Here is a 115093-nt window from a genome sequence, read left to right as displayed (position 1 = left end):
ATTTCGCGCCGTCCAGAGGGGACAGTCAGTTTTTCGACGAAAAAACGCGGCCCCGAAATGACGACGCCGTAGAGGGCGAATTAGCGGACTTCTCAGGGGGAAGAATGGCTCCGGCGGTAGGGATCGAACCTACGACCAATTGATTAACAGTCAACTGCTCTACCGCTGAGCTACGCCGGAACGGTTCGCGCCGTATAGCAACCTCGATTTTTGTCGTCCAGTGGGGAAGCGCTCGATTTGGGAAAAAACTTTTGCGCCTATGCGTGCCGTTGAAAGACGGCCTCGGTCGATAGCGCTCCCGCGTGCGTTACTTTGGATTTTCCAACCAGATCAACCAGATGGGCAAAGACATTCCGTTCTGCTGCGGACAGCAGCGCTTTGGGCGTTTCGGTGTAGATGCGCTGGGCCAATTGCCGGGCGGTACCGGGCTGATCTTCCAGCGCGGATAGGATTTGCGTCTCACGGCCCAGCCTGTGTTGAATCAGCCATATCAACCGTCCGGCAGGGTCGGTGATAGGTGCGCCGTGGCCGGCATGAAACACCGACCAATCGCGCTCTTGCAGCCTGTAACAAGCGGCCATGAAATCCGTCAAATCACCATCCGGAGGGGAAACCAGTGAGCTGGCCCAACCCATCACATGATCGGCGGTGAAGCAGGTCTGACCCCAGGCCAGCGCGATATGATTGCCCAGATGCCCTGGTGTATGGATCACCTCAAGTTGCCAATCGTCGCCTTCGATCAACTCACCATCCGCGATTTCAACATCCGGGCGAAACTCCAGATCAATCCCTTCACCGCCACCGACCAGACCGTTCTGCGCCAGTTCAGTCATCACGGTACTGCGCCCGGCCTCCGGTCCTCCAAACGCGTGGATCCGCGCGCCCGTTCGGGATGCCAATGGTGCAGCCAGCGGTGAATGATCCAAATGGCTGTGGGTCACGAAGATATGGCTGATCTTTTGACGGGGCTCTAGTGCGCCCAGAATCGCCTGCAGATGTGCCTCGGACGCAGGGCCCGGGTCGATCACTGCGACATCCCGTGTGCCCAGCAGATAGGTATTGGTCCCACGATAGGTCATGGGCGACGGGTTGGGGGCCAGAATGCGCCTTAGTCCGGGTTGCAATTCCATCGCAAGCCCAACGGGTGGGTCGAAATCATCTGGCGCCTGCATTCTGTCCTCTTCCTCTTGCCCGGGCAGCCCGCTAGGTTTAGCGCATGTCTTCGCAATGGCTCAAACCTTATCTGCCACGCAGCCTTTACGCCCGGGCGGCGTTGATTCTGGTTTTGCCGGTGATCGTCCTGCTGTTGGTCGTTGGAAATGCGTTTCTACAACGGCATCTCGAAGATGTAACAGCGCAAATGGTCCGCACCGCAGCGCGTGAGGTCAATCTGGTGACCAGCGCGATGGAGGGCGTTGAGACCCAGCAACAGGCGCTGGCTGCTGTGCGCCCCGATCTGGCCGCGCTGGAGATGAGCGTTCGGTTCCTGGATATCAACGAAGCGCCGGATATCGGCACCGGGCGCTGGTATGATTTCATCGCCCCGCAGATTGAGGCGGATTTGCATGCACTGCTGCCTGATCTTGAGGCCGTGGCTTTACCCAATGGGCCGGACGCGCGGCTCTACATGGACACGCCATTGGGCACATTGGAACTTGTGTTCGACCGCAGGCGTCTTGCGCCCACGGCACCGCATCAGTTGATCGTGACAATGGTGTTTTTCGCCATCGTCATGACTTCGATATCGTTTCTTTATATGCGCAATCAGCTGCGTCCGATCACGCGGCTGTCCAAAGCCGCCGAGGCCTTTGGGCGGGGGCGGGTGGTCGACTACACGCCCGGCGGAGCGATTGAGGTGCGCGCAGCAGGCAATGCCTTTCTGGACATGCGCGCCCGGATCGAACGGCAGATCGAACAACGAACGATGATGCTGTCCGGTGTCAGTCACGACCTGCGAACGCCTTTGACCCGGCTTAAGCTGGGCCTGTCAATGCTGCCAGAGGATGAGGCGGCTCCCATGCAGCAGGACGTGACAGAGATGCAATCTCTGTTGGATGCCTTTCTGGATTTCTCGCGCGGCGCAGCCGAAGGCGCGCCGGAAGAGGCCGACGTCGAAATCCTGGTGCATCAGATCGTTGAAGATGCCAAACGGGCGGGCCACGCGGCCGCATTGGTCGAGGTGGACGGGCAGGGCAGCGTCATGCTGCGACCGATGGCCATAAGGCGAGCGGTTGAGAACCTGATCAGCAACGCGGTGCGGTATGGAAGCCGCGCCGACGTGAGCCTGTCGATCACCCCAAAATCTTTGCGTATCCGGGTTGAAGATGACGGGCCGGGCATTCCGCCGGATCGGCGTACCGAGGCGGTAAAGCCGTTCTCTCGCCTTGATCCGGCCCGAAACCAGAATCAAGGCAGCGGCGTCGGGCTGGGTTTGGCAATTGTCGCGGATGTGGCGCGGGCGCATGGTGGGGTTCTGCGGCTCGCCAAAAGCGAGCGATTGGGCGGCTTGTGCGCCGATATCATAATCGGACGGTAGGGCGTGCTAAAGAGGTACACCCGCCAAAGAACCGAGTGTTAGAGCGCTGCCTCGAACTCAGTTCAAATCTTCCAGCAACCGCCCATGTTTGCGGGTCTCTGCTATGACCGCGCCGAAGGTGGTCATACCGCGGGCCTCGAGCATCGGCAGCATCTTGACCAGCGCATCCGCCGTCGCCACCGCATCCCCCAGTGCCGTATGGCGCAGAGCTTCGGGGATGGTGATGTCCAGCCTCTCACACAGGGCGTCCAGCGTGTGCGTCTCGCTGGCGCCAAACAGAACTGCGGACATCAGCACGGTATCCAGAATCGGGTGGTTCCATTCCACCTCCATTCGTTTCGCATGACGGCGCAGGAAAGCCATGTCAAACGGCGCGTTATGGGCGACGATCACTGCATCCTGAGCGAATTGATGGAACACCCGCCCCGCCTGACCAATATCTGGCGCGCCCTGAACCATGTGGTCGCTGACCTTGTGCACCTTGGTCGAAGCCGCAGGGATGGGAATGCCTGGATCGACCAGCATATCCAGTTGCTCGCCCGCAACGATACGGCCCTTGATGACGCGCACCGCGCCGATTTGAACGATCTCATCCTTGTGGGGCAGCAGGCCGGTTGTTTCCGTATCGAACACCACAAAACACAGATCAGACAGGTTTCGGGTTTCAAACGCTTCCTCTGCCGCGCTTGTCAGCAGGTCGAAATCATAGACCAGTGGGCGTGCAGACTCCGGGGTAATGCGGGCCGCGCTATCGTCGAAGATCAGCATATATCCGGGCGCGTCCCCCAAGGGTTTCATCCGCGCCTGATAACTTTGCTTGTCGTCGGCACTGTGCAAGGTGCAATCCACATCCAGCCCGGTTTTCATCAGGCGTTTATACGCGGCCTCCAACGAGTCTGGCTTGAGATACTCAAACAGAGAAGCATTCAGGCGCGGATGCGCAATCTGGGCCAGAACTTCAGCCGCCTGCGCATCGTAAAGAACGATCTTGTGCGTCGGACTTGCCAGCAACATGGCCACCGGAATTTCGGTGAGCAAAGCGGTCAGGCGTTCTTTTTCCGTGGCCAAAGCAGCGGTTTCGGTCGCCACAGCCTCGGCTATATTCAACGTCTTATCCGACAATTGATCGGCAAGCCCCGCGGCTGCGGGGGCCAGATCGCCAAGGTAGCGCGCGGCCTGCATATCCATGTCCGTGCTAACGCCGGCATGGGCACGGGCGCGAAGCTGTGCCGAAATGCGCTCGATCGGTTTTGCGATATTGTCGTCAAACAGCAGCCAAATCCCTGCGACCAGCGCCAGCAGGCCAAACCCGATCAGAAGTCCAGAGAAAATGAATGCATCCAGAAGCTCTGGCTGGCCTGCGCGGGTATAGCTGAGCCCCAAAGCCAAAGCCGTCACCAAGAGCCCGCCCAAGGCGAGCAAACAGAAGAACAGGAAAATCCTAAGTCGAAGGCTGAGGCGGGTCAGCATGATTACACTCCGCAGGTGGCCTCAATGATTGGATCACTGCTACCGGCTGTGAACCAATCGGCATTTACCAGTTGTCCGTCAGCCCCAAATTCGGCCCCATCGGCCAGATTGGCGCGTCGGTTCTGGGCGCAGTCCACCGCAATAGGAACCATCGAACGCGGAGCCCAGCGGCCAAAGAAATAGAGGTCGATCAGACGCTGATCCGGCACCTGATCATTGGTCCGCAGCGAGACGGTGTCGATGGCGGCAAAGCGATCGACAAAGGGCACCGCATAGGTCCAGGGGCGATAGATTGCACGGCTTTCAACCTCTTGTATCACGGTCAGACTGTCAGGCAGCGTGTCGCGGGTGCGGTCGTACCAAGAATACTCGCTGGCTATGGTCATTCCGATCATCCCCAAACCTGCGGCAACAGGAGTGGCCCAACGAGGAAGTAAACCACCGGTGACTTTGTTCAGCACCATCACAACCCCGGCAAAGGCGAAGCCTGCGAATATTGTGCCGATCAACTCCAGAAACATCTGTTTCCTCCACTTTCAAGGCGCAGACGGCCCTTTTTTTAATTCATTTGCTCTATCAGAGCGTCAACAGATCTTAACCCAGCATCCCTTTGCCATGACCAACCGCAGATTGCATTGTCTTAATCACGACAAAGGCGTCGCGTAGATGGCTGCGTTCGAAATCTGACAGGTCCGAGGGGGGCAGGTAATTGTCCGGGCCCGCGCCTGATTTGACCCTTCGAACCTGATGTTCCAGACGGGTTTCAGCGATCAGGTCATAGGCATCCAGCAAGTCCCATGCACCCGAGGGGCTGAGAACGCCTGCCGCCTCAGCCGCTTTCAGTCGCGCTCGGGTATTGGCTTCGGTCAACTGCCCTTGCAGGGCGTAGATGCGGCCCAGATCAACCACAGGCACCACGCCATTATGCTTTAGGTCCAATGTGTTGCGATGTTCTCCTGACCGAACAGTGGCAAACCCGCGAAACAGCCCCAAAGGGGGGGTATGCTTCAGCGAGTTTGCAATCATATGGGCCACAAAGATTGAATTCGAACTGGCCGCTTTCAGCGTGTTCGCCTGAAGATCGGCAAACAGTTCAAACGTGCCGCCGATGGGGCGCAGGTCAAACATGACCGAGGCCAGCATCTGTGCCTCGGGGTTGGGTTTAGCGATCCAGCTGCTGAAATATTCGCGCCAGACCCGTAGAGGCTGACACCAGCGTGGATTGGTCGCCATCATATCGCCGGGGCAATAGAAATACCCGCAGACATCCAACCCGTCCGAGACGAATTTGGCCAGAGATTGAAAGTAAGGCATATCAGCGTCGGTGAGACTATCATCCAGCATCAGGCAATTGTCCTGATCCGACACACCTGTCTGTTCTTGACGCCCTTGCGAGCCACAGGCCAGCCACAGATAGGGAACAGGCGGTGGCCCCAGTGTATCCTCGGCCAGCGCGAGCAATCGCCGCGTGGCGGTATCAGCGATATCGGTGATCAGGCGAGTCACGATCTCGTGCCGGTTCCCCGCGGCCACAAGCTGGACCAGAAGTTGCGGTATCTCGGCCGTAACAGTTGCCATTTCGGCGGGGGAATCGGCATGGGCAATTCTGCGTACCAACTCTGCCGAGTTCACCGCTTGATAATGGGTCAGGTCGGTTTGCGTCACAATCCCGACCAGCTGACCGGCCTTGCAAATGGGTATATGACCGATCCCACGCTCCATCATGATGTGCAGCACATCAGACCCGATATCGGTGGGCGAAAGCGTAATGGGGTTTGAGGTCATGATCTCCGATATTGGCGTGTCCGGGGGCAGTGCATCCGCCACGTATTTGCTTGAGATATCGCGCAGGGTTGCGATCCCTAACAACGCGTCGGCATCTGTCACGCAAAGGGATGAAATTTTCTTGTCGCGCATAAGGCGCGCGGCCTCGGGGACAGGGGTATCGGGTAGGCAGGTCGCCGGATCACGGGCCATCAGAACGTCGATGGCACTGGTGGCCAGGCTCTGAGGGCCGGAACGATCCCCACGGGTTCGGTTGAAAAATCGGGATACGATCTTATGAGATGTGACCAGATCCTGCACCAGATCGGGCGGCAGGATGATCAGGATAGATGCGCGTTGCGCGGTTGCACGTGTCGCGGCTTTGCCATTACGCAGCAAGCCCCGTTCGCCAAAGGAATTGCGCAATCCCAGTTGCGAGACAACAGCACCGTTTTCATCCGTGATCTCGACCAGCCCTTCGTAGATTAGAAAGACTCCGGGCAGGGTGTGCCCCAGATCATAAAGCTGCGCATCCGCGTCCACATCCTGAATGTCAGCCCGGCGCGCGATATCTTCCAGCACGTCCTCGGGCAACGCATCATAGGGATGAACGGATTTCAGAAACCGGGTGATCTGCGATTGGGACAGGGGCATCAGAACGCTCAATGATCTCCAAGCAAAAATCCCGCCCGGTGGAATGCCGGGCGGGAACAGTAAGTCGAAAGACGCGGAACACAGAATCTATCCATGCGCCGCATCATGCTCATTTATTCTGAGCTGCGCCAGCACCACGGGGAATGCGAACGCTTTCGACCAGATCTTTGATCTCCTGCGGAGTCTCTTTGGTCATGCCGGCAACGACGTAAGCAACGCCGAAGTTGATCATTGCACCGATGGCGCCGAACGAGGTCGACTTGATCGGACCCAGCAGCGGGTCAGCATCGGTGAACGAGTTGGTGCCCGGAATGAACAGCCAGCCCTTGTGCAGGAAGATATAGACCAAGGTCACGACCAGACCAGCCATCATGCCAGCGACAGCGCCGGTGTTGTTGATGCGGGTCGAGAAGATCCCCATCATCAGCGCCGGGAAGATCGAGGCTGCCGCCAGACCAAACGCCAAGGCCACGGTTTGCGCCGCAAAGCCCGGTGGGTTCAGACCCAGCCAAGTTGCGACCACGATGGCCACAGCCATTGCAATCCGCGCCGCCAGAAGCTCACCCTTTTCAGAGATCGACGGGTTGATAGCCCCTTTGACCAGGTCGTGGGACACCGCTGACGAGATCGCCAGCAACAGACCCGCAGCTGTGGAGAGGGCCGCAGCCAGACCACCGGCAGCAACCAGACCCACAACCCAACCTGGCAGGTTGGCAATTTCCGGGTTCGCCAGAACCAGGATGTCGCGGTTGAACTTGGTCAGCTCGTTACCAACCCAGCCTTTTTCTTCCGCAATGGCCTGCATCGCTTCGGATTTGTCGTTGTAGTACTGGATTTTACCGTCGCCGTTCTTGTCTTCCCAGTCCAGTAGGCCGGTTTTCTGCCACGTGGCCATCCAGTCATATTGTTGGTCGTTGTCGATCTGTTCGACACTCACAGCACCACCTTCGATGCCGCCATTGGGCCACATCATTTCACTGATGTTCAGACGTGCCATGGCACCAACCGCAGGGGCGGTCAGATACAGCAGAGCGATGAAGACCAGCGTCCAGCCAGCGGACCAACGTGCGTCAGAGACTTTCGGCACGGTGAAGAAGCGCATGATCACGTGTGGCAGACCGGCAGTACCGATCATCAGCGACAGCGTGAACAGAACCATGTTCAGCGTGTTCGAATGGTGGGCTGTGTATTCGTTAAAGCCCAGCTCGGTCACGATTGCGTCCAGCTTGGTCAGCAGCGGCTCACCACTTGCGGTGTCGCCAAACAGACCCAGCGCCGGGATCGGCGTGCCTGTCAGCTGCAACGAGATGAAGATGGCCGGGATGGTGTAGGCGGTGATCAGCACGCAGTACTGAGCGACCTGAGTGTAGGTCACGCCCTTCATCCCGCCAAACACCGCGTAGGCAAACACAACAGCGGCACCGATCAGCAGTCCGGTGGTGTTGTCGACCTCGAGGAAGCGGCCAAAGGCTACGCCCACGCCGGTCATCTGACCGATCACGTAAGTCACCGACGCCACGATCAGACAGACAACCGCAACAACACGTGCGGTCTGGCTGTAGAACCGGTCGCCAATGAATTCCGAGACGGTGTACTTGCCAAACTTACGCAGGTAGGGCGCAAGCAGCAGTGCCAGCAGTACGTAACCACCGGTCCAACCCATCAGGAAGGTCGAGTTGTCATAGCCGGTAAAGGCAATCAGGCCCGCCATTGAGATGAACGAGGCCGCAGACATCCAGTCTGCCGCTGTCGCCATACCGTTGGTGACCGGGTGAACGCCGCGGCCCGCAGCGTAGAATTCAGATGTGGACCCAGCGCGGGCCCAGATCGCGATGCCGATGTAGAGCGCGAAGGATGCGCCAACAAACAGCAGGTTGATGGTAAACTGATCCATGGTTCGCTTACTCCTCGTCCACGCCGTATTCAGCGTCCAGCTTGTTCATGCGCCAGGCGTAGTTGAAGATCAGCACCAGAAAGACCAGGATTGATCCTTGCTGAGCGAACCAAAAGCCCAGATCGGTGCCGCCGATGGCGATCCCCGACAGAAGCGGACGCAGCAGGATGCCGAATCCAAACGACACCAGCGCCCAGATGACGAGGCTGATGTAGATGAGGCGCAGGTTGGCCTGCCAATAGCCCTTATCGGCATCGGCAGCCTGCGCGGAGTTTGATGAATGATCCGCCATGCGGTGTCCTCCTTCGCTTCCCTCTTGGGCGACGCTGCACAACTCCTCCAGTGCGATGCGCCGCTTCTTGGTTGTGCCAAACGCCCCGTGACGTCCGGCAAAACTCCGCTGTTCCGCCAAAGCGGTTCAATCGAAGTATTCGGTTTCAGGATCAAAGCCTTGCGGCCTATCTCCTCCCATTCGTGTGTCTCATCGCCCGCGAGATCCTCCAGAGCGGGCGATGAGGTCGTCTTAGGTCAGGGCCTAGGTGTTGGCCCTGTTTTCGATCAGGTCTTCAACCACTGACGGGTCTGCGAGGGTTGAAGTATCGCCCAGGCTGCCAAAGTCGTTTTCGGCGATCTTGCGCAGGATGCGGCGCATGATCTTTCCCGAACGGGTCTTTGGCAGGCCGGGGGCCCACTGAATGACATCCGGGCTGGCAATTGGTCCGATCTCGGTTCGAACCCAAGTGCGCAGCTCTTTCAACAGCTCATCCGAAGGTTCACGATCATTCATCAAAGTGACGTAGCAATAGATACCTTGCCCTTTGATTTCATGGGGATACCCAACCACGGCCGCCTCGGCCACAGCGGCATGTGCAACCAGCGCACTTTCCACCTCAGCGGTGCCCATGCGGTGGCCCGAGACGTTGATCACATCGTCAACGCGACCGGTAATCCAGTAGTCACCATCCTCATCCCGGCGGCAGCCGTCACCGGTGAAGTAGTAGCCCTTGTAGTCCGAGAAATAGGTCTTTTCGAACCGCTCATGATCTCCCCAAACGGTGCGCATCTGACCGGGCCAGCTGTCTTTGATACACAGAACGCCTTCGACGCCGTTGCCCTCGATCTCCACCCCGGATTGCGGGTCCAGAACCACAGGCTGAATGCCAAAGAAGGGTTTCATGGCCGAGCCCGGCTTCATCGCATGTGCGCCGGGCAGGGGGGTCATCAGATGACCGCCGGTTTCGGTCTGCCACCATGTATCCACGATGGGGCATTCGCCTTTGCCGACAACCTCATTGTACCAGTTCCAGGCTTCTGGGTTGATCGGTTCACCCACGGTCCCCAATGTGCGCAAGTCGCTAAGATCGCAATTCTCGACGAACTCAGTGCCTTGGCCCATCAACGCACGGATAGCGGTCGGGGCTGTATAGAACTGATTGACCTTGTGTTTCTCACACACCTGCCAGAAGCGGCTGGCATCCGGATAGGTTGGCACGCCTTCGAACATCAGCGTGGTCGCCCCATTGGCCAGCGGTCCATAGACAATATAGCTGTGGCCGGTCACCCAGCCCACATCCGCGGTGCACCAGTAGATATCGCCATCGTGGTAGTCGAAGGTGATCTCATGCGTCATGGCCGCGTAAACCAGATAGCCCCCGGTCGTATGAACTACGCCTTTGGGCTGACCGGTCGATCCCGAAGTGTAGAGGATGAACAGCGGATCCTCGGCGCTCATCTCGGCAGGTGCGCTATAGTCATCCGCTTCCAGCGCCATTTCGTTGTAGTCGCAGTCGCGACCGTCAATCCACGTGGTCTGACCGCCCGTGCGTTTGACAACAAGGCATTTCACTGTGTCCTTACAGTGCAGCAGGGCGGCATCGGCGTTGGATTTCAGTGGCGTCTTACGGCCCCCGCGCGGGGCTTCGTCTGCTGTGATGACGACCTTGGCGTCACACCCATTGACGCGCGCGGCTAGGGCGTCTGGTGAAAAGCCTGCAAAAACAATCGAATGGATCGCGCCGATCCGTGCACAGGCCAGCATCGCATAGGCCGCCTCGGGGATCATCGGCAGATAAATCACAACCCGGTCACCTTTGCGCACACCCAGCGTTTCCAGAATGTTTGCCATCCGGCACGTACGGCGGTGCAACTCAGCATAGGTGATGTGCTGGGCGGGATCATTTGGATCATCGGGTTCCCAAATGATCGCGGTCTGATCTCCGCGCGATTCAAGATGGCGGTCCAAGCAGTTGGCAGATACGTTGAGCGTACCGTCTGCGAACCAGTTGATCTTGACCGAGCCGAAATCGTAGTTGACGTCTTTGACCTGAGAGAAGGGTTTGATCCAGTCGACGCGTTTGCCTTGCTCGGCCCAAAAAGCGTCGGGGTCACTGATCGAAGCTGCATACATCGCGTCATATTTGGCGGCATCAACATGCGCGCGGGCGACGGTATCTGCGGATGGCGCATATGTCTTGGCATCTGCCTGGGCAGCGGTAGTCATTTTTGAGGCTCCTCCCTCTGGACTGGATAGTTCTGGATCTTCTTTGCCCGCTGAACGGGTAATGTCGATCCCATTCCTCCCCGAGCGCAGTATTGCTGCGTTCTGAAAATAAATAAATAAATTGCCGTAATCCCTGCATTTGTTTGTCAAAAAATTTCTAATCTTGGTGTAAATATGTAAAAAAATTTCCTTCTGTCTAAAATAAATACATAAAAACAAAGGGTAGAATGTAACACGTTTCGCAGCGGTTGAAGCAGCTCTAGTCGCCGCTTGGTCTCAGAGTCAGAGTAAACCCAAGCGTGAAACACAGCCGAGTCCAGAGCTTCGGGTATCCGTTGCCGCGTCTGCGGGGTTGGCAGATGCGGGGGTTGGCGCTAACTTTTCGCCAAGCGCTTCGGGAAGAGGCGCACATAAGGGAGACATCAGAATGAAAAAGTATTTGAGCGGTGCCGCTGTCGCCGCCCTTGGGATTGCCTTTGTGGCCGAGGCGGCTGCAACAGAGTGGAATGCCTCGGTCTGGGGCAAGCGGCGCGCCTTTACCGAGCATGTTGAAAAGTTATCCGAACTGGTGAACGAAAAAACCGGTGGCGAATTCACGATCAATGTCAGCTATGGTGGCCTGTCCAAGCCGCGCGAAAACCTGGACGGGATCGAGATCGGCGCTTTTGAAGTCGCGCAGTTCTGCGCAGGCTATCATCGCGACAAGAACCGCGCGATCACCGTGCTGGAACTGCCTTTCCTGGGCGTGAACAATCTGGAAGAAGAAGTTGCTGTCAGCCATGCGGTTTATGACCATCCGGCCGTGGCTGATGAAATGGCACAGTGGAATGCGCGCATCCTGATGACCTCGCCCATGCCGCAATACAATCTTGTGGGCACCGGCGATCCACGAGATCAATTGGCCGATTTCGAAGGTATGCGTGTCCGTGCAACCGGTGGTCTTGGTCAGGCGTTCGAGGCTGTGGGCGGGGTTCCGACATCAGTTCCCGCAACCGAAGCTTACAACGCGATGGAATCCGGTGTTGTTGACACCGTGGCCTTCGCTCAGCACGCGCATCTATCCTTCGGTACGATCAATGAGGCCGATTGGTGGACGGCGAACCTGAACCCCGGCACTGTGAATTGCCCGGTTGTTGTGAACATCGATGCCTATGAGGCGTTGTCGCCCGAGCATCGCGAAGCGCTCGACAGCTCGATTGACGAAGCAATTGCGCATTATCTGGCGAACTATGGCGGTCTGCTCGAGCAATGGGATAGCGTTCTGTCCGAAAAAGGCGTTCAGAAAGTGATGATCGACGACGCGGTCATCGAAGAGTTCCGCACAAAGGCGGCTGATCCGATCCGTGAACAGTGGATCGCAGATATGTCTGCCCAGGGCCTTCCGGCGCAAGAGCTTTATGATCTTGTTCAAGCCACGCTGCAGCAACAGCGCGGCGGAAACTGATCTTACTTTCGGGCACCCTTAGCGGTGCCCGTATTGCTTCACTACAAAGGATCACCGGAATGGCAGGTCAAGCCACGGTGCTGGAAGATGGCAGCCGCCTCAGCCAGCTGGATCAGCGCTTCCTGACGCTTGAAAAATTCATGGCGCTGATTAGCGGCTTCGCCGTGTTCAGCCTTATGGTTCTGGCCGTTGTCTCGGTCAGTGGTCGGAACGCCTTTAACGCGCCACTGCCTGGCTATGTGGATTGGATCGAACAGGCGATGCCGCTGATTGCCTTTTTGGGCATTTCATATGTGCAGCGTGATGGCGGGCATATTCGCATGGACATTGTGATCTCTCGGCTACAGGGGCGGGCCTTGTGGCTGTTTGAACTTATTTCGGTCCTTTTGATCCTTGTCCTGATGCTGGCCCTGGTCTGGGGCAGTTGGTCACATTTCGACCGGTCCTTCGATTTCGGCGCTCCGCTATGGAGCCGCGACAGTTCTATCGACATTGGTATACCGCTTTGGCCTGCAAAACTGCTGGCGCCAGTGGCGTTCTCGGTGTTGTGCATGCGGCTGGTTCTGCAGGTTTGGGGATACGGGCGCGCCTTAGTGCTGGGTCTTGAGACGCCCGTTGCTGTTCCATTGATCCAGGACGCCGCCGCCCAAGCCGCTGCCGAGGCGGAACAGTTCGAAGGGCAGGACTAGCGCATGGATACGATTGAGATTGGCCTTTGGGTCACCGGAGGCCTGCTGCTTCTTGTTGTAACCGGGATGCGCGTGGCCTTTGCTGCGGGCCTGGCCGGGTTAGTCGGGCTGATTTGGATATTCTGGGCCAAGTTCGGCTACGATCCGGACCGTTTTGGCAAAGCCGTTACAGTGGCCGTGAAAACAGCCGGTCAGGTACCACATTCCAAAGTGGCTGCTCATACGCTCAGTCTGATTCCGACCTTCATCCTCATCGGCTATTTGGCTTATTACGCCGGTCTGACGCGGGCGCTTTTTGAAGCCGCCAAACGCTGGATTGCCTGGGTGCCCGGCGGGCTGGCTGTTTCGACCATTTTCGCCACCGCTGGGTTTGCCGCAGTATCCGGTGCCTCAGTTGCGACATCTGCCGTGTTCGCGCGCATTGCAATCCCAGAGATGCTGAGCGTGGGCTACAACAAACGCTTTGCCGCAGGCGTCGTCGCGGCAGGCGGTACTCTGGCCTCTCTTATCCCGCCTTCGGCGATCCTTGTGATCTACGCGATCATTGTCGAACAAGACGTCGGTAAATTGCTTCTGGCGGGGTTCATACCCGGAGCGTTCTCGGCGCTTGTGTACGGCCTATTGATCGTCGGCATCGCGGTTGTGTTTAAATCGGTGGGTCCTCCGGTGACAGGCTTCAGTTGGAAACAGCGTTTCGCCGCGCTGCCCGGTGCCATTCCGATCGTGGCCGTGATCCTGATCATCATTTGTTTCGTCTATAACCCGTTTGGTGACAAAGCTTGGGGCACCCCGACCGAAGGCGGCGCAATAGGGGCTTTCATCGTCTTCTGTTTTGCCCTGTTCCACGGCATGCGCTGGCCCGAGTTCAAATCCGCCCTGCTGGAAACCGCCAAACTGACAGCGATGATCTTTTCGATCATCTGGGGCGTCTTGATCTATGTGCGCTTTCTGGGCTTCGCAGATTTGCCGGGAGCGTTTTCGGACTGGATTACGTCCCTTGAGATGTCACCAATGCTGATCCTGATCTGCATTCTGTTGGCCTATGCGGTGTTGGGCATGTTTATGGATGCCATTGGGATGCTCTTGCTGACCCTTCCGGTTGTCTACCCGGCGGTGATGGCCTTGAACGGCGGTGAAACCGTCAGCGCGGCTGACAGCGCCTTTGGCATGTCCGGTCCGATGTGTGCAATCTGGTTTGGTATTCTGGTCGTCAAAATGGCCGAGTTCTGTCTGATCACGCCGCCCATTGGCTTGAACTGTTTCGTTGTCGCCGGCGTGCGGCCTGATCTGAGTGTTCAGGATGTATTTAAAGGTGTGACACCGTTCTTCATCGCGGATGCGTTGACGATTGCGCTGCTTGTGGCCTTCCCGGGCATTGTCCTCTTCTTGCCATCCTTGGCAGGGTAGGGGCCAGCGAGGCTCTGCCTCGCGCTCCGGGATATTTATAGCCAGATGAAGCAGGGATCCACTCTCTGAACTTCCGCCCAAAGAGCTTCACCTGGCGCGGTCATCGGCATCCCTGCCTGTACCGCCTCTCTCCATTTGGTGGCTTTGGTTAATGATCCATTACTTCATCTGGCCAAAAATATCCCGGGGGAGACGCCCGAAGGGCGGCGGGGGCAGAGCCCCCTCTTTCGCGACCTGGTAAACGAACGATGCGGGTGTTACTGCGCCCGCATCAACATCCCGAACAGATCACGCGGATCGTCCGGGTCCGCCAGCATATCGAGTGGCTCGAAGAATTCTGTCTCGGCGACCACGTTCTTGATGACCCGCAGGGCCGAGAAATCTTCGATGGCAAAGCCCACGCTGTCAAACAAAGTGATCTGCCGATCATCTTTGCGCCCCTCGGCTTGTCCGGTCATCACCTGCCACATCTCTGTCACCGGATGATCGTCTTCAAGCGCTTGAATCTCACCTTCGATCCTTGTCTGCTCGGGGTATTCGACGAAGATTTCAGAGCGTAACAAAATATCGCGGTGCAATTCGGTCTTGCCCGGGCAATCGCCACCGATGGCGTTTATGTGCACACCGGGGCCGACCATGTTGTCGGTCAGGATGGTGGCATACTTCTTGTCTGCGGTGCAGGTCGAGATGATCTGTGCGCCTTCAATGGCGTTCTCGGCGGTTTTGCAGGATACGACGGTCAGGCCCTTGCCTTGCAGGTTGGCGGCGCATTTGGCGGTGGCGTTCGGGTCAATGTCATAAAGACGAACGGTGTCGATACCGCACATGGTTTTAAAGGCCAGACACTGGAATTCGGACTGCGCGCCATTGCCGATCATTGCCATCGTCCTCGCGTTTTTCGGGGCCAGATACTGGCCGACCAGGGCCGATGTTGCAGCAGTGCGCAGGGCGGTCAGCATGGTCATCTCGGTCAGCAGAGTCGGGTAACCCGTGTAGACATCTGCGAGCAGGCCAAAAGCCGTGACGGTCTGAAGGCCTTCGGAGGTGTTCTTCGGGTGGCCGTTGACATACTTGAATCCGTAAGCTTCGCCATCCGAGGTCGGCATCAACTCGATCACGCCATGTGGGGAATGGGCCGGGATACGGGGGGTTTTATCGAAGCTTTCCCACCGTTTAAAATCAGCCTCGATCTGCGCTGCGATCTTTGTGATCATCTGCTCGACCCCGATATGGTGAACCAGCCGCATCATGTTGTCGACGGATACAAAGGGGACGAGGGCCTTATCTGACGGCTGCATTTCTTGCTCCTATCGGCGGGACAGGTGGATGCCCGCGATCATACAGCGTACCGATCCACCGGCAGTTTCTATTGTTGGAACCGAAAGAGGCAATAGCGTTGCGCTTTCCTCAATTGTGGCAATCTGGTTAGGCGTCAGTGCCGCCAACGCTCGGCTGGAAAGAGCCAGCACCAACCCGTTACCACCGGTTAGCTCAATTGCGTTTCCGGCGAACTCAGCGATTTGTTGATGAGACAGATCAATGACCGTTCGTCCGGATTCCTCAAGCCGGGACTTGACGGTTTCCCGCCGCTCGGCATCAGGGATCATGTCCAGACAAATCAGTGCATATTGCGTGCCAATCGCCATGAGAACATTGGTATGATACACGTCGCGATTTGCGGCATCACGAGCTTCGAAAGCGATGGGCTCATAGTTGAAATGCGTGCAGAACCTTTCCAATAAAACCGGGTCGGCACGGTTTGATTTCACCGTGTAGGCAATGCGGCCAACGTGATCGAGGACCATCGCCCCGGTCCCTTCCAGGGCGAGATCATCCTGTTCAAGCCCCGAATAGTCGATGACATCCTGCACCCGGTATTCGCATTTCAGCAACTCGATGACATCCGAGCGCCGTTCACGTCTGCGGGACGGAACGAACATCGGGTAGATTGCCACGTGGCCTCCGGGGTGGGTGGAAAACCAATTGTTGGGGAAAACACTGTCTGGCGTGTCCAGATCCCCGTAGTCGTCAAAGACATGCACGGTAACACCCGCAGCGCGCAGCTGTTCAACGGCTTTGTCATGCTCGTCGCGCGCAATCGCGGATGTGGCTTTGGCCGATCGGTTGGCCAGTGTTTGAAACGCATTGTCATCGCGCGTTTCCGGATTGGACATAAAAGTGTGCGGGCGGACCATGACGACTGCGGAAGGCGCTTGAAGAGACAGCATCAGAAGCTCCGGGTGGGGCGGTCAAAGATCCGGCGCCCCAACAGGGATGCAGCCAGATCGACTACCAGCTTTGCGGTGCGCCCGCGTTCATCAAGGAACGGGTTCAGCTCGACCAGATCAAGCGAACAAACCAGACCGCTTTCATGCAACAACTCCATGGCCAGATGGGCCTCGCGCTCGGTCGCACCGCCAGGAACGGTGGTGCCAACAGCCGGGGCGATGGAAGGGTCAAGGAAGTCTACGTCCAGCGAAACATGCAGCAGGCCGTTTTCGGCGCGGACACGGTCCAGAAAGGCCATCAAAGGGGCTTTGATCCCATGTTCGTCTATGCTGCGCATATCTGCCAGCATGGCGCTTTTTTGCTCCAAAACGGTACGTTCCGCAGGGTCGACCGAGCGCAGCCCAATCATCCCGACGCAATCTGTGGGGATGGTTGCTGGAAGCGCGGGGAAGGCCTCGAACCCCGATTGCCCGGTGAAATAGGCCACTGGCGTGCCATGCAGATTGCCGCTGTCTGTGCTTTTCGGCGTATGAAAATCGCTGTGCGCATCGAGCCAGAGCACAAAGAGGGGGCGGCTCAACTGCTGTGCATGCGCGGCGATACCCGCAACCGTGCCCATCGACAGCGCATGATCGCCACCCATAAAGATTGGCGTGCCCTCGGAGGCCGCCTTTTCAGCTGTTCGGCTCAAGGCGCGGGTCCAGCCGACGCATTCGGGTAGTGAGAACAGATGCGAATCCTGAGGTAGATCAACCTGATCGGGTTCGACATTGCCCCAGTCCGCAACCTTATGTCCCAGATTGGCAATTGCCTGTTCCAGCCCTGCTACGCGAAGGGCATCGGGGCCCATCCGGCATCCCTGACGCCGTTTTCCCGAATCCATCGGGGCCCCGACCAAAATAATCTGCTTGTTGTCCATAGGCTCATTTAGCCGCTCAATATATCTTGCTGGAAGCCCGCAAATTGTTCAAAATGGGCTTTGAAAATCCGAAATGGAAAGATCTAATGGACGAACTGGATACGCGCCTGATCAGCGCTTTGCATCGGGATGCGCGCGCATCCCTGTCGGAACTTGCGGAAACATTGGGCGTGACCCGCACGACCGTGCGCAGTCGGATGCAGCGGCTCAAACAGTCCGGCGAGATCGTCGGTTTCACTGTGCTGACCCGGCGGGATGAGGCTCAAAGCCCAGTACGTGGCCTGATGATGCTGGAAATCGAAGGGCGTGGCACTGAACGAACCATGGCGCGGATCGGCGCCATGCGTCAGGTGCGTGCCGTACATTCGACCAATGGCAGTTGGGATCTGATTGCTGAGATCGGCACCGAAACGCTGGTAGAGCTGGATGAAGTTCTGTTTCAGATCAGACGGATGGAAGGGATCACCCGATCCGAAACCAACCTGCTGCTGTCAACGCGAAAGGGGCGGTTGTGACTCCGTATCTTAATCGCCCTAGTGCTTTGAACCGGAAGGAAATTGTGACACAGTTCCGCCAAAGGTGATCCACAGGCAGGGGCCAGAGCCATGACCGCACAAGACCAAGGTGTTGAGCCCAAAGCCCTGCAATGGGCTCAAAAGCTCACAGGCCTTCTGGAAAAGCCGTGGGTGCGGATTGCCATTCCAGTTGTGATCACGCTGGTCGCTTTGACGATACTGCATGACCTGTCAGCGCATGTGAAATGGTCGGATGTGCAATCTGATGTCGCGGCAACCCCGTGGACCGTGTTTTTCATCACACTGTGCTGGACCGCTGTCAGCTTTTTGTCGCTGTCCTTCTACGATGTTTTTGCTGTCCAAAGTGTTGCAGACGGCGAGGTACCATTACCGGTTGCGGGCATGGCCGGGGCCAGTGGCTATGCGGTTTCGAACTGTCTGGGATTTTCATACATCACAGGTACCGCGATCCGGTATCGTATTTACGCTTCGCTGGGGTTGGATCTGGCACGGGTCGCAGGGGTGATCGCCACGTCCTGGGTGGCATTCTGGATGGGGCTGACTTTGATCCTGGGGGTGCTTTTGACGTTGCACCCGGATGGGATATCCAAAGTTCTGCCCATCAGTGAAACGGTAGAGACGGCGATTGGCCTGTTTTTACTGGTTGGATTGGTGGCGGTTTTTGCCTGGTTGTCCAGCGGTGGGCGCCGGTTTTCATTCGCAGGATTCGAATTCGATCTGCCCGGCGGGAAGCTGGCCAGCCTGCTGACTCTTGCAGCCTTGGGCGACCTGTTTGGCGCATCCATGGTGCTCTACGTTCTAATGCCCGATGATCTGGGTGTTGGTTTCCCGTATTTCTTCGCGATTTATGTCGGGGCCATAGCGGTGGGTATCCTAAGCCATGCCCCCGGCGGGATCGGCGTGTTCGAGGCTACTATCATCGCAGGGCTGGGCGCATCGGGCCGGTCGGATGTGATCGCGGCGCTGCTGTTGTATCGCGTTGTCTATACCTTTTTGCCTTTCGCTATCGCAAGCTTGTCGATCGCCGTCGCCTCGGCCCTGACGCAACGCCACCTGATCGGCGGAGCGGCTACCTGGGTCTATCGAGCGATCCGCCCGATTGTTCCGATGGTGGCGGCGGGTGTAGCAGCGATTGCCGGTGTTATTTTGCTGGTTTCAGGTGCTTTACCATCGAATTCGCAAAACCTCAGCGTCTTACGCGATGTGTTGCCCTTGTCGTTCGTCGAGGCCTCGCATCTGGCGGGCAGTGCAGTCGGCGTATTGCTGTTATTGGTCTCCAGGGGTCTGTTCCGCAAACTCTACCGCGCCTGGGTCGTCGCCATGTTGCTGATGGCGGCGGGATTTGCCGCATCGCTTGCCAAGGGATTGGATACTCACGAAGCCATCAGCATGCTGGGCACAATCGCTGTTCTTGCGCTGTTCCGCGGGGCGTTTTACCGGGTCAGCGGGGCGTCGATCTTCCGGCTGAACATTCCGTGGCTGATCAGCGTAGTTGTGTTGCTGGCGGTGATCTTCTGGATCGGCCTCTTTGCCTATTCTCATGTCGAATACCAGAACGCGTTGTGGTGGGAATTTGCATGGAACGGCGATGCCTCACGCTTCTTACGCTCCAGCCTTGTGGTGGCGGTGATCGTGGGCATCGTTGCGATTACATCGCTGTTCGGGCGTGAGATCCCGGTACCCGTGCGCACTCAAATCCCCGAGGTCGTAGAGCGGCTGGTGATGCAGAGTGAGGACACGGAATCGCAGATTTCCCTAACCGGGGACAAGCAATTCCTGATCGCCCCGGATGAAACGGCATTTATTGCCTATGCAGACACCGGCAACGCGATCATTTCCAAGGGTGAACCTGTGGGGAATGAAAAAGCAGGGCAGCAATTGATCTGGCAATTGCGCGAGATGGCAGATCGCGAGGGCAAGCTATGTGCCTTCTACAGCGTGTCGACCAAATTCCTGCCGACTTTCCTTGATCTGGGCCTATCGATCCTGAAAATCGGTGAGGTCGCCCGCGTTCCGCTTGAGGGTTTCTCGTTGGACGGAAAATCCCGCAAACGGTTCCGGCAGGCCAAGAATAGGGCCGCGCGGGAAGGCTATGTGTTTGAGATCATCCCGAAAGAGGAACTTGCGCCGGTGCTGCCGGAATTGCAGAAGATCTCGGATGATTGGCTGGCGCAGAAGGCGGGGGCTGAAAAGGGGTTTGCATTGGGCGGCTTTGATGAGGCTTATCTGTCCTATTTCGATCATGCGGTGCTGAGAAACGGTGAGACCGGGCAGATCAAGGCCTTCGCCAATCTGTTTCAGGGTGGCAATAAATCCGAGCTCTCGCTGGATCTGATGCGGTACGAGCCCGACAGCCCCAGCTTTGTCATGGATGCGCTGTTTGCCGAAATGATGGTCTGGGGATCCGAGCAGGGCTTTCACTGGTTTTCACTCGGCGCGGCGCCGTTTTCTGGCATTGAAAACCGCCAACTCGCTTCAATCTGGAACCGGATTGGCGGGTTTGTGTATGAACACGGGGAACAGTTTTATCATTTCGAAGGGCTGCGGGCGTTCAAACAAAAGTTTGACCCGGAATGGAGCCCGAATTACCTCGCCAGCCCCGGCGGGCTGTCCGCGCCGCGCATCCTATATGAGGTGAACATCCTGATCTCGGGTGGTCTGCGCGGGCTGACAAAGTAAGGGTTAGTTCAGGCTGACACCGGTTGGGGCCTGCTGCAAAAGATCACCCCAATCGGTGCGATAGGCCATCTCGGTCAGAACCGTATCCGGCAGGAATTCCCGGTTCTGACGGATTTGCCAGCCGCCGCCCAAACCCTTGTAGACAGCGACCAGATTGCTGGACACCTCTTGGCGTGCCTCGATTAGATTGGCCTGAGATCGCAGCAGCGCGGTTTGTGTGTTCAGAATGCGTGAATAGCTGGCGATCCCATCACGATACTGGCTGATCGCAATCTCTGCAGCCTTGCGTGAGGCGTCGACGCTTTGCTGAAAGAACCCGACCTGCTTGCGCGCCTGTGCATAGGCGACCATCGCGCTTTCCACCTCGGAATAGGCCGTTAGAACGGTGTTCTGGTAGTTTGCGATCAAAGCCTGATAGGCCGCGTCCTGCGCCCGCACGTTGTTCTTGATGCGCCCGTAGTTCAGTACGTTCCAAACCGCACCCGCGCTGGCCAGACCCGTCGTGCTGTTCGAGCTAAACAGATCGCGCCCGCCCGAAGCTTGCAATCCGATTGAGCCAGACAAGACAAACTGTGGATACAGGTCCGCCATGGCGATACCCACCTGCGCCGATTGGGTGGCCGCGGCCAGTTCGGCAGCGCGGACATCAGGGCGACGGCGCAGCAACTCGGCCGGAACGCCCACGGCGACATTGGAGCGCGCCGAAGGGATGCGACCGGAATTGCCCAGAAGGTTGGTCATCCGCGAAGGTGTCGCGCCCAGCAATACGGCCAACGCATTCTTGGTCTGCTGCAGATCGCTCTCTAGCTCGGGCACCAGCGCTTTGGTGTTGTTCAACAGGGCGGTTGATTCCTGAACGTCCAGTTCGGTGGTGACTCCGTTGTTGAACCGCAATTGCGTCAGATCCGCCGAGTCTTGCTGCAGCTTGATGTTTTCACGGGCAACGGCCAGCGACTCCTGCAACGCGCGGATATTGACGTAAAGCGCCGCGACATCCCCGGTCAGCGTGACCAACGCGTCATCATAGTTCGCCACCTGCAAGGCGAGGTTCGACCGTGCCGCCTGCACGCCGCGACGCTGTGCGCCCCAGACGTCCAGCTCCCATTGGGCATCAAAGCCCACTTGCGAGGTCGAAAACTCTGTATCCAGCGGGATGATCCGATTGATGTCTGCAATCGGGCCAAGATTGTCACTGATCTCGCGCCGTTGCAGAGACCCGCCAAGCGCCTGCGATTGCGGATAAAGCTCACCAAAGGCGATCCCCAGCTGCGCCCGCGCTTGCAATACGCGTGCCCCTGCAACTTGCAAGCTCAGGTTCTGGGCATAGGCTTCGGCCACCAGTTTGTTCAGGGTGGGGTCATTGAACGTCTCCCACCACTTCACAACCGGCGCGCTGCGCGCAGTCAGGCCACTTTGTCCGGCGCTTGGGCTGTTGACCTCGATCCATTCTTTCACGACAGGCGAATTCGGGCGTACGAAATCAGGGCCCAGCGGCGTGCAGGCAGCCAGCATCGCCGCGCAAAGGGCCGTTCCCATCAAATTTCGAATGGTGGCCCGTTTCATGGTCTGCGTCCTCAAATGTCCAGTGGTCGGATGAAGTTGGCGAAGGAATAAAGGCGGATATTGATGCGCCGCAGGAACTCAAAACTTTTGCCCTGACCGGTATAGATGGCAACAGCAGCGTGACCGCCCGCTGGCAGGATGTGGTCTTCAGGCATCTCGACCGTGATCTGAACCGCGATCCGACCGGGAAGCTTTGGCAGCTCAAAGCCGGGCAGGCGACCCGAGGGCAGATACTGCCCTTGACGCGTGGCCCACCAGATCGCCTCGACTTTGCCGGGTAGGATCTCTCCGGGGTAGAGGTCCAGCGCGACCTCAACCTCTTGCCCAACCTCGACAAATTTCAGGTTCTGCTGACGGAACGTGGCCAGCAGATAGGGGTTATCTTCGGTCACGAAGCTGGCAATCGCGCCCAGACGGATATCGCCAACGACCAGACCGGGACGAGCCTGTTGCGAGACGATCATGCCGTTTTCAGGGGCGTAGATCGTCGTGTTGTTCAAGAAGTATTCGGCCTCGGCCAGCTGCGCCTGTGCTTGCAGAATGCCGGTATTCACCCCATCGATCTCGGATTCCTGCGCCAGAACCGCCTTTTGCAAGTTCGCGGTCGCCTGTTTCACACCCGCGGTATCCTCGGCCACCTGTTCGTTCCAGCGGTCCAGCTCATCCTGACGTGCGCCGCCGGCAGGAACCAGGTTTTCGTACCGGGCTTGTTCGGTCAGTGCATAGTCCAGCTGCGCATTTGCCCGCTCGACCGCTTCGGTCTTGGCAATCACGTCCTGTTCCAGAATTTTGGCATTCTGCTGCGCTGCAACCAATTGAGCTTGTGCATTGTCCACCGCGAGCGAGAAGACGGTGTCATCAAAGCGATAAAGCGGATCGCCCTTTGTCACAGGAGTGTTCGGTTCAACCAGAACTTCGGTCAGGATGGTGGGCTGCGTCAGCTTCGGGACGATCTGAATGGTGGATCGCACCACATGGCTATCGACCGAGAAGGGTTGAAAGAACCGCAACGCAACAAGGAAAATCAGCAGCAAGTGCGCACCCACCCAAAACGAGACGATGCCCCAGGCGATGTTGAACTTGAGCCACTCCATCTTGAAGAAGATGAACCAGACAAAAATGATGTAGAACAGCGTAATGCCGAGGGCGACGAACATGTCTGAGTGTTTCCTTTGGCCTTAGCTTTTCTGCGTCTCGTCGGACGCGGCCTGATATTCTTCTTTTACCGTTCCTCCCAGACGTTCAATGTCTTTGCGAATGGCTTCTTTTTCTTCATCCGGCCCACGGCGCATATCGACCGTGATGCCGTCATGGAACGCCCACATAAAAGCATGGACCCAAGGTACAACAGCCAGAAATCCCATCCAGCCCATGATCTTCACCGCCTCGGCATGCGGATGGTTGCGCTTAATCGCAATCCGGCCGGGCAGCCCCATAAGGAACAGAAAGAGGCCCATCACCGCGGCCAGAAGCAGGATCAGTGCGACAAAGGTCAGGTAGTCATAATAGCCCAGAGGTTGCCCCAATAGTCCCATGCTCGCGCCTCCTTTTCTGGACGGTGGCCCTATCCTCCGGTTTAGGCGGGGGATCGTCAATCTATTTGTAGTGGATTTACGCGGCAGTCTACGAGCTGTCGCAGATACGAACCTTGGTTTCCCAGGCGACACATTTCTGCACCAAATCCTCGGGCAGCAGCTGATCGGTATAGAACGTATCCATCTCAGCCATTGAGGTGATCCGAGCCGGTGCAGAACGATGGAATTTCGAATGATCTGCAACCAGAAGGCTCCGCCGCGCTTGTGCGATAATGGTTTGGCTGACATGGACTTCTTGGAAGTCATAATCAAGTAAATCGCCATCTGCATCCAGCGCCGAACATCCAATCACCGCATAGTCGAATTTGAACTGGCGTATGGTCGACACGGTCAGGTTGCCGATCAGCCCCCCGTCCGAGCGGCGCAGCATGCCGCCCGCCACCACGATTTCACAATCGGGGTTGTCGACCAGAATATTGGCGACATTCATATTGTTTGTCACAACCATAAGGTTCTTATGGGTCAGCAACTGGCGGGCAACGGCTTCGGTCGAAGTGCCGATATTCAGGAAAACCGATGCGCCATTGGGGATATCCTGCGCGCAGGCCTGCGCCATCAGGGTTTTGGCGTCAGCATTCAGGGTCCGGCGATCCTCGTATTCGATATTGGCCAGGCTCGACCGTAGAACCGCGCCACCGTGTACTCGGTCTAGCTTGCCGGCCTCTGCCAGTTCGGACAGGTCACGTCGGATGGTCTGGACAGTGACCCCAAACCGTTCGGCCAACCCATCGACCGTAACGCGCCCTTCGTTGCTGGCGATCTCAAGAATATCAGCTTGGCGAAAGGACAGGGACATCGGTGTTTCCGTGTGGTTCAGGTATCTTCGTTTATGTTCTTTCACGTCGATTTGGCAAGTTTCCCTGCGGGAAATTCATGGCTGTGTTGCAAAACGAAAATAAACGAACATAAAGCTTGATCATGCGAAGGGTGCTCTGATTAATGCAGGCAACCGGATTTGAGTGGGAATCATAGGCCATGACTTCGACAAGCGATAATATCACCGACCTGTTCATCATCGGCGGCGGGATCAACGGCTGCGGTATCGCGCGCGACGCCGCCGGGCGCGGGTTGTCGGTGGCCTTGGCTGAGATGAACGATCTGGCCTCAGCCACCTCGTCAGCCTCGACCAAGTTGTTTCATGGGGGTCTGCGCTATCTGGAGTATTTCGAAATCCGGCTGGTCCGCGAGGCGCTGATCGAGCGTGAGACGCTGCTGCGCGCGATGCCGCATATCAGCTGGCCGATGCGCTTTGTGCTGCCGTACCACAAGGACATGCGGTTCGATTCCGAAACGCCGACCTCAAAACTGCTTAGCACGGTCATGCCGTGGATGCGCGGGCGGCGTCCGGCCTGGCTGATCCGGTTGGGGTTGTTTCTGTACGACAATCTCGGCGGGCGTAAGATCCTGCCAGGGACCAGTTCTTTGAACCTGAGCAGCGCACCCGAAGGCGCGCCTTTGCAGAAAAAGTTCGAAACCGCCTACGAATATTCCGATTGCTGGATCGAGGACGCGCGGTTGGTCGTGTTGAACGCCCGCGATGCCGAGGCGCGCGGGGCGCAGATCATGGTGCGGACCGAGGTGACATCGGCCCACCGGGTTGACGATCTGTGGGAAGTTACGGTCAGGGATCGCGACAGTGATGAAACGCGGGTCATCCGCGCCAAGATGCTGATCAACGCCGGTGGCCCCTGGGTTGGTGATATCATTCAGTCCAAAATCCATGTGAATTCGCGCGAAGGTGTGCGGCTGGTGCGCGGCAGCCATATCGTGACGCGCAAGCTGTACGATCATGACAAATGTTATTTCTTTCAGGGTGAAGATGGGCGCATCATCTTTGCCATCCCGTATGAGCAGGATTTTACGCTGATCGGCACAACTGATCAGGACCATGCGGATCCGTCTGAACACCCGGTTTGTACCGAGGCTGAGAAGGACTATCTCTGCGCCTTTGCAACCAAATACTTCGCGCAACCAGTCACCAAGGAAGATATCGTCTGGACCTATTCCGGCGTGCGCCCGCTCTATGACGACGGGGCCAGCAGTGCGACGGCGGCAACGCGGGATTATACGTTGAAAGTGAACGCTATCGGCGGCGCGCCGGTGCTGAACGTGTTCGGTGGCAAGATCACCACCTACCGCCGTCTGGCTGAAAGCGCGCTGGAGAAGGTGGGCGAGCATTTCCCGGATTTGCCAGGCCCCTGGACGGCGGGTGTGGCTCTGCCTGGCGGGGATTTCCCTGTTGATGGCTTGCAGGCGCTAAGCGACAAGCTGGTTGCAGACTATCCATTCCTCGACACCGCATGGGCAGCGCGCCTGATCCGTGCCTACGGGACCGAGGCGCAAACGATCTTGGGCGATGCAACAAAGGCTGCCGATCTGGGCGAGAATTTCGGTGCAACGCTCACCGCGCGCGAGGTTGCATGGCTCATGGACAAGGAATATGCCCGCCGGGCCGAGGATGTGGTCTGGCGACGCAATAAGCTGGGTTTGCGGCTGAAGCCTGAGCAGATCGAACGGATCGATCAGTGGATGGCGCAGCGCCTGCAGGTATAGGTCATCGAAGACTTGGCTGCCGGGGCTGGGCATGTTAGCCCTTGGGCACGGTCGGCAGACACCGAGGCGTCGCTGCTCCTGCGGGAGAGCTAAACCTGCCATTCAGATTGAAACGACATCGCAATTCCTAGGGGCGTTGTTTCGTTAAGTCAGCGACCGACGAGCGTATGAATCGCCCGATATGGATGCATGATGACCAAATCTCCGATCCCTTTGCACGTGGATGACCTGACCGGGTTTGCGCGCGCTTTGAACCACCAATTGGGTGAGGCCAGCCCGCCTCATCTCAGCCTGATGAACATGCTGGCCCGCGCGGCCGGGTTTCAGAACCTGCAGCATATGCGGGCCGCCAACGCGGCCAAGCGGCGTATCGAAACGCGACCCGATGCAGAGCCGCTGGACATGCGGACGGTCGAGCGTGCGTTCATTCAATTCGACGCCGCAGGGCGCCTGAAACGATGGCCGTCCAGGCGCTCTGTGCAGACCCTTGCTCTATGGGCCTTGTGGGCCAGCATCCCTGCCGGCATCAGCCTGACGGAGACAGAGGTCAATGAAGGGCTTGGGCAAGAGCACCTGTTCGATGACCCGGCGACGTTGCGGCGCACGATGATCTCCTGTGGGCTGCTGACGCGACAAATCGACGGTAGTGACTATCGCCGGATTGAGCAGGCCCCACCACCGGAAGCGCAGGCCGTAATCCGCGAGGTTACTTTGCGACGACGCAGCCGGGCAGAGTTGACCACCGCATAGCTGAACAGCAAAAAGCCCCGTGGCCAGCACGGGGCTTTTTCATGTTTTATCGCAGGTGATCTCAGCTGGTCTCAGTTGCCGGATCAGGATCACGTTTGCTGCCCTTGAGCCATTCGCGCAGGCTTTGCATCAGGGCATACAGCACCGGCACAAGGATCACGCCGACCAGAGTGGCTGCCAGCATGCCGCCAAACACGGCCACACCGATGGCCTTCTGGCTGGCGGCACCAGCCCCGTTGGCCGCCAACAGCGGAACAACCCCAAGCAGGAAGGACAGCGCCGTCATCATCACCGCGCGGAAACGCTGATAGGCGGCCTCGGCTGCCGCATCCTTGATCGACAGACCTTTGGCGCGCTGCTCCATGGCGAATTCCACGATCAAAATCCCGTTCTTCGAGGCCAGACCCACCAACATGATCATCCCGATCTGGGTATAAAGGTTGATGTCACTGCCTACGATGGCCACTGCAGCGACCGCACCGAAGAGGGCAACGATCACCGATAGTAGGATCGACACGGGCATCGACCAACTCTCATACTGTCCAACAAGAAACAGGTAGCCAAACAGGATGGCCAGCCCAAGGATGATGATCACCAGACTGCCCGAGGCCAATTGCTGCTGTGCGGTCCCGGTCCATTCAAAGGCATAGCCGGGGGGCAGGGCGGTGGCGGATTCCTCGGTCATCACGCTGATCGCGTCGCCGCTGGACAGCCCTGGTGCGGGCACGGCCGTGACCGTGGCCGAGCGGAACAGGTTATGCCGTTTCAGCAGAACCGGGCCCAACACGTTTTCCACATCGATCAGCGTGCCCAGTGGCACCATCTCGCCTTGTTGAGAACGCACGTAGAGGTTCGAGATATCCTCGACATTGTCCCGATAGGTCCCATCTGCCTGGATCATCACGCGATAGACCCGGCCAAACAGGTTGAAGTCGTTCACATAATATGATCCCAGCTGCGCCTGCATGGTCTGGAAAATCTCAGCCACTGAAACCTGCAGGGTCTTGGCCTTTTCCCGATCCAGATCGACAAACAACTGCGGAACGTTGGCGCGGAAGGTCGTGTAGGCTTGGCCGATCTCTGGCCGCTGATTGGCGGCGTAGACAAAGGATCCCACGGCCGAGGCCAGATCCTGCGGCGTACCACCTCCTGTTTGCTGCACCTCCATCTCAACCCCTGCAGACATGCCGAGGCCCTGAATGGGGGGCGGATTGAATGCCAGGACCGAGGCTGCGGATTCGCCATTCGCAATCGCCAGTATCTTGGCCAGAATGGCATCAGCGCTCAGATCATCCTCCTGCCGGTCATCCCAGTTGTCCAGGTTGACGAAAATCGCAGCGCCGTTGGTGGTTGTTCCATTCAGCATGGAAAAGCCGTTCACCAGAACGGTGCTTGCGACACCGGGTATCTCGCGTATCTGATCGTCCAGACGCGCGGTCACCGTCTCGGTCCGCTCCAAAGTGGCCGCATCCGGCAGTTGAACATCGACGAACAGAAAGCCGTTATCCTCAAGCGGGATGAATCCGCTGGAAGTGTTGGACATGATCGTTCCGGTTCCCATCGCAAGCGCTACGATCACGCCCAGGGCAACAACCGGCAAGATAAGCAACTTACGCACGATCGAGACATAGCCGTTCCGCACTGTTCCGACAAACCCTTCGAACAGAGCCAGCACACCTTTTGGAGGGCCGGAACGCGCCCGCAGAACCAATCCGCACAGCGCTGGCGATAAGGTCAATGCGTTGATGGAAGAGATCACAACAGCCGTCGAAATGGTCACCGCAAATTGCGAATACAGCTGGCCTGAAATGCCGGGCATGAAGGTCACGGGCACAAACACCGCCAGCAGAACCAACGTGGTTGCGATGACGGGGCCTGTGATTTGGCCCATGGCTTTGCGCGTGGCTTCGGCCGGGGGCAGGCCTTCGTCTGCGATGATCCGTTCGACGTTTTCCACGACCACGATGGCATCATCCACCACGATCCCGATGGCCAGCACCAATGCGAACAGTGAGATCGTGTTTAGCGACATGCCAAAAGCCAGAAGGAAGGCAAAGGTGCCGATCAGTGACACCGGAATGGCGACGGCTGGAATGATTGTAGCCCGCCAACTGCCGAGGAAGACAAACACCACCGAAATCACAAGGATGAAAGTCAAGATCAGCGTCGAGACCACATCGTTCAGAGACGCCTCGACAAAATCCGTGGTGTTGAAGGGCACATCATATTCTACATCCGTTGGGAAGGAACGCGACAGCCGTTCCAACTCGGCCTGAACCCGTTCGGAGACAGCCAGCGCGTTTGCGCCCGGGGCCTGATAAATGCCAATCACGGTGGCGGGAACGGCCTGGAAATAGCCCGAAGCCGAATAGAACTGTGCCCCAAGCTCAACCCGCGCAATGTCACGAACACGCACGATCGAACCGGCATCGCCTGTGCGGATCACGATATCCCCGAATTCGGCAGCAGAGGTCAGGCGACCCTTGGATTTGATCGTGTACTGAAAGGTTTGCCCTTCGGGCACGGGTGGCGAACCGATTGAACCCGCCGAAACCTCGATATTCTGTTCCCGAATAGCGTTGATCACGTCACCGGGCGTGATCGACAGGGCCGCCATCTTGTCCGGGTCCATCCAGATGCGCATGGCATATTCCAGGTTGGTCAGAACATCCGCCTTGCCCACACCCTGAATCCGCGCCAGCGCGTCTTTGAGATTGATCGACGCGTAGTTCGACAGGAACACGCTGTCATAGGTCTCGTTGGGCGAGGTCAATGTCACCAGTAACAGCATATTGGTTGATGCTTTCTGCGTAACCACGCCAGAGGACGTTACCTCGGTTGGAAGCGAAGACATGGCCTGCGCCACGCGGTTTTGCACATTGACCGAGGCGATATCGGGGTCGGTGCCAACCTCGAAGGTAATATTCAGCGAATACGAACCGTTATCGGACGACGTTGACGTCATGTAGATCATGTCGTCGACACCGTTTACCTGCGCCTCAATCGGGGCGGCGACAGTGTTTTCCACCGTCTCGGCATTGGCGCCGGTGTAGGTGGTGGTCACACTGACAACGGGTGGCGTGATGTCCGGGAACTGGGCGACCGGCAGAACCATATAGCCGATGCCGCCCATGATCGTTAGGACCAGCGAAATGACAAGCGCCAGCTTGGGCCGGCTGATGAAGAGGGCCGAGAACATGTGTTATTCTCCCGGCTGCTCTGAGGCCACAACCGCGTCAACCGCGACGCCCGGGCGTACCCTTTGTAAACCTTCGACGATCACGCTTTCACCTTCGCGTAGCCCATCCAATACGATAATCGCAGTATCGACTGTATCGCCCGTGGTGATGTAACGCTGTTCGACCATTTGCTTGTCGTTCACCACAAGAACAAATTCGCCGCGCTGGTCGCGTTGCAAGGCGGCCTGCGGGATCAGCACCTGCAGCGTAGGCTCCAACGCCTCGATCCGAACCGTCAGGAATGCGCCGTCAAGGATCAGACGGTTCGCATTGTCGAACTCGGCACGCATTGTAATCGCACCCGTCAGCGGGTCGATGCGGTTGTCGACAAAGACGATCTCGCCTGTCTCATCCAGTTCCGTGCCGTTCGGCAAGGTCACATGGACATTCGGGCTTTGGTCACTTTCCGCAAGTGAGGCTGCGTTTTCGTTAAATTGCTCAAGGATCGAGGTGAACTGCTTTTCGTTCAGAGAGAAATTCACGTAGATTGGGGCTTCGCTGACCAGATTGACCAATGCCGGGTTCGTGGGGCCAACCACATCACCAACGCTGGTGGTCACGCGCCCGATCCGCCCGTCAAACGGGGCGTGGATTTGCGTATAGCTCAGGTCCAACTCAGCCTGTTGAATTGCAGCATTTGCGGCCTTGACCTCGGCCTCGGCAACCAATTCGTTGGCGCGGGCTGTATCGCGTTCGGATTCAGGCGTTGCGTCGCGCTTGAACAGTTCTTCCTTACGATCCAGGTCGATCTTGGCCAGTTCCAGGTTGGCCTGGGCCCGGTTCAGGTCGGCTTTGCGGGCCTCAAGCGTGGCCTGATACAGGTCCGGTTCGATGGTGAACAGTAGCTCATCCTTGGTGACGAGTGCGCCGTCTTCGACATTCTGGCTTTCCAGAAACCCGTTCACCCGCGCCACGATATCGACCTTGTTGATCGCTTCGGCCCGTCCGATGAACGCCGCCTCATCTGTGATCTCTTGTGTATAAGCCGCCGCGATTGACACTTTGGGGGCTGGCGCCTCGCTTTGATCTTGCGCCAGCGCAGTATAGCTGACGCCCAAACTGGCCAGGGCGGCGATAGCCAAAGCCGGACCCTGATAGCGGAGGATAGAGTTCTTCAATTCAAGGGGCATGGCGGACGCCTCGTTCAATAGGAATGTGTGTCGTGGCGCGAGACCACGACGAGTCGATTGGTGTTTAGGTCAGGATGGCTCGTTTAGAGACATATCTCAAGCGCCTTGAGTACCGCGGTGAGTTGGAGTGGGCGGGAAATTGTTCTGGTTGCAGGCCAACTTAGATGTGCACCAGATGTAGATTTGGGTGCTGAACCCGTGGATAATCGGGATGCCCAACACAAATCAGGCAAAGGTTGGAACCTTCGCCTTAGGTCATAGAGCCGAGCGAAAAAGCCAGCTTATCAGTCGCGCGTTCCGGCAAAACGGCTTTGCCAATCTTCGCGTTGTTCATCCGTGATCTTGGCGAACAAAACGTCCGGAACCGTAAACTCATGTCCGGCGGGCAGGGCGTTCAGCGCTGTCTCGGCGCTGTCCGGCCAGCCTGTATCCAGCGTGTTCATGGCGCTCAGCATCCGTGCTGAAGCGTCGGGGATGAACGGCGCGCTGAGCACGGCGTAAAGACGGATCAGGTTCAGGCCCAGGCGCACCTGCGCGGCGGCCTGTTCCGGGTCTTCCTTGAAGGTCGACCAAGGGGCTGCGGCTTGCAGATATTCATTTCCCGCAACCCAGATCGCGCGCAATTCCTGCGCGGACTTGCGGACCTCCATCGCCTCCATATGGGTTTCATAAGCGCGGATACGCTTGGAAAAGTCTTCGATCAGCGCAGTCTCGCGCTCTCCAAAACGTCCGCCCTCAGGGACCGCTTCGCCGAATTTCGAGCGGCAGAATTTGGTGATCCGGCTGACAAAATTGCCCAACACGTCGGCGAGGTCTTTGTTCACCGATTGCTGGAAGTTCTCCCATGTGAACTCGCTGTCGCTGCTTTCCGGCGCATGGCTCAGCAGCCACCAGCGCCAGTAGTCGGCGGGCAGGATCTCCAGCGCCTGATCCATGAAGACGCCACGGCCCTGTGAGGTCGAGAATTGACCACCGTCATAGTTCAGATAGTTGAACGATTTCAGGTGATCGACCAGCTTCCACGGCTCACCCGAACCCAGAATGGTGGCCGGGAAGGACAGCGTGTGGAAGGGCACGTTATCCTTGCCCATGAACTGTACGTAACGCACGTCGTCTGCGCCTTTGTCGGTGCGCCACCAGCGTTCCCAATCCGCATCCGACTTGCCGTTGACGTCGGCCCATTCCTTGGCGCATGCGATGTATTCGATCGGTGCGTCGAACCAGACGTAGAAGACCTTACCCTCCATACCGGGCCAGTCCTGATCGCCTTTCTTAACCGGAACGCCCCAGTCCAGATCGCGGGTGATGCCGCGATCCTGCAGGCCGTCTCCGTCATGCAGCCATTTCTTGGCAATGGATGTGGTCAGGATCGGCCAGTCGGCCTTGCTGTCGATCCACGCATCCAGTTGATCCTTCATCGCCGATTGGCGCAGATACAGGTGCTTGGTCTCGCGCACCTCGAGATCAGTCGAGCCGCTGATGGCGCTGCGCGGCTCGATCAGGTCGGTTGGGTCTAACTGCTTGGTGCAATTCTCGCACTGGTCACCACGCGCGCGGTCGTAGCCACAATTGGGGCAGGTGCCCTCGATATACCGGTCCGGCAGAAAACGACCATCGGCGTTCGAGTAGACCTGTTTCTCGCTGACTTCACGGATCAATCCTGCCTCATCCAGCTTGCCTGCGAAATGCTGGGTCAGCTTGCGGTTCTGTTCACTGGAGGAGCGGCCAAAGTGATCGAAGCTGAGGCCAAAGCGTTGGGCAATATCGGCCTGCACCGCATACATATCGGCGCAATATTCGGCCACCGGCTTGCCTGCTTTGGCGGCAGCCAGTTCCGCAGGCGTGCCATGTTCATCGGTGGCACAAAGGAACATGACCTCGTTCCCCCGGCCACGCTGATAGCGTGCATAAAGATCGGCAGGCAATTGCGAGCCGATCAGGTTGCCGAGGTGCTTGATCCCGTTGATGTAGGGGATCGCCGAGGTAATAAGAATCCGGGCCATTTTGCGTTTCCACGTATCTGTCTGCGCGCCCGTCTACCTTATGTGACCGGCCAGAAAAACCCCGGCTTTCATCTGGATGACATTTTCGGCGCCACGATATGGAAAAAACAGGTTGACCAAAGGTCACCGATTGCCGAAGTGTCGCGCGCCAAACTACCCATAGGTTGTAATATTGAATCACAACCTCTTGAATTTCGACAATGAACTCCCATCTTTTGGGTATACCAAAGTATACAATAACGAGGGCTATTTCCTTATGTTCGACTTTTTGCTCGAGGGTGCTTTTGCGCCCTTTACCCTAGCGCTTGCATTGCTGTTCGGCCTTCTGGCGCTTGAACTGATCGCTTTGCTGCTGGGGGCTAGCCTGATGGCGGGCGAAGGCGATCTTGATTTGGATATGGCTGACGGGCCGGATCTGGATGTCGGAAGCTTTGATCTCGACATCGATGCGGATGTCGATCTGGGCGATTTTGAACTGGCGGATGTCGAACCTGACGCGCCCACGGTTGCCTCAGCAGGTCCGTTGGCCTGGCTGGGTATCGGCAGGGTGCCGTTTATGATCTGGCTTGTGGTGCTGCTGGCGGGTTTTGGCCTGTCTGGCATGGGCCTGCAGCTTGCACTGCGCGATCTGCTGGGCTTTGACCTGCCGGGCTGGATGGCTGCCCTACCTGCTGGAGCCTTTGGTCTTTGGTTTGCACGCGGCTTTGGGGGCGTCTTTGCGCGCCTTCTGCCCAAGACCGAGACTGAGGCGATGTCCGAGCGGATGCTGGCCCGTCGCCGTGGCTTCATCTCGCAAGGCACCGCATCGCGCGGACGTCCGGCCGAAGTGCGCGTGATGGATCGCTTTGGCAATGCGCATTACCTGCGGGCCGAACCGCTGCAAGACAGTGACACGCTGGAACAGGGTGCCGAAGTGCTGGTGCTACGCGACCGACGGCAAGACCGGTTCGTTCTGGTCGGCCTTTCGAACTGACAAAAATTTAACCCTAAATCGGAGGATTTTGCATGGAACTTACTTTCCTGATCACCACAGTTGCGACCATTATGGCGGTCGTCCTGTTCATCGGCCTGGTGCTGGGCCGACTTTATAAACGCGCAACCCGCGAAGTCAGCTTGGTGAAAACCGGGGCAGGCGGCAAGAAGGTCATCATGGATGGTGGCGTCATCGTCGTGCCCTTGCTGCACGAGGTCAGCCCGGTCAACATGAAGACCCTGCGCCTTGAAGTGCAACGCAGCGGTGAGGCTGCCTTGATCACCAAGGACCGTATGCGGGTTGATGTGGGTGTCGAGTTCTACGTCTCGGTTATGGCCACCGAAGAAGGGATCGCACGCGCTGCACAAACACTTGGCTCGCGTACCTTCGATGTCGAGCAACTGCGCGAGATGATCGAAGGCAAGCTGATCGATGGTTTGCGCGCCGTGGCGGCGCAAATGACCATGGACGGTTTGCATGAAAATCGTGCCGACTTTGTTCAAGAGGTGCAGAATGCAGTGTCCGAGGACCTGTTGAAGAACGGTTTGTCGCTTGAATCCGTCTCTTTGACTGCGCTGGACCAGACGCCCTTTGAGGCGCTGGATGAAAACAACGCCTTTAACGCGGTGGGTATGCGCAAGCTGGCCGAGGTGATTGCGACCTCAAAGAAAGAGCGCGCGCAGATCGATGCCGAGGCCGAGGTTGAGGTGCGCCGTGCCGCGATGGAAGCCCAGCGTCAGAAGCTGTTGATCGAAAAGGATGAAGAACAGGCGCGTATCGAGCAGACGCAGCAGGTTGAAACCCTGCGCGTGGCGCAAGAGGCAGAGATTGCTGCGCGGACCGAGGACTCAGTGCGGGAAACCGAACGGGCCCGGATTGCGCGGGAAGAAGCCATCCGCTCAGCCGAAATCGAACGCGAGCGCAAGATCCGCGATGCGGAGATCGCCAAAGAGCGTGAGATCGAAGTGGCCGAGCAAGAGCGTCAGATCATCATTGCGCAGAAATCCGAAGAGGAAAGCCGCGCGCGTGCATCTGCTGACCTGGCCCGGGCCGAGGCAACCAAGGCGACCGAAGCCGTGGCAACCGCCCGTGAAGTTGCCGAAGCCGAGCGTCAGAAGCAGATCGTCTTGATCGAAGCCACCCGTGAAGCGGAACGTCAGGCCACCGCGATCCGTCTGTCTGCGCAGGCTGAGAAAGAGGCCGCCGCCGACCGCGCCGAAGCCCGCCGCGAAGAGGCGCAGGCCGAAGCCGACGCGCTGAACATTCGGGCCGAGGCCAAGAAGAACGACATGTTGGCAGAGGCGGAAGGTAAGCGCGCGATTGTTGAGGCCGACAATGCTCTGTCCGCAGCGCAAATCCGCATGAAGGTCGATATGGCGCGGATCGAAACCATGCCCTCGATCATCTCGGAAATGGTCAAGCCTGCGGAAAAGATCGACTCGATCAAGATCCATCAGGTCGGTGGTATCGGTGCGGGCGCGCCTGGTGGGGCAGCTAACACCGACAAGCCGGTGGTCAATCAGGCGCTTGACTCGATCATGGGTATGGCAGTGCAGATGCCTGCGCTCAAGAAGCTGGGTGAAGAACTTGGCCTGTCGATGGAAAACGGTGTTGCCGGCGTCGTGAACGGGGCGCTGGAGGCAACGCCAGCGATCTCATCGCCAGATAATGCCGATCTGGTCGAAGACGAAACGCTTAGCGATCAATAAACCAAATGGGCCGGGATTTCCCGGCCCTTTTTTCTTTTTAGAGCGCTACTTCCAGAAATTATTTGCATGCGAGACGGTTTGAAAGTTGACGGCAACAACGTGAGAGACACCAATCAAACTATCCGCGTTGTTTGCATATTCAGGACGCATCCGGTTGCGGGCTGCATCATCGGGTTGCGTCAGTTTGACTGCCATCCGCGATAACTTCACTGCAAGCTCATAACCTTCTTCCGGTGTTTGGGTTTTCAAACTGGGTAGCCAGGACATTTCACTCTCCATTTATATCGTGCGCGACCTAATATGCAAAGTTGACGAAACTAGTGTTTATGTCAAGAATAATATCGCGCACGATATAAATGGGGCTTTGAATTGGACAGTTTTGATATTCCTAAGCAGGCGGATGATCTGTTTTGTTTTGGCGTTTATACCGCGTCGCACGCAATTAACCGTGCCTACTCACCACACCTTAAGAAGTTGAGTTTGACCTATCCGCAGTACATCACGCTCACTTTGCTGTGGGAGCATGATGGACAAAAGATCAATACGCTTGCCCAGAAACTCGGGATGGAGACCAGCACGCTGACACCGTTGGTCAAGCGACTGGAGAACCTAGGCCACGTAACCCGGTCGCGCAGTCAAACTGACGGACGCGCGGTAGAGGTTTTCTTGACTGAGCAGGGTTTGGCTCTCAAGCACAAAGCGCCAGAAATCACCTCTTGTATGATTGAGCAAACAGGGCTGGACAAATCGGAACTGCAAAAACTGCAAACGCTGCTATTTCGACTGAGAGACGGATTGAATGGTGGCCGATGAGATGCCAATCGAGCTTACTCTTTCCCCTCGCGCGATCGTTTTAACAGACCTCCGATTGTGAACGAGGTGCGCGGGGCATAGACGTAGTTGGTCCGCGCATCCGGTGTTGGGCGAGACCGCATGCGGGCCAAACCAAAGCCGATCAGCCCCAGATGCCCAACGGCCACAAAGGCGAACAAAGCGCCTGGGCCGAATTGTTCGATCAATGTCGAAGACACATAGGGCGAGGCGATTGCGCCCAGCGCGTACCAGAACATCAGGGCCGCAGACAGTTCGACCCGTTGTTCGGTGGTGGCAAAATCATTGGCGTGGGCGGAAGATAGCGAGAAAATTGGGAAGGTGGTCAGGCCAAAGAACCCGGCCGCCAGCATCACGCCCAGTGTTCCCGCTCCGCTGGCGGCCATTGTGACCCCGCAGCTGAGCACCGCGGCAGCGGAAAGCCAGATCAAAACCCAACGCCGGTCGTATTTATCGGCCAGCCAGCCAAGCGGATATTGGGCCAGTGCACCGCCCAAAACGAAAGAGGCGAGGAAGAAGGCGATCTGATCCAAGCTCAAACCCACCTCTTGACCATAGACCGGGCCGACCATCCTGAAGGATGCAGAGCTCAGCGCCGAAACGATCACGCCAGCAACCGCCAGCGGTGAACAGGCCCAGGCCAGTTTGGGCCTCAGGCGTGGGGCGCTGGGGGTCTGAGGCTGGCTGGCCCGCGTTAATGTCAACGGCAGCAGCGATGCACAGCACAGGATCGCCAGCAGGTTATACGAAACATAAGATGCAGGTGGCAAAACCGCGATGATCAACTGCGCGCTGAGTGAGGCCCCCAGATCCGCGATGCGATAGGTTCCCATCGCCCGGCCGCGCGTTTCGTTCGTGACCTTGGCGTTCAGCCAGGCTTCGATGACTGTATAGCACCCGGCCACGCAGGTGCCCGAGGCAATTCGCAATGCGGCCCAGACATAAGGGTTTTCGGTCAAGGTATGCCCGATCAGACCCATCGCACCCAGGGCCGTGCACACGGCAAAGGCGCGCGAATGCCCAACGCTGCCCATAAGACGTGGCGCCCACCAGCAGCCGATGAAAAACCCGATAAAATGCGCCGAACCCAGCAGACCGATCTGTTCGGTCGTGAAGTTCAGCGTTATGCCCGAGATCGCATCCAGTGGCCCAACGCCGCCTGTCGACAGTTGCAACAGAATGACGGACAGGAAGAGGGCGGCAAAGGAAATGATCGTGCGCATAATGAGACCACGCTCTACCTGTCTCAGGCGCTTTGCGCGCGCCTAATCGACGCCTTGGTGTCGTTTTTTTGCGAATTCGCTGTTTAGTTCAGGCGTGTGATCTGCGCCATGATGTTCAGGCCAACCGTCTCATCGACTAGATCGGGATAGCCGGAGGCTCCGTATGCATGACGGTCCAGCGCACCAGTCAGCTGGATCGACAGGGCATCAAGATCATCCGCAGCGCTGCCGGGCGCACGATAGAGCGCTGCATTAAGGGTCACCGGCCGGGTAATGCCGCGCACGGTCAGGTCGCCTTTAATCGAGGCCCCAGCCGAGATGCGCCCACCCGGGCCAAGCTGGATTTTGGTTGAGGTGAAGCGAATGGTCGGATGCGCATCCGCATTCAGCACGCTTTTTCCCAACATGGGTCCGCGAGCAAAGGGCAAACGCGTTCGTGCAGCCGCCACATTCAGGATGACGTCGACCTTGCTGTTTTGCAGGCGTTTTGTATCCAGCTGAATGTTGGCAGATTGGATCGGCATTGTCCCCGATTGTGCCACCCCAGACAGATCAAAGGTGAACCCCACCGATGTGCCCTTAGGCGCAAGCGCATAGGGGATCATCACGGATTGTGCCGCTCCCAAGCTGGGCCATAGTGTCAATCCAGCTACGAAACTGCGTCTGGTCATTCTGGTCATGCCGATCCCTTTCGCCTGTGTTGCCCATGCCGGATGTGGTCTGATCCGCCCCTGTGCTGATATCTGCTGTCCTGACGCTAGAACGCAGGACGTAATGATTGGTTAACACGCGAGCTTGCAGTCTTATTCGCTCCGGCCTCAAATCAATTGCCGTGGGTGGTTCGCCGGCAACAATCGATGAGCGCGTTTATTTGTTGAAAACGCTAGAGCGATGGCCTTTGCCCGGCCAATCACATCTTGCGTGAATGGTCTTCGCCGCTTCTCGCAGGTTGCAGATGCATCTGTGCGCGAGGGGCTGCCATAGTGGCCTGCCAACTCGCCGGGGGCAGGGCGCGGGCGCGGCGGCGGGTCAGGGTCCAGCGGTTCGCCTCATCCCGATGTGCAGCGGCCATGTGCCAACGCGTTTCGACCCCCTGCGCGCCACCGTCGCCGGGGGTCAGCAACAGACCCAGCGGGGGCTGCCCTATATCACCCTGTTCCGCTGCCAGATGCAGCCGCCGCACCGGTGTCAGACCCGGCGCGCCGGGCAGATCGCAGATGACCAGCGGAACAGCCCTGCTGCGCAGGGCTTCTTCCATGCACCACAGCAGGTCCTCGGCCCGTTTGGGGCGAGCAAAGAGAAATCTTCCGGGGTCAGCAAAATCGACCATTCCGTGGGGGTTCAGCTGGCCCAGCTCCCATGCGGGGGAAATCCACAAGACCGGCCCTTGGGTCTGCCCCGCCAGCCACATGGCGAAACTGCGCCGGGCCGGGCCGCAGGCTTCGTGCACGCGGCCTTGTTGCAGGGTGACCTCATCATGAAGTTTGACCCCCGGCGCGGGACGCGCGGGCTTGGCACCAAGAAGCTGAGCAGACATGATATGCGTATATCATGTTCCTATTTTGTTCTCAAGTTGCGAACGCGCCTAACGCGATAGGATCATCCGGCCATCGGTGAACTGGATGTTGGAAAACCTGTGCAGGTAATCCATGCCCAGCAGCGACTGGTGCAGCTCTCCTTCGTTGATCCAGGCCGAGACATTGCGATCGGCAATCGGACCCAGTTCGAAACTGTCCAGCCGCACAGGTGCTGTTCGAACCTCTCCATTCGCCGTGATTGCGCGCCCGAAATAGTTCAGCTGATCAGGGTCGATACCCACACGTTCCGCATCCTGCGCGCTGAGCACGATTTGGCTGGCCCCGGTATCCACAAGAAACACAATGGGTTCGCCGTTCACGGTGACTGGCAGGTAATAATGCCCGTCCTGGGCACGCGGCACCTCGATCATATCGCCGGTGACCGCCATCTGCGGGGCCAGGCTGACCGAGGATCGAATATCCTCCCACAAGCCAATGACCGCAATGACCCCCACGAAGATAAAAACCCAGGCCATGACCTGTTGCAGGGTTTTGTTCAGGGACTGACGGTTCTGGGCGACAAACCACAGCAATATGGCCGCACCAAGCACGACCAGATACACCAAACGCCCGATATCGTCGCCATTCATGCTGCTGCCCTTACAGTTAATTCTATACTCTATATGGGGATTTACGACGCAAACCCAAAGGCCTTGAGGCCATCCAGAATAAACTGAACAGACAGAGCCGCCAGCAGCATACCCAGCAGACGAGTCAGCACATTCAAGCCCGTTTTGCCCAGAATGCGCGCGATCAGGCCACCAGCCAGAAAGAACAACAGAACCACCGCCATGACCGCCAGCATCACGGCCACTGCCGCCGCAATTCCTTGAAGACCCGGATGCTGTCCGGACAACAGAATAATCGTCGCAATCGACCCCGGCCCGGCGACCAAAGGGATGGCGAGCGGAAAGACCGACGGGTCGTTGTGTTCCTCTTCCTCAGCCCGATCCTCGCGCCGTTTGGTGCGGCGTTCGAACAACATGTCCAGCGCGGTCAGGAACAAAAGCGCGCCACCGGCAACCTTAAACGCCTCCATCGAGATGCCGACAAAGCCCAGAACCGCCTCACCAAAGGCGGCGAAGGCAATCAGAATGCCGGTTGCAACCAAACAGGTGCGATAGGCCGTGCGCCGCCGGGCGCGCGCGTCCATATCCTGTGTCATGGCGACAAAAATGGGTGCGGTGCCGAACGGGTCGATCACGACGAACAAAGTGGTGAAGGCGGTGATGAAGAAGGCAGCGTCAATCATGCGGCATTCTCCGCCTGCTCCAGTTTTTCGGCGGCCGCAACCCACAACGCCTCGGCCTTTTGCATGGCCTCGGTGACTTCGACGAATTTGCGGTTCCAGGTTTCCAGGTCATCGATCCTGTGATCTTCGTACAAGGCCGGGTCCGCGAGTTTGGCCGAGAGCTTGTCGTGCATATCTGTCAACTTCTCGATCCGGTCCTCGCACTTGCGCAGATCGGCGCGCAGGGCCAGCATGGTATCCCGCGAGGGGCGCTTGGGCTTTATTGCCTGAGGCTTTTGCTTCACCGGCTTGTCGCGGGCCAACAGCATCGCGCGATAGGCTTCGAGGTCTTGATCAAAGGGCTTTACGGTGCCGTCCGAGACCAGCCACAGCCGGTCGGCCACCAGCGACAGTAGGTGCATGTCGTGGCTAACCAGAACGACCGCACCGGAATAGGCGGTCAGCGCCTCAACCAGCGCTTCGCGGCTTTCGATGTCCAGATGGTTGGTCGGTTCGTCCAGGATCAGCATATGTGGCGCGTCGATAGTGGCGATCAGAAGCGACAACCGCGCTTTCTGGCCTCCCGATAGATGCCCGACCTCGGTGTCGGCTTGATCCGAATTCAGACCAAACCCGGCCAGACGCGAGCGCCATTTACCCGGAGCCTCATCTGGGCGCAGACGGCGCAGATGATCCAAAGGCGTTTCGTCCACATAGAGCTCATCCACCTGATGCTGTGCGAAATAGCCTATGCGCAGCTTGTTGGAGCGGGCCATCTTACCTGCCATCAGGGGTAATCTGTCGGATAGCAGCTTGGACAGGGTCGATTTACCCTGACCGTTCTTTCCCAGCAGCGCGATGCGATCATCCTGATCAATGCGCAAGTTCAGACGGCGCAGCACTTCAGTCTCGCCGTAACCGGTCACGCCACCTTCGATCTGGATAATCGGCGGCGACAGTTCCTCGGGTTCGGGGAATGAAAACGCGCGCAACGCGGCCTCTTGCGGGGTCGAGACCAGCTGGATGCGTTCGATCATTTTTAGGCGGGATTGGGCCTGCACAGCCTTCGACGCCTTATAGCGAAAGCGATCCACAAAGCTTTGCAGATGGGCGATGCGGGCCTTGGCCTTGGCGTTCTCAGATTCAGCCTGTGCCAGACGTTCCGCGCGGCGTTCGGCGAATTTGTCATAAGGCACGGTGTAATAGGTGAGTTTGCGGTCTTCCAGATGCAGGATCGAGCCCACGGCGCGGTTCAGCAGCCCCCGGTCGTGGCTGATGATGATGACCGTATGCGGATACTTCGCCAGATAGCTTTCCAGCCACAGCGCGCCTTCAAGGTCCAGATAGTTGGTCGGTTCGTCCAAAAGCAGCAGGTCGGGCTGCGAGAACAGCACCGCCGCCAACGCCACACGCATCCGCCAGCCGCCCGAGAAATCCGAGCAGGGTTTTAGTTGGTCTTCATCGCCGAACCCGAGCCCTTTGAGGATCGACGCTGCCCGAGCTTCGGCCGACCAGGCATCGATATCGGCCAGACGGGTTTGAATATCAGCAATACGAGCAGGGTCCGTGGCGCTTTCGGCCTCAACCATCAGCGCGCTGCGTTCTGTGTCAGCCGCCAAAACGGTATTGATCAGCGAGACATCGGATGAGGGCACCTCTTGCGCCACCCCACCAATCCGCGCGCGTTTCGGGATCGAGATAGCGCCGGATTCCAACGCCAATTCCCCCCGGATCAGGCGGAATAGGGTGGTCTTGCCGGTTCCGTTGCGCCCCACAAGGCCAACCTTGTGACCGTCTGGGATGGTCGTGCTGGCCCCATCAAACAACGGGCGGCCTTCGACGGCGTAAGTGATGTCTTCGATCCGTAGCATGACGCGCTCTTAGCAGAGCCTCAATGCAGCCGCCAGCGGCTTGGCATGTTCAAGCGCCGGGCAATGTGTTAGCGCTGTGTCGTTTGTTTTTCTGACACGGTTTTCGACATGCGCGCGGCCCGGACGCCTCCACATCTGATCACGTTGATCTTCGCCACCGCACTTTCCGTGTTGTCGCTGAATATGTTCTTGCCGTCGCTGGCGCATATGAGCGACGACTTCGCGGTCGACTATGGCCTCGTGAACTTGTCAGTGGCTGGATATCTGGCCGTCTCGGCGGTGCTGCAACTCATCATGGGGCCGCTGTCAGATCGGTTTGGGCGCAGGCCGGTTCTGTTGATCTGCATGACCGTCTTCGTGATCGCGTCAATCGGATGCACGCTGGCCGAGTCGATCTGGGTTTTTCTGGGTTTCAGGCTGTTGCAGGCCGTCGTCGTAGCCGGGTCGGTTCTGTCCAGTGCCTCGATCCGGGATCGATATCCGCCCAACGAAGCCGCCAGCAAGCTAGGATATGTTGCGATGGCCATGGCGCTCGCGCCTATGCTGGGTCCAATGCTGGGCGGCGCGCTGGACATGCTGTTCGGCTGGCGCGCGGGGTTCGTTTTGTATTCGGTTCTGGGGGCAGGGCTGTTGGCCTTGCTGTGGTTCGACATGGGAGAGACCAACACAGACCGTTCATCAACCTTGGTCGCGCAATTGAAAGAGTACCCGCATTTATTTCGCGCCCGTCGATTTTGGGGTTATGCACTATGTGCCGCGTTTTCGATCGGCGGGTTCTACAGCTTCATCACTGGCGCGCCCCTGGTCGCCGCTGCGTGGTTCGACCTCAGCCCGGCGATGCTGGGCTTAGGGATCGGGATCATCACAGGTGGCTTCATGGTGGGCAATTTTGTCACTGGACGCATCGCGGCGCACACCCGGCTAACCACGATGATCCTATGTGGACGGATCGTGGCCTCGGTTGGACCGTTCTTCGGTTTATTGTTGTTTGTAGGCGGTCACGGCTCAGTCTGGGTGTTTTTCGGGTCGGCCATCTGTGTGGGATTTGGCAATGGTTTGACCAACGCCAATGCCTCGGCCGGAGCGATGTCGGTCCGGCCCAAACTGGCAGGAAGCGCTGCGGGGTTGTCCGGGGCGATGGTCGTGGCGCTTGGTGCCATCCTGACCTCGATGACGGGTGCATTCGTCAGCCCCGAAAATGGCCCGTATCTGGTGCTGAGCATGATGAGCGGCAGCAGTTTTGCTGGCCTTTTGGCGGTGCTTTACGTCCGCAGGTTGGACAGGATCGACCCGCTGCCCCAGGCGATCTGAGCCGTGAACCATCATAACACTTTTCATAAGGCAAATACCGTGATACGCGGCGCGCGATGGATTTCGGCGCGGGCCCCGCGTCACATTGTAAGGAGAGGCCAAAATGGCACTGGAACGCACATTCTCGATCATCAAACCTGATGCAACCCGCCGTAACCTGACTGGCAAGATCAATGCCAAGTTCGAAGAAGCCGGCCTGCGCATCGTGGCACAAAAGCGCATCCACATGACCAAAGCTCAGGCAGGCAAATTCTATGACGTCCACGCCGAGCGTCCGTTCTATGACGAACTGTGTGAATTCATGTCGTCGGCTCCGGTTGTTGTTCAGGTTCTGGAAGGCGAAGGCGCCATTGCCAAGAACCGCGAAGTCATGGGCGCAACCAACCCCGCAGACGCAGCCCCCGGCACCATCCGCGCCGAATTCGCTGAATCGGTTGGTGAAAACTCGGTCCACGGGTCGGACGCGCCGGAGACGGCTGCAGTTGAGATCGCATATTTCTTCTCGGGTATCGAACTAGTCGGCTAAGCCAGCGTTTCCTGCTGATTTCGGGCCGCTCCGTTTGGGGCGGCCTTTTTCTTTCAAACCTGTTTCAGATCACTTGCGGACACGCGCACCCCGATCGCGTTCAGGTCTGAGACCAACTGGCTTTCCGCTGCGGGTTTGGCGCCGGCTTTGATCGCGTCAAACCTTTCGCGTAATTGCTTCTTCTCTTCGCCCTTACAATCGTTCCATGGGCGACCCTGAAGACCCATGACCAACACGTAGTACCCGATGAAATGTGCCTTGGTTCCGGCCTGTAACAGTCGGGTATAGGCCTCATCCGCGCCCAGTTCACGTAGGTCCTGCGCGGAGTGTATCCCCGCACGGGCGCAAGCTTCTTCGAAGGCGGGGCCAAGATTTCTGATCGAGGACACGGGATCGGACATGGGTTTGGTTTAAACGTCCAACCCAGCGCTGTCACCCCAGCATTGACGCATTCCGGTTTTGCTTGTGTTCCGACGGATCTGAAGATTTCATGACCGCATGAGTTTCGAGACTGAGACGTTGTTTGTCCTGCGCGGCGCGTTTGATCCAGCAAAGTTTGTCGGGCTGAATCTGCGATATGATCCGGAACGGGCCTCCAAGCCCTTTGTTCTGTTGGATTGTCATGACCAGTCGATCCGCGCATCCGGTCGGACGCTGCTGGAGTTCGGTGGGTCATTGCACTTGCTGGATGGTCAAGGCGCGAGTCGGAGCCAAAGGTCCAAGGGCAAGGGGCGTTTTGCGCAAGACCTGCCCGGCGGTCCGGTCCGCGATGCATTGCACCGGTTTCCAAAATTGCGCGCATTGATGGAAATCACTTCGGGCGTGGTCGAGGAAGGCAGCCTTGCGGTTCTGGATGATCTCGAGAAAACACAGGTGCGAGGTCGCGTGACGGTTTTGTCGACCACAAACGGGCAGGTGACGGTTATACGCCTCAGTCGTTTGCGGGGGTATGACAAGGCCTATCTCCGTGCCTGCGACGCGATGTTGGCGGCTGGCTCGGACAGAGCTGACCTGTCTGCGATTGTTCAAACCTTAGAGCCGGGTGAGGCCCCATATCGGGCAAAGCCCGAGATCACCTTGGGACGATCAGAACCTTCAATTCAGGTGGCTGCTGATATTATTCATACTTTTCTAAAAGTTGCGCAGCAAAATGAAAGTGGACTTATCGCTGATATCGATACCGAATTCCTGCATGATTACCGCGTTTCTCTTCGCCGAATACGATCTGTCATCAGCTTGTTCAAAGGGGTTTTCTCTGACGATCAAACTGCGACGCTGAAAAAGACCTTCTCAGATATGATGACCCCGACCGGGCGTGTGCGGGATTTGGATGTCTATCTTCTGGAAAAAGACATATATTACAGCCTTGTGCCGCACACACTTCACCCCGGATTGGATGCCATGTTCGGGCAGTTCCAGAAGGAACGCATGCAGGAACTCTCGCGGCTGACCCACAGGTTACGCAGCAAAGCCTACCAAAGACAGATGGCAGAGCTTACAGCGCTGTTCAGAACCACCAAGGGTCTGCAGCCAGGTCCAAACGCGCAGCGCCGGGCTTATGATTATGCTTGCGCCCTGATCTGGAAGCGCTATCGCAAGGTCTGCAAGATTGCGCGCAGCATCACGCCTGAAACACCGGATGAGACTGTGCATGACCTGCGGATCGATTGTAAGAAATTGCGCTATCTGATGGAATTCTTTGCGCCCCTTTTCGCTGCGAAAGATTTCAAGTCCATTCTCAAGCCCCTGAAAAAGCTTCAGGATAATCTGGGGCTGTTCAATGACTACTCGGTCCAGCAAGAGGCGTTGCAGCAGTTTGCCGCGCAGCAATCCAATGCCCAAGGACGCATTGATGTAAAGATTGGTCTGGCGGTTGGAGGGCTGATCGCCGTGCTGGATCAACGTCAGCGGGCCGAGCGTGACCGTGTAATCGCCAATTTCCAGCAATTTGATGCCCCTGACACCCGTCAGATGTTTCGCCACCTGTTTCATCGGTCCAAGGAGTGAGGAATGAAAATCATTGCCTGTTACAGCAACAAAGGCGGTGTTGGAAAAACCGCCACTTCGGTCAATCTGGCCCACGCCTATGCGGCGGCGGGCAAGCTGGTCTTGCTGTGCGATCTTGATCCGCAGGGGGCGTCAGGGTTCTATTTCCGTGTGAAACCTTCGAAAAAGCTGACGGATGCGCGATTTTTCGAGGATGTTAAGCGCTTCACCAGCGCCATTCGTGCAAGTGATTTCGAAGGGCTGGATATTCTTCCCGCGAACCTGACCTTTCGTGACTTTGATGTGTTTCTGTCGCGCATGCGGAACAGCCGGTCGCGCTTGAAAAAGGCTCTGACGGCGGCGGGTAGTGACTATGATGTCATCATTCTGGACTGTCCGCCCAACTTTTCGACCTTGTCCGAAAACATCTTTAAGGCCGCAGACCAGATCGTTGTGCCGGTGATCCCGACGACGTTGTCCGAGCGGACCTTTGAGCAGTTGGTCGGGTTCTTCGACGAACACAAACTGCCGAAGAAGAAGCTGAAAGCGTTCTTTTCGATGGTGCAGCAACGCAAAACGTTACATCAGCAGACGATGGAGAAGATGCGCAAAGCCTATCACAAGCGCTTCATGCGTAGCAGCATTCCATTTGCGGCAGATATCGAAAAGATGGGTCAACATCGCGCACCGGTGGTGACCTATGCCCCGCGCGGTGCGGCCGGGGCGGCCTATCAGGCACTCTATAACGAGGTGGAAAACGGGGTGGTTTCGACCGAATGAGCAAGGAAATCGAACGTAAGTTTCTGGTCAACAGCCTGCCAGACCTGAGCGGTGCACAAAAGGCTGTGGTGCGACAGGGTTATCTGACGGCCCCCGAGGATTCGACCGAACTGCGCCTGCGGCAGAAAAATGACCATTATTTCCTGACACTCAAAGGTGCAGGGGGGTTGGTTCGGGTGGAGCGTGAGACCGAGATGTCCGCTGAACAGTTCGAAACCTTTTGGCCCGAAACCGAGGGGCGACGTGTTGAAAAAGAACGCTTTACCAACAGTTTGCCAGATGGGCGGGTTTTCGAGCTGGATATCTTTCAGGGTGCGTTGGCACCATTGCGGCTGGTCGAAGTGGAATTTTCCAGCGAAACCGAGGCACTTGGTTTCACGCCGCCCACGTGGTTTGGTGCTGATGTGACCGAAGATAAACGCTATAAAAACAAGAACCTGGCCATTGATGGTGCGCCTGGCTAGGCTCAGCGCGACAGGTTCAGCGTGACCTCAAGGCCCGGATCACAGTTACGGGCCACGAACTTCCCCCCATGCATATGCGTGATCGCAGCAACCAGCGCCAGGCCAAGCCCTGCATTACGCTCGGTCCGGGCAGGGTCGAGCGTGACAAAAGGCAATTGCAGGCGGGGCAGGTCTTTGGCGGGGACGCCTGGCCCCTGATCGCGCACGCTGAGCTGGGCGAACTGGTCGTCCTCACCAATTGTAATGGCAATGGTCGTGTTCTCCGGCGCGTATCGCATTGCGTTTTCCAATAGGTTCGACAGCGCTTGTGATAGCAATGGGCGGTGACCCTGCACTGGTGCGGCCTCTCCTTCGACCTTGAGCTGGATGTTCTGATCAGCCGCAACCGGGTCGTAGAGTTCGATCACATTGCTAACGAGGTGCTGTAGATCGACCTCTTCAAACTGTTCGCGGCCCAAGCCGGCCTCAGCCCGTGAAATTTCGGTTAGCTGCCCCAGCACGCGCAAAACGTGGTCGATTTCCAAAGTAGCGCGGGCGATATCAGCCTCGCGCTCCTGTTCGCTTTTATCTGGGTCAGACAGCGCCTCGACCCGTTGTTTTAGACGCGACAGGGGGGATCGCAGATCATGCGCAATCGAATTTGATGTCGTGCGCAGGTTGCTGATCAGCTCCTCGATCCGGTCGAGCATGTTGTTCAACGTCCCTGCAACCTGATCAAACTCGTCTCCAGTGCCGCGCAAGCGCATACGTCGGGACAGATCACCCGAGACGATGTTTTCCGCGGTGCTGGCGATGTCCGACAGGCGGGAAAAGACCAAGCGGGTGAACAGCCAGGCGATGAGCACGCTCAGGACCAGAGCAATGCCAAGGGCCAGCGCTACGGATCGCAGCAAAACCCGATCAAACTGCTGACGCGCGACAGCGTCTCGACCGACGATCAGGCGCTCTTGGCCGGGCAGGCGGATCGAGGCGGCTGAGACGGGAACAAGTTGATCGTTGTCAGCGCGGCGCAGTTCCAGTTCCACCCAGCCACTGCCAGCCGTAATATGCTCGGGCCATTGCTTGAGGTTTCCAACCAGCTTGTTGCCAAACCGATCCGTAAGCAGATACAGCGCATCGCGTTCCGAGGCGCTGGGAAGGCGCCGTTCGATGGCTGTGATCAAACCGATCAACCCGCGGCGTTCATATTCGTCGGCCAGCCCTGTGAGTTCCGCTGAAACGACCGAGCGGGTCTCGGATTCAATGCTGCGATTTGCCGTGAAGTAGACCAAGGCCAGTACGGTTGCCGTCAGAAAAATGCTGAGCACCATACTGGCCAGAACCAGCCGTGTTCGGGAATTATTCAGGGAAAGCCGAAGGTTATCCATCAGACATCATGTAGCCTGAACCTCTGACGGTTTCAATCAACGGTGCCTCTCCGCCTTCATCCAACTGGCGGCGCAGTTTCGAGATATGAACGTCGACAACATTGGTGTTCGGGTCGAAGTGATAATCCCAAACGCCTTCCAGCAGCATGGTACGTGATACGACGCGGTTCTTGCGGCGCAGGAAGAATTCCAGAATCTGGAATTCACGCGGGGTCAGGGTGATCTCATGCCCGTCGCGGGTGACCTTGCGGGTCAGCAGGTCCATTTCAAGGTCTTTGCAGGTCAGGGTTGGCGTTTCTTCCGATTCCTGCGGGCGACGCAAAAGGGCCTCGATCCGCGCATGCAGTTCCTGAAACGAGAAGGGTTTGACCAGATAATCATCCGCGCCCGAATTGAGCCCTTTCACACGCTCATCGACAGCACTCATCGCGGTCAGCATCAAAACCGGCGTCTTCAAACCGGCTGCGCGCATGGATTTGATTAGGGACAGCCCGTCCAACCCAGGCAGCATCCGGTCCAGCACAACGGCGTCGAACCCACCATCGGTGGCGTGATACAGACCCTCACGGCCATCAGCGGCAACCTCGACCACATATCCTTCTTCGCCAAAGCCCTTGGCGATGAAGTCCCGTGTGTCTTCGTCATCTTCAACAATCAGAAGGCGTCGGCTCATGATCGGGTTCCTTTCTATCGGAATTTAAACACAATTTCCGCGCAAAGCACATGGTTTGTGAAAGGTAGTTTTGGCAAGCTGTGCCGGGTGCAGCCTCGCGCACCCGGCACGCCCGACGGATTGCGGACAAACCAATCCAGCCGGGAGGCGCACGCCAAATATCCCCATCATGAGGCGTGCGCGGGTTTGAGTTCAGGCGATCTCGACCGCAACGAAAATCTGGTTGCCGCCGCGATTGATCAGCACCAGCGCCGGGTCAGTTTTTTCGCTGTCCAACGCCGCTTTAAGCGCGTCGGGTGTCAGCGTGTCCTGGCTGCCCAGTTTGACAATGACATCACCACGCTGCAGACCAGCCTTAGCCGCCGGGCTATCAGGCTGCAGATCAGTCACAACCACGCCGTCGACACCCTGTGCCACGCCCATCTCGGCCCGTGCGGTATCGGTCAGCAGAGCGACGGTCACACCCAGTTGGGTGCCCGAGACCTCGGGATCGACCGGAATATCCGCCTCCGCCGATGCCGACTGATGCTGACCGATTGTCAATTGAAGCTCTTGAGTATCCCCATTGCGCAGCACGGTCAGCGTGCTTTCAGTGCCCACCTTAGTGGTGCCGACCAAAAGCGGCAGATCGCCACTGTTATCAACGGCTTCGTTGTTGAAGCTCAGGATAACGTCACCTTGTTGCAAGACGCCTTCCGCTGGGCTGCCAGCCACAACATCTGAAACCAGCGCACCGGTCGATTTTTCGATGCCAAGGGCAGCCGCGAGTTCCGGGCTGACATTCTGGATCGAAACACCCAGCCAGCCACGGCTGACCTGACCATCGTCGCGCAGGTCGGCTGCGATGTATTCGACGATGTTCGAGGTGACGGCGAAGCCAAGACCAACAGACCCGCCACTTGGCGAATAGATGGCCGAGTTCACGCCAACAACTTCGCCTTCCATGTTGAACAGAGGGCCGCCGGAATTGCCTTTGTTGATTGCAGCATCTGTCTGAATGAACTCTGCATATGGCCCTTGCGAGATGTTGCGGCCCTTTGCCGATACGATCCCGGTGGTCACGGTCGAGCTGAGCCCGAACGGGTTGCCGATGGCCACCACATCTTCGCCAACACGGATTATGTCACTATCACCCAGTTCGACGGCTTGCAGCGCTTCACCTGCATCGATTTTCAGAACGGCAATATCGGTCAGCGGGTCGGTGCCGATCACTTCAGCCTCAAAACTCCGATCATCGTTCAGGCGCACGGTCACGCTTGTGGCATTGTCAACAACATGGTGGTTGGTGATGATATACCCGGCCTCGTCCAGCACAAATCCCGATCCCAAACCCTGTGCCGGACCGCGCTGTGGTGCCTGGAAGCCTTCGGGCCCACCGAAGCGCTTGAAAAATTCACCAAACGGATGGGTGTCGAGGTCAAAGTCTTGGCCGGATGCAGGGCTAGTGGTCGGGTCCTGTTCGGCGATGATGGTCACGACCGAAGGGGATACGGTTTCGACCAGATCAGCCAGCGCTTCATCCGCCAGCGCGGGCAGGGCAGTGGATGCAAGCAACGCGGCGCCCAATGCGCTTGCGCCGATCCAGCCGGATTTCTGCGGCAAAAGAAGCGAGGATTTACGGATGCTCATTTAGGTCTCCTGTGTGTTTCACGCGATTGCAACCGCGCGTTAAAGCCGGAGATATGCCGATAATCTGGGTGTTACCTGATGGTTTCGTTAAGAAAACTTAATTTTGCCACAAAGGAGCAGTTGAGTGCAGATCATCGCCGCCCGAGGATTCGTTGAGTCCTAAGTGGTCGCGTCGAAGAATCAGTGGATTGTTGCCAAAATCGGCGTCAAACAATCAAATCTATTGCATTGCCTTTCTTTTGAGGACAATGCGTACTACCCAAAATCCGAAAATTATGTGATCTTCCTTGGGTTGAGCGTCGAATTTGCTGGTGCAGAAATTCATGTACTAACTGGCTATTTTTATTGCCTTTGGGTCAATTATGCGTGCTCATAAATGGTGTTTCGTTGCAAGGGCCTGATCTCGGATACAACTTATAGTAATGTTGACAAAAGCGGGATGTTGCTCAAAAGCCAGAAGAGCAGTCCTGAACTGGTTCGTTTTGCCCAATTTTATATTGTTTTGAGAGATCAGATCGGGGTAAATAACCTTACCCAAGTGAGGGGGAGCCGAAAGCACTAGGGGGTGCCGACGGTGTTCTCAATCTCAGGTAGTGTATGTTGCATGTTAACGAGGGGGTCTTGTTTAGGTTTCGCAGCATAGTCGACCAGCCCGTTTGGCGTTAGGTCGCGCATTTGAGATTGAAGAAAGTGGTAGTCCTTTATTGGGTACGCGGCCCGGTTGGCAACAACCGGGTCGCAGCTATTTGGGGGACAGGGTATTGCCGTCCCGAACTTTTTGCCAGTTCGCCCAGTCTTCCGGTGTATCCAGGTCACACAGCGCGTTTCGACCGGGAAGGGGCACCAAGCACAGGCGCGCACCGTTCGAACGTATGACGGATTGCGCACCCGTATCTCCGGTCAATTGCGATAAGGTGGCAAAAAGGCTCTGGTCGAACAGAACCGGATGACCGGGTTTGCCGCTTTGGGTAGCACCTCGCCAGATCAGATGGTCCGGGTTCCGCTCGCGAGCGCGCAGCACCGCCTTCAGATCGTCTAGCGTCAGGTCCGGTAGGTCTGCGAGCATAATCATGGCCGCAGGCGCATCGAGGCTGACAAGGGCCAAAGCGCCCCGTAGGCTGGCATTCATACCTTCGGCTGCATCAGGGATTGGTGCGATCTGCACATTAAGCCCTGACAATGCCTCGTATCGTGGATGAGGCCGTGGCGGTAGCGCGACCATGACCGGTCCAGCCGCCATCGCGGTCAAAGCCGAGCGTCGTAACAGGGGAATACCGTCAATCTCTTGCATCAATTTGTCGACGCCGCGCATACGGCTTGATTGCCCGGCGGCCAGCAGCAGGATTGGTATCTGTATCATGTGGACAACATGCCGCCCCAGTGGCGGCAAGTCATCCCCTCATGCGCGCGCCATCCGCATCAAACAGCGGGGTCGAGATCACACGGGCCTTGCGCAGATCCCCCAGGATTTCGATTTCAACTTCCAGACCGTCCTGCGCACGGTCAGTTGGCAGGAACCCCAGGGCGATGGATTTTTGCGCGTGGTGGGAATAGCCGCCCGAGGTGCAGAACCCCACAACAGCGCCCTCCAGCCAAATTGGCTCATAGGCGTTGACGTCCGCATCTGCCGCATCGACTTCGAAGGCCACAAGTTTGCGTGCAGCACCCGCTGCGCGGTCCGCTTCTGCAGCAGCGCGACCTATGAAATCGGCGTTCTTCGAAAATGAGATAAAGCGATCCAACCCGGTCTCAGCTGCAGTATAATCAGGCGAGAACTCCCGCATCCACGAGCCAAAGAATTTATCTAGCCTCAGGGACATCATGGCGCGCATGCCAAATGGTGTTATGCCAAACGGTTGCCCGGCCTGCCACAAGGTCCACCAGAGCTGCCTTTGCGCCATCGGATCGCAATAGATTTCATATCCCAGATCGCCGGTGTAGCTGACCCGTTGCACAATGCAGTCGGTCATGCCGATTGTCATCCGGCGCACATCCATGAATCTGAGGTTCGAAATATCCTCACGTGTGCAGGCCGACAGGACCTGTGCGGCCTTCGGGCCCGCGATCTGGAAGCCGTTGAGTTGATCGCTGATGTTGTCGATGGAAACTCCATCGATTGCGTTTCGCTTGAACCAACGCGTGTGGAAGGCCTGACTGCCATAAGAGGCGGTCAGGCGGAATTCGGTCTCACTCAGGCAAGACACAGTGAAATCCCCGATCAGCTTGCCCTTGTGCGACAACATCGGTGTGAGCGACAGGCGCCCCGGCTGCGGAATCCGCCCGGCCATTATCCGATCCAGCCAATCCCGCGCCAGTGACCCTGCGATCCGGTACTTGCCGAAATTATGCACCTCATTGATGCCAACACCGTTGCGGACGGCGCGGACCTCGCGGCCCGTCGCCTCGAATGCATCCGAGCGGCGGAAAGAGGGGGTCTCAAAGCCCGGCTCATCGCCTTGCGCGAAATAGTTCGGAACCTCCAGCCCATATTGCTGACCCCAAACCGCGCCCAGTTCGCTGAAGATGTCATACATCGGCGTAGTGCGGTTCGGACGCGCGGCGGGCAGTTCCTCGTTCGGGTAGGCGACACTGAACCGTTTCTGGTAGTTCTCGATCACCTTCGGGCGGGTATAGCCGGGGCTGATCCAGTTGCCGAACCGGGCTACGTCCATGGCAAACACATCGCGCTCCGGCTCGCCCTCGATCATCCATTGCGCCAGCATCAAGCCAACACCTCCGCCCTGGCTGAACCCGGCCATGACACCGCAAGCGGACCAATAGTTGCGCATCCCCGGCACCGGCCCGACCAGAGGATTCCCGTCGGGCGCAAAGGTGAACGGGCCATGGATCACCGATTTCACCCCGGCCTCGGCCAGCACAGGAAAGCGGTTATAGGCGAACTCAATACTGTCGGTGATCTTGTCAAAGTCATCGGGCAGCAATTCATGCCCGAACTCCCACGGCGTTCCGTCCACGGCCCAAGGCTTGCAGGGTTGTTCGTAGAACCCGATGCACAACCCTCGCCCCTCCTGCCGCAGATAGCTCTCTCCTGCAGGGTCCATGACGTGCGGATGTTCTCCGCCTGCGTCGATGATCGCCTCGATCTGGGGGATCGAGTCGGTGACCAGATATTGATGCTCCATCGGGTGCAGCGGGAAATAGACACCCGCCATCGCGCCGACCTCGCGCGCCCAGAGGCCGCCTGCGTTGACAATATGTTCGGCGTGGATCGTGCCCTTGTCGGTGACTACATCCCAGGTGCCATCCGCACGCTGGTTGGTTTCGCGCACCATGCAATGGGTCTCGATCGTGGCGCCGCCCATTCGGGCTGCCTTGGCGTAGGCATGGGTTGTCCCCGATGGGTCCAAGTGCCCGTCCAGCGGATCATAGAGCGCACCGATGATGCCGTCGGTATTGGTGATCGGCGCGATTTTCTTGATCTCATCCGGGCCGACGATTTCGGTTTCCAGCCCCATGAACCGGTGCTTGGCGCGTTCGGCCAGCAGCATGTCGAACCGATCCTGATTGTCAGCCAGAGTCACCCCGCCCACATGGTGCAAACCGCAGGACATGCCAGTGATCTCTTCCAGCTCTTTATACAGGCGGATCGTATAGCCCTGCAGCGCCGCCATGTTGGTATCGCCGTTCAGAGTGTGAAACCCGCCCGCCGCATGCCAGGTCGAGCCCGAGGTCAGCTCGGACCGTTCCAGCAGCATCACGTCTGACCACCCCAGTTTGGTCAGGTGATACAACACCGAACAGCCAACAACGCCACCGCCGATCACGGCCACACGGGTTTGAAGTTTCATGAATACCTCCGTCAGAATTGCGCTCAGTCTGATCGGAGGGTGGTGTTCTGCATGTGAAAATACGACAAAGTTTGTCGGTTAGAGCGCATCAGTTTTCACCAATGCGCTCTGATTGGCGCATGTTACAGCGTGGGAAGAGGTCTGATCTTCAGCTCTGTGATCCGATTGCCTTCGCGCGACGTCACCTCGAACCGAAAACCGTGGAACGAGAAGACCTGACCCACGACAGGGATCATCTGAGCCTCATGAATCACCAGCCCGGCCAGCGTGTTGGCCTCTTCATCGGGCAGGGACCAATCCAGCGCGCGGTTCGCGTCGCGGATCGTCATTGCCCCTTCGACAAGGTATTGCCCATCCTCGGATCGGGTCACTGGCACATCTTCTTCGATATCGAATTCGTCTGCGATCTCGCCCACGATTTCTTCGAGGATGTCTTCGAGGGTGATCAACCCTCTCAGTGATCCGTATTCATCCACCACAAGCGCGAAGTGGCTGTGCATCCGCAGAAACTCACGCATCTGGTCATCTAAAGTGGTGGTTTCCGGAACGAAATACGGGTCATTTGCGACCTTGGCGATATCAAAGGATTTCAACCGATCCGCATCACCATCGGTGCCGCCAACCTGCGCATACATGGCGCGGAACAGGTCTTTGGCGTGGACGACGCCCACGATGTTTTCTGGCTCGTCCCGAAAGACGGGCAAGCGCGTATGCTGACTTTCAAGACATTGCTTCAGGATCGCCTCGGGCGCGGCATCCGCGTCGATCATCTCGATGTTCGAGCGATGAAGCATGATTTCTTCCACCACCCGGTCGCCCAGGTCGAGTGCCCCAAGAATCCGGTCGCGGTCTTCTTTCTCGACCACACCTTCGGAATGACCCAGCTGCAGGGCGCCTGCGATCTCTTCCCTTACAGCAAGGATATTGCTGTCGGGGTCAATCCGAACGCCGAACAGGCGAAGAACCCCACGCACCAACAAGCGTACAGCGGCCACGATGGGCGAGAAGACGGTGACAACGACGCCAATGATCGGCGCAACCGCCGAGGCCGCCTTTTCCGAGTTGGTGATCGCATAAGTCTTGGGCAGAACCTCGGCAAAGATCAGAACCAGCAGGGTCATGACCAGCGTCGCCAGCGCCACGCCGCTTTCGCCGAACAGTCGCGTGAACAAGGCCGTGGCCAGCGAGGCCGCCAGAATATTCACCAGGTTGTTGCCCAGCAGAACCGATCCAATCAGACGTTCATTATCTTCAGTGATTTCCAGCGCTTTTTTCGCCCCGCGAGAGCCTTTATCGGCCTGCGCGCGCAGCTTTCCGCGGGATGAGGCCGTGAGTGCGGTTTCCGAGCCGGAAAAGAAGCCTGATAGGAAAAGCAAAAGCAAGATAGCGCCTGTTGTAAACCAGAATGCGCCGTCGATCAGAGAGGATGTGGGTTCCATCGGTCCTTGGTTGTTCGTGTATCTGCACCCGTTATGGGGATGCTGCCCCTATGGATCAAGGGGTTAGCCCTGATCTTTGGGGCCTTTGGCCAGCGGGTGATGCTCTAACACCAGTTCGGCCAGTCTTTCGTCCAGAACATGGGTGTAAATCTCGGTCGTAGCGACATCGGCATGGCCCAGTAGGGTTTGGATCGAGCGCAGATCAGCCCCATTGGCCAAAAGATGCGTCGCAAACGCATGGCGCAACGTGTGCGGCGTGACCTTTGCAGGGGAAACACCGCCAGCAACCGCCAGGTCCTTGACCAGAAGAAAGAAGCGGTGCCGTGTCAGGTGCCCCGATTTCCCGCGCGAGGGGAACAGGAAGCGTGATTTCTGCCCGCCTTTCTCAAGTGCTCTCTCTTCTGCATCATCGCGCTGCACCAGCCAATCGGCCAGCGCGTCGCGGGCGGGTGGGGACAGGGGCACCATGCGTTCCTTGCCGCCTTTGCCCAGAACCAACAGCATGCGTGGGTCGCCGCGCGCCGAGGAGACGGGCAGCGAAACCAGTTCGGTCACGCGCATGCCGGTGGCGTATAGCAACTCCATCAGGCAGGTGTTCCGGATCCGGTCTGATGCGTTGCGCCCGGTCGTACGTGCGGCCTCAAGCAGGCGATCCACTTCAGCGACATCCAGCGTTTTTGGCAGCCTCTTAGATCGGTCGGGGCCTTTGATCTGAATTGCGGGGTTGGCGTCTTTCCATCCTTCCTCAAAGGCAAACCGAAAGAGCTGTTTGATCGCTGACAGACGGCGCGCACGGGTGGATTTCGACAGGCCTTGAGCGTCGCAATCGATCAGATAGGCTTCGATCTGGTCGCGGTCTGCGTCACCTAGCGCAATCTTCCGATATTCTAGCCATGCGGCAAAGTCCTTCAGGTCGCGCCCATAGGCCAGCAGCGTGTTGGTTGCTGCCCCAAGCTCGGCCGCTTGCGCCTGTAGAAAGGTAGAAATCCACAATTCATGAGAGGCTGGCGCGCTCATCACGATCACCGTTGCAGGATCAAAAGGGTTAAGGCGGCGCGTCTTGCCGTGTCCTCCAGACCGACACGTCGAAAAGCAGCGATGGCGGCAGACAGGTCCACAAGGTTCCCACGTGCGCCATGTGCGAACATCTGCATGGCTTCCAGCAGCGCCTCACCCAACTGGCCCTGATCCAGCAAAGCGTCGATATCCGGCGGAACTGGAGCTGCCCATTGGAACCCCTGTGACACCGCATCCGCCAAGGGTGACGGAGAGATTGCACGCCCCGGATCGCCTTGCGCAAGGGCGGTCAGGAACTGCGTTTCGGTCGATGTGTCTGGCGGGGACATAGCGGCCTGTTCATAAAGCTCGGACAGCATCAGAATGCGCCACCGCAGCGCGTCTGTTGCGGGCACTGGCAGGTTTACGCGCGCCAACTGATCGGCGAACAGCTCGGCAAACGGAACCTCCAGCCCGACGCTGCGCATCTGATCCCAAACGCGGGGCAGGGTCTTACCGATTGCCTCAGCATTGCCGGTTTTTAGCGCACTTTCGAAACGCTGGATCGCTGCAACCCGGTCCCAGACGGCGCCCGAGGCAGCCGGGTCACGCTCAGTATAAAGCCCAAGCAACTGGTTGGGGGTCAGCGCGCCGATCCGGGTCAGGCGCTCAGCAGCTTCGATCTGAGCTTTCCAACCAGCCACATCGCGCAGGTCCGCATTGGCAAAGGCGCGCGGCAACGGGGCCGAGGGCAACCGCTCTCCGATCGCTTCGAACAGGCGAAAAGTTAGGGGGTTCGGGTCGTCCGGTTGGGGAAGATAAGCCGCGTCTTCATAGAGTTCGGGGCTGAGAAACCGGTCCAGTAGATCCAGCTCTTCCGGCGGCAGCAGGCTCAGCGCATGTGCGGCCTCAAGCGTCAAAGCAGCAGACGCCCAATCCCCCCGGCGAGCTTTGCAGAAGATCTGCGCCGCATAGTCAGAAGACAGATGTGGCTGCGCGATCAGAGCGGTGCAGCTGCGATCCTCATCCCCGGTCAACAGAGTGGCATCGAACCAACGCTGAAATCGCGCCATCGTGTCAGTAGGGCCGGCCAGTTGAACAAGCGACTGCGCGGGATCGGCGGCGCCAAGCTGTATCAAACGGTCCAGCCGAGCCAGCAACAAGGCCTCCTCTGCGCCCGGTCCGGCAGGCGCACGGGATTCCGACAGTAAAAGCGTAAACAGCAGGCGCTGCATGGCCGGGTTGGTCTTAACCGGCACGCGCGCGATCAGCTCAGCCAAACGTGCAGGATCGCTGCCGTGCCACAGATCAACCGGCAGGCCGGTAACGGATGATGACACTAGACCCAGCGGCTGAGACAATGCCTCAAGCGGCGTCACCTCGACCTCGGGCTGAATGCCATTCTGGGTCACTGGTGGTTCCAGCAGGACTGTGCCGGGTAAGTTTTCTGGCGGTTCGGTCAGCCATTCGATTGCCGAAAGGGGCTCTTGCGCGTGCGCGGCCCCGGCCAGCAGCACTGCCACCGCAATGTGCTTAGTCGACATCCAGAGTGACCGGTTCGCGGATTTCGCTTTGCGGAGCCGAGAAATCCGCGCCGAAAAACGGGCCAACATAGGCATAGCCCACCAGCCCGATGAAACACAGGCAAATAATATATATCAGGAACTTGATCAGACGACCCATGGCGTCACGCTGCCTCAATTTTTGATTTTGGCCAAGTTATAACTGGCATTTTTTCCAAGATCACGTCATTCACGATGAAATGAGCGAAATTAAGCATAACACGCGACTTGCGGATGACGGATCATCATATGATCTGCACAAAACGGTTGTGCTTGTAGGGATGATGGGGGCCGGAAAGACAGCCGTGGGCCGGGCCTTGGCCGCACGGCTGGGCGTTCCGTTCCTCGATAGCGATGCCGAAATCGAATCGGCGGCCAACATGACAATCCCCGAAATATTCGAACGCGATGGAGAGCCGTTTTTTCGTCAGAAGGAAACTCAGGTCATTGGTCGTTTGCTGGATGAGAAGCGGGGGATACTCTCTACCGGTGGTGGCGCGTTTATGTCTGCCGAAAATCGCAGGATGATCAGTGAACGCGGCGCAGCGGTTTGGCTGCGCGCGGATCTGACTGTGCTTTGGAACCGGGTGCGTCACAAGGATACGCGCCCCTTGTTGCACACCGCCGATCCATACGCCACGCTCAAGGCCCTGTACGAGGATCGCGTTCCGATTTATGCCAAGGCCGATCTGATCGCGGACTCGGATGGCGAAACCTCAATCGACAATATGGTGGACCGCGTGGTCGAGGCCTTGTTGGCTCGCCCGGATGTTTTGGAACGAAAATAAATGCATCAAACCGTACATGTAGAGCTGGGCGAACGCGCATATGATGTCGAGATTGGCCACGATCTGCTGGCGCAATCGGGCGCACGGATCGCGCCTTTGCTGCATCGCCTCAAGGTTGCCGTTCTGACCGATGAAAACGTGGCAGCGCTGCATCTGGATGCGCTGCGTGACGGTTTGGCTGCTGCCGGGATTCAGATGTCTGCGCTTGCACTACCCGCAGGTGAGGCGACCAAAAGCTGGCCGCATTTTGAACGCGCCGTTGAATGGCTGCTGGCCGAAAAAGTCGAACGCCGCGATGTTGTTGTTGCCTTAGGCGGTGGCGTAATCGGAGACCTTGCGGGCTTTGCCGCCGCCGTGTTGCGCCGTGGCGTACGGTTTGTTCAAATCCCAACCTCTCTGTTGGCGCAGGTCGACAGTTCGGTGGGTGGAAAAACCGGGATCAACGCGCCACAGGGCAAGAACCTGATTGGCGCGTTCCATCAGCCTTCGCTTGTGCTGGCCGACACCTCGGTTCTGGGCACAATGACCCAGAGGGATTTCCTGTCTGGATATGGTGAGGTCGTCAAATACGGCCTGCTGGGTGATGCCACGTTTTTTGACTGGCTTGAGGCCAACGGCCCAGATGTTTCGACCGGTGATATGGCCGCGCGAGTCAAGGCGGTCACACGCTCGGTACAGATGAAGGCTGACATCGTCGCGCGGGATGAGACAGAGCAGGGTGACCGGGCGTTGCTGAACCTCGGCCATACATTCTGCCACGCGCTAGAGGCCGCGACCGGCTATTCCGACCGTTTGCTGCATGGCGAAGGCGTTGCCATCGGCTGTGCGCTGGCGTTTGAGCTGTCATCCCGTCTTGGCCTGTGTTCGCAGGAAGACCCAAGCCGTGTTCGGGCACATCTAAAGGCCATGGGGATGAAAACCGACCTGTCCGATATCCCCGGAGAGCTTCCTGATGCCAAGGCTCTGGTCGACCTGATGGCGCAGGACAAAAAAGTGATCGACGGTCAGTTGCGCTTTATCTTGGCGCATGGGATCGGTCAGGCTTTTGTCACCTCAGACGTACCGCGCGATGCGGTGATGTCGGTTTTGCAGGATGCGTTGGCAGCGCGCTGAAACGCTACTCAGCGCCCACCGATGATCATCAACTCGGCAATGTTCTCGCGTGTGATGTAGCCGATCATATTGCCTGTTTGGCTCATCACCGCGACGGCAGGTGCGCCTTTGTGCAACTCGCCCAATACCGTTTCCAGCCCTGTGGTCAGCGCGACCTGAGGGATATGGGCCTCCATGATCGATGTCGCCGGATCGGATCGCGGATGATCCCCGGCCAGCGCTGCAAACAGCCGATCGCGTGTGACAAAGCCCAGCAGCGCCCCGTCAGATTCCAGCACCGGAAACTCATGCTGAGTTGTGTGGATCACGGCCTCGGCCGTTGTGTTCAAAGTATCCTGAGGCGACAGAGAGCGAAATGCGGTGATCATGGCGTCGCGTGCCAGAACGCGCCGTGCCACTGACCTAAGCGCGACGTCCTGATTTTCGGAATTGGCCGCGATGAACACAAAGACTGCGATCAGAACCAGCACGGGATTGCCTGAACTCAACCCCCAAAACCCGAAGCCAACCGCGACGATCTGGCCGCTGACCGCGGCGATACGTGTCGCGCTGCTGCGATCCATACGCAGACACAGAAGGGCGCGAAAGACACGCCCCCCGTCCATGGGAAAGGCCGGGATCATGTTGAATGCCGCCAACAGCAGATTGATGTAAGCCAGCCTTTGTAATAGCCCTGAACTGGCCGTATCCAGATCGGAGAAGGACCCGATCGACATCCCTGCGCCAAGCAGAACCAGCACCAGCCAGATGACGATATTCACCGCTGGGCCAGCAAGGGCCACAAGGACTTCTTGCATCGGTTTTTCTGGCATCCGCTCCAGCCGTGCCAGACCACCGATGGGCAACAGGGTGATGTCAGGAGTTTTGATGCCAAAACGCCGGGCCATCAAGGCGTGGCCGAACTCATGCGCAACGACGCAGGCAAACAGGGCCAGCACAAACAGCAGATTGTCGACGGCCGCTGGCCAGCCGCCGCTGGAATAGGCCGCAAACCCGACCCAGGCGAGCAGAAGGAAGAAGGTGACATGGACCCTAAGTTCGGACCCGAGTAGTCGGCCGAGCGAAAAGGACCATGTCATGCGTTGTCTCCGTTTTGCTTAGAACGGAATCTCGTCGTCGTCGATTCCGCCGGATGCCGGGGCAGGGGCATTGGATTGGCCGCCATAGGGATCGCCATAGCCGCCACCGGCCTGACCGCCGCCATAACCACCCGACTGGCCACCACCGCCACCTTCGCCACGGCTGTCCAGCAGGGTCAGTTCGCCACGATAGGGCCGCAGAACAACTTCGGTCGAGTAACGATCCTGCCCGGACTGGTCCTGCCATTTGCGGGTTTCCAACTGACCTTCGATATAGACCTTGCTGCCCTTGCGCAGATACTGCTCGGCAATACGAGCCAGCGGTTCCGAGAAGATGGCCACAGAATGCCATTCCGTCCGTTCCCGACGCTCGCCAGTATTACGGTCTTTCCAGTTCTCGGATGTGGCGATGCGCAGGTTGCACACTTTGCCACCGTTCTGAAACGACCGCACCTCGGGATCGCGGCCAAGATTGCCGACCAGAATGACCTTGTTGACTGAACCCGCCATGTATTTCCCCGTTCTGTATTACTTTGAATGCGCCGAATCTGACGCCGGATATCTCTGCGACCCTATATCGCCTGCGTCATGGTTAAAACATGATTGATCACACTATCGTTCGGCAAGAAATCCCGTCCCGGCCTTAACCAAGCTTTCATTTTTGACTGGAATACCTATACTCCGACTGATTTTTGAGCGAGCGGGATAAGCTTTGATGCGTTCTGTGTGTGTTGGTTTAACGGTTCTGGGCATTGTGCTGCTGTCGGGCACTGCGCAGGCGGATACCTTGTCGACCAAAAGTCGAATGGATATTTTCCTGAAACAATCCAAAGTGTTGGATGGCCGCGCTGCCACGCAGTATCGCGGGTCCGAACGTTTGAAACCAAAGACCCCGCAAGGCAGTTTCGCCAAACGCTATACCGGCAGCTATCGCGGCCAATATCTGACCATGGCGCGGCAAGCCGCCCGTCTTCATAGCATCCCCGAGGAGCTGTTTTTGCGTCTCGTGCAACAGGAAAGCGGCTGGAATCCGCATGCAAAGTCGCACAAAGGGGCGCTGGGTCTGGCGCAGCTGATGCCACAAACGGCTGAACTGCTGGGCGTGAATCCGCATGACCCCAAACAGAACCTGGAAGGCGGCGCGCGGTATTTGTCTTGGCAATATCGCAAGTTCAAATCCTGGCCCTTGGCTCTAGCCGCCTACAACGCTGGCCCCAAAGCGGTTGAAAAGCACGGCGGTATCCCGCCGTACAAGGAAACCCAGAACTATGTAAAAGTAATCTGGGGCGGTTAAGCCCTGATGCTGCGACGCAGAGCGCCCCATTCTTGATCTTTCACCGATGGACCAACTAACCTGAAAGGGTGTATTGCCCACCAATTGGTGAGACCCTTCATGCCTGTTGATCACCCTCAGATTCCCAAGGAAACACTGGCCAACTGGCAACAGCTTGTGGATCTGGTTGCAGAGCTGGCGGATGTTCCAGCAAGCCTGATCATGAAAACCGATGCGCCAGATCATGCGGTATTGATCACATCGGATCATCCAGAGAACCCGTATCCCGTCGGTATGAGTTTTCAGCTTAATCCGAAACTCTATTGTCACGGCGTTCTACAACGCGACGCAGAACTGGTGGTCAAGGATGCCACCTGCGATCCGGTCTGGGCAGACAATGACGACCTTGAACACGGTATGACATTTTACATCGGCTTGCCGTTGAAATGGCCGGATGGATCGCTGTTCGGCACAATCTGTGTTCTGGACCGCAAGCAAAACAGGCGCGCGTTGTTGTTCCGCGAAGGTCTTACGCAGTTTGCGCGTATGGTCGAGTCGGATTTGGCCTTGTTGCAAGAGGTTTACCTGCGCCGCGCCCTGGAAGAAAAACTGAACGAGACACTGGCGCAGCTCGAAACCCGCGTTTCGGATCGCACCCGCGAGTTGCAAGAAACGAACACAGCATTGCGTGTTTTGTTGTCCAGTTTGGATGATGACCGTAAAAGCCGAGATCACGAAATTGTCGATCAGGTGCGTAGCCGCGTATTGCCATATCTCGAAAAGGTGCGTGCTCAGCTTTCAGAGGACGAAGCGCAATGCGTATACCTTGAATTGGCTGAGAAAAACCTGAACGAGATTACGTCATCACTCTCTGACGAACTCACGGATGCCTTCGCCGTGATGACTCCGACCGAGATTGAAATCGCACAGATGGTGATGTTCGGAAAGACAACCAAAGACATAGCCAAAGCGCTGTCGCGGGAAACGTCGACCATCGATTTTCACCGCAACAACATCCGTCGCAAACTGGGCCTTGAAGGGCGCGATAAGAACCTACGCAGCCATCTGCTCTCGATTTCGTGATGTTCGAATATGGGGTTTGCCCCCATATTTCACCCTTAATTTTCCGGTCTGAGCCCATATGCTTTGACTTGTTACCCTCTGCCGAGAGGTGCGGACTAACTGCACACAACCAACAGAGAGGTACATCAAAATGGATCGCAAAGATCTGAAACCCACGCTCCTGAAAGGGGACAGGGATCATCTGGCACCGGGGTTGTCGCGCCGGTCTTTCTTTATGGCAGCGGGCGCAGCGGGCGTCGGCGCAACAGCTTCGGTTCTTGGCGCAAAACCAGCAGAGGCGCAATCGCAGGCCTGGCTGCAACCGGGTAACAATAATCATGTGATTGATCTTCAAGCGTCGACTGGCCAGGCCAGCACCGGGGTTGTAGGCATCGATTACTACGGTCACTGTGCAATCAAAATCACTTCACCCAATGGGGCAACTGCTTTGTTTGACCCGTGGCGCGATGATCCGTCTGGTGCCTGGGGACTTTGGTTCCGCAATGAATTCCCACAAATCCCGGTCGACATCACGCTGTCGACCCATGCGCATTTTGACCATGACGCGATCGAGCGTCCAAGCTCGACCATGGTGTTGGACCGGATGGTGGGCAATTTCGAATTTGCTGACGTCAAGATCACGGGCTTTGCCGATAAACACGCTTGCGTTGCACCTGGTTGGTATGACTGGACGAACGCGCTCGCCGAGTTTGGGGTGGAAGCCTGCCCGCCGAACAATGTCGGCCATATGGATATGGTGGTCTATCTGGTTGAAACCGGAGGCATCCGTACGCTGATCTGGGGCGACAATCGCCATAACCCACCGCAAGAGTTCTGGGATGCTATCGGGCAGGTCGATGTTCTGACGCTGCCGGTGGATGGTTCAGAACACATTCTCAGCTTTGATCAGGGCAACGACATCGTGTCTAAGCTCAAGCCCAAGGTCATCATCCCGACCCACTACCTGAACGAGGTCACGTCTTACACACTGACCACACTGCAATCTGCCGATGATTGGGTCAAAGGACAGCAGAGTTACAAGATGCTCGACAGCGCCAGCCTTCAGCTTGAAGCTGGTGAAATTACCGGAATGAGTGAGGAGTTCATGCATTTCGGGAACAACGTCATGACCGGCTGAGGTCACGTCAGAAGGCTTCCGCCACTCACGCATACCAATACGCACCGCCTGTCTCCCCACAAACCGCGGCGCCAACAGAAAGGGCCGGTCGATGACCGGCCCTTTCCAATTCTGATCAGTGGTTTACTCTGCGGCGATTTTGATCACCGGCTCCATGCGTGCCAGAATGTCCTCGGCCAGGTGGCATTTCACCTGGTGACCTTCGGCCAGTGTTCTGACCGGTGGAACATCCGATTCACACCGTCCGTCCGGCACTTCGGATTTCCAGCGGCAGCGGGTCTGGAACGGGCAACCTGGCGGTGGGTTCATCGCGGATGGGATGTCTCCCTCCAGAACGATATGCGTTTTCTCGATGGATGTATCCGCAATCGGAACCGCGCTCAGCAGCGCTTCGGTATAGGGGTGATAGGGGGGCGAGAAGACCTGATCGGTTGTTCCCAGCTCAACCACGTGGCCCAGATACATCACCATCACCCGGTCGCTGAGATAGCGCACAATCGACAGGTCGTGGCTGATGAACAGCAGCGTGGTCTTGTGCTCGCGCTGGATCTCCATCAGTAGATCGGTGACCGCCGCCTGTACTGACACATCCAGCGCCGAGACCGGCTCATCCGCTACCACAATCCGTGCATCGCCCGCAAAGGCACGGGCGATGCCGACGCGCTGTTTTTGACCGCCCGAGAGCTGCCGCGGCATTCGATCCGCAAAGGCGCGGGGCAGTTTCACCAGATCCAGCAGTTCCAGCATGCGCTTCTTGCGTTCAGCCTCGGAATTGCCGACGCCGAAAATCTCCAGCGCGCGAATGATCTGGCGCCCAACGGTCATCGAGGGGTTCAGCGTGTCAAATGGGTTCTGGAACACCATCTGCACTTCACCCACGGTTTTCGCGTCGCGTTCTTCGATGGGCACGTCTTCGATATTTCGATTGTCCAGCAGTATTTGACCGTCTGTCGCGGTCTCAAGCCCCATCAGAACCTTGGCGAAGGTCGACTTGCCGCAGCCGGATTCACCGACAATAGCCAGCGTCTCGGATTCATGTGCCTCGAAACTCAACGTCTCGTTGGCTTTCACAACCTTTGTTTCACCGCCTCCGAACAGGGCATTGGCCGCCACCTCATAGTATTTCTTGAGGTTGTCCATCTTCAGAACGGTTCGGCCAATCTCGGCCTTTTCCTTCTGCTCGCCCACTGTGATCGGCGCGTTCCAGTCGATCTCTTTGAACTTCAGGCAGCGCGTGTGGTGTCGATCATTGCCGGGCACCGCCTCCATCAGGATATTCTGCGCGTCACAGCGGCCTTCTTCGAAATAGTCACAGCGCGGCCCAAAATTACAGCCCGGTGGGCGTTCATGCGGCAAGGGGAAGTTCCCTGGAATGGCCACAAGCGGGCGCGCGTTCTTGTCCGCGCCGGGCAGGGGGATCGACCGGAACAGCGCCTGCGTATACGGGTGCTGCATCTCGTCGAACACGTCTTTGATCGAGCCACGCTCGACCGCTTCGCCTGAGTACATCACGCACAGCCGGTCGCAGGTTTCCAAAACCAGCCCGAGGTTGTGCGAGATGAACAGCATCGATGTGCCGTATTTCTTACCCAGATCTTTGACCAGTTCGACCACGGCAGCCTCAACCGTCACGTCCAGCGCAGTGGTCGGCTCGTCCAGGATCAAAAGCGCCGGCTTTGACATGAGCGCCATCGCGATCACGATCCGCTGCTGCTGACCACCGGACAGCTGATGCGGGAAAGAATTCAGCATCCGCTCGGGGTCGGGCAGGCGCACATCGGTGACCACCTCCAGCGCGCGGGAATAAGCCTCTTCCTGGCTCACACCCTCATGGATCATCGGCACTTCCATCAGCTGTTTGCCGATCTTCATGGCCGGGTTCAGGCTGGCCATCGGCTCCTGATAGATCATCGCGATCTCGTTGCCACGAATGTCACGCAGTTCTTCGGTGGTCATCTCAGACAGATCACGCCCCTTGAACTTGATCGAACCGCCAACAATGCGCCCGTTCTTGCCCAGATCCTGCATGACACCCAGCGCCACCGTAGACTTACCACAGCCGGATTCACCCACCAGCCCGACAGCCTCACCAGGCTGCACAGAGACCGAGAAATCCATAACGGCGGGAATTTCCCTCAGCCGGGTGAAAAACGAAATCGAAAGCTTGTCGATCTCCAGGATAGGCCCATCATAGTCCGCCAATTTATTCATCTGTGTTTCTCCTCGCGAGAGTCCGGGGGATCCCCTTCATCTGGCTATAAATATCCGGGGGGGTGCGGGGGGCTGCCCCCACGGCCACAGTCACATTAGTCCTTCAGACTTTCTTCGCGCAGACCGTCCGCCAACAGGTTCAAACCCAGAACCAGTGACAACAACGCCAACGCAGGCGGAAGTGCGGGGTGCAGATAGATCGACAGGAGTTTGCGCCCCTCATTGATCGTGGATCCCCAATCCGGGCTTTCGGGCGGTAAGCCCAACCCGAAGAAACCCAAGGTCCCCAGAAGGATGGTTGTATAGCCGATCCGCAGACAGAAATCGACGATCAGCGGACCACGCGCGTTGGGCAGGATTTCCCACAGCATGATGTACCACGGACCCTCGCCACGCGTTTGCGCCGCCGCCACATAGTCGCGGGTCTTGATATCCAGCGCCAGACCCCGAACGATCCGGAACACGGTGGGTGAGTTCACAAAGACCACCGAGACGAACACCACCAGAATGCCGCCCGGAATATCGAACAGGTCCAGATAGGTGGGCAGACCCCAGATGCGATAGCTATCGGTGTTGATGATATAGCCGCCGGTCGAAATCAGCGACAGATACAGCCACAAGGCCACACCCAGAATACCGATCAGAAGAGGTGTGCGGAAATTTGGACGCGTGTAGTAGCGCGAGTTCAACAGCACTCCCAAAAAGATGATCGGGAAGATGAACAGCACAGCCGCCATATAATTCGGCACTCCGGTTGCCACGATCTCGGGCGTCACCAGCAGGTAGAACAGCAGGATTACTGGGAAGGCCAGGATCAGGTTGGCCAGGAACGACAGCAGAGTATCCAACCGACCGCCATAGTACCCGGCAGGCAGGCCTAAGGTGATGCCAACCATAAAGGCAAACATCGTCGCCAGCGGCGCGATCTGCACCACGATCCAGGCGCCTTTGACCATTCGGCTAAAGACGTCGCGGGCCAAATTGTCGCCACCCAGCAGGTACCAGGCGTATTGGCCGTCTTCGATATTGGATAATGGGGTGCCGGGCACCTTGTTTTTCATGCTCGAGACCTGTGCCAGCGGATCATGGGTCACGATCATGTCGACCGCCCCGAATATGCCGGTAAAGACCCAGAACATGACAAGGCCGAAGCCGATCATGCCAATGGGGCTATCAAACAGCTTGCCATAAAGGCCCAGCTTGCGTTTGAAGGCGATCGACATGGCATAAAGCAGGATCAGCGAAAGCCAGACAGGTAGAAATTGCTGAGACATGGCGCCGATAATACCTGCGCCTGTGCCCATCACAATGCCGAGTACAATATAGGCAACGGCAATCCCGACACTGGCCAAGAAGCTATAGCGCAACGACGCGCCGATCAGGTTTCTCAAGCCCGAACTTGAGGTCAGCGTGCCATCCGGGTTCACGGTCATCTGATCCTCTGGCAGCACGATGCTGGCCAACATCCAGACGATAATCGACAGCACCATAAGCCCCAAAGCCAGAGCCAATAGCGGGTTCAGGAAGGCGATAGAGCCGGTCCAGGTTAATGGTTCCATATCCTATCCCTCCTTAAGAAATGCGGATGCGCGGGTTGAGGTAGACATAGCCGATATCCGATATCAGCTGCGTCACAAGCACCACAAAGACAGATACGACCGAGATTGCCAGCAATAGCTGGATGTCGTTGTTGCCTGCCGCCTGCACCAGCGCCCAGCCAAAGCCTTTGTAGTTGAACAGGGTCTCGACGATCACCACGCCGTTCAGCAGCCATGGGAACTGCAGCATGATGACGGTGAAGGGCGCGATCAGCGCATTGCGCAGCGCGTGTTTCATGACGATGTTCGGGAAAGACACGCCTTTCAAACGCGCGGTGCGGATATACTGCGCCGTCATCACCTCGGTCATTGAAGCGCGTGTCATCCGGGCGATATAGCCCATCCCATAAAGGGCAATGGTTAACACCGGCAGGAAGAAGTTCTCAAACGTTGGATTCTCCATCGCCTGCGTCGCGGTGCCCTTGAACCATTTCAATCCAACAGCGGACGAGGTGAAGATGGCGATGAAAATCACGCCTGATACGTATTCCGGTGTCGCCGTGGTGGTGATGGCAAAGGTCGAAAGGGTCCGGTCGGTGGCCGAACCTTCTTTCATCCCGGCCAGGATACCCAGGATCAAAGCTGACGGGACCATCAGCAGCATCACCCAGAACATCAGCCGCCCCGTCAGGGCCAGACGGGTGCCAACAACGGTTGAGACCTCTTCTTTGAAGACCGTCGAATATCCCCAATATCCTTGCAGGATACCGCAGAAATTGGGGGCTTCTTCCGCAGGCTGACCAGGCTGGATGCATCGGCCCTGAACCGTGCCATCTTCATTCGTATGCCGGTACGAAGGTAAAACCCCCAACCATTCGCCGTATTTGATCGGCGTGGATTGCAGATAGCCGCCTTTTTCCAGAAAACTCTCAACCTGCTCATCCGACATCCGGAAATTGCCCTGCGTTTTCGCAAGCTTTTCCAGGTTTGGATAGAGGTTCGTCAGAAAGAAGACCAAGAACGTCAGGCACAATGCTGTCAAAAGCATGATGCCAACGCGTCTTAGGATAAATAGTCCCATGTTAGCCCCTGTTGGTAGGCTGGCGTGAATGCCTTTTGGCTTCGCGCGTAGCTGTTTTATGGTCGCCGCAGTCAGGACGAAAAGGCCGCGCCAATGTGGCGCGGTCTCTTGTTTGGTATTGGCTCAGGACAGGATGCCGAACTTGTAGATCTGCGGCAGGTCCGCGATGTGCTTTTCGACACCCACCATGTTATCGCGGTGGTGGCGCATTGCTGTTCGCCAGTAAGGCTGAATAGTCACGCCTTCATCGATCATGATCGCCTGCAGTTTGGCCATCACCTCACGACGTCTGTCGACATCAGCGATCGAGTTCGCTTCGGCCAGCAGCGTATCGAACTCCTCATTGGCAAAGCCTGATTCATTCCACGCAACGCCTGATTTATAGGCCAGCGCCAGAACCTGTGTACCCAACGGACGGTGGTTCCAGTTGGTCGACGAGAACGCGTATTTGGTCCAGTCGTTCCAGAAGGTCGATCCCGGAAGAACGGTGTGCTTGGCCTTGATGCCCGCATCATTCAGCTGAGCGACAACAGCAGCGGTGGTGTTCCGACGCCAGTCATCGTCGATGGATTGAACCTCGTGCTCGAAATCACCCATGCCCGCTTCGTCCATCAGCGCCTTGGCACCTGCTGGATCGTACGGAATACGGGTCACGGCCGAGTCATGCTCGGGGTGCATCGGGCCCACATGGCAATTGTCGGCTGGGATGCCGTAACCAGACATACCCAGTTCCAGGCAAACCTCGTTGTCCACAGCCATCGCAAGGGCCTGACGGACCCGCTTGTCACCATAGATCTTGTTGCCATTCCCATCTTCGGCCAACTGGTTGGGGCGGATAACAATGGTAAAGCCCGACGGAATTTCTGAACGAACCAGGCCGATACCGTCGAAGATATCAACGAATTCCCCAACCGATTCCCAGTTCATGTCGATCTCTTCGGCCTCATACGCGGCCAGGAAGGCGGCCGGGTCGGTGCCGTAGTCGATGAACTCGATCCGGTCGATATAGCCGCCCTTGCCGGCCTCGTAGCCCCACCACTCATGGCCTTCGTTGCGGACCAGAACGCCCTTCACGCCCACTTCGTGGCTTTCGGGCAGCATGAAGCCTGTTCCGACCGGGTTGCTCAGCATGTCATTGGCGTCAAAGCTGCTGTGCACGATGGCGGCCGGGTAGTCGGCCATGCCTGGAATGATGGTGATGTCCGGGGCGTTACATTTCAGCTTAACCGTATGGCTGTCGACAACGGTGATCGCGCCATCGGCTGCTTTCTGCGTGTCCGCATTTGCCAGAGAAGCCATCCGCGCGGCCATCGAGTTGCCTTCGACCGTTGCATCACACCATGCGGTGATGTTGCGCGCCACGTCTTCGGCGGTGAAGTCGTCACCGTTGTTCCACTTTACACCCTTACGCACGTTCAGCGTATATTCGGTGGCGTCGTCATTGGCTTCCCAGCTTTCCAGAAGCATGGGTTTGAACGTACCGTCGTTGTTGTATTCGACCAGATATTCCAACCAGCCTGCGGTGAAGGTGGCGATCTGTGTCCAGTCATATGTGCGCGGATCCTTGAGCGCGCGCACTTCCATCTGATAGCGAATGGTGCCGCCGCGCGGAGGTTCTTGAGCAGCCGCAGGTGTTTGCAGGCCGATCATGCCATAGGCTGTGGGTACGGCAACACCCAGCGCGGTTGCCCGCGCCATAAACTCGCGGCGGCTGAGTTTACTGTCGCGGCATTCCTGAGCGTGCATCTCGGCCGCCCAGTGAACATTTGCTCCGGTAGTTGATTGATTTGCCATTAACTCTTCTCCCTGAGTTACAGTTTTTTTAGATGTGATGATTCAGATTACGCGGCGCATTTTGCGCCGTCAGGTAATTCTATGGGTCTCGTTTTTTGGATTCTGTCTCTCCCCATGGGCGTATTCGGCACCAGAAAAATGGCAGCGTCAATGTTCGAATTCGTCATCCAAGGTACAAAAACGACATCCTTTGCCCTTCGGAACGGGCTGTTTCCGGTAACGGGCGGAGGTGATTGTTTTGTTAATAACCGGATTCAAGCTGGCTCTGGATGCGGCTTATGTCGATTTAAGGTGACGTTTGGCCTAGTGTGCAAATATGGGAGATGCTTATTCGATCTGCGAGAAGGCGCGCGATAACCTCACTTCATATCACTTTGAGATATCTATGCGATTCCAGTTCTTCATTCGAGCCCGGAACCAGGTGCGCTGTCGTTTGGCGAATTGTCGGGTTGAGATGGTGGCGCGCTCGCGCGCCTGATCCAAGGTCATCTGGCCCCCTAAAACCGACATCAACTCGGGCACACCGATCGCCTTGAAGGCTGGCAACGCAGGATCGAAGCGCTCGCGCATGGCTGCCACTTCGTCCAAAGCGCCTTTTTCCAGCATCTGATCAAACCGGCGGGTGATGCGGTCCTGCAGCCAGGCTTTATCGACATCAAAGACCAGGGGGGTACAATCCTTGATCTGCAGGACCGGCGGCGGGGTGTCTGCCTGCCAGGAGTTCAGGCTGCGACCGGTGGCACGCTGAACCTCCCAGGCGCGCTGGACGCGCGCGCGGTTGTTGGTGTCGAGCCCGGCCAACGTAACCGTATCTACTCCATTGATCAGGTCTGACAGGGGCAGTTGATCCGCCTGTTGCCGAACCTCGGGCGGAGTGACCGGGATTTCGGCCATACCTTCGGTCAGGGCGCTAAAGTAGAGCCCGGTGCCGCCAACAACGATAGGTCGTTCGTCGCCCGTTAGCAGCGGAACGACTTCACGCAGCCAATGTCCGGTGGAATAGTTTTGATCGTAGGCAATGTGACCATAAAGCCTATGAGGCGCGCGCGCCTCGTCCTGCGTCGATGGTCTGGCCGAGATGACCTGCCAACAGTCATAGACCTGACTGGCATCCGCATTGACGATGACCCCTCCGAAGGTTTCGGCAATCCGCAACGCAAGCTCGGATTTTCCCGATGCGGTCGGACCGGCGATCAGAACGGGTTTACCATCTTCGATCGGGGGCAGATCGCGCCAAATCTGTGTCGGGTTGTTCTGGGCCATACCGGGGTTTCTTATTCCTGACCAACCGCATTGAACCTGCGGAGGTTTTGCTTCATTTTGCGCCGGAAAATAAACCCGTGCCAGCCCGGAGCGCAATATGAGCCTGACCCCGTCCACCGACATCACGAAACCCAAGTATAACCGCGTTATGCTGAAGATCTCTGGCGAGGCGCTGATGGGGGATCAGGGATTCGGCCTGCACCCGCCAACCGTCCAGCGCATCGCGCAAGAGGTGAAGTCGGTCCATGATCTGGGTGTTGAGATTTGCATGGTGATCGGCGGGGGCAACATTTTCCGCGGCCTCAGCGGCTCCGCCCAGGGGATGGAGCGGACCACAGCCGACTATATGGGCATGCTGGCCACCGTCATGAACGCGTTGGGGATGCAGTCGGCGCTGGAGGAGATTGGAGTGTTCACCCGTGTGATCTCGGCCATTCGCATGGATGAGGTATGCGAGCCCTATATCCGCCGTCGCGCCGTGCGACATCTGGAAAAGAAACGGGTTTGCATCTTTGCCGCCGGGACCGGCAACCCATATTTCACCACCGATACCGCCGCGACCCTGCGTGCCAATGAGATGGCCTGTCAGGCGATTTTCATGGGTAAGAACGGGGTCGACGGCGTCTATGACAAAGACCCCAAAGAGCACGCGGATGCCGTGCGCTATGACACGGTCAGCTATGATGACGTTCTGGCGAAACGCTTGCGGGTCATGGATGCCTCGGCCATTGCGCTGGCGCGGGACAATAACCTGCCGCTGATCGTGTTTGGGCTGGATGAGCCCGGCGGGTTCCGGGGCATTCTGGCCGGTGAGGGGACCTATACCAAGGTTCAGGGCTGACGCAGCGAAACCAATCGAAAACACGTAGGGGAGGGACCGGTCATGGCACCGTTGGATATTGATTTCGTGCGGGCGCAATTCCCGGCCTTTTCCGAACCCAGTTTGCAGGGGCAGGCTTTCTTTGAAAACGCGGGCGGGTCCTATACCTGCCAGCCCGTCATCGACCGGCTGACCCGGTTCTATACCCAGCGCAAAGTGCAGCCATATGCGCCGTTTCAGGTCAGTCAACTCGCGGGCGCCGAGATGGACGAGGCGCGCGCCCGGCTTGCCGCCATTCTGGGGGTTGAGACAGATGAGCTGAGCTTTGGCCCGTCGACCACGCAAAACACCTATGTTCTGGCGCAGGCGTTCCGGCAGTGGTTGAAACCAGGCGAGGTGATTGTCGTCACCAATCAGGATCACGAGGCAAATTCCGGCCCCTGGCGGCGGCTTGCAGAGGCTGGCGTCGAAGTACGGGAATGGCAGATCGATCCTAACACCGGCGCGCTGGACCCTAAGGACCTTGAGAACCTTCTGGATGAGAAGGTGCGCCTTGTCTGTTTTCCGCATTGTTCCAACGTGGTGGGTGAGATCAATCCGGTGACGGAAATCACGGCGATTGCTCATGCAGCCGGGGCATTTGTCTGCGTGGATGGCGTGTCTTATGCACCGCACGGGCTGCCGAATGTCGGCGATCTGGGGCCGGATATCTACCTGTTTTCCGCCTACAAGACCTATGGCCCGCATCAGGGCTGTATGGTCATTCGGCGGGGGCTGGGCGAGCTGTTGCCCAATCAGGCACATTATTTCAATGGTGATGTCCTGTACAAACGGTTCACACCGGCTGGGCCGGACCACGCGCAGATTGCAGCGAGCGCCGGGATGGCCGACTACATTGACCAGCTTTGTCTGCATCACGGTGGCCCAAAACAAGGCGCGGCAGAGCAAGGTGCATTTGTGCATGACCTGATGCGCGCCCATGAAGAAGCGTTGCTGCAACCGGTTTTGGATGCTTTGAAAACCCGCAACACCGTGCGTCTGATCGGCCCCTCGGAGGCATCGCGCCGCGCACCGACGGTTGCACTTGCGTTAGGACGGCCAGCAGAGCCTGTTGCTGAGGAGCTGGCAAAATATGGTGTAATGGCTGGTGGAAGCGATTTCTACGCGGTGCGCCCGTTACAAGCGATGGGTGTCGATCCGGCCTTGGGCGTCCTAAGGGTCAGCTTCACACATTACACCTCGAAACAGGAAATTGATCAATTACTGGAGGCGCTTGACCGCGTTTTGTGATCCACTTTCAGACCTGTTTCGTAGTGCGAAGAAAACAACAGGCTGGCTATGTCGTCACAGCACTCTCCGATCATCGTTTGGTTTCGCAGGGATTTGCGCCTGTCCGATCATCCGGCGCTGTCCGCTGCTGCGCAAACAGGTCGCCCAGTGGTGCCGGTATACATCCTTGATCCTTTGGCCGAAGCGCTGGGGGCCGCCCCTAAATGGCGTTTGGGTCTGGGGTTGGATGCCTTTTCCCAAAGCTTAGAACAGATTGGCAGCCGTCTGATCTTTCGGCGCGGCGATGCGTTGGCGCAGTTGCGCGCGGTGATTGCCGAGACAGGGGCGTCCGAGATTTACTGGTCTCGCGCTTACGATCCGGATGCGATTGCCCGTGATACCAACATAAAGAGGAAGCTCACCGAGGATGGCGTATGCGCGAAGTCCTTCTCAGGTCATCTGTTGTTCGAACCCTGGACCGTTGCCACCAAAACCGGGCAACCGTTTCGGGTGTTCACGCCGATGTGGCGCGCGGTGCAGGGGAGAGACCTGCCAGAGTCTGATGCGGCCGTCACGCGCATAACCGCACCTTCAAGCTGGCCCCAAAGCGACACCCTGACTGACTGGAATTTAGCGGGATCTATGGACCGGGGTGCGCTGATTGTGCGCCCCTATGTCCAGCCGGGGGAAAGCGCCGCATTCGATCATTTGGACGGGTTTCTTGACCGTGTCGCGCGCTATTCTGATGACCGGGATCGGCTGGATATCGATGGGACCTCAAACCTGTCAGAATACCTTTCGCTGGGTGAGATCGGGCCACGGAGCGCATGGCACAGGGTGCAGCGGGCGGCAATGCTGGGGGTTTCGGGCACTGGTAGCTTTTTGAGACAACTGGTGTGGCGCGAGTTCGCCTATCATCTGATGTACCACACGCCGCATCTGCTCAGCGGAAACTGGCGGCCTGAATGGGATGCTTTTCCGTGGAACACAGACGCGGACCACCCCGAGGTTACAGCGTGGAAGAAGGCAAGAACCGGAATTCCGGTGGTCGATGCAGGCCTGCGAGAGATGTATGTGACAGGCCGAATGCACAACCGCGCCCGGATGATTGTTGCAAGCTATTTGACCAAGCATTTGATGACCCATTGGAAGATTGGCATGCGCTGGTTCGAGGATTGCCTGATTGATTGGGACCCGGCCTGCAACGCGATGGGCTGGCAATGGGTGGCTGGATCGGGCCCCGATGCTGCGCCATTCTTCCGTATCTTCAATCCGCTGACCCAGCAGGAAAAGTTTGATCCACAAGGCAAATATCTGGATCGCTGGATCGCCGAAGATCGTTCGAGCCCAACCCCTACTGCCCTGTCATATTTCGATGCGGTTCCCCGGTCCTGGGGGCTGGATGCGGGGCAATCCTATCCGCCGCCTGTTGTTGAACTGGCCGAAGGCCGCGCCCGTGCTCTGTCTGCGTATGACAGCCGAAAAAACCAGTAAGGAACTGAAAACTTGCAAGAAACAAAAACCCGTCCTAGCCTGCATCAAACACCGCAGAGGGGAGAGCGGATGACCCTGACATCGACCGAGGGGCAGAAAGACCTGCCCAGATATTTTGCTCAAGTTTTCAAAATGCTCGGCAAGATGGAGGCCGGGCGATTGGACATCACACTGCCTGACGGGCGTGTGTTTCGGACCGAAGGTGCAAAACCGGGCCCTATTGCCGCCGTAGAAATTCATGATCCCGATGTATTTGCACGCTTGATCCGCGAAGGCGAGCTTGGATTCTCGGACGCTTATTTAGAAGGGCATTGGAGCACGCCGGATCTACGTTCTTTCATGGATTTGGTGCATCTGGGCTCGGAAACGGTTTATGACGGGTTTACGGGCAAATTCCTTGTTCAGGCCTATGAACGTTTGCGGTTCTGGTTGCATCGGAACAACCGGGCTCAGGCCAAGAAAAACATCTCGTATCATTACGATCTGGGGAATGATTTCTACGGTCTTTGGCTTGATGATACGATGACCTATTCAAGCGCCTTGTTCGAGACCGGGCAGGAGAGTCTGGAAAAGGCGCAAACCGCCAAATATGCCAGCCTGATTGACGAAATGGGCGTGAAACCCGGTGATCATGTGCTTGAGATCGGATGCGGGTGGGGCGGTTTTGCCGAATATGCCGCGAAAGAGCGTGGCCTTCGGGTCACCGGCCTGACTATCAGTCAAGAACAGTTGAAGTTTGCGCAGCAACGCATGGAAAAGGCTGGGCTTTCCGATATGGTTGATCTGAAGCTGCAGGACTATCGGGATGAAACCGGGCAATATGACGGCATTGCTTCGATCGAGATGTTCGAAGCGGTGGGGCAGAAATACTGGCCTGTCTATTTCGATACGGTGCGCGAGCGGTTGAAACCCGGAGCGCAGGCGACGCTACAGATCATCACAGTTGGTGATCACCGCTGGGATTACTATAAGAATGGCGTTGATTTCATTCAGAAATATATCTTCCCCGGCGGTATGCTGCCATCGCCTACGGTTCTGCGTCAGCAAATCGATCTGGCGGGACTGAACCTGGTGCGTTCGAAAGAGTTCGGCAAAAGCTATGACCTGACTTTGCGCCGCTGGTACGACACGTTCAACGCCAAATGGGATCAGATCTCGGACATGGGGTTTGATGAGCGTTTCCGCCGCATGTGGAATTATTATTTGACCGCATGTGGCGCTGCCTTTGACACGGGCAATTGCGATGTGACACAGATCACCATAGCAAAGCCCAGTTAAGGAACGGAATACGCAATGCCCACAGCCGCTCGTCTAGTTGCCGCCCTTTGCCTGGTGGTGGTGGCCTTTCTGGTGTCGACCATGATCATCGAGAATGGTGAAGAGGGCAAAGACTATGGCTATTTCACCCTTGTGAACATTGCGCTGGCCGTTGCCTGTGGGTGGAAGATCATGGGCAAGCGCGCCGGGCGCGGATGGACGGCGGGGATCAACAACGGTCTGACCGGAGTGGCCTCGCTGGTGTTTTGGGCGCTGTTCGTGCAGGGCTGTTACGAGATGTTCCGCCTGGCCATGCGCAACCGGTATGATGGCCCGTTCGAGGCTGTAAAGGCGATCTTCGTGATCGGAGTGGACTATGGAAAGCTTCTGCTGGTGCCTGAAATCCTGATCACCTTGGCCGTTGGGTCCGTTTTGTCTGGGCTTGCAACCGAAATCGCCAGCCGCCGCTGGCGCTAACCCGTCACTCCAAATAGAAAGCCTCTCCGTGTCAGATTTGTTCTTTTACGGCACCCTTCGCTATGTCCCGCTGCTGGAGCGTGTCTTGGGCCGTTCCGCGGAGGATTTGCGCATCACACCAGCAGCCCTTGCAGATCACGCGGTTCACGCGGTGCAGGGGCAGGATTTCCCGATGATCCAGCCGAAGCCCGGCACACTGGCCAATGGTTTGCTGGTACGCGGCCTAAGCGAGGTCGATCTGGCGCGGCTTGGGTTCTACGAAGGCGGTTTCGACTATGATCTGCAAACGCAGAGCGTTGCTTTGCCAGATGGAACGCCAGCAGAGGCTCAAGTGTTCTTCCCAGCGCCCGGCGTCTGGGTTCCCGTAGGTCTGTGGTCATTGGAAGCGTGGGCCGAAAGACTGGGGCCCGTCACGGCCCTCGCCGCCGAAGAGGAGATGGCCTATTTCGGCAGGGTCGACGCAAAGCAGATGACCCGCAGCATGCCCGCCATCCAAACCCGTGCCTGGGCCAAGTTGTTCGCCCGACAGCGGCGCACAGGTGATCCGCGTGACATCACACAGGACGTGATCGTCCACAGCCACCGCCGCGCCTATGTCGACTATTTCGGGATGGAGGAAATCCAGCTTCAACATCGCCAGCATGACGGATCGATGGGGCCGGTTCTGAACCGCAACAGCCTGTTGCAGGGCAGTGCGGTGGTCGTTTTGCCTTATGACCCTGTGCGCGATGCGGTCCTGCTGGTCGAACAGTTTCGGACACCGATTTTCCTGATCGAAGACCCAGAACCCTGGATATGGGAGCCTGTCGCGGGCATGATCGATCCGGGTGAAACACCGGAACAGGCCGCATATCGCGAAGCGCTGGAGGAGGCCGGTGTCACCTTTGACACATTGGAGTTTGCAGGCGGGGCTTATTCGTCCAGCGGATCCTCGACCGAGTACCTGTATCTTTATGTCGGACTAGGGGAGTTGACCCAAACCACAGATACGGGCGGTTTGGCGAGCGAAGGCGAAGATATCCGCACCCGGATCGTGCCTTATTCCGAATTCATCGACCTTGTAGACAGCCATGCGTTCAAGGATTTGCCGCTTCTGTCCTTGGCCCATTGGCTGGCCCGTCACCGGGACCGGCTGCGCGGGTGACTATCGCGCTTGTGGTTGCGGCAGCGCGGCTGTAAATCTTGCCTGATACCAAATGACATGAGGGCGCCATGCGCATTGCACGAGACCTTGCCGACGCAGTCGGGAAAACACCGCTGATCCGGCTGAAACGCATCAGTGAAGAGACCGGATGCGAGATCCTCGGCAAGGCCGAGTTCATGAACCCAGGTCAGTCCGTCAAAGACCGCGCGGCGCTTTACATCATTCGCGATGCGGTTGCCCGAGGTGAACTAAAGCCCGGTGGCACGATTGTCGAAGGTACCGCGGGCAATACCGGGATTGGCCTTGCGCTAGTCGGTGCTTCGATGGGGTTCAAGACGGTGATCGTGATCCCCGAAACTCAGTCGGAAGAAAAGAAGGACATGCTGCGCCTTGCGGGTGCGCAATTGGTGCAAGTTCCCGCCGCTCCTTATCGCAACCCCAATAACTTTGTGCATTACTCGCGTCGTTTGGCCGAGGAACTGGCCAAGACCGAACCCAATGGCGCGATCTGGGCCAATCAGTTCGACAACGTTGCCAACCGTCAGGCGCATGTGGAAACCACTGGGCCCGAGATTTGGGAACAGACCGACGGCAAGGTGGATGGTTTTGTCTGCGCGGTCGGATCGGGCGGTACATTGGCCGGTGTGGCCGAAGCCTTGCAGCCCAAAGGCGTGAAGATTGGTCTGGTCGATCCGATGGGTGCGGGGCTTTATTCCTATTACACCACCGGTGAGATCGCGATGGAGGGCGGCTCGATTGCCGAAGGCATCGGGCAGGTGCGCATCACTAAGAACCTCGAAGGGTTCAAACCCGATTTCGCGTATCAGATGACCGATAACGAAGCTTTGCCTTATATCTTCGATCTGCTGCGCGAAGAAGGTTTGGTCATGGGCGGATCAACCGCGATCAATATGGCGGGCGCCGTGCGTCTGGCCAAGGATCTGGGGCCGGGCCATACCATTGTGACCATTCTGTGCGACTACGGCACGCGCTATCAGTCGAAACTGTTCAACCCGGAATTCTTGCGGGAAAAAGAGCTGCCGGTGCCTGATTGGATGACGGAAGTGCCCCAAAAAATCCCCGGCGTTTTTGAGGATATCTGATGCTGCAACAGGTCCGCCTGTGTCTGACGCTGCTGATCTTTTGTATGTTCGGGCTAGTTGGCGCGGCTACCGCGCAACTGACCGACAGGCAGAGCGAGTATTATCAGGGTTGGATTAAAACTGCGGACCGTGCCGAGGCGGTGATTGATGCAAACCGAGCATCGAATGCCGCAATGGAGAACTTGCGCTCGGAAATTAATGGATATCGCGAGGACTTTAACAGGGCGCGTGGAGCCAATACCGAGCGGATACAGACCCTTGAAAGCCAACTAAAGGCCCTGGGCCCCAAGCCTGAAGGTGATGCCTCAGAACCTGAAGACATCGCTGCGTTGCGCGAGCATCTCGAAAACCAACTCAACAGTTTGCGGGTCCCTCGGATCATATCTGAGGAAGCATTTAGCCGGGCAAATGGGCTGATCAGCGAGATCGATCAAATTCTGCGCGAGCGTCAGAAAAAGCAACTGCTTGAAAAAGGGCCATCTCCGATCAATCCGGTTTATTGGGGTCCTGCATGGGTGGACGTGAAAGAGGCCTTCCGCAGCCTCATCAATGAAACGGTCGAGAACATGCGAACAGACGTTGTTCGCGAACAGGTCACCGATCGTGGTTTAGGCATCTTTGTATTGCTGGTGCTTTCCGCTGTTTTGCTGATCTTTGGTAAGCATTGGTCCGAAAAAGGCGGGGACTATTTGCGCAGGCTCGGCGGCAGGGGCGCGGGTGCATGGACCTTTGTGATTTCGCTGCTTCGGATTGTTTTGCCGTGGATCGGGGTCGTCGCAATCGTAACAGCAATCGACATGACCGATGTTCTTGGTCTAAGGGGCAATTTGCTGCTGGATGAAATTCCCTATTGGGCTGCGATCATTCTGTTTTACGATTGGATTGGCCGTCAGATCTACGTGATGAGCGCGGCGAACGACTTCAAGCGTATTTCCCCTGCCAGAATCACAGAATTGCGCATCTACATTGATCTTCTGGCGATCATGTTGATCCTGCACGAGTTGGCATTGCTGTTCGAGCAGATTGAAAACATTTCTGATGCGACCCGCGCGGTTGTCAGTTTTCCGGTGATCGTGGTCACTGCGCTTTTGCTGCTACGTGTCCGGCAAATTCGAACCAATGATATACGGTCTGAGGGTTCCGATCAGGCGAGCACAGTGCGCAGTGCCGGTTTCGCCCAAGTGATTGAGTTTTTGCGCCGCGCAGTTTTCTTGTTGGGTATCACAACGCCTTTTCTGGCGATTTTTGGCTATATCAACGCAGCCGAGGCCATTGTCTTCCCTGCGGTTAAGACACTCATTCTGATCGCTGCATTGGTCATCATCCAACGTTTTATCAGCCAGGTTTATGGCTGGATCACAGGGCAGGGCGATGCCGCGCGGGATTCTTTGTTCGCAGTTTTGGTCGGGTTTGCCCTGTCGATATTGGCGTTGCCGATTTTGGCGATTTACTGGGGCGCACGCGAAACGGATTTGCTGGAAGTCTGGTCGCGCCTCTTGCAAGGGTTCAACATCGGCGGGATTACAATTTCGCCCAGTAACTTCCTGACCTTTGTCGCCGTATTTGTGATCGGTTATGGGCTGACACGATTGTTGCAAAGCGGGTTGCGAAACTCGTTGCTGCCCAAAACCAGCATCGATCCGGGTGGGCAGAACGCGATTGTCGCAGGTTCAGGATATGTTGGGATTTTCCTGGCGGCTTTGGTTGCAATTATGGTGGCAGGTTTTGATCTGTCATCGCTTGCTATTGTCGCGGGTGCCCTGTCTGTTGGTATTGGGTTTGGTCTGCAGACAATCGTATCGAACTTCGTGTCCGGTATCATCCTGTTGGTTGAGCGGCCGATATCCAAAGGCGACTGGATCGATGTAAACGGAATGATGGGCTATGTGCGCGATATCTCGGTCCGGTCTACGCGGATCGAAACATTTGACCGTACAGATGTGATCGTCCCCAACTCGGACCTGATTTCCGGCGTGGTCACCAACTATACAAGAGGCAATACAATTGGCCGCGTAATCGTGCCGGTGGGTGTCGCCTATGGCACCGATACACAGCAGGTTGAAACGATCTTGGGTGAGATTGCAAACGCACATCCCATGGTTCTGGCGAACCCAGCGCCCAGCGTCGTTTTCCAGGGGTTCGGTGCGGATTCGCTGGATTTTGAAATCCGGGCCATTCTGCGGGATGTAAACTGGGTGCTGTCGGTGAAATCCGACATGAACCACGAAATCAACCGACGCTTCACCGAAGCAGGCATCGAGATTCCGTTCGCTCAGCGTGACCTCTGGCTGCGGAACCCAGAGGTGCTGCAAGCGCAATCGCCTGTCGCCAAGCCTGAGGATCAACCCAGACAGGCGTCTTCGAAACCTGCCGATCTGACTCAGGCGGACCTGTCTGACGGTGACGGAGATGAGCCTTAGCCCGATTTCAGAGCTGCCTGTGAAAGGTTGAGTTTTCGCGCTATTCGGCCCTTGCAAATCCTCTGACGATGGTTCAAGTATCCCGCTCACGGAGAGGTGGCCGAGTGGTCGAAGGCGCACGCCTGGAAAGTGTGTAGGCGGGAAACCGTCTCCAGGGTTCGAATCCCTGTCTCTCCGCCATCATCCCTTGCTGATAGGAACCTTCGATTGGCGTGTAGGCGGCTTTGGGTATGTGTTTCTTTCAGCAGCTTGATGCAGGCATGGTTGTTGATCAGAAACTAAGCTAACTAGTTACGGAACAATCGGTACTTGGTCCGGAGGTAGCCTATGAAGTCTGACAATCCCAAACACGAAGCGCCTTTTGATGCGGCGGCGCGTCAGGCCATTCAGCCGGTCATTTGCTACCCGCCTGACAGCTTGGTGCAGCCCAATCTGAATGGGTTGAAGGCACTGCGGGAAACAGCTCGTAAATCTTCTGAGGTGAAAGCTGCGCCGCGCGATGCTGCCTGTATCGACGTGCCTGCTGGTGCCTTTTTTCGCATCGTTTCGGTCGAAGGCTCGCAGGTTGGGGATTTGAACCTGTGGAATACCCATAACCTGTCAGAGCGGTTCTATTCCGGTAAAACTCGCGCGTTGCATGGCACGCATTTGTCGACGGGTGACCGGATGTGGTCCAGCTTTCCTTTCCTGCGCCCAATAGCCACTATCGTTGACGATACGCTGGATTGGTACGGGTTCGACGCTTTTGGCGGTTCGGTCCATGATGTGATTGGCACGCGGTGCGATCCGTACACGGGGCGTTTGCTGTCGGGCCAAGACTACCATTATTGCTGCCATTCGAACCTGACACGCGCGTTGGCTCAGCATCGTGAACTGCACTTGCACGAAGCCGAGATGCTTGTACACGACGTACTGAACGTTTTCATGTGCACCGGATTCACACAAGAGACAGGGCAGTATTTCATGAAGGCCAGCCCGGTGCGCCCCGGCGATTATCTTGAATTTTATGCCGAAATCGACTTGACCGTTGGCCTGTCAGCCTGTCCAGGCGGTGATTGCTCGTCAGAGCATTCGTCGGACACCGCCGCCTGCTATCCCTTATTGATCGAGGTCTACGATCCGGGCGATGAAGCGCGATCAGCACATGTGCAACCTACTGTGTCCGCATATGATAAAACACACGGAACTAGATAAGCGACGACCCACAATTCGATGTCACGTTTTTCAGCAGATACACAGGTTACAGGTGCTTTGACCCGTTAAACGTTAACAAAACCATTAATTTGATGTAGTCTCATGGTGTTATTCAAAGGTAGCACCCGGGTATTCGTGTGGCACAGACACTTTATGAGAAATACGGTGGTTTCAAAACGATCAGCCGGGTGGTGATGTCATTTTATGAAATGGCGTTAGAGTCCGACCAGATCGGGGACTATTTCGAAGATATCGATATGCCTCGATTGATTGATCATCAGACCAAGTTTGTATCCTCACTGATCGGCGGCCCGGCTTCATTTAGCGATGACAGGATCAAGGCTGTTCACAGCCATCTCAATATTACGCATGCGGATTTTGACGAAATGGCAGCGCTGTTTGGTGAAGCTTTGGAAATGCACGGTGTATCCGCTCAGGATATCCAAACGGCCCTTGGCGCGATTGAAAACAAACGTTCGATCATAGTGGTTCGGCACGCTGCATGAGCATTCATGCCATCAATGAACAACTACTACGCGCGATCGGGGTCGGCGTAGCGATCGTGCGGGCGTCGGACCTGAAGTTTGTCTTTCATAACAGTCCTTTCTCGGAATGGTTTGGCACGCCCGAAAAGAAACAGACGCTTTTGGACCTTATCCCCGACCTTGATCTGCGTGAACTGGATGACGTGAAACAGTCCGGACTACGCTACTCTGTTGAGTTACAGATCAAACCAAAGCGCCGGACACTGGTCTTTGCGGTCACCGTTTCGCTGACCAATGAACTGTCAGATCAACTGCTGATTGTTGAATGCCAGAACATCACTCGCATTCGTGAGCTTGAAAGCATGATCGACAGCTACTCGACCATGGTAGAGCGCAATACCCGTGAGTTGGAGCGTGAAAAAGAGAGGGTCGAGCGTCTGCTGCTGAACGTCATGCCGCGCGCGGTCTATGAAGAGTTCAAAACCTTTGGCGTTGTGACGCCTCAGTTGTACAAAGAAGTCTCGGTGGTAATGCTGGATTTTGTCGGCTTCACCGATTTCGCCGCCAAAACCGATCCAACTGTCACACTCAGCGAATTAAACGATATCTTCACGGCCTTTGATCGGATCGTCGAACAGTTCGGTTGCGAGCGGATCAAGACGATTGGCGATGCTTATCTGGCTGTTTCCGGTATGCCGGACGCTACGCCGGATCACGCAACCTCTGTGGCCCATTGTGCCGTGCGCTTTCTGCGATATCTCGAGCGTCGAAACGAAAGCCACCCGCATAAATGGCAGGCCCGGATTGGTCTGGGCATGGGCGCGGCTGTCGGGTCGGTCGTGGGTATTCAGAAATATGTTTATGACGTGTTCGGGCCTGCGGTGAATACAGCTGCGCGTCTACAGGTCTTTGCAAACCCGATGCATATTGTTGCTCCGGAAGACATGAAATACGCGTTGATTGACGAGTTTCAGGTGTCGGATATCGGGCGTGTTGCGATCAAGGGAATGGGTGACATGGAGCTGATAAATGTCACACCTGGCCTGCGTGTCCCTCAGGGCAGTGGGCGCATTTGAACCAATCAATCATCCTGAGGGACAAGACCCAAACCTCGCAGATAGATGCCGATGCCGCTTTCCAGCAAATCCTCGGGCGGGAAGGGCGATGTTGCACCCGTGTTGCGTGCATACAGCTCGACGACGCCGTGGCTCATAGCCCAGATATGTGCGCTGAACATCGAGGCAGGAGGGCGCTTTTCGGGCGGAATATGCTGCGACAGATCTGCAGCTGCCTTCTCCAACACGGATTTAGCACGGTTCGCGGCCAACGACAGCTCGGGCGTGCGGTTCAATGAGACGCCGCTTTCGAACATCGCAATATAGTGGCCCGGATGTTTTCGGGCAAAAGCCAGATAGGCGCGCCCTGTGGCCTCGAACGCGGCCAATGCCGAAGGCTGACCCTGATCATAGGCGTATTGCATCAGGTCCGCGAACATCTCAAAACCCTGTTTTGCCGCTTCGGCTATCAGGTCCTCGCGCCCGTGATAGTGGCGATAGACAGCGGCAGGTGTGACACCCGCGGTTTTGGCGGCCTCGGACAGCGTAAAGCCCGTTGGCCCCTTTTCTTCGATTAGGGACAACGCGGCCTCGATCAAGGCTTGTTTCAGGTTTCCGTGGTGGTACCCGCGTTTCGTCATCCCGGCCTCAGAGCTCTTTGTTCAATAGGTTATTGAATCTAAAGAGATAGAGTATCCGCAAGAGTTCGTCCAACGCTTGACGCGCTGGATTTCATCTAGCTGCTACAAAAACACTAATTGGTTTCGGCTGAGCTTTCGGGCGCAACCGCCTGTTTCGCCTTTGATTTCGCCGGTTTGCGCGTCAAAGCACCGCGCGGGTCCTTTTTGAACAGCTCATACGCGTTCCTGAAAGGCCGGAAATACAGCGTCACAGGATTGTTCCAGGTTCCGTCTTCACCATTTCCTAGACCGTATTCGACGTTTTCATTGGTTTTGGGCGAATACAGTGTCCCGGCACCCCAATCCCAAAAGGCAAAGATGAAGCCCATGTTCTTGTCCCAATGCTTGCGCGCCTTCGAATGGTGGATCTGATGCTGGGCCGGGCTAACAAAGACATGTTGAATCCAGTTGGGATACTGAAGCCAGACATGGCTGTGGCGAAGGTTGAACGCGACGACAAAGAACAGAAAAATCACGATGTTCAGGCCAAACAGCGTAAAGGCACGCGCGCCAGTGCCGAAATACTGATCCAACAACGCAACGACAACGCCAACGGCAAAACCACTCATGGAGGTCGAGATGATCTCTTCCAGCGGGTGCATGCGCGTTGCAGTGAGCGGAGTCATCACTTCGGCAGAATGATGCACCTTGTGGAATTCCCACAAGAACGGAACCTTATGGAAGATATAGTGACCGAACCAAAGCGCCCCATCCACAGCCAGCACAGCGGCGAGCGTATAGACGGCGGATATTGTCCAGGATGGCTCTGACGGTCCTGGACCAGCGGGTCCCATGATCTTTTCCACGAGCGCATACCAGACCGAGACTTGAATCAGAACCGATGCATAGATGGCCGCGATAATGGATTTGTTCACAAAGAACATCACATAATCGGCCTTGGCGGATTTATGCGTCAGGATATCCCAAGGCAGCAGCCATTTGATCAACCCTTTCAAACTCTTGCGGGATCGATAGAAGACGAAGATCGCAAAAGCCAGGGCCGTGCCCATATGTAGAAAAGACAGACGCTGGGACGGGTCGAAGAATAGTTCGAAAGGGTGACGGAACGCCGCGAAAATCTCTTCAACCATGATCGGCTCCTGTCTCGATGCTGGTTTTTTTGTGCTTTATGAGTTGTATCAACGGCAATGACGTGGCCGAATTGAGGCCAGTTTCTGTCATTTCAACTACGTATTGCTCAGGTGCTCAGCTTTCCCATATCTCGGCCCCGCCACAAATCTTCGCGTCCACCTTGCCCAAGGCCTTGCGATCTTTTTGATCATAATCCAACGCATGCAGAACCGTCTGGATCGCGGCGATGCGCGCGCGTTTCTTGTCGTCTGATCGGACGATGGTCCAGGGGCTTTTCTCGGTATGCGAGCGGGTCAGGGTCTCGGAGATTGATTCTGAATACGCATCCCACTTGTCTAGGCCAGCCACGTCAATCGGGCTGAGTTTCCATTGCTTTAGCGGGTCGGTCTCTCGTGCCAAAAACCGGTTGAGCTGCTCGGCCCGGCCGACATTTAGCCAGAATTTGAACAGTCGAATGCCGTCATTGACCAAACCGGTTTCTAGCGGAATGACCTGACGAAAAAAGCGTTCCCGTTCTTCGTGCGTGCAGAAGCCAAAGACATTCTCAACCACCCCGCGATTGTACCAGCTGCGATCAAAAAACACGATTTCGCCTGCGGCAGGCAGATGAGGGATGTAGCGCTGAAAATACCATTGGCTGCGCTCGGCGTCCGAGGGTTTGGACAGCGCAACGTTGCGTGCACCCCGAGGGTTTAGATTTTCGCGGAACCGTTTAATTGTGCCGCCTTTGCCCGCAGCATCACGGCCTTCGAAGATAATCGCTACCCGCTCGCCGGTTTCTTTGACCCAAGACTGCATCTTGACCAGTTCGATCTGTAGCGCATCGATCTGAGCGTCATAGTCTTTCGACTTCATCTTTTGCGCATAGGGGTAGGTCGGGTTCAGGATATCGCCTTTTTCGGCTGCCTTGATCAGCGTACGTACGTCCTTGGGGGCTTTCTTGTTGAAATAGGCCGTGATCGCGTCTTTTTCGGTCCGGGCCATGCCTCACCTCATGATAAATCCATAAGTTACTATGGATTAGCTGACCGCTTAACGCAAACCCGCGCGTTTTGCAGCGCGATCAATTGCTGCTGCGACCGCATCAGCTGCGACCACCTGAGGCATGTGGCCAATCCCCGGAAGTTCGATGAGTTCAGCGCCTGGTATCTGGTCAATCAGACGGTGTGAATGCCACTCCAGCCCAACCGTATCATCCGCCGTCCCATGCACGATCTCGGTCGGAACCGAAATTTCTGAATAGCGCGGCTGTAGCGCGGCAACTTCGTCCAGTAGATTTGCTCGCTGCTTGGCATTGGCATGCATAGATGCGCGGCGCATCGTCAGTTCGGGTCCGAAATGCGCAGCATAGCCTTCTGGCGTGGATTGCGGGGCAAAGACTTGATCCATCGCCTGGTCCACATACCAGTTTGGAACAAAGGATGTGATCAACGGCAAGGCCAGAGCATTGCCAGTTGGGGTTGAGGCGAGGCGGTTAAAGCCATCCAAAGGCGTTTCCCAGGGCATTGCGGCAGGTGCAATCAGAACAAGGGCTGAAATGTTGTCGGGCTGTGTTACAGCCCAGGCCAGGGAAACCGATCCACCATAGCTTTGCCCCGCGACAATGGGTTTCTCTGCCCCAAGCTGCGCCGCGGCCTTTTGCAGGATTTCGGCCTGTTCGATGATAGTTTCGCCATCCGGGTTGAAGCTGGCCGAATAGCCCAGGCCGGGGCGGTCGAACACGATCACGCGATACTGTTGCGCAAGGATCGGAGCCAGCGCAAAGGTCATATCACGAGTGTTCCCGCTGGAGCCATGAATCAACACCACGTCCGGCCCTGTGCCCATCACAACGGCATGCACCGCTATCCCATCAACATCCAGTATCTGACCTTCGGGGGGGAAGGCAGCCTCGGCCCGAGCTTCGATCTGGGTGCTGCGCCAAGTTGTAAAAATGGCTAAGCCCAGCAGGAGTACGGCAAATGATATCAGTATTTTAGCGGCCAATTTGATCCATATCGAACGGTGTTGTCTGGTAGATTTCGTTGATCCAGTTGCCATAAAGAAGATGCGCATGGCTACGCCACCTGTTCTGTGGCGTTTGTGCAGGATCGTCATCCGGGTAGTAGTTGATCGGCACATTGATTGGCGTGTCATTGGCCACGTCTCGATCATATTCCTGCTTTAGCGTATCGCTGTCATATTCGAAATGGTTGAAGATATAGAGCGCACGGTGCTTTTGATCTTCAACCAGGCAGGGGCCGACATCATCGCTGCCCAACAGGATGTTCAGACCCGGTGCGGCATTTATCTCAGCCTGCTTCATCTCGGTCCAGCGACTGACGGGGATGACGCAATCGTCTGAAAACCCGCGCAGAAATGGCGAGGCCGGGTTCAAATTCTGGTGCCGAAAGCAGCCAAAGGCCTTTGCATCCAGCATGTGTTTCTTCACGCCGTGGAAATGGTTGATCATCGCCATTCCACCCCAGCAGACGCCGAAGGTGGAATGCACATTGGTTTGCGTCCATTCGAACACTTCGCTGATTTCGTCCCAATAGGTGACATCGTTGAATTCCAGATGCTCAATCGGGGCACCGGTAATGATCAGGCCGTCGAACTTTTGATCCTTCACCTCCTGAAACGGGCGGTAAAACTCCGCCATATGCGCGGCAGCCGTGTTCTTGGTCCGGTGTTCCGTCATGCGGATCAGCGACAGGTCGATCTGCAGCGGTGTCGCCCCGATCAATCGTGCAAATTGGTTTTCAGTCTGAATTTTCTTGGGCATCAAGTTCAACAACCCGATGCGTAAGGGCCGGATGTCCTGCCGCATCGCCTGATCCTCGGCCATGACCATGACGCCTTCCTCAGTCAGGACATCATAGGCGGGCAGGTCAGATGGGATTTTGATCGGCATCGGTTCAGGCTTCAATAAGTGTAACGGAAACTGCTAACTAGGCTTTCCTGGGCTGAGCCTCAAGGGTGCCTTCGATCAACTCATCGAAATCAGATGCGTCACGCACGCCACCGATCTCGGCTGCAGTGAGGGCGATGCCCCAGTTTTTGGCCATCGCGGCATATCTTGGCTGGCGGTGGGCCAGCGCCTGGGCATAGGTCCAGCGGATGAAGGCGTCGGGATCGACCTCAGCCTCGAAACAGCCTTGCTGATCCAGGTATTCAGTCCAACTGCGGGTCAGGAACTCGGACTGATAGGACATCGGCTTGGGGGCTTTGTCGAAGCGGCGTATTAGCTCGGCCGTGTGCTCTTCATCACCTTTGAGCCAAATCATCAACGTGTGCTTTGACAACTCAGTCATCACCTGATCCGAAGGGTCGTCCGGGTCGACCCACTCGCAGATCGAGCCACCGGTGTCGCAGATGAAGTGAGGATAGTTATACAGGCGCTGAGCGCGATCGATAAAATATTCGGTATCCAGCAAGGCGTGAATTTCGGCGAATCTAAACTGTTCCTGGCGGCGCCGGTATTCGGGCATTTCGAGCCCACCCTTGGCCGGATCGCCCGGTTTTCCCAAATAGGCGGCCACGGGGGTTAAATTCTCGAACGAAATATTCGAGCCAATATAAATGGAATCCGACAGAAGCAGGTCCCGCAGAAAGGGCACTTTCATCGCCTCGGCCTTGGCGTTGTCGGTGATGTATTCGCCCATATATCGTGTGCCGATCCGATAATCGATCGAGTAGTGGAACCAATCGCCTGAATCGCGCAGGATGTTGGACACGTAGGTTTTGCCCAAGCCCGACATGCCGAAAAACAGCACTTTCTTGCGCGCAGCTGTGCGCCAGTCTTTTGCCGAGCCGTAGATCATGATCCGCTGTCCCTTTGTTTCGCCTTTGCTAGAACGGGCGAGGGGGCGCGTCAATCATGCTTGCCTTGGCGGTTCAAGATCAGCAGACCCAGTGCAAGGATCGCAAAGCCGATATAGGCGTTTGCGCCAAGCGCTTCGTCCCGCAAAAGCGAGCCAAGAACGATGGCAACCGGAGGGATCACAAGGGTTACCAGCATCAGATTTCCACTGCCTGCCATGGCAAGTACGCGGTAGTAGAGCAGATAGGCCGCCGCCGTTGCGATGATCGCATAGTATCCGATGGCAGCCCATGTCACTGCCGGGAGGGCAAGTGTGGGCAGCCCGTCATGTATTATACTGATTGGCAGGATCAGCAAGGTTGCCCCCGTCAGCATTCCAACAGCCGCGAGGATAGGAGACAGACCTGACAAGTGTTTGCGGCCCCACGCGCTGGCAAATGCGTAAGAGACTGTGCCCGCCAGCACGGCCAGTTGGGCAAGGCTTTGCAGATTGAAACCGGTGAAACTGCTTAATCCGATGGCAATTGAGACGCCGAGAAACCCCAGGACCACGCCGATCAACCGGTTTGGTGTCAGCCGTTCGTCTTTAAAGAACAGCGCGGCGACCAATACGCCGAAGACTGCGGTTGCGGCGTTCAATATCGCAGTCAGGCCGGTGTCTATGTAAAGCTGTCCCCAGGCCATCAGTGAAAACGGGATGGCGTTGTTCAAAAGGCCCATGATCAGGAACGCGAGCCAAACCTTTGGACTTTTGGGGATCTCAATGCCTTTGATCCAGACAATCAACCATAGCGCGGCCATGGCCCAGAAGGTCCGGTGCAGAACCGAAGTCATAACCGGGATAGTGTCCAGAGCGATGCGGATCGCCACAAAGGACGCGCCCCAGATCAAGCCGAGCAACAGCAGTTCGGCCCAAGCTCGGGGTGAGAGATGTTTTTGAGGTTCCATGGCCTTAACTTGTCATTTGATGACAGACGCCGCGACCCGGTTCTTGCGAAAAAGAAAGACCCCGCCGGGTGGGCGGGGTCTAATAAGGTTCGTTTGCGTTGATTAGTCCAGCTGATAGGTGACCTGGAATCCAACACTCCAAGCGCTGTTGCCGGTGAAGTTGGCGTTTTGGCCAAATCCACCATCTGCAACGGCATCACCGATGTCAGTGTAACGAACACCACCTGAGATCTTGGCTTTCTCCAGCGAGTACGTACCGCCAAGTCCGATGCTCCAGAAGCCGTTGGTCGGTCCTAGGTTCGACACAGGTTCGGCGCCTTTGGATTCGTAACCCAAGGTTACTGCCCCCGAAAACTCATCGGTGAACTGATAGCCTAGGCCGAGCGAATATGTAAACGTATCATCCTCGTAGTCTACCAATGGGTTAAAAGGGTAGTTCGGAGGCGAGAAATTGAGTTGCGGCCAATCTACCCATCGAACCGAACCAAAGAGTAGTGTTTTTGGCGCAACGCCAGTTTGAAAGTCTAGATTAATCGATTGAGGCGTTTCGATTTCGGTTTCTGAGTTAAACGTCGCAACTGCCCCGGGTGGAATTGGTGGGATTGGGATCGGGTTTATAGACTCAGTTTGCGAAAGATCATGACTGATCTTAGAGCTGTACGTCAGAGAAACCCGTGCGGCAATTTCAGGCTTTTCCCATGCCACACCAATAACGTAACCGAATGCAGTATCCGCGTCGGTGTTTACTTCATATCCCTGTACGGCAGGAACAGTTACGTTTGCTTTGACACGCTGGGCGCGTATACCACCGATCGCACTGAAGCCACCATCGAACTTGTAGCGCAAAAGAGCAGTAATCGCGTCTGTATCCGCTGTCGCCGTCAACGGGCCTGTTCGACCACCGGGAACAGGATTTATCGACAGCGGGTAAGCTGACGAATAGGCGAGGTCTGCACCGAATGGCTGATCATACATGATTGCAAAATCAAGCTGCTCGGTCAGTGATGTCTTAAAACCCAAATGCGGGGTGAAGAAGCTTTCCGTTACGTTGCCCGAGTCTACGACCTGTCCGTTTGTTGGGCTTGCCGGGTTCGCATCCAAAAGCGTCCCGCTTACCCGAGGATCGGTATATCCAAGTCGAAACTGAACAACTGTCCCTTCTTCAAAGATCAGATTGATGCCTTGACCGCTGCGGTCCAGACCACCTGCATAGCCTGCCGTTGCCCCCACGCACAGCGCGCATGTGGCGAGTAGTGCCTTTTTCATTGCTGTCCTCCCTTGCTTTCGATGCGGGCTTTCGTGATTAAAAACTGAGTGTGTTTGACACTGACCCGCTGATTGGTGCCCGATACTTTCTTTTCGGTTAGTTTAAGGTCAACGGGTGACGGAGCGTTACTTATTGCAACTAGACTTATGGACTGTTGCTAAACTGTTACGATTTTCGGACCAGACATTCAGAAATATACCGGAAAAAATTACTGCGGCGCCCAGCATGGTCCAATGATCAATTGGCTCATGGTACAAAAGCATGCCAACCACCGCAATTGTGGGCAGGCGGGCAAAGTCGAACGGTACGACCACTGTTGCAGGCGCGATGGCTAAGGCATTGGTAATGCAGAAATGTGCCAGCAGCCCGGCCAATCCAACCAGAACTAGAAACGGTGCAGTTTGGGCGTTTGGCAGTGCGATCTGACCATCCAAACCGGCCGCTGCTGCGCCGAGTGCGGCCTGCATGACCGCCAGCCAGAACATGATGCAGCCGATACTAGCAAAGCGCGTCAGCTTTTTCGTGGTAATCGTTGTAAACGCGAAGAAAATTGCAGACGCTGCAGCAGTTATCAGCCCTGGGCTTATTGGTGCGGTGCCGGGGCGCGCGACAATCAAGATACCGGCAAAGCCTATAAGCGCGGCCAGCATCTTAGGCGGCGTCAGACGCTCCTTCAACAGCAGAGGCGACAGAAGGATCACCCAGATCGGTTGCGTGAATTCCAAGGCAAAGACCTGCGCCAGAGGAATCACTCCGACTGCATAAAACCACAGGTTTTGCCCGGTGAAATGCAGCACATTGCGCACCGCATGCAGGCCCAGTCGCTGGGTTGTGACCTGATGCCATTTGCCGGATACGCTCAGCACCAGAGCGACCACCACGATGCCCACAAAGCTGCGATACATCATGATTTCGAACGTGTCGTGATGCAGGCTTAGCTCTCGCCCGGCCACTGCCATTGAGGAAAATGACAGAATGGCCCCTGTCATCCAAAGGGCCGCCTTGCCGATTTGAATTGAGCCCTTATCCACCCGGTGTCCTTCGCAATTTCTTGACGTTGCAACTGGAACTAACCGGATTTTTTCCGCTCTGGCACTCTGAATCTTTCCGTGTTGGAAGAAATGGTTGGATTAGTTGAGGTCCTGCGCAAAACGCCGGGCGATTTCCAGGTTTCCCTGTGCGTTTACGTGGCAACAATGATCGATATAGAAATCCTGCTGCAGAATGCCTGAATAGTCCTGAAAACAGTCGAGTTTTTGCGCCTTTTCACGGATCAGCGGATAGACCTGTTGAACCTGCGCGGCATATGTTTCGTTGTGGCTGAACGGTCGGTCGGGCAGGGTATACGGGTTTGGTTGCAAGACGCAGGAAAAACGCCCCCCCCGTGAATTTACAATGGCTTCGGTTGCAGCCCAACTGCTGATGAGGAAATCGGCGACACGCTCGGCATAGGCCGGATCACCACATTGGTTCAGGTCGTCAAAACGCTGGCCGTTATCGCCCGAGCCCAGCTTTTCGCTGATCCGCCGGGCCAAGCGGTAAGTTGAGGTCGATGATACCAGCCCCCAGATGCCGCTGGATTTCCCATTCAGCTTTTCCTTAATAAACCCTTCGCGCGGATGACCGTCGGGTGAGTTCAGGCTGAGGCAGTTGTGATAGACATCATTTACGCCGTCAAAAAACACCACGTTGTCGCCGGGTTGGATACTGTCCAGTGTGTTGAGAAGCCTATTGAGGCTCTGGCGCGAATTATAGGCTTGTTCCCCGTAGTTGATCGCCGTTTTTCCCGTTAAATTGCTGAAATGGGACGGGATTGTATTCTTGTCGGAAACACTATGCCCCCACATGGTAGAGCCGCCAAAGAAATGCACCTTGTGATCCGTCGGCGGGTTCGAATTGACTGTGATCCGACGCAGATTGTCGTCGATATTCAGCGTCTCGCTTGAGATTTGGGGCGATTGCCACCCCACAAAAGCCTTATAGGGATAGCCTTGAAAGCTCTGCGCGTCGTTTTGGAACTGCCGGGTCTCTTCATCCTGATTGGGATTGTCAGAGGTTTGATTTCCACTGAGCATGTCCCGGATCGAAAACGCGGTAAACAGGATCACTTCAAGCGCGATCAGTGTGAAGATGATCATGAAAAGAATATTAGAAGCGTTTCGGATCAAAGCCATAAGCAAAGCCTTGGGCGGGACCTAGTAGCAAACAATCAATTGGCCGGGTCATACATACCAGATGAGCCGCTCATAAGGTGAGTGATCAGAGATTGGATTGCAAGCCAATCCTGAGCGCAAGAAATCGCGCTCAGGAGGGTAGATTGTTCGTAGGGCGAAAGGGTTTTCAGCGCGATTTCTCGTTCGTTCAATCTGGGACTACTCCCACTCGATCGTTCCGGGCGGCTTAGACGTGATATCGTAGGTGCAGCGATTGATGCCCTTCACCTCGTTGATGATCCGCGTGGCGGTTTCGCCCAGGAACTCATGGCCGAACGGATAATAATCCGCTGTCATGCCATCGACCGAAGTGACCGCGCGCAGCGCGCAGGCGTAGTCATAGGTGCGGCCATCGCCCATTACGCCCACGGTGCGCACGGGCAGAATGGCGACAAAGGCCTGCCAGATATCATCATAGAGCCCGTGTTTGCGGATCTGGTCGATATAGATGGCGTCTGCTTCGCGCAGAATCTCCAGCTTTTCTCGGGTGATCTCGCCGGGGCAACGGATTGCCAGACCGGGGCCGGGGAAGGGGTGTCGGCCAATGAAGCTGGTGGGCAGACCCAGTTCGCGACCCAAGGCGCGGACCTCATCCTTGAATAGCTCCCGCAGGGGTTCAACCAGTTTCAGGCCCATCTTTTCAGGAAGACCGCCCACGTTGTGGTGCGATTTGATCGTCACCGAGGGGCCGCCCGAGAAAGAAACAGACTCGATCACATCTGGATACAGCGTGCCCTGGGCCAGGAATTCGGCCCCTTCGATGGTATCGGCATGCTTCTGGAACACGTCGATGAACAGCTTACCGATGATCTTGCGTTTGGTTTCCGGATCGGACTGACCGTCCAACTCGCCCAGAAACAGTTCGGATTCATCGGCGTGGATCAACTGAATATTGTAATTGTCGCGGAACATGCCGACGACTTCTTCGGCCTCGTTCTTCCGCAGCAACCCGTGGTCGACAAAAACGCAGGTCAGCTGATCGCCGATAGCTTCGTGAATCAGGATCGCCGCGACCGAACTGTCGACGCCGCCGGACAAGCCGCAGATGACCTTTTTGTCGCCAACTTGTTCACGGATTTTGCGGATCATTTCCTCGCGATAGGCACCCATGGTCCAATCGCCTTTGAAGCCCGCAAGCTTTACGAAGTTCTCATACAGCTTGGCGCCCTTTGGGGTGTGGTGCACTTCGGGGTGGAACTGGACCGCATAGAAATGGCGTGTGGTATCGGCCGTGATCGCATAAGGAGCATTGGGTGAAGTGCCGTAAACCTCGAACCCTGGGGCCAACTGGCTGACATGGTCACCGTGGCTCATCCAGACCTGTTCGTCACCCTCGGCAAACCAATCGTCCAGTAGGGACAAGGCACCCTTCGGGCTGACAAAAGCACGGCCGAATTCCGCTGTGCCGCCACCGCCCGAAATTTTACCACCTTCGACCTTCCCACCCAGTTGCTGCATCATCACCTGCTGGCCATAGCAGATGCCCAGAATTGGAACGCCGTAGTCGAAAATCTCTTGCGGGGCGCGGGGTGATCCATCGCGCGTCACACTGTCGGGCCCGCCCGAGAAGATCACGGCGCGCGGGGCCATTTCTCGCACAAGGTTCATCGTGACATTTTGATAAGGGTGAATTTCGCAATAAACATTCAGCTCGCGCAGGCGGCGTGCAATCAGCTGCGTCACCTGGCTGCCGAAGTCGATGATCAGAAGGCGGTCATGGGTGTCTTGGGTCATATCCGCGCCTTAGGCCAAGCGCATCAGTTTCGCAAGAGCAACCTCTGATCCTCGGGTAAGTTCTGCGAACCAAAAAAAGGAATTGTAAAAGTTTTGTAACGAAAATATGACAGCCCGACTGGGTCAAGGAATGCCCCGAAAAGACAAGGGACAGAAATTGCCGATTTCCATCGAGATAGCCGCATTGAACCTTGGATTGGCGCTGTTGTGTGGCGCTTTGATCGGGTCGGAGCGTCAGGTGCGCCAAAGAATGGCCGGGCTGCGCACCAATGCCCTTGTTGCGCTAAGTGCCGCCGCCTTTGTTGTGTTCTCAGCGCTTTTTCCCGATGAGGTCAGCCCGACGCGTGTTGCGGCTCAGGTTGTTTCGGGCATCGGCTTTTTGGGGGCCGGGATAATCTTCCGGCACGGGTTCACGATTCACGGCCTCAATACCGCGGCGACGCTGTGGTGCTCGGCAGCGGTTGGAATGATGGCGGGGGCGGGTGCCTGGGTGTTTGCCGTCATGATGACGGGCTTCGTCATCTTCGTGAACCTTGGCCTTAGGCCCTTGGTGAAATGGCTAAAACGCACGACGCGAGCCGGGGTGCCTTTGACTCAGGAGTTCAAGGTTGTTCTTCAATGCTTGGAAGAGGCGCAGGCAGATGCGCGTGTCGCTGTTCTCAAGGCATTGGCGCAGAACAATGTTCGGATCGTGGGCTTTGAAAAAGGCGAAGCAATCGAAGGCAAGCGAACAATTGCTGTTCTTGTCTCGATGGAGGATCATCCCGAAGAACTGCAGCATAAGGTTGTGGCCCCACTGATGTTAGAGCCAAGTATTGACAGCATCGAGTGGGATACGATCTCGGAAGCGTAACGCTATCGCCGCGACGGATCAGATGATTGCGAACGCTGCGCCCAATGTCGCTTTTCCCCCCAGAGCGCCGTAAACCATATGCCTGCGGGTGTTAAATCCTGTAACTAAGCTGTCAATCTAAACACATCAGACGGGATTTCTCATGGCAGAGGCAAGCACCCGACGCAGGGCGAGAGGTGGCGGTGGCGCCGCCCGCCGTGCCGAGCGCACCGCAGTTCGTATCGAAACGGCGAAGTATATCGAACGCAACATTCCGAATTTCGAGATCCTCAATGAAGAAGCGTTGGAGATCATCGAACACAACGCGGAAACCGTGCTGGAAGAGATCGGCGTCAACTTCGTAGACAATCCGGCCGCGCTGGAACGCTGGCACGATGCCGGCGCGGATATTGATGGCGAACGCGTGCGCATCCCCCGTGGATTAGCACGTGAGCTGATCAAGACCGCCCCCAGCGAGTTCACACAACATGCCCGCAACCCCGAGAAATCGGTGGTGATTGGCGGCCGCAATCTGGTGCTGGCTCCGGTCTATGGCCCGCCGTTTGTGCGGGATGTCCAAGGTGGCCGCCGCTATGCGACCATGGATGACTTCAACAAGTTCGTGAAACTGGCCTATATGTCCAAGTGGCTGCACCATTCGGGCGGTACCGTATGCGAGCCGACTGATATTCCGGTGAACAAGCGGCATTTGGATATGCTCAAGGCGCATATGACCCTGTCTGATAAGCCGTTCATGGGATCAGTCACCGATCCCAGCCGTGCGCAGGATTCGGTTGAGATGTGCGAGATTTTGTTCGGCAAAGAGTTCGTTCAGAACAACACAGTCATGACCTCGCTGACCAACATCAACTCACCCATGACATTCGATGACGTGATGATGGGCGCGCTGGAGGTGTATGCCAAGAACAACCAGGCCTGCATCATTTCGCCCTTTATCGTGGGTGGTGCAATGGCGCCTGTTTCGGTTGCGGGCACGCTGACGCAGGTTCTGGCAGAAGTGCTGGCGGGTATTTCTTACAGCCAGATCATTCGACCCGGCGCACCAGCAATTTTTGGGGCCTTTGTGACCTCGATCGACATGAACTCGGGCGCGCCGACATTCGGCACCCCAGAGGCCGCGCATATCACCTATGGCGCAGGTCAATTAGCCCGTCGCCTGAACCTGCCGTACCGCTCTGCCGGATCTTTCTGCGGCTCTAAACTGCCGGATGCGCAGGCGGCCTATGAAACGGCGAACTCGCTGAACATGGGTCTGATGGCTGGTGTGAACTTCATGCTGCATGCCTGTGGCTGGCTTGAAGGCGGTCTGGTGGCCGACTTTGAGAAGTTTGTCATGGATGCCGACCAGTTGGGCGTTTTGCATGGGCTGGCCAAAGGCGTGGCTTATGATGAAAACGCTCAGGCCATGGATGCGATCCGCGAGGTTGGTCCGGGCGGGCACTATCTGGGTTGCGCGCATACGCAGGCCAACTTCAAGGAAGCCTTCTGGAAAACCGACGTGCTGGATTACAAGCCGTTCGAGACCTGGCAGGACGAAGGGTCGCGCGATACCCGGCAGCTGGCGTCGAGCCGGGTCGAGCATCTGCTGGCCAACTATCAGCAGCCACAGATGGACCCGGACACAGCCGCAGCGCTTGAGGCCTACATCGCTGAGAAGAAAGCCTCGATGCCGGATGCGTTTACCTGATCATTTCAGGGCCGAGGCGCGGTTGGCCTGATACAACTGCGCCTCACCCAACAGCGCGATCAGAAGATCCAGATGCCGCACCAATGAGTAAGCGGCATCTTCTCCTTTTCGTTGCGTGTTTACCTCTCGCTCAAGATCCATCAGCCGCATAAGCGCCGCACCTGTACTGGGTAGCGATCCATAGCCCAGAATGCGCTGCAGATGTCGGTCCCGATTGTAATCCTGCACCCCGAGTTTTGCCGCCCGTGTCAGCAGCCGTGGGCGGCGAAGTGTCGTGATCATGGTCATCAGGTCCTGCATCTTCCGTGTTCCTTTACGCGGTTTTGATTTGGCCTGTTTGTCACACAACCAAAGCGGGTGTTGCCTGGTTTGGGTTCCCTCCGAACGATGGTTTCACGACTGTTTATCTTTTTGAATCAAATCTGGTTAGCAACCGTTGGGGTTAACGAACGAGTAACAAAAGCACCTCTAGTTAGATTTGGTTAACTCAAATTCCGCGGGCGAAAAGTGGCAGTCAATTTTGTCGACGAGGGCAAATGAATATGGAAAACTACATGGCTTTCACCATACCGGCTTGGGTGCCCGAAGGGGCGCAGCGATACCTTGCGCATACCGAGACCGGTCGATCGATACGAGATATCGCACGATCCGAGGGGTGCCATGCATCAACTATTCTGCGACAAATCAGACGTATCGAAATGCGTCGGGATGATCCACTTGTGGATGCCGCGTTGCAATCGCTGGCCGAAACGCATTTCTCGATCTCGGAAGATCACCGGGTTGGGCAAGAGTCAGAAGACGCAGAGAAGTTTGATCAGGAAGCGCTGCGCATCCTGCGTCGTCTGTGCGAAACCGGATCGGTTCTTGCCGTTGCGGAAGATATGGATAAGGCGGTTGTTGTTCGGGATACCGGCGATGCTGCGGCAACCCGAACGGCTGTTGTTGATTGCAAGATTGCGCAGGCGCTTGCGCTGCAGGATTGGATCAGCTGCGACAATCCCGGTCGCATCTCGCGATACCGGATTTCGGCATCGGGGCGCGCGGCGCTGAACCGTCTGGTGGCAGAAGCAGAGAACGAGGCCCGCACCAAGAATGAATTTGGAATGGCGGAGGCTCAGATGCCGTTTCAGGCCAAAGCTTCAACGACACAGACGGATCGGGCGCGCCGGATTCGCTATTGTGCCGCTGAAAGCCCCTTGGTCGCGCTGGCGCGACGCCGGGATCGCGATGGCAAACCCTTTCTGGATGAAACCCTTGTCAGCGCCGGAGAGCGCCTGCGCGAGGACTTCGAATTGGCACAGATCGGGCCGCAGGTCGCGCAAAACTGGGATCGGTTCCTGACGGGGGGTGACCGAGGCAGCTTTGACAGTGAATCGCATGGCGGGCGTGGATCTTCGGACGCGCGAGATCGGGTCGCGCGGGCTCTGTCGGATTTGGGGCCGGGGCTGAGCGACGTGGCCCTGCGCTGTTGCTGTCACCTTGAAGGGCTGGAGGCAGCAGAGAAGCGAATGGGTTGGTCTGCACGGTCCGGCAAGATCGTTCTGCGCATCGCCTTGCAGCGCTTGAAACGCCACTATGAAGATCAGACGGAGCGGGACCAGATGATCGGATAATGGTCATATACAACCCTTGCGGAATTACCCAGTATTGATAAGCAAGTGTTATGAGCTTTACTCTCAGACAATTGCAGTATTTTCAGGCCGTCGCCGAACAGCGTAACTTTGGTCGTGCGGCTCAGGTCTGTAATGTGTCCCAACCCGCGTTATCGGTTCAGATCAAGGCGCTGGAAGAGATTATGGGCGGTGTTCTGTTCGAAAGACAGGCCCGCGATATCCTGCTGACGCCATTGGGACGCGATGTGCTGGAGCGCGCGCGGCTGATCCTTGGCGCCGCTGATCGGTTGGATCAGTTTGCGCGTGATCATTCGGGCGGGCACAGGTCCTTGTCTATTGGCATTATCCCAACGATTGCACCTTATCTTTTACCTGGCGTTCTGGCTGGTCTGCGTTCGGGTGATGTTTCGCTGCGGGTGCAGATACGTGAGGCCAGAACCGAGCGTCTGTTGGCCTTGCTGCGCGCGGGAGAGATTGATGCGGCTGTGCTGGCCTTGCCGGTTGGTGGCACCGAATTCCGGGAAACACCTCTGTTTCAGGATCAGTTCCTTTTGGCAGGCAGTGCGGCGCGTCTTGAAAAGGTATCAGCAAGCCCGGATATGCTGCGCCCGCTTGATCTGCAATCTGCTCAATTGATGCTGCTGGAAGATGGGCATTGCCTGACCGATCAGGCGCTCGAGGTTTGCGGTCAGGACCGGGGCAGCGGGCAGATCAACATGGGGGCCTCATCCCTGGCGACGCTGTCGCGGTTGGTGGCCGAGGGGTTTGGCTTGACCCTGATGCCTGAGCTCGCTGCCCATGCGGAGGCTGAGGCCGTTCCAGGCCTGCGACTATTGCGGTTTGGCAGCCCTCAGCCTGCACGCACTGTCGGGCTGGTTCACCGTGCCTCGAGCGGCAAGGCTGATTGGGCAGAAAGGCTGGAACACGTGATCCGCGATGTGGGTGAACAGATCGTAACGGCAACCCGAACATGAAATGGCCTGCCAAGGGGCAGGCCAGATCTTGGGTGTTGAAGTTGGCTTAGGCCAATTCAGGCTCTGCCGCCTGTTCCAAGTGTCTCATCAGGTTCTCGGGCGAGGAAACCCCATACGGGTCTTCGGGGCAGTTATCCATCAGACCGGGCTCTTCGAACCAAACTTCGACCACACCGTCATTGATGATCGCTGCATAGCGCCAGGACCGCATGCCAAAACCAAGATTGTCTTTGTCGACCAGCATGCCCATCTTGCGGGTGAATTCACCGGACCCGTCCGGGATGACCTTGACGTTTTTCAGCCCCTGATCCTGCGCCCATTTGTTCATCACAAAGCTGTCGTTGACCGACATGCAGTAGATGGCATCAACGCCTTTGGCGATGAAGTCGCCATAGCCCTTCTCGAAACCCGGCAGTTGGTAGGTCGAGCAGGTCGGGGTAAACGCACCGGGCAGCGAGAACAGGATAACCCGCTTGCCAGCGAAGTAATCCGCTGTAGTGACATCCTGCCAGCGGTAGGGGTTGAGGCCTTCGACGGCCTCATCCCGGACGCGGGTGTGAAAGGTGACATCAGGCAGTTTTGCGCCGGATTTCATGCTGGATCTCCTGTGATTCATATTGAATTGGCTTGGGATTAAGACAGTTGATCCGGGCCTTCAATCGTAGAAATGCTGCGTATGCGAGTTGTCTCTAAGCAACAGGAAGTAAATGAAAAAACAAAGCGATATTGCTTTGATTCCCGTCTTATTCTGCGCTTGCGTGATGTGCATGCATAGCGGCTATGCAGCGCTGGCGTAACCGGCTTCAGTGCACTATGCTATAGGTACACAAAGTTGACCCAATGCTAGGAAAGCGGCCCGTGCGAGATCTGAAGATCCCAGAACAACGTCATCCGGAAAAAGCTCACCGTCCGGACAATGCGCAGCCGAAAAAACCCAAATGGATTCGTGTGAAGGCGCCCGGTGGTAAAGGCTATGCCGAAACCCATCGGATCATGCGCGAAAATAATCTGGTCACCGTCTGCGAAGAGGCCGGCTGCCCCAATGTGGGCGAGTGCTGGAGCCAGGGTCACGCCACCATGATGATCATGGGTGAGATTTGTACCCGGGGCTGCACCTTTTGCAACATCGCCACCGGGCGTCCCGATGCGCTGGACGTTTTCGAACCAGGCCGTGTGGCGCATGCAGTTGAAAAATTGGGTCTAAACCACGTGGTGATCACCTCTGTCGATCGGGATGACCTAAAGGATGGTGGTGCAGATCATTTTGCGCAAACTATTCGCGCGGTGCGTCATCGTTCGCCCAAGACAACCATCGAAATTCTGACGCCGGATTTCCTGAAATGTGATCCGGAGGTGTTGGAGACCGTGGTGGAATCGAAACCGGATGTGTTCAACCACAATCTGGAAACCGTTCCGGGCCTTTATCCCGAGGTGCGTCCTGGTGCGCGGTATTTCCATTCTCTGCGTTTGTTGCAGCGGGTAAAAGAACTGGACCCGTCGATTTTTACCAAATCCGGCATCATGGTTGGGTTAGGCGAAGACAAGCAGCAGGTTGCCCAGGTCATGGATGACATGCGCGCAGCCGACATCGATTTCCTGACCATCGGGCAGTATCTGCAGCCGACGCCTAAACATCACGCGGTGGATCGGTTCGTAACGCCCGAAGAGTTCGAATCCTATGAAAAGGCGGCTTATGGGAAGGGATTCCTGATGGTTTCGGCTACACCGCTGACGCGCTCTTCCTACCATGCCGGTGATGATTTCGCCCGCCTGCGCGCCGCCCGGCAAGAAAAGCTGGGGCAGGCGTGACGCCAGACCATCTGGCGCGGCTCACGCAGCTGCGCCACGAACTGCACCAACAACCCGAACTGTCTGGACAGGAACAAGCCACCGCTGCGCGGATGGCGGAGGAGTTGCGGCACGCAGGCGCAGACTTGGTGCTAACGGGGTTCGGAGGGCATGGCGTTGCCGCCATCTTCGACGGCAGACAGAGCGGCCCTTGCGTTGCGATCCGGTGCGAGTTGGATGGGTTGCCGATACAGGAGCTTTCGGGCATGCCATATCGGTCGCAAGTGTCGGGTAAGGGGCATCTCTGCGGTCACGATGGTCATATGGCGATGGTTCTGGGCGTGGCGTTGGCCTTGCAACAGCAACGCCCACTGCGCGGACGTACTGCCCTGATCTTCCAGCCCGCCGAAGAAACCGGGCAGGGGGCCAAAGCGTTTCGCGCTGATCCGCGTTTTGCCGAGGTCGCGCCCGACTATGTGTTTTCGTTGCACAACTTGCCGGGTCTTTCGCTTGGTCGGGTCGAGCTGTGCAAAGGCCCTGCCAATTGCGCCTCGCGCGGGATGCGGATTGAGTTGACGGGCAAAACCTCGCATGCCGCAGCGCCTCAGGATGGGGTATCCCCGGCGGGTGCGGTATCAGCCCTGATCCCCGGGCTCACGGGCCTTGGTACGGGTGGCGACCTAAGCGAGGACTACGCGCTTACGACTATCACTCATGCGCGTTTAGGAGAGCAAACATTTGGCGTTGCCCCAGGGCAGGCCGAATTGTGGGTGACGTTACGCACGGTATCTGATCAACGCATGGACAAGCTGGTATCAGACGCCGAAGCGCTGGTGCAAAAGATCGCGCGATCCGACGGGCTTAGCGCCTCGATCACGTACGAAGATGTCTTTGACGCTTGCACCAATCATGCGGATGCCGTCGATATTTTATCCCATGCATGCGCCGCACAAAACACTACCTGTGACCTGACCGACCAACCGCAGCGGTTTTCTGAGGATTTCGGACAGTTTAGCAAAGGTGCGAAAACGGCGATGTTCTGGCTGGGGGCAGGGCGCGATCACCCGCAACTCCACAATCCGGACTACGATTTCCCGGACGCCTTAATCCCGGTCGGAACGGATATCTTCCTGAACGCGATCCGTCAGATTCTGGGCTGAAACCGCTGCTTACACGTCTTCGGTGAACCTGACCTTGCCGATAAAGGGCAGGTTGCGATTGCGCTGCGCGTAGTCGATGCCATAGCCCACGACAAATTCATCCGGGATTTCAAACCCGATCCAGTCTGAGCGGAAATCGACCTCTCGCCGGCTGGGTTTATCCAGAAGAGCAATGGATTTCAGGCGATTTGGCTCGCGGCTGCGCAGCAGGTTTGTGACGTGGTTCAGCGTATGGCCGGTGTCGACGATATCTTCGACAACCAGCACATCACGCCCTTCAATTGCGCCGCGCAAGTCTTTGAGAATGCGAACTTCCCGACTACTCTCCATCGAATCGCCGTAAGACGAGGCCTCAAGGAAATCCACCTCGATCGGTAGGTCCAGCTCGCGCACCAGATCGGCGATGAACACGAAACTACCGCGCAACAGGCCAACCACAACCAGCTTGTCTGTATTGCCAAACTCTTCGGTGATTTCGCGACATAGCTCCTCGATCCGCGCCGCGATGGCCTTGGCCGAGATCATCTCATCTATCACATATGCGCGGTCGCTCATCGCTGCCCCCTTGATCTTTGGCGCGCAACATACGACATGACGCGCCAATGTCACCTTATAATGCCTGAATGCCATGCCAATTCACTCGGAAACGCGCCACCTGCCATACACCGCCCAACAGATGTATGATCTGGTCGCGGATGTCGCCCAGTATCCGCAGTTTCTGCCCTGGTGCGCGGCTGCCCGTATTCGCAAAACCTATGCGGTGGGCGAGGCTGAAGTGATGGAGGCCGATCTGGTCATCTCGTTCAAGGTGTTCCGTGAACGATTTGGCAGCCGGGTGACCCTCTATCCGGATCAGAAGAAGATCGATACCGAGTATCTGGATGGCCCGTTCAAATACATGAAATCCGATTGGCAGTTTGAGGACGCGCCCGAAGGTGGGTGCAATGTCTCATTCCACGTGGATTTTGAGTTCAAGAACGCTATCTTGCAAGGCATCATCGGTGTTGTTTTTAACGAAGCCATGCTGCGCATCGTGCGTGCGTTCGAGGCCCGCGCCGCCTCGCTTTACAGCTAAGGCTTTACCCGCGCTTGGCGCACGCTAGACTGCGCCTCATGTCAGATTTCACCTCAACACTGGCGGCATTTGCCGCAGGCCCCATCACGACCACCGCGCAGGCGCGCATCGTCACATCGCTTTCTGTTCTAGATTGGGTTGCCGTTGGTCGGGCCGGTATTGATGAGCCCGTTGCGACCATCGTCCGCGACATGGCGATGGACGAGAAAGGCGCAGCGCAGGCGCATCTGTTCGGTGGAGGCGCTGCGCCCTTACGTACTGCGGCTTTGGTTAATGGCACAGTGTCCCATGCGTTGGATTATGACGACACCCATTTTGCCCATATCGGCCATCCTTCGGTCGCTGTCCTACCTGCGGCGTTGGCCGCGTCAGAGTGGGATGATCGTATCCTGGTCGATCTTCTGGAGGCGGCGTTGGTCGGGATGGAGACGTCAATCCGTATCGGGCTGTGGCTGGGCCGTGGTCACTATCAGAACGGGTTTCATCAAACGGCCACAGCAGGGGCCTTTGGGGCAGCGGTTGCGGTCGGGCGCATTCTGGGGTTCAGCGCGGGTCAGATGCGGCAGGTGCTGGGACTGACGGCGACCCGCGCGGCGGGTCTGAAGGCGCAATTCGGGACGATGGGCAAACCCTATAATGCTGGGATGGCCTCTGCTGCGGGTGTCGAGGCTGCGCTTCTGATTCACAAAGGGTTTGAGCCTAACGAGAACGCAATGGAGGGCCCGTTTGGTTTTGGTGCCACCCATCACGGGGCTGCCAATGACGCCGCAGCGCTGGACGGTCTCGGAGATGAATGGCTGTTCGAATCCGTTAGCCACAAGTTCCACGCCTGTTGTCATGGATTGCATGCGGCGCTTGAGGCGGCACGTGATCTGGATATCGCCGAACCCGAAGTCGCTGAGATCAAGGTCAAAACGCATCCGCGCTGGATGAGCGTCTGCAACCAGATGTCACCTACCACAGGGCTGGAAGCCAAGTTCTCCTACCGCGCGGTGATCGCTATGCAGGCCTTTGGCTATGATACCGCCTTGCCCGGAAGCTACTCGCAGAAAGTCTGCGCGGACCCGCGTGTCAAATCGCTGCAGGACCGTATCGTGGTCGAAGCAGACGAGGCTTTGTCCGAGACGCAAGCCCATCTGGCCCTGCTGCGCCGCGATGGGGCCCGGCTTGAGGCAACGCATGACCTGATAACCCCGATATCCCTGCCGGATCGAGAGGATCGTGTGCGCGCCAAAGCGTCCAAGCTGATCGGCGCCGATGAGGCAGACGTGATCTGGTCGATGCTGCGCACCGGAGGTCGCGCCCGCGATCTGGCTGCAAAACTGGCGGGTTAAACCACGCGCCAGTGCAGAGGGAAGCCGGGATCGAACACCGTAACGGGGCCGTCTTCGGTTTCGATCTTGTTGGGATATTCGACCGGGTGGCCTTTGGCCAACGTGATGGTGTCCTCGTTCACCGGCAGGCGATAGAAGGCGGGTCCGTTCAGCGAGACGAACCCTTCCAACTTGTCCATGGCACTTTCACGGTCGAACATTTCTGCCACCAGTGACATCGTGTTGGTCGCGGTAAAACACCCGGCGCAACCACAGGCCATTTCCTTGTTGTCATCCGTATGCGGTGCACTGTCCGTGCCCAGGAAATAACGTGGATCACCCGATGTCGCGGCTTTCAGCAACTCAAGCCGATGTTCTTCGCGCTTGGCAACCGGAAGGCAGTAGTAGTGCGGTTTGATCCCGCCTACCAGAATGTGATTGCGATTGATGATCAGGTGATGCGCCGTAATCGTCGCACCCAGATCCGTGTCGTTGGCGGCAACATACTGAACGCCATCGCGGGTCGTGATGTGCTCCATCACCACACGCAGGCCCGGCGTGGCTTTGCGGATCGGGTCAAGAACGCGGTCGATGAACACGGCCTCACGGTCGAAGATGTCGATCTCGGCGTCTGTGACCTCCCCATGCACACATAGGGGCAGACCAATCTCGGCCATTTTCTCAAGCACCGGGCGAACCTTGTCGAAATCTCGCACGCCCGAGGCTGAATTGGTCGTTGCCCCTGCCGGATAAAGCTTCACAGCCTTGACCAATCCGCTGGCATGGGCCGCAGCCAGATCGCTCGGGTCGGTATCCTCGGTCAGATACAGAGTCATCAGCGGTTCAAAATGCATGCCTTCTGGCAGCACAGCCAGAATGCGATCCCGATACGCGGCAGCCAGCGCACCGGTCACAACCGGGGGTACTAGGTTGGGCATAATGATCGCACGCCCAAAATGACGCGCGGTTTCGGGCAGGACGGCCTTCAGCATCGCGCCATCGCGCAGATGCAGATGCCAATCGTCGGGGCGGCGGATCGTGATGCTTTCGGTCATGACGCCCCGCTAACATAGCGCGAGCCGGTGGAAAAGAGCCCGGATGCGACTAAGGGACCATATCGGGCCGGGTTGACGACCGGCGCCCAGCGTGACCTTTTGGGCGGACGGAGGGATGCCATGTCAAAGATGCAATCGATTGATGCGGTTCAGACCATGTTGGGAGAGCAGGGTTATGTCTGCGGACGTGCTTTGGCGACCGTGGTGTTTTTATCGCTGAAACTGGGTCGACCCCTGTTTCTGGAAGGCGAAGCTGGGGTTGGCAAGACCGAGATTGCCAAGGCGCTGGCCGCCGGATTGAACCGACGGTTAATACGGCTGCAATGCTATGAGGGGCTGGATGCCTCTTCCGCTGTCTATGAATGGAACTTCCCGGCCCAGATGGTGGCGATCCGCACGGCCGAGGCTGCCGGGGGTGCAGATCGAAACGCGCTGCAAACAGAACTTTTCTCAGATGATTTCCTGATCGAGCGCCCGTTGTTGCAAGCGATGAGGCCCGATGAATACGGCGCGCCGGTTTTGCTGATCGACGAGTTGGATCGCACGGATGAACCGTTCGAGGCCTTCCTTCTCGAGGCACTCAGCGATTTTCAGGTCACGATCCCGGAACTCGGCACTGTCAAGTCACCCGAACCGCCCATCGTCATCGTCACCTCGAACCGAACCCGCGAGGTACATGACGCCTTGAAGCGCCGTTGCCTGTATCACTGGGTCGACTACCCTGATTTCGATCGTGAGATTGAAATTTTGCACGCCCGCGCGCCCGAAGCCGCCGCGGCCCTTAGTCGCGAGGTTGTGGCCTTTGTTCAGCGTCTTCGCACCGAAGACCTGTTCAAGAAACCCGGCGTGGCCGAAACGATCGACTGGGCTAAATGCCTGTTGGCTCTGGACGTCATCAACCTCAGCCCCGAGGTGATTGGCGACACGTTGGGCGCGATCCTGAAATACCAGGACGACATCCAGAAGCTGCAGGGCTCGGAAGCGAAACGCATTCTGGACGAGGCCAAAGCCAATCTCGAACCCGCCTGATGCTTCTTCTGTTCAAAAATACCTCGGGGGTTTGGGGGCAGAGCCCCCATGAACGGTAATGGCTGAACAACTCCCGCTTGATATCCCCGACAACCCGAAGCTGGCTCAGAACATCACGCATTTCGCACGGGCCTTGCGCAAAGCGGGGCTGCCGATCGGGACGGGGCGTGTGGTGGATGCGATTCGGGCAGTACAGGCTGCCGGTTTTACCCAAAGGCAGGATTTCTATTGGACCCTGCACGCCTGTTTCGTGAACCGGCCCGAACATCGCACCGTTTTTGCTCAGGTCTTTCGCCTCTACTGGCGCGACCCGCGATATCTGGAACATATGATGTCCATGATGCTGCCCGCCATTCGTGGGGTGCAGGAGGAACGCAAGGCGGACGCGGCCGAAAAACGGGCGGCAGAGGCGTTGCTGGATGGGGTCGAGCGCGACCAGCCCGAGAGCACGAATGATGAGGGCGAGACCGAGCTCGATATCGACGCGTTACAAACTGCATCCTCCGAAGAAAGGCTTCGCAGCCTGGATTTCGAACAGATGAGCACGGCAGAGATTGCCCAGGCCAAACGCCTTTTGGCGCGTCTCAGCCTGCCGGTTAAACCTATTGAAAGCCGCCGTGGACAGCCGAGTCATGTTGGTCATCGGATAGATCGGGCCAGAACCCTGCGTGCCGCAATGCGACAAGGGGGTGAACTCCACGAAATAGCCCGGCAAAAACAGCGGCCGCGTTGGCCCAATCTGGTGGTGCTTTGCGACATCTCTGGGTCGATGAGCCAATACAGCCGGTTGATCCTGCACTTCCTGCACACGGTCTCGAACGCCAAGGGGGCGGGTTGGGCAAAGGTCCATGCCTTTACCTTCGGAACTCGGCTCACCAACATTACTCGTCATCTGCACCAACGTGACGTGGATGCCGCTTTGGCCGCTGCGGGGGCCGAGGCGCAGGATTGGGAAGGGGGCACGCGGATCGGAGAGTGCCTGCACGCGTTCAACCGCGATTGGTCGCGTCGCGTAATGGGGCAGGGTGCAGTCGTCCTGCTGATCTCGGACGGGTTGGATCGGGGTGACGCAGAAGCGTTAGCCAAGGAAACCGAACGGTTGCACCTGTCTGCGCGCCGCCTGATCTGGCTCAATCCGCTGCTGCGCTGGGATGGCTTTGCGCCCAAGGCGCAGGGTGTGGCAGCGATGCTGCCACATGTCGATAGTTTTCGGGCCGGTCACTCCATTGCCTCGCTTGAAGACTTGGCGACCGTCATCTCGGAGCCCGGTGACATGGGTGAGAAAGCGCGGCTTATGTCCGCGCTTTCAGGCTAGGATTTAGCCCAGTTGTTTTGCGTTGCACTCCCGCGCCATTTCCATGGCCTTATAGGTGCCGGTCAGATCGACGGTGAAGGCGAACTCCTTTTCGGGGAAAACGATCATCACCTGCTTCTTCGCGATGTCTTCCGCAAACTGAGGGTCATCAGACAGGACATACCCGCCGGAATAGCCTTTGGTGATGTTGCCCTTCATGCCCGTGGCTTCGCCCAGATAGAGGTTGTCGCCCAGAAGGATTGCCACGGCTTCTTTCTCGCCGCGTTTGATGTTTGTCTTGGCTTTGGTAAACACACCAACATAGCCAACGCCGCGATCTTCGGTCAGTCCCATCTGGACCACATTTTCAGCGTCATCAATGGCTTCGATCAGGCAGGATTTACGCTCATTATCGATGAAGACTTTCCAGCCTTCGACCTCACCGTAGCGTTCATATGTATCCGCAGAGGCTGCGGTTGCAGCCAACATGCCGATTGCGGCGCCGAGTGTAAGAATGCGTTTCAACTCTGTGTCTCCGTTCTGAAATTCTGGGGGTCTGCCGGATTTGATTCCAAGCATGATGACAGATTAGAAGCCGGGCGAGATAGGATCAATCTGATATCACAGCAACACGCCTACGCTTTTCTTTGTATCATGGCTCACTATGTTGAAGCGATACACCGCAGGAGGCTCTGATGCAGAGATTCGACAACAGCCCTGAAACGGCTCTGGACTGGTATCGCAGCGGGTGCGGCGCGGCCCTTGCGACTGTTGTCGAAACCTGGGGCAGTGCGCCGCGGCGCGTCGGTGCGCAGTTGGTCATCGGTGGCGATGGTCGGATCGAAGGCTCTGTCTCGGGTGGCTGCGTCGAAGGCGCTGTGATTGTCGAGGCATTGGAAGCTATCGACGAGGGTGAGGCACGCCTATTGGAATTTGGTGTCAGCGACGAGGACGCCTTTGCCGTCGGTCTCGCTTGCGGCGGCACCATCAGGGTTTTGGTCGAGCCGGTGGGCGAGGTTTTGCCCGAACCCATGCTGGCCGAACTGGTCTCCGCGCGGGCAGCGCGCGAGCCCTTGGCCTATGAGGTCAATATCGACAGCGGCCACCGGTCCCTGCGGCGCAACAAACATCCCGACCGTTTGCGCATGGACCGGTCGGGTTTCGAAGAAGATGGCAAAACCTTTGTTGCCGTCCACAATCCGCCGCTTCGGCTGATCGTCGTCGGCGCGGTTCACATCGCGCAGGCGCTTGTGCCGATGGCTCGGATCGCCGGATATGATCCCGCAATTGTCGACCCGCGTGAGGCTTTCGCATCTGACGCCCGCTTTCCTGGCGAGACTATTCTCACGGATTGGCCGGATGAGGCCGTTGCCAAGCTGGGATTGGATACGCGTACCGCCGTCGTGTTGCTGACCCATGACCCAAAGCTGGATGACCCGGCACTGCAAGCCGCGCTTGAGGCGAATGTGTTCTACATTGGCGCGCTCGGTTCGACCCGAACCCACGCGAAACGGGTCGCGCGGATGCAAGCTGCCGGGTTCACCGACACACAGATCGATCTGATCCATGGACCTATTGGTCTGGACATCGGGGCGTCTGATCCGTCCGAGATTGCAGTGGCCATTCTGGCCCAAATGACGGCTGTTCTGCGGGGCAAGGCATGAAGTTTGGCCCATTGCCCGTTGATCAGGCGAAGGGAACGATCCTTGCGCATTCAGTTTCAGCAAACGGGCGCAAGCTGCGCAAGGGATTGACCCTCTCAGATGATCACATTGCGGGACTGACCCAAGCCGGGCTGACCGAAGTCACCGTCGCGCAACTGGATCCCGGCGATTGCCATGAGGATGAGGCGGCTGGTCTTTTGGCGCGCGCTTTGGTTCCCGATGCAGAGGCTGCCAATCTGCGGATCACCGAAGCGTTTACCGGGCGCGTGAACCTTTTGGCTGATGGTCCGGGCGTCGTAAACCTAGATGTCGACGCGCTGGAACAGTTCAATCGGGTCAACCCGGTGATCACGGTCGCCACCGTGCCTCAGCACCAGCAAATGAGCGATGGGGGTATGGTCGCAACGATCAAGATCATCTCTTATGCGGTTCCCGAGGCTGACGTTCGGCGCGCCGCAAACTTCGCACAAAACGCGGTTCGATTGATTGCACCGGTTCACAGAACCGCTGGGCTCATCGTCACTGATATTCCCGGTGGCCCACGGAATGAAAAAGGCATCGCAGCCATAAAAGGGCGTGTCGAACTGTTGGGGATGGAGCTGAGCGACGTTCAGATCGTGCCTCACGATAGCGGCCAGATCGCTGCGGCAATCGCTCAGACGCCAGGGGACCTGTTGATGATCCTGACCGCCTCGGCAACTTCGGATGTGGATGATGTGGCCCCGTCAGCCATTCGTGAAGCCGGAGGGGTGGTGGATCGGTTTGGCATGCCGGTTGATCCTGGAAATCTGCTGTTTCTGGGGTCGTTGGGTAAGCGTCCTGTGATCGGACTGCCGGGTTGCGCGCGCTCGCCGGCTTTGAACGGGGCGGATTGGGTTTTGTCCCGTGTGGCCTGCGGGGTTGAAACCACCGGCGCCGATATCGCGGCGATGGGAGTGGGTGGATTGCTCAAGGAAATTCCCACGCGGCCCCAGCCTAGGGCGCAACGCAAACCGTGACGCCAGCGTATTTTGACCTGCTTTGCCAATGCACGAAATCATGAGCGTTACACGACGCTTGACGCATTGAATACGACAAGATTTGTGTTCTCAAACAATGGCTCCCGTGCTTAACTCGGCCACAGGGAGAAACATTTGACCGGGAGGAATTCATGACACAGGTCTCCATGACTGTGAACGGTAAGGCCGTGAGCGGCGATGTAGAGGGTCGGACGTTATTGTCTGGTTTTTTGCGGGATCATTTGAGTTTGACTGGGACGCATGTTGGGTGTGACACGGCGCAGT

General features: G+C 57.2%; 101 protein-coding genes, 2 tRNA genes and 1 pseudogene. 46 read left to right on the top strand and 58 right to left on the bottom strand.

Features of this window, described 5'->3' with window-relative positions:
• Positions 1-105 precede the first annotated feature (105 nt).
• Positions 106-180: transfer RNA gene (locus ACR0JE_RS03175), tRNA-Asn, on the bottom strand.
• A 77-nt stretch (positions 181-257) separates the two neighbouring features.
• The gene (locus ACR0JE_RS03170; RefSeq protein ID WP_480826903.1) at positions 258-1172 is read right to left on the bottom strand and encodes an MBL fold metallo-hydrolase; all 915 of its coding nucleotides are present in this window, start codon (positions 1170-1172) and stop codon (positions 258-260) included.
• Positions 1173-1216: 44 nt separating this feature from the next.
• Here ACR0JE_RS03170 and ACR0JE_RS03165 point away from each other — a divergent pair, with 44 nt between their 5' ends.
• Positions 1217-2536 (top strand): ATP-binding protein, encoded by a 1320-nt coding sequence (locus ACR0JE_RS03165; RefSeq protein WP_480862935.1) that lies wholly within the window; start codon positions 1217-1219, stop codon positions 2534-2536.
• A gap of 57 nt (positions 2537-2593) precedes the next feature.
• Here ACR0JE_RS03165 and ACR0JE_RS03160 read toward each other — a convergent pair whose 3' ends face one another.
• The 6 genes from ACR0JE_RS03160 to acs form a co-directional block, all read right to left on the bottom strand.
• On the bottom strand, positions 2594-4006 hold the full coding sequence (locus ACR0JE_RS03160) for a 3'-5' exonuclease (protein WP_480862933.1): 1413 nt from the start codon (positions 4004-4006) through the stop codon (positions 2594-2596).
• A 2-nt stretch (positions 4007-4008) separates the two neighbouring features.
• Positions 4009-4527, bottom strand: coding sequence for a hypothetical protein (locus ACR0JE_RS03155; RefSeq protein WP_480542815.1), 519 nt, complete (start codon positions 4525-4527; stop codon positions 4009-4011).
• Positions 4528-4600: 73 nt separating this feature from the next.
• Complete coding sequence (locus ACR0JE_RS03150; protein ID WP_480862931.1) at positions 4601-6424, bottom strand: DUF294 nucleotidyltransferase-like domain-containing protein; 1824 nt, start codon at positions 6422-6424, stop codon at positions 4601-4603.
• A 109-nt stretch (positions 6425-6533) separates the two neighbouring features.
• Positions 6534-8318 (bottom strand): sodium:solute symporter family protein, encoded by a 1785-nt coding sequence (locus ACR0JE_RS03145; RefSeq protein WP_170530244.1) that lies wholly within the window; start codon positions 8316-8318, stop codon positions 6534-6536.
• 7 nt (positions 8319-8325) lie between these two features.
• Positions 8326-8610 carry a DUF4212 domain-containing protein gene (locus ACR0JE_RS03140; RefSeq protein ID WP_170530242.1) on the bottom strand — a complete coding sequence of 95 codons (285 nt, stop codon included), beginning with the start codon at positions 8608-8610 and terminating at the stop codon, positions 8326-8328.
• 243 nt (positions 8611-8853) lie between these two features.
• The gene (acs, locus tag ACR0JE_RS03135; RefSeq protein ID WP_480862929.1) at positions 8854-10818 is read right to left on the bottom strand and encodes an acetate--CoA ligase; all 1965 of its coding nucleotides are present in this window, start codon (positions 10816-10818) and stop codon (positions 8854-8856) included.
• Between the two features lie 427 nt (positions 10819-11245).
• Here acs and ACR0JE_RS03130 point away from each other — a divergent pair, with 427 nt between their 5' ends.
• The 3 genes from ACR0JE_RS03130 to ACR0JE_RS03120 are packed head-to-tail and all read left to right on the top strand — an operon-like array spanning position 11246 to position 14358.
• On the top strand, positions 11246-12262 hold the full coding sequence (locus ACR0JE_RS03130; RefSeq protein ID WP_480547140.1) for a C4-dicarboxylate TRAP transporter substrate-binding protein: 1017 nt from the start codon (positions 11246-11248) through the stop codon (positions 12260-12262).
• Positions 12263-12321: 59 nt separating this feature from the next.
• On the top strand, positions 12322-12951 hold the full coding sequence (locus ACR0JE_RS03125) for a TRAP transporter small permease subunit (RefSeq protein ID WP_480862927.1): 630 nt from the start codon (positions 12322-12324) through the stop codon (positions 12949-12951).
• Positions 12952-12954: 3 nt separating this feature from the next.
• Positions 12955-14358 (top strand): TRAP transporter large permease, encoded by a 1404-nt coding sequence (locus ACR0JE_RS03120; RefSeq protein WP_480862925.1) that lies wholly within the window; start codon positions 12955-12957, stop codon positions 14356-14358.
• Between the two features lie 257 nt (positions 14359-14615).
• On the opposite strand, the gene ACR0JE_RS03115 is transcribed toward ACR0JE_RS03120, so the two are convergent.
• From ACR0JE_RS03115 to rocF, 3 genes are read right to left on the bottom strand one after another with little or no spacing between them, the layout of a single operon-like run.
• Positions 14616-15656, bottom strand: a complete 1041-nt coding sequence (locus ACR0JE_RS03115) for an ornithine cyclodeaminase (protein WP_480862923.1) — start codon at positions 15654-15656, stop codon at positions 14616-14618.
• A gap of 9 nt (positions 15657-15665) precedes the next feature.
• Positions 15666-16586: a citrulline utilization hydrolase CtlX gene (ctlX, locus tag ACR0JE_RS03110; RefSeq protein ID WP_480862921.1), complete on the bottom strand. Its 921-nt coding sequence runs from the start codon at positions 16584-16586 to the stop codon at positions 15666-15668.
• The gene (rocF, locus tag ACR0JE_RS03105; RefSeq protein WP_480862919.1) at positions 16586-17506 is read right to left on the bottom strand and encodes an arginase; all 921 of its coding nucleotides are present in this window, start codon (positions 17504-17506) and stop codon (positions 16586-16588) included. The genes ctlX and rocF overlap by 1 nt, the downstream gene beginning before the upstream one ends.
• A gap of 86 nt (positions 17507-17592) precedes the next feature.
• Between rocF and ACR0JE_RS03100 the strand changes: the two genes are divergently transcribed.
• Both ACR0JE_RS03100 and mprF read left to right on the top strand, forming a co-directional pair.
• Positions 17593-18021: an Lrp/AsnC family transcriptional regulator gene (locus ACR0JE_RS03100; protein WP_170530226.1), complete on the top strand. Its 429-nt coding sequence runs from the start codon at positions 17593-17595 to the stop codon at positions 18019-18021.
• Positions 18022-18111: 90 nt separating this feature from the next.
• On the top strand, positions 18112-20721 hold the full coding sequence (gene mprF / locus ACR0JE_RS03095) for a bifunctional lysylphosphatidylglycerol flippase/synthetase MprF (protein WP_480862917.1): 2610 nt from the start codon (positions 18112-18114) through the stop codon (positions 20719-20721).
• 3 nt (positions 20722-20724) lie between these two features.
• Here mprF and ACR0JE_RS03090 read toward each other — a convergent pair whose 3' ends face one another.
• From ACR0JE_RS03090 to ACR0JE_RS03075, 4 genes are all read right to left on the bottom strand, one after another.
• Positions 20725-22284, bottom strand: coding sequence for an efflux transporter outer membrane subunit (locus ACR0JE_RS03090; protein ID WP_480862915.1), 1560 nt, complete (start codon positions 22282-22284; stop codon positions 20725-20727).
• A gap of 11 nt (positions 22285-22295) precedes the next feature.
• Positions 22296-23441 carry an HlyD family secretion protein gene (locus tag ACR0JE_RS03085; RefSeq protein ID WP_480862913.1) on the bottom strand — a complete coding sequence of 382 codons (1146 nt, stop codon included), beginning with the start codon at positions 23439-23441 and terminating at the stop codon, positions 22296-22298.
• A gap of 21 nt (positions 23442-23462) precedes the next feature.
• Positions 23463-23819: a DUF3302 domain-containing protein gene (locus tag ACR0JE_RS03080; protein WP_170530218.1), complete on the bottom strand. Its 357-nt coding sequence runs from the start codon at positions 23817-23819 to the stop codon at positions 23463-23465.
• 88 nt (positions 23820-23907) lie between these two features.
• Entirely contained in the window at positions 23908-24675 is a 768-nt protein-coding gene (locus tag ACR0JE_RS03075) for a DeoR/GlpR family DNA-binding transcription regulator (protein ID WP_480862911.1), read from the bottom strand.
• Positions 24676-24854: 179 nt separating this feature from the next.
• Here ACR0JE_RS03075 and glpD point away from each other — a divergent pair, with 179 nt between their 5' ends.
• Together glpD and ACR0JE_RS03065 are read left to right on the top strand one after the other, a co-directional pair.
• Entirely contained in the window at positions 24855-26432 is a 1578-nt protein-coding gene (gene glpD, locus ACR0JE_RS03070) for a glycerol-3-phosphate dehydrogenase (RefSeq protein WP_480862908.1), read from the top strand.
• 192 nt (positions 26433-26624) lie between these two features.
• Positions 26625-27182 (top strand): DUF2087 domain-containing protein, encoded by a 558-nt coding sequence (locus ACR0JE_RS03065; RefSeq protein ID WP_480862907.1) that lies wholly within the window; start codon positions 26625-26627, stop codon positions 27180-27182.
• 61 nt (positions 27183-27243) lie between these two features.
• On the opposite strand, the gene ACR0JE_RS03060 is transcribed toward ACR0JE_RS03065, so the two are convergent.
• The 3 genes from ACR0JE_RS03060 to metG form a co-directional block, all read right to left on the bottom strand.
• Complete coding sequence (locus tag ACR0JE_RS03060; protein WP_480862905.1) at positions 27244-30381, bottom strand: efflux RND transporter permease subunit; 3138 nt, start codon at positions 30379-30381, stop codon at positions 27244-27246.
• Between the two features lie 3 nt (positions 30382-30384).
• Positions 30385-31551 carry an efflux RND transporter periplasmic adaptor subunit gene (locus tag ACR0JE_RS03055; RefSeq protein WP_170530208.1) on the bottom strand — a complete coding sequence of 389 codons (1167 nt, stop codon included), beginning with the start codon at positions 31549-31551 and terminating at the stop codon, positions 30385-30387.
• A 284-nt stretch (positions 31552-31835) separates the two neighbouring features.
• Positions 31836-33554, bottom strand: coding sequence for a methionine--tRNA ligase (metG, locus tag ACR0JE_RS03050; protein WP_480862903.1), 1719 nt, complete (start codon positions 33552-33554; stop codon positions 31836-31838).
• A 256-nt stretch (positions 33555-33810) separates the two neighbouring features.
• Here metG and ACR0JE_RS03045 point away from each other — a divergent pair, with 256 nt between their 5' ends.
• Both ACR0JE_RS03045 and ACR0JE_RS03040 read left to right on the top strand, forming a co-directional pair.
• Positions 33811-34527, top strand: coding sequence for an OB-fold-containig protein (locus ACR0JE_RS03045; protein ID WP_480862901.1), 717 nt, complete (start codon positions 33811-33813; stop codon positions 34525-34527).
• Positions 34528-34559: 32 nt separating this feature from the next.
• Positions 34560-36236 carry a flotillin family protein gene (locus tag ACR0JE_RS03040; RefSeq protein WP_480862899.1) on the top strand — a complete coding sequence of 559 codons (1677 nt, stop codon included), beginning with the start codon at positions 34560-34562 and terminating at the stop codon, positions 36234-36236.
• Between the two features lie 45 nt (positions 36237-36281).
• Here ACR0JE_RS03040 and ACR0JE_RS03035 read toward each other — a convergent pair whose 3' ends face one another.
• Positions 36282-36503 (bottom strand): hexameric tyrosine-coordinated heme protein, encoded by a 222-nt coding sequence (locus ACR0JE_RS03035; protein WP_353007090.1) that lies wholly within the window; start codon positions 36501-36503, stop codon positions 36282-36284.
• Between the two features lie 102 nt (positions 36504-36605).
• Here ACR0JE_RS03035 and ACR0JE_RS03030 point away from each other — a divergent pair, with 102 nt between their 5' ends.
• Positions 36606-37049 (top strand): MarR family winged helix-turn-helix transcriptional regulator, encoded by a 444-nt coding sequence (locus tag ACR0JE_RS03030; protein WP_480862897.1) that lies wholly within the window; start codon positions 36606-36608, stop codon positions 37047-37049.
• A 14-nt stretch (positions 37050-37063) separates the two neighbouring features.
• Here ACR0JE_RS03030 and ACR0JE_RS03025 read toward each other — a convergent pair whose 3' ends face one another.
• The 6 genes from ACR0JE_RS03025 to ACR0JE_RS03000 all read right to left on the bottom strand — a co-directional run bounded on the left by ACR0JE_RS03025 (position 37064) and on the right by ACR0JE_RS03000 (position 42969).
• Positions 37064-38290, bottom strand: coding sequence for an MFS transporter (locus ACR0JE_RS03025; protein ID WP_170530197.1), 1227 nt, complete (start codon positions 38288-38290; stop codon positions 37064-37066).
• An 83-nt stretch (positions 38291-38373) separates the two neighbouring features.
• Positions 38374-38970 carry a YceI family protein gene (locus ACR0JE_RS03020; RefSeq protein WP_480862895.1) on the bottom strand — a complete coding sequence of 199 codons (597 nt, stop codon included), beginning with the start codon at positions 38968-38970 and terminating at the stop codon, positions 38374-38376.
• 230 nt (positions 38971-39200) lie between these two features.
• Positions 39201-39827, bottom strand: a complete 627-nt coding sequence (locus tag ACR0JE_RS03015) for an ImuA family protein (protein ID WP_480862893.1) — start codon at positions 39825-39827, stop codon at positions 39201-39203.
• Between the two features lie 48 nt (positions 39828-39875).
• Entirely contained in the window at positions 39876-40457 is a 582-nt protein-coding gene (locus tag ACR0JE_RS03010) for a retropepsin-like aspartic protease family protein (protein WP_480542857.1), read from the bottom strand.
• A 41-nt stretch (positions 40458-40498) separates the two neighbouring features.
• Entirely contained in the window at positions 40499-41119 is a 621-nt protein-coding gene (locus ACR0JE_RS03005; protein ID WP_170530189.1) for a MarC family protein, read from the bottom strand.
• The gene (locus ACR0JE_RS03000; RefSeq protein WP_480862891.1) at positions 41116-42969 is read right to left on the bottom strand and encodes an ABC-F family ATP-binding cassette domain-containing protein; all 1854 of its coding nucleotides are present in this window, start codon (positions 42967-42969) and stop codon (positions 41116-41118) included. Before ACR0JE_RS03000 ends, ACR0JE_RS03005 begins: the two co-directional genes overlap by 4 nt.
• A gap of 108 nt (positions 42970-43077) precedes the next feature.
• Here ACR0JE_RS03000 and ACR0JE_RS02995 point away from each other — a divergent pair, with 108 nt between their 5' ends.
• Both ACR0JE_RS02995 and ndk read left to right on the top strand, forming a co-directional pair.
• Entirely contained in the window at positions 43078-44280 is a 1203-nt protein-coding gene (locus ACR0JE_RS02995; protein ID WP_480547186.1) for a multidrug effflux MFS transporter, read from the top strand.
• A 103-nt stretch (positions 44281-44383) separates the two neighbouring features.
• Complete coding sequence (gene ndk / locus ACR0JE_RS02990) at positions 44384-44806, top strand: nucleoside-diphosphate kinase (RefSeq protein ID WP_008757405.1); 423 nt, start codon at positions 44384-44386, stop codon at positions 44804-44806.
• Between the two features lie 53 nt (positions 44807-44859).
• Here the strand turns inward: ndk and ACR0JE_RS02985 are convergent, their stop codons facing one another.
• Entirely contained in the window at positions 44860-45207 is a 348-nt protein-coding gene (locus ACR0JE_RS02985; protein ID WP_480862889.1) for a TfoX/Sxy family protein, read from the bottom strand.
• A gap of 97 nt (positions 45208-45304) precedes the next feature.
• On the opposite strand from ACR0JE_RS02985, the gene ACR0JE_RS02980 reads away from it, so the two are divergent.
• The 3 genes from ACR0JE_RS02980 to ACR0JE_RS02970 are packed head-to-tail and all read left to right on the top strand — an operon-like array spanning position 45305 to position 48036.
• Positions 45305-46813, top strand: coding sequence for a CHAD domain-containing protein (locus tag ACR0JE_RS02980; RefSeq protein ID WP_480862887.1), 1509 nt, complete (start codon positions 45305-45307; stop codon positions 46811-46813).
• Positions 46814-46816: 3 nt separating this feature from the next.
• A complete protein-coding gene (locus ACR0JE_RS02975; RefSeq protein ID WP_480862885.1) occupies positions 46817-47572 on the top strand; it encodes a ParA family protein in 756 nt (251 codons plus the stop codon).
• Positions 47569-48036: a CYTH domain-containing protein gene (locus ACR0JE_RS02970; protein ID WP_480862883.1), complete on the top strand. Its 468-nt coding sequence runs from the start codon at positions 47569-47571 to the stop codon at positions 48034-48036. The genes ACR0JE_RS02975 and ACR0JE_RS02970 overlap by 4 nt, the downstream gene beginning before the upstream one ends.
• A gap of 2 nt (positions 48037-48038) precedes the next feature.
• On the opposite strand, the gene ACR0JE_RS02965 is transcribed toward ACR0JE_RS02970, so the two are convergent.
• From ACR0JE_RS02965 to ACR0JE_RS02925, 9 genes are all read right to left on the bottom strand, one after another.
• The gene (locus tag ACR0JE_RS02965) at positions 48039-49403 is read right to left on the bottom strand and encodes an ATP-binding protein (RefSeq protein ID WP_480862881.1); all 1365 of its coding nucleotides are present in this window, start codon (positions 49401-49403) and stop codon (positions 48039-48041) included.
• Complete coding sequence (locus ACR0JE_RS02960; protein WP_170530173.1) at positions 49396-50076, bottom strand: response regulator transcription factor; 681 nt, start codon at positions 50074-50076, stop codon at positions 49396-49398. Before ACR0JE_RS02960 ends, ACR0JE_RS02965 begins: the two co-directional genes overlap by 8 nt.
• A gap of 192 nt (positions 50077-50268) precedes the next feature.
• Positions 50269-51705: a Do family serine endopeptidase gene (locus ACR0JE_RS02955; protein ID WP_480862879.1), complete on the bottom strand. Its 1437-nt coding sequence runs from the start codon at positions 51703-51705 to the stop codon at positions 50269-50271.
• Between the two features lie 742 nt (positions 51706-52447).
• Entirely contained in the window at positions 52448-53065 is a 618-nt protein-coding gene (locus ACR0JE_RS02950; protein WP_480862877.1) for a nucleotidyltransferase family protein, read from the bottom strand.
• 31 nt (positions 53066-53096) lie between these two features.
• The gene (locus ACR0JE_RS02945; RefSeq protein WP_480862875.1) at positions 53097-55514 is read right to left on the bottom strand and encodes a GcvT family protein; all 2418 of its coding nucleotides are present in this window, start codon (positions 55512-55514) and stop codon (positions 53097-53099) included.
• Between the two features lie 122 nt (positions 55515-55636).
• A complete protein-coding gene (locus ACR0JE_RS02940; RefSeq protein ID WP_480862873.1) occupies positions 55637-56953 on the bottom strand; it encodes an HlyC/CorC family transporter in 1317 nt (438 codons plus the stop codon).
• 63 nt (positions 56954-57016) lie between these two features.
• Positions 57017-57970, bottom strand: a complete 954-nt coding sequence (locus tag ACR0JE_RS02935) for a site-specific tyrosine recombinase XerD (RefSeq protein ID WP_480862871.1) — start codon at positions 57968-57970, stop codon at positions 57017-57019.
• A gap of 5 nt (positions 57971-57975) precedes the next feature.
• Positions 57976-59493 carry a hypothetical protein gene (locus tag ACR0JE_RS02930; RefSeq protein WP_480862869.1) on the bottom strand — a complete coding sequence of 506 codons (1518 nt, stop codon included), beginning with the start codon at positions 59491-59493 and terminating at the stop codon, positions 57976-57978.
• Positions 59483-59632, bottom strand: a complete 150-nt coding sequence (locus tag ACR0JE_RS02925) for a hypothetical protein (RefSeq protein WP_480862867.1) — start codon at positions 59630-59632, stop codon at positions 59483-59485. The genes ACR0JE_RS02930 and ACR0JE_RS02925 overlap by 11 nt, the downstream gene beginning before the upstream one ends.
• Positions 59633-59711: 79 nt before the next feature.
• Here ACR0JE_RS02925 and ACR0JE_RS02920 point away from each other — a divergent pair, with 79 nt between their 5' ends.
• Both ACR0JE_RS02920 and aroB read left to right on the top strand, forming a co-directional pair.
• Positions 59712-60299: a shikimate kinase gene (locus ACR0JE_RS02920; RefSeq protein ID WP_480542885.1), complete on the top strand. Its 588-nt coding sequence runs from the start codon at positions 59712-59714 to the stop codon at positions 60297-60299.
• Complete coding sequence (gene aroB, locus ACR0JE_RS02915) at positions 60300-61412, top strand: 3-dehydroquinate synthase (RefSeq protein WP_480862865.1); 1113 nt, start codon at positions 60300-60302, stop codon at positions 61410-61412.
• A gap of 8 nt (positions 61413-61420) precedes the next feature.
• Here the strand turns inward: aroB and ACR0JE_RS02910 are convergent, their stop codons facing one another.
• The gene (locus ACR0JE_RS02910; RefSeq protein ID WP_480862863.1) at positions 61421-62491 is read right to left on the bottom strand and encodes a site-2 protease family protein; all 1071 of its coding nucleotides are present in this window, start codon (positions 62489-62491) and stop codon (positions 61421-61423) included.
• 18 nt (positions 62492-62509) lie between these two features.
• Complete coding sequence (ssb, locus tag ACR0JE_RS02905; RefSeq protein WP_480542891.1) at positions 62510-63001, bottom strand: single-stranded DNA-binding protein; 492 nt, start codon at positions 62999-63001, stop codon at positions 62510-62512.
• 205 nt (positions 63002-63206) lie between these two features.
• Here ssb and ACR0JE_RS02900 point away from each other — a divergent pair, with 205 nt between their 5' ends.
• The 3 genes from ACR0JE_RS02900 (at position 63207) to ACR0JE_RS02890 (ending at position 65964) form a co-directional block, all read left to right on the top strand.
• The gene (locus tag ACR0JE_RS02900; protein WP_480547211.1) at positions 63207-63785 is read left to right on the top strand and encodes a lytic transglycosylase domain-containing protein; all 579 of its coding nucleotides are present in this window, start codon (positions 63207-63209) and stop codon (positions 63783-63785) included.
• A 99-nt stretch (positions 63786-63884) separates the two neighbouring features.
• Positions 63885-64847: a LuxR C-terminal-related transcriptional regulator gene (locus ACR0JE_RS02895; RefSeq protein WP_480542895.1), complete on the top strand. Its 963-nt coding sequence runs from the start codon at positions 63885-63887 to the stop codon at positions 64845-64847.
• 130 nt (positions 64848-64977) lie between these two features.
• Complete coding sequence (locus ACR0JE_RS02890) at positions 64978-65964, top strand: MBL fold metallo-hydrolase (RefSeq protein ID WP_480862861.1); 987 nt, start codon at positions 64978-64980, stop codon at positions 65962-65964.
• A gap of 123 nt (positions 65965-66087) precedes the next feature.
• Here ACR0JE_RS02890 and ACR0JE_RS02885 read toward each other — a convergent pair whose 3' ends face one another.
• From ACR0JE_RS02885 to miaA, 5 genes are all read right to left on the bottom strand, one after another.
• The gene (locus ACR0JE_RS02885; protein WP_170530142.1) at positions 66088-68175 is read right to left on the bottom strand and encodes an ABC transporter ATP-binding protein; all 2088 of its coding nucleotides are present in this window, start codon (positions 68173-68175) and stop codon (positions 66088-66090) included.
• Positions 68176-68270: 95 nt separating this feature from the next.
• Entirely contained in the window at positions 68271-69734 is a 1464-nt protein-coding gene (locus tag ACR0JE_RS02880) for an ABC transporter permease (RefSeq protein WP_480862859.1), read from the bottom strand.
• 13 nt (positions 69735-69747) lie between these two features.
• Positions 69748-70794 (bottom strand): ABC transporter permease, encoded by a 1047-nt coding sequence (locus ACR0JE_RS02875; RefSeq protein ID WP_480542899.1) that lies wholly within the window; start codon positions 70792-70794, stop codon positions 69748-69750.
• 123 nt (positions 70795-70917) lie between these two features.
• Positions 70918-72588: an ABC transporter substrate-binding protein gene (locus ACR0JE_RS02870; RefSeq protein WP_480862857.1), complete on the bottom strand. Its 1671-nt coding sequence runs from the start codon at positions 72586-72588 to the stop codon at positions 70918-70920.
• A 369-nt stretch (positions 72589-72957) separates the two neighbouring features.
• Positions 72958-73851 (bottom strand): tRNA (adenosine(37)-N6)-dimethylallyltransferase MiaA, encoded by an 894-nt coding sequence (gene miaA / locus ACR0JE_RS02865; protein WP_480862855.1) that lies wholly within the window; start codon positions 73849-73851, stop codon positions 72958-72960.
• Between the two features lie 97 nt (positions 73852-73948).
• Between miaA and pyrH the strand changes: the two genes are divergently transcribed.
• The 12 genes from pyrH to ACR0JE_RS02805 all read left to right on the top strand — a co-directional run bounded on the left by pyrH (position 73949) and on the right by ACR0JE_RS02805 (position 86590).
• Positions 73949-74692 carry a UMP kinase gene (pyrH, locus tag ACR0JE_RS02860; RefSeq protein ID WP_170530131.1) on the top strand — a complete coding sequence of 248 codons (744 nt, stop codon included), beginning with the start codon at positions 73949-73951 and terminating at the stop codon, positions 74690-74692.
• Positions 74693-74734: 42 nt separating this feature from the next.
• A complete protein-coding gene (locus tag ACR0JE_RS02855; protein ID WP_480862853.1) occupies positions 74735-75961 on the top strand; it encodes an aminotransferase class V-fold PLP-dependent enzyme in 1227 nt (408 codons plus the stop codon).
• 48 nt (positions 75962-76009) lie between these two features.
• A complete protein-coding gene (locus ACR0JE_RS02850) occupies positions 76010-77434 on the top strand; it encodes a cryptochrome/photolyase family protein (protein ID WP_480862851.1) in 1425 nt (474 codons plus the stop codon).
• Positions 77435-77503: 69 nt separating this feature from the next.
• Positions 77504-78712 carry a class I SAM-dependent methyltransferase gene (locus ACR0JE_RS02845; RefSeq protein WP_480862849.1) on the top strand — a complete coding sequence of 403 codons (1209 nt, stop codon included), beginning with the start codon at positions 77504-77506 and terminating at the stop codon, positions 78710-78712.
• 15 nt (positions 78713-78727) lie between these two features.
• Complete coding sequence (locus tag ACR0JE_RS02840) at positions 78728-79168, top strand: TrgA family protein (protein WP_480542910.1); 441 nt, start codon at positions 78728-78730, stop codon at positions 79166-79168.
• Between the two features lie 28 nt (positions 79169-79196).
• Positions 79197-80312, top strand: a complete 1116-nt coding sequence (locus tag ACR0JE_RS02835) for an NUDIX domain-containing protein (protein ID WP_480862847.1) — start codon at positions 79197-79199, stop codon at positions 80310-80312.
• Between the two features lie 68 nt (positions 80313-80380).
• Positions 80381-81415 (top strand): cysteine synthase A, encoded by a 1035-nt coding sequence (locus ACR0JE_RS02830; protein WP_480862845.1) that lies wholly within the window; start codon positions 80381-80383, stop codon positions 81413-81415.
• Positions 81415-83835, top strand: coding sequence for a DUF3772 domain-containing protein (locus ACR0JE_RS02825; RefSeq protein ID WP_480862843.1), 2421 nt, complete (start codon positions 81415-81417; stop codon positions 83833-83835). Before ACR0JE_RS02830 ends, ACR0JE_RS02825 begins: the two co-directional genes overlap by 1 nt.
• A gap of 90 nt (positions 83836-83925) precedes the next feature.
• A tRNA-Ser gene (locus ACR0JE_RS02820) sits at positions 83926-84015 on the top strand.
• A 147-nt stretch (positions 84016-84162) separates the two neighbouring features.
• Positions 84163-85029 carry an urea carboxylase-associated family protein gene (locus tag ACR0JE_RS02815; RefSeq protein WP_480862841.1) on the top strand — a complete coding sequence of 289 codons (867 nt, stop codon included), beginning with the start codon at positions 84163-84165 and terminating at the stop codon, positions 85027-85029.
• Positions 85030-85166: 137 nt separating this feature from the next.
• Positions 85167-85535 carry a group I truncated hemoglobin gene (locus ACR0JE_RS02810; RefSeq protein WP_480542917.1) on the top strand — a complete coding sequence of 123 codons (369 nt, stop codon included), beginning with the start codon at positions 85167-85169 and terminating at the stop codon, positions 85533-85535.
• On the top strand, positions 85532-86590 hold the full coding sequence (locus ACR0JE_RS02805) for an adenylate/guanylate cyclase domain-containing protein (protein WP_480862839.1): 1059 nt from the start codon (positions 85532-85534) through the stop codon (positions 86588-86590). Before ACR0JE_RS02810 ends, ACR0JE_RS02805 begins: the two co-directional genes overlap by 4 nt.
• Positions 86591-86595: 5 nt before the next feature.
• On the opposite strand, the gene ACR0JE_RS02800 is transcribed toward ACR0JE_RS02805, so the two are convergent.
• From ACR0JE_RS02800 to guaA, 11 genes are all read right to left on the bottom strand, one after another.
• Positions 86596-87210: a TetR/AcrR family transcriptional regulator gene (locus ACR0JE_RS02800; protein ID WP_170530110.1), complete on the bottom strand. Its 615-nt coding sequence runs from the start codon at positions 87208-87210 to the stop codon at positions 86596-86598.
• Between the two features lie 113 nt (positions 87211-87323).
• Complete coding sequence (locus tag ACR0JE_RS02795; RefSeq protein ID WP_480862837.1) at positions 87324-88340, bottom strand: sterol desaturase family protein; 1017 nt, start codon at positions 88338-88340, stop codon at positions 87324-87326.
• 115 nt (positions 88341-88455) lie between these two features.
• The gene (ppk2, locus tag ACR0JE_RS02790) at positions 88456-89325 is read right to left on the bottom strand and encodes a polyphosphate kinase 2 (RefSeq protein ID WP_480862835.1); all 870 of its coding nucleotides are present in this window, start codon (positions 89323-89325) and stop codon (positions 88456-88458) included.
• A 48-nt stretch (positions 89326-89373) separates the two neighbouring features.
• Entirely contained in the window at positions 89374-90327 is a 954-nt protein-coding gene (locus tag ACR0JE_RS02785; protein WP_480862833.1) for an alpha/beta fold hydrolase, read from the bottom strand.
• On the bottom strand, positions 90317-91234 hold the full coding sequence (gene metA / locus ACR0JE_RS02780; RefSeq protein ID WP_480542924.1) for a homoserine O-acetyltransferase MetA: 918 nt from the start codon (positions 91232-91234) through the stop codon (positions 90317-90319). Before metA ends, ACR0JE_RS02785 begins: the two co-directional genes overlap by 11 nt.
• A gap of 37 nt (positions 91235-91271) precedes the next feature.
• Positions 91272-92144: an ATPase gene (locus ACR0JE_RS02775; protein WP_480863224.1), complete on the bottom strand. Its 873-nt coding sequence runs from the start codon at positions 92142-92144 to the stop codon at positions 91272-91274.
• Positions 92145-92194: 50 nt separating this feature from the next.
• Positions 92195-93091, bottom strand: coding sequence for a DMT family transporter (locus ACR0JE_RS02770; protein ID WP_480862831.1), 897 nt, complete (start codon positions 93089-93091; stop codon positions 92195-92197).
• Between the two features lie 102 nt (positions 93092-93193).
• Entirely contained in the window at positions 93194-94357 is a 1164-nt protein-coding gene (locus tag ACR0JE_RS02765; RefSeq protein WP_480862829.1) for an OmpP1/FadL family transporter, read from the bottom strand.
• Between the two features lie 126 nt (positions 94358-94483).
• The gene (locus ACR0JE_RS02760) at positions 94484-95389 is read right to left on the bottom strand and encodes a DMT family transporter (RefSeq protein WP_480862827.1); all 906 of its coding nucleotides are present in this window, start codon (positions 95387-95389) and stop codon (positions 94484-94486) included.
• 99 nt (positions 95390-95488) lie between these two features.
• Entirely contained in the window at positions 95489-96532 is a 1044-nt protein-coding gene (locus ACR0JE_RS02755) for a hypothetical protein (protein ID WP_480862825.1), read from the bottom strand.
• 198 nt (positions 96533-96730) lie between these two features.
• Positions 96731-98305, bottom strand: coding sequence for a glutamine-hydrolyzing GMP synthase (gene guaA, locus ACR0JE_RS02750; protein WP_480862823.1), 1575 nt, complete (start codon positions 98303-98305; stop codon positions 96731-96733).
• Positions 98306-98435: 130 nt separating this feature from the next.
• On the opposite strand from guaA, the gene ACR0JE_RS02745 reads away from it, so the two are divergent.
• Complete coding sequence (locus tag ACR0JE_RS02745) at positions 98436-99158, top strand: MgtC/SapB family protein (protein ID WP_480862821.1); 723 nt, start codon at positions 98436-98438, stop codon at positions 99156-99158.
• A gap of 142 nt (positions 99159-99300) precedes the next feature.
• Complete coding sequence (locus ACR0JE_RS02740; protein WP_480862819.1) at positions 99301-100845, top strand: trimethylamine methyltransferase family protein; 1545 nt, start codon at positions 99301-99303, stop codon at positions 100843-100845.
• Here ACR0JE_RS02740 and ACR0JE_RS02735 read toward each other — a convergent pair whose 3' ends face one another.
• Complete coding sequence (locus ACR0JE_RS02735; RefSeq protein ID WP_480862818.1) at positions 100846-101145, bottom strand: DUF6477 family protein; 300 nt, start codon at positions 101143-101145, stop codon at positions 100846-100848. It abuts the gene before it with no gap.
• 242 nt (positions 101146-101387) lie between these two features.
• Between ACR0JE_RS02735 and ACR0JE_RS02730 the strand changes: the two genes are divergently transcribed.
• Both ACR0JE_RS02730 and ACR0JE_RS02725 read left to right on the top strand, forming a co-directional pair.
• Positions 101388-102458: a DUF6456 domain-containing protein gene (locus ACR0JE_RS02730; protein WP_480863222.1), complete on the top strand. Its 1071-nt coding sequence runs from the start codon at positions 101388-101390 to the stop codon at positions 102456-102458.
• 50 nt (positions 102459-102508) lie between these two features.
• Complete coding sequence (locus ACR0JE_RS02725; protein ID WP_480862816.1) at positions 102509-103432, top strand: LysR substrate-binding domain-containing protein; 924 nt, start codon at positions 102509-102511, stop codon at positions 103430-103432.
• 46 nt (positions 103433-103478) lie between these two features.
• On the opposite strand, the gene ACR0JE_RS02720 is transcribed toward ACR0JE_RS02725, so the two are convergent.
• Positions 103479-104027, bottom strand: a complete 549-nt coding sequence (locus tag ACR0JE_RS02720; RefSeq protein ID WP_480862814.1) for a redoxin family protein — start codon at positions 104025-104027, stop codon at positions 103479-103481.
• Positions 104028-104290: 263 nt separating this feature from the next.
• Between ACR0JE_RS02720 and lipA the strand changes: the two genes are divergently transcribed.
• Both lipA and ACR0JE_RS02710 read left to right on the top strand, forming a co-directional pair.
• Positions 104291-105241, top strand: coding sequence for a lipoyl synthase (gene lipA / locus ACR0JE_RS02715; protein WP_480498046.1), 951 nt, complete (start codon positions 104291-104293; stop codon positions 105239-105241).
• Positions 105238-106380, top strand: a complete 1143-nt coding sequence (locus tag ACR0JE_RS02710) for an amidohydrolase (protein WP_480862812.1) — start codon at positions 105238-105240, stop codon at positions 106378-106380. The genes lipA and ACR0JE_RS02710 overlap by 4 nt, the downstream gene beginning before the upstream one ends.
• A 9-nt stretch (positions 106381-106389) precedes the next feature.
• Here ACR0JE_RS02710 and hpt read toward each other — a convergent pair whose 3' ends face one another.
• Positions 106390-106935: a hypoxanthine phosphoribosyltransferase gene (hpt, locus tag ACR0JE_RS02705; protein ID WP_480862810.1), complete on the bottom strand. Its 546-nt coding sequence runs from the start codon at positions 106933-106935 to the stop codon at positions 106390-106392.
• Positions 106936-107008: 73 nt separating this feature from the next.
• Between hpt and ACR0JE_RS02700 the strand changes: the two genes are divergently transcribed.
• Both ACR0JE_RS02700 and ACR0JE_RS02695 read left to right on the top strand, forming a co-directional pair.
• Entirely contained in the window at positions 107009-107455 is a 447-nt protein-coding gene (locus ACR0JE_RS02700; RefSeq protein ID WP_480862808.1) for a type II toxin-antitoxin system RatA family toxin, read from the top strand.
• 38 nt (positions 107456-107493) lie between these two features.
• Positions 107494-108789 (top strand): MmgE/PrpD family protein, encoded by a 1296-nt coding sequence (locus ACR0JE_RS02695; protein ID WP_480862806.1) that lies wholly within the window; start codon positions 107494-107496, stop codon positions 108787-108789.
• On the opposite strand, the gene pyrC is transcribed toward ACR0JE_RS02695, so the two are convergent.
• Positions 108786-109823, bottom strand: coding sequence for a dihydroorotase (pyrC, locus tag ACR0JE_RS02690; RefSeq protein WP_480862804.1), 1038 nt, complete (start codon positions 109821-109823; stop codon positions 108786-108788). The two genes, ACR0JE_RS02695 and pyrC, sit on opposite strands and share 4 nt — an antisense overlap.
• A 120-nt stretch (positions 109824-109943) precedes the next feature.
• Here pyrC and ACR0JE_RS02685 point away from each other — a divergent pair, with 120 nt between their 5' ends.
• Together ACR0JE_RS02685 and ACR0JE_RS02680 are read left to right on the top strand one after the other, a co-directional pair.
• Positions 109944-110852: an AAA family ATPase gene (locus tag ACR0JE_RS02685; RefSeq protein WP_480862802.1), complete on the top strand. Its 909-nt coding sequence runs from the start codon at positions 109944-109946 to the stop codon at positions 110850-110852.
• A 58-nt stretch (positions 110853-110910) separates the two neighbouring features.
• Positions 110911-112167, top strand: a complete 1257-nt coding sequence (locus ACR0JE_RS02680; protein ID WP_480862800.1) for a vWA domain-containing protein — start codon at positions 110911-110913, stop codon at positions 112165-112167.
• A 3-nt stretch (positions 112168-112170) separates the two neighbouring features.
• Here the strand turns inward: ACR0JE_RS02680 and ACR0JE_RS02675 are convergent, their stop codons facing one another.
• Complete coding sequence (locus tag ACR0JE_RS02675) at positions 112171-112671, bottom strand: hypothetical protein (protein WP_353007241.1); 501 nt, start codon at positions 112669-112671, stop codon at positions 112171-112173.
• A 170-nt stretch (positions 112672-112841) separates the two neighbouring features.
• Here ACR0JE_RS02675 and ACR0JE_RS02670 point away from each other — a divergent pair, with 170 nt between their 5' ends.
• From ACR0JE_RS02670 to ACR0JE_RS02660, 3 genes and pseudogenes are all read left to right on the top strand, one after another.
• Positions 112842-113810 carry an XdhC family protein gene (locus ACR0JE_RS02670; protein WP_480862798.1) on the top strand — a complete coding sequence of 323 codons (969 nt, stop codon included), beginning with the start codon at positions 112842-112844 and terminating at the stop codon, positions 113808-113810.
• Positions 113807-114808, top strand: coding sequence for a molybdopterin-binding protein (locus ACR0JE_RS02665; protein WP_480862796.1), 1002 nt, complete (start codon positions 113807-113809; stop codon positions 114806-114808). Before ACR0JE_RS02670 ends, ACR0JE_RS02665 begins: the two co-directional genes overlap by 4 nt.
• A 152-nt stretch (positions 114809-114960) precedes the next feature.
• A pseudogene (locus ACR0JE_RS02660) lies at positions 114961-115093 on the top strand ((2Fe-2S)-binding protein); the annotation flags it as partial.

This window comes from Ruegeria sp. H3 (assembly GCF_056533095.1).
This window is presented reverse-complemented; position numbering and strand designations above follow the sequence as displayed.

What these genes read in the sequence shown, in the direction of transcription:
- ppk2 (WP_480862835.1), bottom strand. Translation starts at nt 89,325, where the DNA reads ATGGCCCGGACCGAAAAAGACGCGATCACGGCCTATTTCAACAAGAAA.
- ACR0JE_RS02890 (WP_480862861.1), top strand. Translation starts at nt 64,978, where the DNA reads ATGGATCGCAAAGATCTGAAACCCACGCTCCTGAAAGGGGACAGGGAT.
- ACR0JE_RS03150 (WP_480862931.1), bottom strand. Translation starts at nt 6,424, where the DNA reads ATGCCCCTGTCCCAATCGCAGATCACCCGGTTTCTGAAATCCGTTCAT.
- ACR0JE_RS02730 (WP_480863222.1), top strand. Translation starts at nt 101,388, where the DNA reads ATGGAAAACTACATGGCTTTCACCATACCGGCTTGGGTGCCCGAAGGG.
- ACR0JE_RS02825 (WP_480862843.1), top strand. Translation starts at nt 81,415, where the DNA reads ATGCTGCAACAGGTCCGCCTGTGTCTGACGCTGCTGATCTTTTGTATG.
- ACR0JE_RS03115 (WP_480862923.1), bottom strand. Translation starts at nt 15,656, where the DNA reads ATGCAGCCGTCAGATAAGGCCCTCGTCCCCTTTGTATCCGTCGACAAC.
- acs (WP_480862929.1), bottom strand. Translation starts at nt 10,818, where the DNA reads ATGACTACCGCTGCCCAGGCAGATGCCAAGACATATGCGCCATCCGCA.
- ACR0JE_RS02880 (WP_480862859.1), bottom strand. Translation starts at nt 69,734, where the DNA reads ATGGAACCATTAACCTGGACCGGCTCTATCGCCTTCCTGAACCCGCTA.
- ACR0JE_RS02795 (WP_480862837.1), bottom strand. Translation starts at nt 88,340, where the DNA reads ATGGTTGAAGAGATTTTCGCGGCGTTCCGTCACCCTTTCGAACTATTC.
- ACR0JE_RS02840 (WP_480542910.1), top strand. Translation starts at nt 78,728, where the DNA reads ATGCCCACAGCCGCTCGTCTAGTTGCCGCCCTTTGCCTGGTGGTGGTG.
- ACR0JE_RS02670 (WP_480862798.1), top strand. Translation starts at nt 112,842, where the DNA reads ATGCAGAGATTCGACAACAGCCCTGAAACGGCTCTGGACTGGTATCGC.
- ACR0JE_RS03055 (WP_170530208.1), bottom strand. Translation starts at nt 31,551, where the DNA reads ATGCCCCTTGAATTGAAGAACTCTATCCTCCGCTATCAGGGTCCGGCT.
- ACR0JE_RS03120 (WP_480862925.1), top strand. Translation starts at nt 12,955, where the DNA reads ATGGATACGATTGAGATTGGCCTTTGGGTCACCGGAGGCCTGCTGCTT.
- ACR0JE_RS03015 (WP_480862893.1), bottom strand. Translation starts at nt 39,827, where the DNA reads ATGTCTGCTCAGCTTCTTGGTGCCAAGCCCGCGCGTCCCGCGCCGGGG.
- ACR0JE_RS03170 (WP_480826903.1), bottom strand. Translation starts at nt 1,172, where the DNA reads ATGCAGGCGCCAGATGATTTCGACCCACCCGTTGGGCTTGCGATGGAA.
- ACR0JE_RS02900 (WP_480547211.1), top strand. Translation starts at nt 63,207, where the DNA reads ATGCGTTCTGTGTGTGTTGGTTTAACGGTTCTGGGCATTGTGCTGCTG.
- ACR0JE_RS02700 (WP_480862808.1), top strand. Translation starts at nt 107,009, where the DNA reads ATGCCAATTCACTCGGAAACGCGCCACCTGCCATACACCGCCCAACAG.
- ACR0JE_RS02735 (WP_480862818.1), bottom strand. Translation starts at nt 101,145, where the DNA reads ATGCAGGACCTGATGACCATGATCACGACACTTCGCCGCCCACGGCTG.
- ACR0JE_RS02725 (WP_480862816.1), top strand. Translation starts at nt 102,509, where the DNA reads ATGAGCTTTACTCTCAGACAATTGCAGTATTTTCAGGCCGTCGCCGAA.
- ACR0JE_RS03130 (WP_480547140.1), top strand. Translation starts at nt 11,246, where the DNA reads ATGAAAAAGTATTTGAGCGGTGCCGCTGTCGCCGCCCTTGGGATTGCC.
- ACR0JE_RS03065 (WP_480862907.1), top strand. Translation starts at nt 26,625, where the DNA reads ATGACCAAATCTCCGATCCCTTTGCACGTGGATGACCTGACCGGGTTT.
- ACR0JE_RS03005 (WP_170530189.1), bottom strand. Translation starts at nt 41,119, where the DNA reads ATGATTGACGCTGCCTTCTTCATCACCGCCTTCACCACTTTGTTCGTC.
- ACR0JE_RS03140 (WP_170530242.1), bottom strand. Translation starts at nt 8,610, where the DNA reads ATGGCGGATCATTCATCAAACTCCGCGCAGGCTGCCGATGCCGATAAG.
- ACR0JE_RS03010 (WP_480542857.1), bottom strand. Translation starts at nt 40,457, where the DNA reads ATGAATGGCGACGATATCGGGCGTTTGGTGTATCTGGTCGTGCTTGGT.
- ACR0JE_RS03160 (WP_480862933.1), bottom strand. Translation starts at nt 4,006, where the DNA reads ATGCTGACCCGCCTCAGCCTTCGACTTAGGATTTTCCTGTTCTTCTGT.
- ACR0JE_RS03000 (WP_480862891.1), bottom strand. Translation starts at nt 42,969, where the DNA reads ATGCTACGGATCGAAGACATCACTTACGCCGTCGAAGGCCGCCCGTTG.
- ACR0JE_RS02755 (WP_480862825.1), bottom strand. Translation starts at nt 96,532, where the DNA reads ATGGCTTTGATCCGAAACGCTTCTAATATTCTTTTCATGATCATCTTC.
- ACR0JE_RS02805 (WP_480862839.1), top strand. Translation starts at nt 85,532, where the DNA reads ATGAGCATTCATGCCATCAATGAACAACTACTACGCGCGATCGGGGTC.
- ACR0JE_RS02765 (WP_480862829.1), bottom strand. Translation starts at nt 94,357, where the DNA reads ATGAAAAAGGCACTACTCGCCACATGCGCGCTGTGCGTGGGGGCAACG.
- ACR0JE_RS02870 (WP_480862857.1), bottom strand. Translation starts at nt 72,588, where the DNA reads ATGGCAAATCAATCAACTACCGGAGCAAATGTTCACTGGGCGGCCGAG.
- ACR0JE_RS02845 (WP_480862849.1), top strand. Translation starts at nt 77,504, where the DNA reads ATGACCCTGACATCGACCGAGGGGCAGAAAGACCTGCCCAGATATTTT.
- ACR0JE_RS03080 (WP_170530218.1), bottom strand. Translation starts at nt 23,819, where the DNA reads ATGGGACTATTGGGGCAACCTCTGGGCTATTATGACTACCTGACCTTT.
- ACR0JE_RS03125 (WP_480862927.1), top strand. Translation starts at nt 12,322, where the DNA reads ATGGCAGGTCAAGCCACGGTGCTGGAAGATGGCAGCCGCCTCAGCCAG.
- ACR0JE_RS02850 (WP_480862851.1), top strand. Translation starts at nt 76,010, where the DNA reads ATGTCGTCACAGCACTCTCCGATCATCGTTTGGTTTCGCAGGGATTTG.
- ACR0JE_RS03045 (WP_480862901.1), top strand. Translation starts at nt 33,811, where the DNA reads ATGTTCGACTTTTTGCTCGAGGGTGCTTTTGCGCCCTTTACCCTAGCG.
- ACR0JE_RS03090 (WP_480862915.1), bottom strand. Translation starts at nt 22,284, where the DNA reads ATGAAACGGGCCACCATTCGAAATTTGATGGGAACGGCCCTTTGCGCG.
- ACR0JE_RS02885 (WP_170530142.1), bottom strand. Translation starts at nt 68,175, where the DNA reads ATGAATAAATTGGCGGACTATGATGGGCCTATCCTGGAGATCGACAAG.
- ACR0JE_RS02895 (WP_480542895.1), top strand. Translation starts at nt 63,885, where the DNA reads ATGCCTGTTGATCACCCTCAGATTCCCAAGGAAACACTGGCCAACTGG.
- ACR0JE_RS03040 (WP_480862899.1), top strand. Translation starts at nt 34,560, where the DNA reads ATGGAACTTACTTTCCTGATCACCACAGTTGCGACCATTATGGCGGTC.
- ACR0JE_RS02995 (WP_480547186.1), top strand. Translation starts at nt 43,078, where the DNA reads ATGCGCGCGGCCCGGACGCCTCCACATCTGATCACGTTGATCTTCGCC.
- ACR0JE_RS02960 (WP_170530173.1), bottom strand. Translation starts at nt 50,076, where the DNA reads ATGAGCCGACGCCTTCTGATTGTTGAAGATGACGAAGACACACGGGAC.
- ACR0JE_RS03100 (WP_170530226.1), top strand. Translation starts at nt 17,593, where the DNA reads ATGGACGAACTGGATACGCGCCTGATCAGCGCTTTGCATCGGGATGCG.
- ACR0JE_RS02985 (WP_480862889.1), bottom strand. Translation starts at nt 45,207, where the DNA reads ATGTCCGATCCCGTGTCCTCGATCAGAAATCTTGGCCCCGCCTTCGAA.
- ACR0JE_RS03035 (WP_353007090.1), bottom strand. Translation starts at nt 36,503, where the DNA reads ATGTCCTGGCTACCCAGTTTGAAAACCCAAACACCGGAAGAAGGTTAT.
- ACR0JE_RS02855 (WP_480862853.1), top strand. Translation starts at nt 74,735, where the DNA reads ATGGCACCGTTGGATATTGATTTCGTGCGGGCGCAATTCCCGGCCTTT.
- ctlX (WP_480862921.1), bottom strand. Translation starts at nt 16,586, where the DNA reads ATGCTGTCTCTTCAAGCGCCTTCCGCAGTCGTCATGGTCCGCCCGCAC.
- ACR0JE_RS02875 (WP_480542899.1), bottom strand. Translation starts at nt 70,794, where the DNA reads ATGGGACTATTTATCCTAAGACGCGTTGGCATCATGCTTTTGACAGCA.
- ACR0JE_RS02720 (WP_480862814.1), bottom strand. Translation starts at nt 104,027, where the DNA reads ATGAAATCCGGCGCAAAACTGCCTGATGTCACCTTTCACACCCGCGTC.
- ACR0JE_RS02800 (WP_170530110.1), bottom strand. Translation starts at nt 87,210, where the DNA reads ATGACGAAACGCGGGTACCACCACGGAAACCTGAAACAAGCCTTGATC.
- ACR0JE_RS02980 (WP_480862887.1), top strand. Translation starts at nt 45,305, where the DNA reads ATGAGTTTCGAGACTGAGACGTTGTTTGTCCTGCGCGGCGCGTTTGAT.
- ndk (WP_008757405.1), top strand. Translation starts at nt 44,384, where the DNA reads ATGGCACTGGAACGCACATTCTCGATCATCAAACCTGATGCAACCCGC.
- pyrH (WP_170530131.1), top strand. Translation starts at nt 73,949, where the DNA reads ATGAGCCTGACCCCGTCCACCGACATCACGAAACCCAAGTATAACCGC.
- aroB (WP_480862865.1), top strand. Translation starts at nt 60,300, where the DNA reads ATGCATCAAACCGTACATGTAGAGCTGGGCGAACGCGCATATGATGTC.
- ACR0JE_RS02665 (WP_480862796.1), top strand. Translation starts at nt 113,807, where the DNA reads ATGAAGTTTGGCCCATTGCCCGTTGATCAGGCGAAGGGAACGATCCTT.
- pyrC (WP_480862804.1), bottom strand. Translation starts at nt 109,823, where the DNA reads ATGACCGAAAGCATCACGATCCGCCGCCCCGACGATTGGCATCTGCAT.
- ACR0JE_RS03060 (WP_480862905.1), bottom strand. Translation starts at nt 30,381, where the DNA reads ATGTTCTCGGCCCTCTTCATCAGCCGGCCCAAGCTGGCGCTTGTCATT.
- ACR0JE_RS02975 (WP_480862885.1), top strand. Translation starts at nt 46,817, where the DNA reads ATGAAAATCATTGCCTGTTACAGCAACAAAGGCGGTGTTGGAAAAACC.
- ACR0JE_RS02965 (WP_480862881.1), bottom strand. Translation starts at nt 49,403, where the DNA reads ATGGATAACCTTCGGCTTTCCCTGAATAATTCCCGAACACGGCTGGTT.
- ACR0JE_RS02910 (WP_480862863.1), bottom strand. Translation starts at nt 62,491, where the DNA reads ATGACATGGTCCTTTTCGCTCGGCCGACTACTCGGGTCCGAACTTAGG.
- ACR0JE_RS03075 (WP_480862911.1), bottom strand. Translation starts at nt 24,675, where the DNA reads ATGTCCCTGTCCTTTCGCCAAGCTGATATTCTTGAGATCGCCAGCAAC.
- ACR0JE_RS02925 (WP_480862867.1), bottom strand. Translation starts at nt 59,632, where the DNA reads ATGGGTCGTCTGATCAAGTTCCTGATATATATTATTTGCCTGTGTTTC.
- ACR0JE_RS02695 (WP_480862806.1), top strand. Translation starts at nt 107,494, where the DNA reads ATGTCAGATTTCACCTCAACACTGGCGGCATTTGCCGCAGGCCCCATC.
- ACR0JE_RS02940 (WP_480862873.1), bottom strand. Translation starts at nt 56,953, where the DNA reads ATGGAACCCACATCCTCTCTGATCGACGGCGCATTCTGGTTTACAACA.
- ACR0JE_RS02950 (WP_480862877.1), bottom strand. Translation starts at nt 53,065, where the DNA reads ATGATACAGATACCAATCCTGCTGCTGGCCGCCGGGCAATCAAGCCGT.
- ACR0JE_RS02930 (WP_480862869.1), bottom strand. Translation starts at nt 59,493, where the DNA reads ATGTCGACTAAGCACATTGCGGTGGCAGTGCTGCTGGCCGGGGCCGCG.
- ACR0JE_RS02920 (WP_480542885.1), top strand. Translation starts at nt 59,712, where the DNA reads ATGAGCGAAATTAAGCATAACACGCGACTTGCGGATGACGGATCATCA.
- ACR0JE_RS02945 (WP_480862875.1), bottom strand. Translation starts at nt 55,514, where the DNA reads ATGAAACTTCAAACCCGTGTGGCCGTGATCGGCGGTGGCGTTGTTGGC.
- ACR0JE_RS02815 (WP_480862841.1), top strand. Translation starts at nt 84,163, where the DNA reads ATGAAGTCTGACAATCCCAAACACGAAGCGCCTTTTGATGCGGCGGCG.
- ACR0JE_RS03020 (WP_480862895.1), bottom strand. Translation starts at nt 38,970, where the DNA reads ATGACCAGAATGACCAGACGCAGTTTCGTAGCTGGATTGACACTATGG.
- miaA (WP_480862855.1), bottom strand. Translation starts at nt 73,851, where the DNA reads ATGGCCCAGAACAACCCGACACAGATTTGGCGCGATCTGCCCCCGATC.
- hpt (WP_480862810.1), bottom strand. Translation starts at nt 106,935, where the DNA reads ATGAGCGACCGCGCATATGTGATAGATGAGATGATCTCGGCCAAGGCC.
- ACR0JE_RS02955 (WP_480862879.1), bottom strand. Translation starts at nt 51,705, where the DNA reads ATGAGCATCCGTAAATCCTCGCTTCTTTTGCCGCAGAAATCCGGCTGG.
- ssb (WP_480542891.1), bottom strand. Translation starts at nt 63,001, where the DNA reads ATGGCGGGTTCAGTCAACAAGGTCATTCTGGTCGGCAATCTTGGCCGC.
- ACR0JE_RS03155 (WP_480542815.1), bottom strand. Translation starts at nt 4,527, where the DNA reads ATGTTTCTGGAGTTGATCGGCACAATATTCGCAGGCTTCGCCTTTGCC.
- guaA (WP_480862823.1), bottom strand. Translation starts at nt 98,305, where the DNA reads ATGACCCAAGACACCCATGACCGCCTTCTGATCATCGACTTCGGCAGC.
- ACR0JE_RS03085 (WP_480862913.1), bottom strand. Translation starts at nt 23,441, where the DNA reads ATGTTCGTCGCCCTCGGCATTACGCTGTTCTACATCATTTTTGTCTGG.
- ACR0JE_RS02970 (WP_480862883.1), top strand. Translation starts at nt 47,569, where the DNA reads ATGAGCAAGGAAATCGAACGTAAGTTTCTGGTCAACAGCCTGCCAGAC.
- ACR0JE_RS02935 (WP_480862871.1), bottom strand. Translation starts at nt 57,970, where the DNA reads ATGAGCGCGCCAGCCTCTCATGAATTGTGGATTTCTACCTTTCTACAG.
- ACR0JE_RS03025 (WP_170530197.1), bottom strand. Translation starts at nt 38,290, where the DNA reads ATGCGCACGATCATTTCCTTTGCCGCCCTCTTCCTGTCCGTCATTCTG.
- rocF (WP_480862919.1), bottom strand. Translation starts at nt 17,506, where the DNA reads ATGGACAACAAGCAGATTATTTTGGTCGGGGCCCCGATGGATTCGGGA.
- glpD (WP_480862908.1), top strand. Translation starts at nt 24,855, where the DNA reads ATGACTTCGACAAGCGATAATATCACCGACCTGTTCATCATCGGCGGC.
- ACR0JE_RS02770 (WP_480862831.1), bottom strand. Translation starts at nt 93,091, where the DNA reads ATGGAACCTCAAAAACATCTCTCACCCCGAGCTTGGGCCGAACTGCTG.
- ACR0JE_RS02745 (WP_480862821.1), top strand. Translation starts at nt 98,436, where the DNA reads ATGCCCCGAAAAGACAAGGGACAGAAATTGCCGATTTCCATCGAGATA.
- metA (WP_480542924.1), bottom strand. Translation starts at nt 91,234, where the DNA reads ATGCCGATCAAAATCCCATCTGACCTGCCCGCCTATGATGTCCTGACT.
- metG (WP_480862903.1), bottom strand. Translation starts at nt 33,554, where the DNA reads ATGGCCCGGATTCTTATTACCTCGGCGATCCCCTACATCAACGGGATC.
- ACR0JE_RS02775 (WP_480863224.1), bottom strand. Translation starts at nt 92,144, where the DNA reads ATGATCTACGGCTCGGCAAAAGACTGGCGCACAGCTGCGCGCAAGAAA.
- ACR0JE_RS03145 (WP_170530244.1), bottom strand. Translation starts at nt 8,318, where the DNA reads ATGGATCAGTTTACCATCAACCTGCTGTTTGTTGGCGCATCCTTCGCG.
- ACR0JE_RS03165 (WP_480862935.1), top strand. Translation starts at nt 1,217, where the DNA reads ATGTCTTCGCAATGGCTCAAACCTTATCTGCCACGCAGCCTTTACGCC.
- ACR0JE_RS02680 (WP_480862800.1), top strand. Translation starts at nt 110,911, where the DNA reads ATGGCTGAACAACTCCCGCTTGATATCCCCGACAACCCGAAGCTGGCT.
- ACR0JE_RS02685 (WP_480862802.1), top strand. Translation starts at nt 109,944, where the DNA reads ATGTCAAAGATGCAATCGATTGATGCGGTTCAGACCATGTTGGGAGAG.
- ACR0JE_RS02740 (WP_480862819.1), top strand. Translation starts at nt 99,301, where the DNA reads ATGGCAGAGGCAAGCACCCGACGCAGGGCGAGAGGTGGCGGTGGCGCC.
- ACR0JE_RS02830 (WP_480862845.1), top strand. Translation starts at nt 80,381, where the DNA reads ATGCGCATTGCACGAGACCTTGCCGACGCAGTCGGGAAAACACCGCTG.
- mprF (WP_480862917.1), top strand. Translation starts at nt 18,112, where the DNA reads ATGACCGCACAAGACCAAGGTGTTGAGCCCAAAGCCCTGCAATGGGCT.